The organism is Salmonella sp. SAL04213, assembly GCF_046550535.1.
Taxonomy (GTDB): Bacteria; Pseudomonadota; Gammaproteobacteria; order Enterobacterales; family Enterobacteriaceae; genus Salmonella; species Salmonella enterica.
In genome coordinates, this window is sequence record NZ_JBGDXS010000005.1 from 229,811 (window position 1) to 335,525 (window position 105,715).

Consider the following 105,715-nt stretch of genomic DNA (forward strand, 5'->3'; position numbering starts at 1 on the left):
CGCCTTCACCGCCTGAATAGCGTCATCCATCGCCTGCGGGGAGGTGAGGGTGATCTGCGTGGCCTGCGGTATCGGCGTCCTGGCGCAAATTTGGTACTGCCAGGCAATGCTGGGCGAGCTGTTTTCTGACCGACGCGAACCATCAGCCAGATCGACTGCGTAATAGAAGTCAACTTTTGCCCCGCTGGAGAGTGACGTCGAGTTCGATCCGCTCCAGTAAGAATAGTAGACCGGCCAGCCCTGGGCAGTATTTATCGTTCGGTTCGGGTATTTGCTGTAGAGCGAATCCAGCGCCTCAACGGCAGGGTAATAGCCCGCCGCGCAGCGGGCCGGATTTGCCCCTTCACTGGCTGGCCCATGAAAAACCGCCCAGGTTTCGTTGGTTTCTTGCTTAGTCGTAGTATTGTCCGTACTGGCCAGCTCAGCGTACAACAGCGGGCGCTGGTACACCGCACCATCTGCCGCCGTCAGCGACGGCGCCATATGCCCCCACATGCGGGCGACGCCGACATCCGGGCTGGTGACGACGGTAAAGATGGTGTCGATGCTGGCGCTCACGGCGGCATTTTCATACAGCGTCGCGTTAATCGCGGTGCGGGTGCCGTGGGTGTCCGGGCGGGTAACACTAATAATGCGGGTGCCGTCAGGGCCGGTCTGCGACCCCATTTTGGTGGTGGTCCAGGCCAGCGATTCGCCGTCGATCACCACGGGCGTCACGATGCCTTGCAGATCGTCACCGTCCTGGGCGGTATACTTTTCGCCCCGGCGATCGTAACCGTCGCCGCGGGTGAGCACAAACGGCGCTTCCGGGATCGGGTTGCCGCTGGCGTCCTTCACCGTCACCTTGAGCTGTAGGGTATCGCCCTTTTTCACTTTGACTGCATGCACGTCGCTGCCGTCGTACCACAGCGATGGATCGACCGGTTCAATGGTGATGGCGGCTGGTACCGGGTTGTCGCTGGCCAGGCAGCTGGTGTAAATCGAGACGTTGCTGTTGGCAAATTCACTGCCGTTCGCCAGCGCGATCAGTTTCCAGGTGGTGGCGCTCTGGTAGGTGGACGACCAATAGTTAAGATAGACTGGCCAGCCCTGAATGCCGTTAATTTTGCCGCCGCTGTTGGCGTTGTACAGCGCCTCAAGCTGGTCGATGCGCGGCAGGCGGTTCGCCGCGCAGCCGCCCGCATCCGGGTTGCTCGCCGCGTCGGTGTGGGCCACACGCGTCCAGGTCTCATTGCTCTCGTCCTGGGTACGCAGCGGGTTGCTCACTTCACCCGCCAGTTTGGGCCGCTCAAAGGTCCAGTCACCCACGGTAATTGTGTCGGCCATATGGCCCCACATTTTGGCTTTTGCCGTATCCGGGCTGGTGGCGACGGTAAACTTCACGCTGCGGGAAACCGGCGTATTGATGTATGAATCGACGGGCACGATGCTTAACTGCGTCAGCAGCCCCACGCCCTTATCCTGGGTGAGGATAATGGTCGCATCGCCGTTGGCGTCGGTGATCCCCTGATAAACCTGTCCGGCAACGTAGCCGACGCCGTCAAACTGCATCTCGCCGTTGCTGGTATCGGTAAAACCGGTCGTCAGCCCGTCGCGCCGCCTGCCGTTCGCCATGGTGATGGTGAAGTCGGTATTGGCGATCGCCATGCCGTTAAGAGCGTTGCGCGAATGGATGTTCAGCTTAATCTGTTCACCCACTTTGGCGGTCATATCGGCGTTTTTGGTCGCCGGGTCGTCGTTGAAATAGACGTCCAGCACCGCCACCATTTCGTTGGCCGAGCAGGTCAGGTAGTTCGGCGTATCGGTAAATTTGCCGCTATCGCCGTTTTCGAGGTTGACGTGTACCGTCCCGGAGGCGTCATTGTCGGCGGCGATGAAATAATCTTCGGTCGGCCAGCCGTGTTCGCTTTCCATCTGTCCGCTCGGATGCTCGCTGTACAAATGCGCCAGCGACGACTGATCCGGCACCTGGCCGGTACCGCACTGCGCGGTGGCCGACGCCACGGAGTTAAATGTCGCCCACTGTTCGTTGTTTTCGTCGAACTGGCCGTCTTTATGGCTGGCCTCCACCGCCAGCAGCGGGCGTTTGTACAGGTTGCCCGCGTCCACCACGCCGCGCATATGGCCCCACATGTTGGCGCCGTCCACGTCCGGGCTGGTGATTACGGTGAAAATCACGCTAAAGGGCAGCTCGACGTTGCCGCCTTCGTCGTCCGGCATCACGATGCGGATAGGCGTTTCGACCCCCATACCGCTGTCGTGTTTTAACGTCAGATGCGCCTGGCCGTTAACGTCAGTCACGCCGGTATAGTGCTCCGGCGAGGAGGCGCTCATGCCTTCGGAATCGACGGTGACCCGCAGGTTATCCCACGCGTCCTGATGCTCCCCTTTGCGGTTTTTCGCCGGGTCGATAAACAGCTCCATATAACGGTAAGGCAGCGGTTTTTGCGTGTCCCTGTCAACCACTGTCATCACCAGATCAATCGACTCTCCTACCCGCGCTTTATACGGCCCTTGCGGGGAGAGAGTAATCTGCGGGTGCGCCGCAGGCTGGGCTTTATCCACACAGCTGACCAGCAGCGTGTCGCTGTCGGCGGCCCTGGCAACCGACGCGCTGTTCATATGTACGGCAGCGTGGTAGCCGCTCATCTGATCTTTGGTCGACGACCAGTATTCGGCATCGTCCGTCGCCGGCCAGCCGGTGTACGTTGCCAGCGTGCTGTGCTCATGTCGCATCTGCACCAGTTGTTCGGCGTCCGGCAGAATATTGCAATGGTTATCGGCGCCGTTCCAGTCGAACAGCGCCCAGGTTTCGTTGGTATCGACGACGCTTTTGTCAGCGCCGCTCGCTTCCGCCGCCAGCTTCGGGCGGGTGAAGGTGTAGGTTATACCGTTCAGCGTCGCGGTAGCGCTCTCTATCATGTGGCCGTACATACTGGCCTTATCGCTGTCCGGACTGGTGATGGTGGTGAAAATGACGGCGGTTTCAGCCGTAAGCGCCGGGAAGTTGACCGAGCTGACAACCAGCGGCGTTTTGACGCCGGGGCCTTCCTTCTGGGTGACCACCACCGTGGCGTTGCCGTTGGCGTCAGTGACGCCGCGATATTCCGTTTGGGTGGTCGTAAGTTCGGTATCGCCAACGCGAACCGGGTTGGCATTGTTGACCACACCCTGGCGGTTTTCCGCATCTTTACGGCGGATGACAAACGGCGCGTTGCCTTCAGGCGTGCCGTCGCACGCTTTGGTGGTGATGGTGAGGGTGATGCTCTCCCCTACCTTCACTTTTGATGCCTCAAAAGCCGAATCAACGTGATCGCCGCTGACCGTAACCGGCGTGTCGGTGGCTGGTTTAATGTTGAGCGTCACTTTCGGGCTTAACAGCGGAATGGTCGCATAATTCGGCACCCCGGTATTCGTAAAGAGCCACAGCGCGGGAACGTTGGTTTCATCTTCCACCTGCGCCCAGGCCACCAGCTGTCGCCCGGCGAGGTTTTGGGCGCAAAAGGTCAGGTTCGGAACCGGCTGCGGCGAGAGCGGCGTGTCGGGCGTGGCGGCATCGGCCCATACCAGCCCCATGGCGGGCGGCTGGCGGTTTTCCCAGGCGATGGTGGGCGGATCGCTAAAGAGATCGCCTTCGGTATCGGTGGAATTGACCGCCTGCATCGAGGTTGAGGTAGCATCCGCGCTAAAATCGCGCGGCATGGCGCTGAATTCAATATCGTGGGTTTTGCTCGGGTCAAGCAACGTACTGCCCTGATACAGGGGGATAATGGCCCCGTCGGCCAGCGGCGCGGTGCCGTTAACCGCGCCGGTCGTCGAGTTCAGCTCTTGCCAGGTTCCGCCCTTCAATAGCGCCTGCGCAGGCGCGATCGACGCTGCAAACATGACCAGTAATGTCAGTAAGAAATGTACAACTTTATTCACTTGCCGATTCCTGTCCATGAGCGATAGCCACCCGTTTTCATTCTCTGTCGTAATTCAACCCACTTTGCTTAGCGCGCGGCTAAGCAAAGTGCGCGGAAAATACCACTCCCCGCGGGGAGTGGTATGTTGAGGACAACTTATTTGCGTTTGTAGTCGATGGACAAACCAAAGCCCTGGACACCGTCGCTACCCACGGTAACGCCGCCGTCTGCTCCCTCGAACGCCTCTTTCGCTTCGGTGTTGGTAAGAGGGATGACAAGGTCTTTATCGTTCCAGCTTTCGTTGACAATACCGCCGGTACCAGTACCTGCAATTGCGCTTTTGCCGACGAATTTCCAGCGGTAGTCATACTGGTCGGTAACGTTTTCACCGGCATCATAGGTGCCGTTGCCGTTCTTATCGCTCCACAGCAATACCTGATAGGTGGTATTCGTTTTGAGTGTCGTCCCTGTATTCTTCAACAGGTTGGTATTCGAACCTTTCTCATGAATAACCACATGGACGTTGTCATCCACCACCGGACCTTCCGGAATTTCGTCATCATCCGAACCACCGCCCGCATCGGTCGACAGGTCTTTCAACAGCAGTTCGGTTGCTACGGCAGGGTCACCGGTAGTGGTGGTTGGCGTGATTTTGATACCGATATAATGGTCTGCGTCACTCGCCTGAATTTCATAGGTATCGCTACCTTTGGTGCCAATCTCTTCGGGATTGCTACCATTCTGGTCGCTGTATCTCATCCACTGCACCGTCTGTTTCGTGGCGGCGTTGTCGGTGTCGAGGTCGCCTTCCGTATCGCCAATCGCCCAGTTCACCGTGACCTTATCGCCAACGTGGAACTGCTTATCGCCTTCGGTCACAACGGTACGATCGCCGCGATTGACCGTTACCGTTACGTGATCTTTGTCGGTATCAGCAGTTTTATCCGCCGCGCGGGTAATCCACGGCACCGTACCCTGAATGGTGCCCGTCTGTTCAGAGACAATCTGCCACTGCCCCGATTTCAGATTACCGTTCGCCGCCACCGCTGGCGCGGCGCAATATCCGGCAACCACTAATGCTAAAGCGACCTTCGTCAGCCGCCGTTTTACTGTTGCTTGCATTCAGACTCTCCTTTTTCTCCAAATTCAGCGGCTGGCTGGTCAGCCATAACGCTGACGCTATTTCTGGCTATACGTAACGCGTATGCCGTAACCCTGAACGCCATCTTCCTCATTGGCGGCAAACTTCTGCGCCGCCTCTTTATTGGTTACTGGCAGGACAAGATCTTCATTCATGGTGTTGGCCAACGCGCCGGTATGTCCGTTTGTACTCTGCCCGGTAAACTCCCACTGGTAGTCGTACAGCGCCATCTCTTCTTCCGTGAGCTGCTCGGACATCTGAAAAACATTGTCTTTATTTTTGTCGCGCCACAGCAGGAAACGGTAGGTATTATTGACCCTAGGGTGCTTATCTTCTTTGCCGATAAGGTTGACAGGGTTGGCGGCTTTGACCTGATAAATCACCGCATTCAGCGCGCTCAGGTTGTCGCCGATAAAAGTGACGTCAACGTAGTTACTGTCGCCATAGGCGTCTGCTTTCGCCTTCCAGCGGAAAGTGCCTGGCAGGGTGCTGGAAAGCGTCACCGTCCCCGCTTCTTTATCACGACTGGCAATAAACACGCAGGGGGTTTCCGTGGTGCAGGGCGTCTGAGCCAGGGTGACTTTTTTATCATTGCTGTCGTACAACTCAGGCGTCATGGCATCGTCCACCAGTTCGTTACCATTGCGATCCGTGGAGTCGCCAAAGGAATCGGTGATCAGCAGATCCATCACCACGCCGTCTTCGCCATCGGCCAGCGCGCTGGCTTCATGGCTGTGATCGCTGCGATCGGTATCGGCAATGTTGTCGACGATCAGCTCAATTTTGCGATCCTGCTGGACGGTGATTTCCACCACGCCAGAGTTCTGCTTATTGCCCTTTTCGTCTTCCAGCGTCATGCGTACTTTCCAGGTGTTCAGGGCGGTGCGCTGCTCTTCGGTATCGGCATTAACCCAGGCAGGAAGCACCAGATTCCAGCTGTTATTGTTGCCTTCGGTTAACGCATTCGCTTTTACCACCGGCATCACCAGCGTACGGGCGGCGTTGTTTTTCGCCTGCCAGGAAGCAGAAATAATTTTGTAATGGTGGTTAATCAGCGCGTTGACCGTCCACTTACATTTCTCCAGACCCACCGCGGCCTCAGGCGTATCTTCAATCACGCATTCCGGGTGTTCGTTGGTGGCGTCAGCCTTCAGCCACAGCGTGACGTCCAGCGGATCTTTCTCGCGATATTCGAGAATGATGAAATTGTTACGATCGACAAAATCGGTGCGGCTACCCATTAAGGAGTGCTGAATTTTAACGTTTTCCGGATCGAGCTGCGCCGCCAGCGGCGTGCCTATCTGGTAGTTCACGGTCGCGTTAACGCTAAAATCGTTACTATCGCCAGTACCGGCTTTGTAATCCGTACCAACCGTGACCAGCGGTACCGGCGTATATTCCAGCCCCAAAGTGACGGCATGAGGATCTTTTTGCAGATTATCGGTGCCAAACAGCGCTACTTCATCGCCGTAGTACTGTTCGTAAACTAATTTAGCGCCAAGCTGCGGATAAAACGGCAGCCAGCTTTCCATGCGGATATCCCAGCCGCGCGCGGGTCGTTCTTCATAAAAGTCGAAATCTTCGGAGTCTTTCCAGTCAGAAAGAGGATGGTAATAGTTGCCGGAGAATTTCAGGTAATCTGTCCAGGCTTCGGTTCCCAGACCTAATCGACGGTGACCGCGCGTAAAATCGTAGTCATAGAATGCGTTGCCGCCAAGCAGCCAGTTGCCGACGTTCTGGCGCACGCCAAGCCCAAAGTTACCAATGGTGCGATCTTCCTTACGCTGAGCCGAAATCTGGCTAAAGAAAAGCGTGCTCTGATTGTCATACCAGGGAATAAAATAATCCAGCGAACTGCCGTCCAGATCGCCGCCTTCGCCCACGGTGAGGCTGGTACGGATCTTGCCATAAGGTGACATTACGCCTTCAAGATATGACTGTGCTGAGGAAGTAATTTGGTTTTGCAAATAGCTACGCGCCTGGGATTCCAGCGCTTCCGGGGTGAGATTATCAAAGCCCTGGGTGGCGGAATTAATAAAGTAGTCAGCGCCCTGTTCTTTAAAGGACTTTCCTTTATTTTCCTGTTCTTCTTTTTTGGCGGATTCGCTGGCTAAATCAGGCAAGGAGGAGTGGCTTTCATCATTTGCAGATACAGAGTTATCTGCGCCGGAAGCCGCAACCGATACTCCAGACACTAATAGCAAAACCAGAATGCGAATCCTTCGCACCATATGATATCCCTGTCGTTAAATAAACACGCCTCGATGAAAAGATATTATATGGATGATTCAGATGGAATCATAACTAACAGACCTAAATATATTCCTAAAAAGAAAAGTTTAATATGAAACAGACTTATAATATTGATATAATAAATAAAAAGAAGGCTGTTATTTATTTCTAATATTAATTTTTGGGAATAATATTCTCTATAAATAATTGAATCAATAAAAAGAATAAAATAGCCGCCGGGCAGGATACTATGCTGATATTACGGGAGTATCGAATAACGCTTTTGCCCTTAGCCGGATAAGACGTCGGCGCCTCTGCTCTGCGGCGCAACGTCGACAGCGGTTTTATTGATCGGAAATGACGAAGTTAACCCGTTTTTTTGAAATTAAACCATGGCCGTTCTGGCAAAAATAGTCCACTGCGCCGCAGGCTTTCAACACCTGTAACGGCTGGCGGCAGTCAGGACACATTGCCTGTAACGAGAAATCTTTAGCGCATGTCTCGCAATGCGCAGTATCGCCATTGCGCTCCAGCGCGTGATGGCAAACGGGGCAGGTTATTTCCATAACATTCTCCTCAGGCGCGTGACTCACTTTTACTTGAAAGGCCTGATAGCGCAGCGCTTGTCAGGCCTGGAATATTACTGAAAAAGCATTACTTGCTTTTTTTGATATGTTTCATCAGACGCTTACGTTTGCGCATTTGCGTTGGCGTCAGTGTGTTACGCTTGTTCGCATACGGGTTCTCCCCTTCTTTAAACTGAATGCGAATCGGCGTCCCCATCACTTCCAACGACTTGCGGAAGTAGTTCATCAGATAGCGCTTATAGGAGTCTGGCAGATCTTTTACCTGGTTGCCGTGAATAACCACAATCGGCGGGTTATAGCCGCCAGCGTGGGCATATTTCAGTTTCACACGGCGACCGCGCACCAGCGGCGGCTGATGATCTTCCACCGCCATCGTCATGATACGGGTCAGCATCGCAGTGCTCACCCGGCGAGTGGAGCTGTCGTAAGCCTCGCGTACGGACTCAAACAGGTTGCCGACGCCGCTGCCATGTAGCGCAGAGATAAAATGAACGCGGGCAAAGTCAATAAAGCCCAGACGGAAATCCAGCGTCTCTTTCACCTGCTCTTTGACTTCCTGGCTCAGGCCATCCCATTTGTTGACTACGATAACGAGTGAGCGCCCACTATTGAGGATAAAGCCCAGCAGAGACAAATCCTGGTCGGAGATCCCCTCGCGCGCATCGATAACCAACAGTACGACGTTAGCGTCTTCAATCGCCTGCAATGTTTTAATCACCGAGAACTTTTCTACCGCATCGGTGATTTTTCCGCGCTTACGCACCCCCGCCGTGTCAATCAGCACATATTCCCGTTCGTCGCGTTCCATCGGGATATAAATGCTGTCGCGAGTGGTGCCCGGCATGTCGTATACCACCACGCGCTCTTCACCGAGAATACGGTTAGTGAGTGTGGACTTACCTACGTTCGGGCGACCGACAATCGCCAGCTTGATCGGCAGGCTTTGCGGGTCAAAATCATCTTCCGGCGCTTCTTCGCCATTTTGTTCCGCCTCAAACTGTGCCCAGTATTCCGCGTCTTCATCCACCTCTTCCTGCGGCGCGACATCATCCATCCACGGCAGAAGCACATGTTCCAGCAGGCTCAATACGCCGCGACCATGTGAGGCGGCGATAGGGTAAATTTCGCCTAATCCCAGCGAGTAAAAATCGACAACCGCCTGATCGGGATCGAGACCATCCGTTTTATTCGCCACCAGGAAGGTCGGTTTTTCACGGGAACGCAGATGTTTGGCAATCGCTTCATCCGCCGGCATCAGGCCAGCGCGCGCATCTACCATGAATAACACTACATCCGCTTCTTCAATCGCCAGCAGCGACTGTTCCGCCATCCGCGTTTCGACGCCGTCTTCGGTGCCGTCAATACCGCCGGTGTCGATACAGATAAACTCGCGGCCTTCAACTTCCGCACGACCGTACTTACGGTCACGAGTCAGACCCGGGAAATCCGCAACCAGCGCATCTCGGGTGCGGGTCAGACGGTTAAATAGCGTGGATTTTCCGACGTTAGGGCGCCCGACAAGCGCGACCACAGGTACCATGTTTAAAGCCTCATTAAAAAAATCATCAGACAACGCGCGCATTTTGCGCCATTGTTAAAAACAGGAAAACGGCCCCTACACCAGGAGCCGTTTTTTAAAACGCACAACCGTGACGATTAACGCGTAATCGCGTAGACCGTACCGTCTTTGGCCTGGATGAGCAGTTTACCATCCGCCACCGTCGGTTCGGTCAGGAAACCGGAACTGTCTACTTTTTGTTGGGCCACAAAACGCCCGTCATCAACATTTATCCAGTGCAGATAACCTTCGCTATCGCCGACGACTAAATCACCATTATACAGCACCGGGGAGGTCAGCAAACGGTGCAGCAGATCGCTTTGCGTCCACAGCGTTACGCCGCCGTCAGTGGTCAGCGCCAGCACGCGATCGTTCTGATCGACCAGGTAGATACGGTCGCCGTCGACGATAAAGTCATTGACCGAACCCAGCTCGCGTTTCCACATAATCTGACCACTGCGCAGATCCAGTGCCGTTAAGTTACCATTATACGCCAACGCGTAAACGACACCGTTTACCACAACCGGCGTGGTATCAACGTCGCTCAGACGGTCAATTTCCGTTGGGCCAGTGGCCTGGGAGATACGCTGTTGCCAAATCATCTGGCCTTGTTGCATCAACACGGCGCTGACGCGGCCATTATCACCACCAACAATAGCCGCGCCGAACGCGGTTGCCGGCGCAGATTCGCCGCGCAGCGACAGCGAAGGCATATCCAGGTTCACCGTCCATTTAATAGCGCCATCCGCCTGATTTAGCGCCTGCAACTGACCGTTGCTGGTATGGATAAGGACGATTCCATCACTGACAACCGGGCGAGACAACGCTTCGCCTGCGACCTTCGTCTGCCATGCTGTGGTGCCGTCGCTGGTATTCAGCGCATAAACCTCGGCCTTTTCACTGCCGATATAGACGTGACCGCCCGCGACCGTGACGCCGCCGGACAACAGCGCGGACGAACGAGAGAACCAGCCGTCTTTTTCGCCCAGATTCACAGACCAGATCTCTTTGCCATCATCCGCATTGAGCGCTTTTACCACGCCCGCGCGATCGGCTGCATAGACCACGTTATCTGCCATTACCGGATGAAGGTTAGAATAAAATTCGCCAATTCCGTTACCGACAGAGGTGCTCCAGACAGTGGTCGGGGTAAACTGGTTTTCAACCTGCGGTAATGGAGACATCTTGACGACATCTTCTTCGCCGCTAAACAGTGAACAGCCGCTGAGCAGGGTAACGGAAAGCAACCCTGGCAGAAGTAATTTACGCAATTGCATCGGGTCCCTCTCAGATGGACAAATTATTGATTTTCATCTGCATCATTTCGCTCAACGCCGGAGAAGCATCGCTATTGACGCCCGCTTCCCATGCGCTGCGCGCGCCTTTTTTATCACCCTTACTCAGCAACGCTTCGCCGCGCAAATCAGCGACAATGGCCGTCCATCCTTCGCCTTTAACGGCATCCAGAGTTTTCAGCGCGGCGTCAGCTTGCTTAAGCTGCAACTGAACGCGAGCGAGACGCAGATTAATCACCGCTTTGAGATTTTCATCGCTGGTGGCCGCCAACCCCTGCTGCAACTGGGCTTCGGCTTTTTTAAGTTCATTCTTATCCACAAACTGCTGCGCCAGTTCCATAGACGCCAGCGCACCATAGGTATTTTTATTCTCAGCCGCGAATTTTTCAGCGGCGGGAATGCTATCCGGCTTATCGGCGCTTACCGCCGTCACCGCATTTTGATACGCCAGAGAAGCAGCACGCGCGGACTCCGTCTGATGGCTGCTCCAGTAACGCCAGCCAACCAGCGCGCCAACCCCTAAAATCACTCCGACAGCCAGCGCTTTGCCGTTTTCGGCAAAGAAGCGTTTAATCGCATCCACCTGGTCGTGTTCGTTCTCGTAAATTTCCACGCTGTCCTTCTCCTTAGCCCAATAAAGTGCGCAAATGCGCGGCGACGCTGTCCTGCGCCACTGCCGTTTGCTCACCGGAGCGCAAATCCTTCACTACAACAGTCCCATCGGCGACTTCAGATTCGCCAAGAACCAGTGCAATACGGGCGCCCCACTTATCGGCGCGGGCAAACTGTTTCTTAAAGTTGCCGCCGCCGTGGTTTGTCATTAGCTTCACGCCTGGCATTTCATCGCGCAGCCGCTCCGCCAGCGTCATTGCCGCAGACTGCGTTTGTGCGCCGGCAGCTACCAGGTATATATCGACAACAGGAGAGGCAATAAATTCCGGATTAACTGCCTGAACTAACAAAACAAGTCGTTCCAGGCCCATCGCAAAGCCCACTGCCGGGGTAGCGCGACCGCCCAGTTGTTCCACCAGACCGTCATAACGACCACCCGCACAGACGGTGCCTTGTGACCCCAGACTGTTTGTTACCCATTCAAATACGGTGCGGTTGTAGTAATCCAGACCGCGTACCAGACGCTGGTTGACGGTGTAGGCAATCCCCGCCGCGTCCAGCAATTTACACAGGCCGGAAAAGTGCTCGCGTGAATCGTCATCGAGATAGTCGCCGAGAGCGGGCGCGTCGTTGAGCAGCGCCTGCACGTCCGGATTTTTTGAATCCAGCACGCGCAGCGGATTGGTATACATACGGCGTTTGCAGTCTTCGTCCAGCGTCTCTTGATGCTGTTCGAGGAACGCGACCAGCGCATCGCGATAGTTCGCACGCGCCTCTAATGAACCAATAGAGTTCAGCTCCAGGCTAACGTGGTCAGCGATGCCCAGCGCGCGCCACCAGCGTGCGGTCAGCATAATCAGCTCCGCGTCAATATCCGGGCCTTGTAAGCCGAAGACTTCGGCGCCTAGCTGATGGAACTGACGGTAGCGGCCTTTTTGCGGACGCTCATGACGGAACATCGGGCCGATATACCACAAACGCTGTTCCTGATTGTACAGGAGACCATGTTCGATGCCGGCGCGTACACAGCCCGCCGTACCTTCAGGGCGCAATGTCAGGCTATCGCCGTTGCGATCCTCAAAGGTGTACATCTCTTTTTCAACCACGTCAGTAACTTCACCGATCGCGCGTTTGAATAACGGGGTCTGCTCTACAATCGGCAAGCGGATTTCACTGTAACCGTAGCTGCCGAGCACGTTTTTGAGTGTGCCTTCAATGCGCTGCCAGATGGCGGTTTCGCCAGGCAGATAATCGTTCATGCCGCGAATGGCTTGAATGTTTTTTGCCACGTTTATTCTCTTTCTGAATATAAAAATGAACCCTCAGCGCTTCCCCGAACGAACCGGGAGCCATGCGGGTTCAATCATACACGGGAAGCGCGCCGCTTCCCATCACGTTCTTATTTTTCAACCTGCAGCACGTCAATCCGACGCGCTTCATCAAGTTGACTTGCTTTCGCGCGAATACGGGATTCAAGCTGCGCGATCATATCGTCGTTATCGAGTCTGTCCTTACGCACGCCGTCTTCATACAGGCCGCTTTTCTTATTGCCGCCCGTCACGCCCAGCGTCGATACCAGCGCTTCGCCCGGTCCGTTCACTACGCAACCGATGATCGAGACGTCCATCGGGGTGATGATATCTTCCAGACGCTGCTCCAGCGCGTTCACCGTGCCGATAACGTCGAACTCCTGGCGAGAACAGGTCGGGCAGGCGATGAAATTGATGCCGCGCGCGCGAATGCGCAGCGACTTCAGGATATCGAAACCGACTTTGATCTCTTCCACCGGGTCGGCCGCCAACGATACGCGCAGCGTGTCGCCGATGCCTTCCGATAACAGCAGACCTAAACCGATCGCCGACTTGACCGCCCCGCTACGCGCGCCGCCCGCTTCGGTGATCCCCAGATGCAGCGGCTGATCGATCTGTTTAGCCAACAAACGATAAGACTCAACGGCAAGGAATACATCGGACGCTTTTACGCTCACTTTGAACTGATCAAAGTTGAGACGATCGAGATGATCGACATGGCGCATGGCTGATTCCAGCAGCGCCTGCGGCGTCGGCTCACCGTATTTTTCCTGCAGATCTTTTTCCAGCGATCCGGCATTTACGCCGATACGAATAGGGATGTTTTTGTCTCGCGCGCAGTCCACCACCATGCGAATGCGTTCTTCGTTACCGATATTGCCGGGGTTGATACGCAAGCAGTCAACGCCGTATTCCGCTACTTTCAGCGCAATGCGGTAGTCGAAGTGAATATCGGCAACCAGCGGGACGTTAACCTGCTGTTTGATAAGCTTGAACGCTTCGGCGGCGTCCATGGTCGGTACAGAAACACGAACAATATCTGCGCCAACGCGCTCCAGCGCTTTGATCTGATTAACCGTCGCTTCCACGTCAGTGGTACGCGTGTTAGTCATCGACTGGACGGCGATAGGGGCGCCATCGCCAATCGGCACATTCCCAACGTAAATACGTGTCGATTTTCTACGTTGAATCGGAGCCTGGTTATGCATGAAAAATCTCCCGCGTTACCCGTCTGTTACTGCGCCGGTGTCGGTTCGGCATTAAGGGTCAGACGCGCAACCTGATTAGTTCTGATAAAGCGGCTCAGATCGACAGGTTTTCCTTGATACTGGATCTGCACCGCGGCCGGCGCGCCAATTTTAAGTTTATAAGGCGCCTGACCGGTTAGGTTTAAATTACCATCTTTACGCTGCATACCGCTAAACAGCTTCTTACCTGTGGCGTCAGTGACTTCGAGCCAGCAGTCAGCGGTAAAATTCATCACCAGCGCGTTCGGATCGGCAGCAGGCGCCGCTACGCCAGCCTGACTGGTCGGCAGCGCGGACGGCGTCTCCGTTGCCGCTGGCGCGGCAGATGTCGCAACCGTATCGACATTCGCCTGCGAAGGCGCGACTACCGTATTTTGCGTCGCCGCCGCCGTTGGCGCTGGCGTTTGCGTCGCCGCCGTCGAATCAACCGGCGTCGCAGGCGCCGGAGCCGTTTGCGCTGGCGTCGTATCCTGGCTTGTCGCGGCACCGGTGTCCAGCGGTACGCTTTGGCCGCTGTCCTTATCTGCGTTCAGTTCAGCCGTGCTTTGATCGGCCATTGTCGTGATCTCTTCCTGCTGCGCCTTATGGTTCTGCCACCACCAGGCGCCGGTCAGCCCTACGACCACAAACAGTACCAGCCAGGTAAAAGACATTAACCAGCCGTCGCGTTTTTTACGACGCTTTCCTAATGAGAAACTCTGCATCGGGGCGACTTTGGCGGCGCGCAGCGGGGCCTGCTTTTCCAGCCCCGGCAGCAGTTCCTCTTCTGGAACATGCACCAGACGCGCATATGAGCGGATATATCCGCGCAGGAAGGTTGAAGCAAGATCGGACGGCGCCTTATCTTCTTCAATATCGCGTACCGTAGAAACCTTCAGGCAAAGTCGCTCAGCGACAGCCTGCTGGCTGAGTCCGAGTTGTTCACGGGCATTGCGCAGACGAACGCCGGTGGTTTGTGCTTCATTTTGGTCGTGCGTGGCTTCAGTATTCATTCGCTACAGCTACAGGTACGTGTAAATTAGGATTCAGGCGCCGACGAGCCGTAATGCCCGCCCACACCGCGAAACATCAGGTTAGTTAACCTTAGTCAGACAGTATAAGCCTGTCAGGCCGCAGATGACAAAACCGCTAAGACACAAGGCTAAACTCTTGTTGCACCATTACATACTGCCTTAAAGTCGACAAAAACGCACCGTTATTATTGACCAGACAAGTACAACGCCAGACATTATTCAACTGACATTGCGCCACGGTATAATGAATGCCCCGTAGCGCAACTGCTATCAAATAGCCTTGATGTCAATCACCTCTCCCTGCATACGCTTACGCAGGGTACGTTTGGTACGGTCAATCACATCGCCAGCCAACTGTCCGCATGCCGCATCAATGTCATCGCCACGCGTCTTGCGTACGATGGTCGTGAAACCATAACTCATCAAAACCTTAGAAAAGCGATCGATACGGCTGTTAGAGCTGCGGCCATACGGCGCGCCAGGGAACGGGTTCCACGGAATCAGATTAATCTTACAAGGCGTCTCTTTTAGTAGCTCCGCCAGTTGATGCGCGTGTTCAGTGCCGTCGTTAACGTGGTCAAGCATCACGTATTCAATCGTCACGCGCCCCTGATTGGCGTTGGATTTCTCCAGATAGCGGCGAACCGCGCCCAGGAACGTTTCGATATTGTATTTTTTGTTGATCGGGACGATTTCGTCGCGAATAGTGTCATTCGGCGCATGTAAGGAGATAGCCAGCGCGACATCTATCATATCGCCCAGTTTATCCAGCGCAGGCACCACGCCGGACGTTGAGAGCGTGACACGACGTTTGGACAGGCCGAAACCAAAGTCATCGAGCATAATTTCCATCGCCGGTACGACATTGGTCAGGTTAAGCAATGGCTCGCCCATCCCCATCATGACCACGTTGGTGATCGGACGCTGGCCGGTGACTTTGGCCGCGCCGACGATTTTCGCCGCACGCCAGACCTGACCGATAATTTCCGATACGCGCAGGTTGCGGTTAAAGCCCTGCTGCGCAGTTGAACAAAACTTGCACTCCAGCGCGCATCCTACCTGTGAAGAGACACACAGCGTAGCGCGGTCGTCCTCCGGGATATAGACCGTTTCAACGCGCTGATCGCCGACAGCAATCGCCCACTTGATGGTGCCGTCTGAGGAACGCTGCTCTTCAACGACCTCCGGCGCGCGGATTTCCGCGACCTCTTTTAATTTGCCGCGCAACACTTTGTTGATGTCGGTCATCTCATCAAAATTATCGCAGCAATAGTGATACATCCATTTCATCACCTGATCGGCGCGGAAAGGCTTTTCACCTAAGTTTTTAAAAAACTCGCGCATCTGCTGACGGTTGAGATCCAGCAGGTTGATTTTTGTTTCGTTGTTAAGAACTACCGGGGTACTGCTTTCAGGTGTGACAATTTGTTCAGACATATGCTATTCCGGCCTCGTTATTACACGTTATGGCCCCTGGAGGGTTGAAAAAGAAACGCCCCGGTAAGCTTACTGCTCGTCCGGGGGCGCTGCATTGTACAAATTCTGGCGTAAGGATTCCACGTCTGCACGCGGCATTAGCAAAAATAATATTTGAACCGATAATTTATCGCCAACGCATTTGCAGCGTGAAAGACGAAGGAGATTAACGGGTGCGCGGGCACACTTCGCCTTCACCGAAGAAAAAGGCGATTTCGCGCTGCGCGGATTCCAGCGAATCCGAACCGTGGGTGCCGTTTTCAGTTAAGCTATCAGCGTAGTCGGCGCGCAGCGTACCCGCCAACGCGTTCGCCGGATTGGTGGCGCCAAGCAGATCGCGGTGACGCTGTACCGCATTTTCGCTTTCCAGCACGGATACCACGATAGGGCCAGAGGTCATGAACTCCACCAGACCGTCAAAGAACGGCTTGCCGTCGTGCTCAGCATAGAAGCCGCGCGCCTGCTCAACGGTCAGGTGCAGCATTTTAGTGCCAACAATTTTGAACCCTGCAGCTTCAAAGCGCGCAAAGATGCTGCCAATAACGTTTTTTGCCACCGCGTTGGGTTTAATGATGGAAAAAGTCCGTTCAATAGCCATGTTTACCTCTGAAATATGTTCTGTTGTTATGTCAGGCGCGGATTATAAAGAGCATCCCATCAATTGCCTATGGATGCAGGTAACATTTTTTTAAAATAAAATGAGCATTAGCAACAAAAGTTAAAGGCGCACAGCAAACTCAGGGGACTGACACAGCACGCAGTGCGTGTGTTCAGGCGTGAGAGCATGGAAAGTACGTTTGCAGCTTTCGCAGGTGAGCGTATGCACCGCACTATGCCGCGTTGACGCGGGTTCCACGTCAAACCGCAGCCGCAGCGCCTGATGCGGACATACCGCCGCACAGCCGCCGCATCCCGTACAACGCGCCGCCTCTATCGTCAGGGTATTGTCGTCAAACTGGATAACGTTTTCCGGGCAGCTTCGCCAGCAGGCGCCGCACATCCTGCACTCTTGCGGACTGATTTCGGGTACGCATTCGCTGAACGCGGAAAACGCCTGTCTGAGACGCCGTTTCCCCGGCTCGACGGCGCACGGGGTAATGGCGTCGCGCGGAACATGAAACAGAGTACGCCGCGAGGCGTTAATCTCCGCGCCGACAACGTGTTTGAAAGACCAGCCCGGCTCGCCGTAGCGGCGCAGCGCTAAATTTAGCCCCGCCAGCGCCATCAGCCACTGCGCTGATCGCTCCACCGCAATATCAATAAAGCGAATACCGTACTGGCTGTGCCAGAGAAGCAGTTCATCGACCGTTGGCGCCTGTAGCGAAAACGGCCCCACCAACGTATCCCCCTGCACAAAGCGTTTAACCGGTTTGATACCGGTAATGGCGTCAACAGGACAGACAAACAGACAGTCGCCACAGGCTATGCAGCGCGTCGTATCTATGCTGACCTGCCCCTGCGCCAGCGAAAACGCCTGCGCCGGACAAACATCGGCGCAAGCGCGGCAGGAAGAAAAACGAAAGCGACGACGGACGCAGGCCTGCGTCACGTCTACCGCCGGATCGATCGTCAGGTTAACCATCAGCCAATACTAAAGAAGACGTAGCGCAGCATAATCTCGCCGAGAAGCAGCAATACGCTGCCCGCCACCAGCGTCCCTCTGGCGTTTCGCAGACCGCCTGCGGCAAAGCAGAGCATTCCCGCCGCTGAGACACACCAGCCGAGAAGATAGACGTCGCGCAACTGCGCCAGCGCCTGTAGCGGATGATGCGGGAAAGTGACGACCGTCGTATCCACCGCATTAATATCCGCCAGCCATAGCGGCTGCATGATCAGGCGAATCAGCACCATCAGTGCGACCACTATCACAGCGCAGCGCATTGCGGCGCCAGCGTTGCGCAGATAAGCCAGCGCAATGACTACCGAGCCGATAATGCCTGACGTGCCAAAGAACAGCGCCAGCGTGTTGCTATGCTGCCAGGTCGCCACCGAGGCATGGATATAAACCTGCGCCATGCAGAATACATCCACCAGCCCAAACACTGCCGCCAGCGCCAGCAGCGGCTGCCAACCTGGTTTTCGGAAAAACAGCAGCACAACCCCCAGTCCCAGCGCCGCCAGATAAAGGCTGGCAAAGACGATTTCGCGACTCAGCCACGAACTGGCGACATGACGTAACGCGTTTAGCGCATTCAGGGGATAGCCCATGTGCAGCGCTGAAGTAAGCAGCCCCACGCAGGCCAGTACAAACGCCCCCGCCATCGCGGGAAGCGCGCCGCGTGCAGGCACGCGTCCCTCTACGGCGTACTGGCGGCCCAACGCCAGCCACACTGTCACACCCACAGACCCTTGCAAACAGAGCGTAAAAATCAGCAGCGGTAACTCATGCATGGCGTTTACCCTCTTTTTCTGCGCCCTGATGCGCTTTTACAACCAGATTAGGCTTGGTTATGGATGAATCTGGCAGCCCGTTAACGTCGCATACGCTACCGTACTTCGCGCGCAGTTCATCAATCGGACCAAACTTGATGGCCTCCAGCGGACAGGTCGCAACACAGACGGGCGGTTCACCTTTCGCCAGTAAATCAACGCACATGTCGCACTTGGACATTTGGCCAGTCTGCTCGTTAAGCTGCGGCGCGCCGTAAGGGCAGGACCAGGCGCAATAGCCACAGCCGACGCATTTGTCGGTATCAACGCGCACGATGCCGTCGCCCGGGCGTTTATGCATAGCGGTAGTCGGGCAATTTTTGGTGCAGACAGGGTCCGCACAGTGGTTGCAGGAAATGGAAAGCGTATAAGCAAATACGTTATTGCTGACCCCGCCCTGCCCGGTCGGGATGAAACTTCCGCCCTTGACTTCATAGACGCGGCGGAAACGACGGCCTACTTCCAGATTGTTTTTGTCTTTGCAGGCCACCTGGCAGGCTTTACAACCGGAGCAGCGTGAGGAGTCGATGAAAAATCCCAGTTGTTTATCGCTCACCGGCGGGTAATGTGTAAACTGACTCATGCTTTAGCCACCTCCACCAGCATGGTTTGATGTGAATTTCCCTTCGCCAGCGCGGTAATACGGGCCGAGCTGAGGACGTTCGCACAGCCGCCTTTATCAATACCGTTCTCATCCGGCTGCCACCAGGCGCCGGCCTGCATCGCGACAACGCCAGGAATAATGCGCGGCGTCACTTCCGCCGGGATTTCGCAAATCCCGCGTGAGTTATGAATGCGCACCATGTCGCCATGCGTAATGCCGCGCTTTTGCGCATCCTGCGGGTTGATCCACAATGTTTGATGCTGCACTTCAATCAGCCACGGGTTAGCGTATTGCGTTGAGTTGGCGCGGTTTTTTCCTTTCCACGTAATTAACTGGAGCGGAAAATCTTTCGCCAGCGCATCCTCCGGGCCTTCATGCGCGGGAACGTAGTGCGATAACGCCGGGATTTCCGGATGCTGCATGTCGTACAGGCGCTTCGAGAAGATCTCTATTTTCCCTGACGGCGTCGGGAACGGATGATTTTCCGGATCGCGAATATTGTCTTCAAAGGCGATAAATGGCGCGCTTTTGAACAGATGCTGACGGGTCTTTTGCAGCGTGGCGAAATCCGGTAGATTTTCGTCCGGCATCGCCAGGCGCGTCTGTTCCCAGATGTGTTCAATCCACGCTTTCTCATCGCGCCCCTGGCTAAATTCATTCTCAATGCCTAATTTCGCCGCCACCTCACGTAGCCAGTCGTAGTCGGAGCGCCGCTCAAATTCAGGCTCGATCAGTTTTTCAGAGAGTATCAGGTAGCTTGCCGTACCCCAGGTTTCACCGATGTTCCAACGTTCCATAAAGCTGGTTTCCGGCAGCAGTAGATCAGCGTATTTCGCGCTCGGCGTCATAAACAGATCGCTGGCGACAATAAACTGGATCTTTGATTCATCCTCCAGTACGCGTACCGCCTGGTGCAGATCGGGGTTCTGATTCGCCAGATAGTTCCCGGCCAGCGAGAACAGAATACGGATGTTACTGTCCAGCTTATCGGCATCTTTCAGCCCCATATCCGGCGTCACTTTGCTGGCGTCGTCTGCGGCCTGCACCCAGTTCATCACCGAAATTTTGGCTTTTACCGGGTTATCCGGCATCTCCGGACCCGCGGCAAATTTACGGTTAGCGCAGCCGCCGTAACCCGCAGCCCAACCGCCTTTGATGCCGACATTACCGGTAATGGTCGCCAGTAGGGTCGAGCCGCGCGCGGTGCGTTCGCCGCAGTTGTGGCGCTGTGGTCCCCACCCCTGAATCAACGCGGCGGGTTTGGTATTCGCGTAATCACGCGCTAACTGGCGAATGGTTTGCGCCGGCACATGGGTGATCTTTTCCGCCCACTCGGGGGACTTAACGACACCGTCTTTGGCGCCGGTCAGATACGCCACCAGCGATTCGTTAGCCGGTACGCCTTCCGGCATTGAGTCTTCGTCAAAACCGATAGCGTAGCGCGCAATAAATGCGCGATCGTGCAGATTCTCGCTGATGATGACGTACATCATCGCGTCCATCAGCGCATTGTCGGTGGTGGGCAGTAGCGGGATCCACTGATCCGCCAGCGACGAAACGGTGTCGGAATAGCGCGGATCGACCACGATAAACCGCGTACCGTTCTGCTTCATCTTCTGCAAGAAATAGTTGGTATGACCAAAAATGGTCTCCGTCGGGTTATGGCCCCACAGAATCACCAGTTTGGTCTCCAAAAGCGTATCCAGCGAACTGCCGCTGGCGGCAATGCCGTAAGTATAAGGCGTCGCGGCCGCCGTGTTGCCCATACTCACAGAATGGTAGCTTTCGAGATAGCCGCCGGTCAGATTCAGCAGGCGACGCGCCATTTTATCGCCGGAAAAGGTGCCGCCGGAAACGGCGGTGCCAACATGAACATAGCGCGAAGCCGGGCCATATTTTTCAGTAATCGATTTTAAATTATCGGCGATTAAGGTTGTCGCTTCATCCCAGGAAATGCGCTCGAACTTTCCTTCACCGCGTTTTCCTACGCGCTTCATGGGATATTTAAGTCTGTCAGGATGATAAACAAATTTACGGTATGCGCGTCCACGAACACAGGCACGCATCACCGGCATTTGCGCATCCAGCGCATTATCCGGTCGCGTTGAAATTCGCGTCACGATACCGTCACTAACATGCGCCCAAATATCGCATTTGCCCCCGCAGTCAAAAGTGCTGCATGTCTGAACGACTTTTTCCGCAGGCCTGTTTTCAGTTGCCGTCACAGCGCGCGCCTGAGCGGTAGCTGGCGAGGAGACAAAGGGTAACGCAATAAGCGCGGAGCTGGCCTGGATAAAGTGGCGGCGAGAAATAGCGGGCTGTTCGCCATTTCCCTGGCTTTTTATATTTTTCATGATCCGACTCGTCAAATAAAAACCCATTCTCACGTTTTTAAGTGTTAGATCTCTTGATATTTATCAAGCTCCCTCATTGAGGGTAATTCCGGAAAAATTAATAATTCTCATTAACTTTAAATTAAATGAAATTCATAATTTATTCTGAAGAGTTGTTAACGTATTAATTCAAAATTAACCGCTGCAACCTGACCGGACTCATCCATTACGACAAGTTGATAACGTCCAGCGATATTGAGTAATAAAGAAAGGCGATTATTTTCGCCATTAACAGGTTCGCCATTTAAAAACCACCAGCGACGCCCTTTACCGCCGGTAGTCGAGACGGGCAGCGTGACGTTTTCCTGGCCTGGCAATTGCCTGATCACCGCGCCATCCCTCACTCCTGACAGCATTAACGGCGCGGCATCATTGCCCTGTAGCGGCGGACAGTAAGCGGACGCCGCGGGCAAGCGGGCGCTACGTCTTTCCGCAGGCGGCAGCCACGGCTCCAGCGGCCGCGGCCAGACGATAAACGTATGCGCACGCGCCTGCGGACAGTCGGCAGCGACACGCCGCCCCGTATCATCCAGCCAGACCGGGAAACGAATACCGTTGATGTCTTCCTGCTCAGGTAACAGCAGCGTGGGCGGCTGGCTGTCATCGAGAAGCCATGTCGCCAGGCGGCGGCGACAGTTGCTGTCTCCGGCAGGCAGAGTCTGTCCGCCCGGCCAGCAAATGACGCCGCGGCTTACCGTCTGCGGACGCGGATCTTCCGGTAGGCGTCCCGTATGCGCCAGTAACAGATTATTGACCTGGTTAAGCAATGGCACCGCGCTGGCAAAACCAAATTGCCCCACCACAGGCGTGCCGTCGGGTCTGCCTGTCCAGATGCCGATGATATAGCGCGCGTTAACGCCAATAGCCCACGCATCGCGATAGCCGTAGCTGGTGCCGGTTTTCCACGCCAACGGCACAATGCGCGGCAGCGCGTTATCCGGCAAGGGTTGCGCTTCATCCGCCATAATCCGTCGAATGATCCACGCCGCTCCCGGCGACATTAATGGTCTTTCCGACAGCGGATCGTCCGGCTGTAACCGTAGTTTCGCCGCTTTCCCATGACGAGCGAACGCGCTGTATGCCGCCGCCATCTCGTCAAGCCGCGCGCCCGCGCCGCCCAGAATCAGCGAAAGATTGGGCGCCGCGCCAGCAGGCAAATATAGCGGCAGGCCGACGTTACGCAGTTTTGCCGCAAATCGTTTCGGCCCATAGGCTTCAAGCACCTGAACGGCAGGCAGATTCAGCGAGCGTATCAGCGCGTCGCTCATGCTGACCGGACCGTGAAATCCGCTGTCGAAGTTTCCCGGGCGGTAATCTCCGGTGCGGCGCGGAACGTCCTGTAATAATGATGCGGGATGGATCAAGCCGTCATCCAGCGCCAGACCGTACACAAAGGGTTTGAGTACCGATCCCGGCGATCGGATCGCCGTTACCATGTCGACATGACCAAAACGGCTGTCGTCATTAAGGTCTACCGATCCGACCCAACCGCGCACGCTCATATCGGTATGATCGACGACGATCATCGCCAACGAACTGCGTGCAGGCAGCCGCCCTTTCCATGCCCGCGCCAGATCTTCCAGTTGCCGCTGCAATCCGGCGTCCAGCGTGGTCACAATTTTGTCGTTCTGGCTTTTACTCAACATCATTCGGGCAAAAAGCGGCGCCAGTTGCGGCATTTGACGCGGCGCCAGCCAGACCGGTTCTTCACGCGACTCGCGTACCGTTTCGGCAGGCCAGACGCCCTGCGCCGCCATCCGATCCAGCACTTTATTTCGTGCCGCTTCGGCTCTCGCAGGCCAGCGGTCGGGGCGTAACCGGCTCGGCGCCTGCGGCAATACGGCCAGCAGCGCCGCGTCAGCGTAGCTCAGGCGCGCGGGCGGCTTGCCGAAGTAGGCCCAGCTTGCAGCGCCAATACCCTGTAGCGTGCCGCCGAACGGCGCGCGGTTCAGGTACAGCGTCAGGATATCGCGCTTGGACAAATGCCATTCAAGCTGGAGGGCGCGCCAAAGCTGGCGGATTTTACCGCCGAACGTGCGCGAATGCGGGTCCAGCAGTCTCGCCACCTGCATAGTCAGCGTACTGCCGCCGGAAATAACGCGCCCGGCGGTAAGATCCTGCCATGCCGCGCGCGCGACGGAGAAAGGGTTAACGCCAGGGTGCCGCCAGAACCAGCGATCTTCGTAATTGATTAGGGCCTCCAGGTAGCGGGGAGAGACCTCTTCAATCGTCACCGGATAACGCCAGATCCCCCCGGCGTCGGCAAAGCGCCACAGCGGCGTACCGTCATGGGCTACCACGACCCGCGCAGGATGGACCTCATTGAGCGGCAGCGGCCAGAGTTTATCCGCCGCCCATAACGCCAGGAAAATAAAAAGCGGCGCGCCCGCCAGCCACAGCCAGCGGCCACGTTTACCACGCCAACCGTTCATTTAAGGCGTCACAATCAGCAGCCCCTCGCTCGCGCCGGTTGCCCGCCACTGAGGCGCGTACATCGATTCCACCTGCGGTTGCGCAAGCTGGTACGTCCCCGGCGTTACCGCGCGCGCCAGGTAGACCAGCGTCACGGGCTGGCCCTCATTGACAACGACGGCAGCCACAAACCGATCGTCGCGGAATTCCATATACTGAATATCCGCCTGCTGCATCTGATTAAGCAGATTTTGCACTTCGCTACCGCTCTCCGGCAGGCTGGCGCTGCTGTCAGCCAGATTCTGGTTTTCCAGCTCCAGCCCGGCCGGGAGCAGGTCCACCACCAGCGCATCCGGCACATTGCGATCGGCCACTACCGTTAACCAGACCAGCACCAGTTCGCCGCTACGCAACGAGGACAGCGATTTGCGCTGACCATCGGTCCCCAGTATTTGTCGTTCAATCTGCAAAACGTTGCTGGCAGGCTCAGGCGCAGATGAGGGATAGCCGCTGCTATCCAGACGCAGCCATAGCGGCTGGCTACCGGTGTTCGTCACCTCAAGGGCGGCCAGCTGGTCAGCATCCAGATTACGGGTCAGCGCCTTGTCGCCCGCCAGCGGCTGCGCCTCTAACGAGGTCTGCGCCTGCCAGGCGCCCGCGCTGGCCTGTCGCGAATGCGCGGCGAGGAACAAGGCATTGTTCTCCTGGGTAGAGAGCCAGCGCTGACCGAAGGCCTGCTCAGAAAGCGAGCTTAATAGCGCGTTTTGCGCGTCCGGTCTGAGGTTGTTCTCTTCCAGTAACGACAACATCAGAGCGTTATCGCGCAGAGAACTGCCGTAATCCGCTATCCATTGCCGTTCGTCCTGACGCGGCGTATTCAGAGCCAGCGTAATGGCCTCTTCGCCGCGTCTGGCATCGCCCATCGTGTTTAACGCGATGCCCAATTGCATCAGCGGCAGTCCTGAAGCCGCCTGACTACGGCGCTCCCAGATTTCGCGCAGCGCGCCGAGCGGCGCTTTCTGCTGACGCGCCAGTACCAGCGCGGCGTAAGCCTGAGCGGCAAAAGTACTGGCCTGGGTATTATCGCTATAACGAATCAGCATCAGCATCGTGCCGGGATCCTGCAGATAGCGCAGCAGTCGCTCATTGCCCCGGTTAATGGCCTCCGGCGGGACGCTATATCCCTGCTCGCCCGCGCGAATGAGGAAATCCATCGCGTAGGCCGTTAGCCAGGGCTCTTCCGCCTCATTTTCATCCCATAGCGCAAAACCGCCGTTATCACGCTGCATCTGTAGTATGCGGGAGATGCCGATATCCACCGCGGCGCGCCGTTTTTCATCGCTATCGCCGGTAATACCGAGCGACTGCAATTGAGCGGCATTAGTATACAGCGCCGGGAATAACCCGCTGGCGGTTTGTTCCAGGCACCCGTACGGATATGCTTTCAGCTCGCGAATGTAGCGCGCCAGATTGAGCGGCGGTTTTCCGCTTAACAGCAGTTGTCCCTGCAACGTGGCTGGCGAGACGTTTGCCAGATGCTGCTCTGGTACATGCCAGCTCTCTCCCGGCGCCAGCGCAATGCCGCTATTTACCGTTTGGGCAGGCCAGGCCGGACGCACGCCGATTTGCCACTGCTTATGCTGCGCGCCGAGGGTTTCTCCCGGCAGATTCAGACCGCTAATGGTCGCCTGGATTTCGCCTTCGCCAAAACCTTCCAGCGCGCGTACCGGAACGAATAAGGTGGTGCGCACGCCCGGCGCCAGGTTGACCGGTTGCGGCTGTTGACTAAGCAATTCCAGTAACCCACTGGCGGCGAGCGCAATATTCAGCGTCTGCGGACGGTCGGTCAGATTGGTGACGTCCAGCACCAGTCGCGAAACATCCCCTCCCGCCAGAAAACGCGGCATATTCAGCTCGGCAATCACTGGCGCGGCGACAACGACTTTGCTTTCGCCGCGACCAAAATCGTCCGCTGTCCATGCCTGCGCCATAACCCGCAGTTCGCCGTTAAAGTCGCCAATCGGCAGCGTTACGACCCCTTCGCCCTGCTCATTGAGCGTGATCGGCTGCGCCTGCTGCGCGATGATATTGACATGGTTTACCGGCGGTTTTCCGCCGCGCTTAAGGTCGTCGCCATCGCCGCCAAAACGCAACGCCGCCAGCCGCCCCTGCCCTTCAATGACCTGGCCGTAAATATCGTAGATATCCGCACCGTAGCGTTTTTGACCGAAGAACGCCTGCCACGGGTCCGGCGTCGCGTAATCGGTGATATTCAATACGCCGCTATCGACCGCGGAGACCAGCACGTTGATCTGTTTTGGCATTTCGCCGTGTTTAACGCTGGCTTTCACCCTGACGGTGAGCGGCTGATTCGGGCGCATTTTAGCCGGGCTTTCCAGCGCCAGATCGAGGCGGCGGTTTTCATCCCCCAGCGGTAGGTGTAGTAACCCCACGGCGCGTTTTGGCGTCGCGGAACGAGATTTATCGCCGGGACGCACCACCAGCGTACTGAGATAGAGATCGTGGCGATTCCAGGTTTTATCCACCGGAATCGTGAGCTCCAGACCTTGTGCCGGCACATCGATCGCCTGCCACCACAGCGGACCGTCGCTGGACTCCACCATCGCATAACCTTTACCGGCGACCGGCGCGGCGATATGCAATTTCATGGTATCGCCTGGACGATAACTCGCTTTATCCAGTTTGAGGGTGACGCGATCCGGACGCGCCGCGCCGCTACCGTCGCTGTTATCCTGCCAGCTATAGCCGGCCCAGAAACGAACGCTGCTGACCGTCTCATTCGGCGCTTTGACCTCCAGACGGTACGCGCCCCATTCCACCGGGAAGCTGACTTTTCCGGTTTCATCCGCGTTCAGATCCAGCGTCTGCTCGCCCTCCACCAGATCTTTTTGATCAAACTGCGACTGCCAGCCTTCGCTTTCCGACCAGTTCCAGTAATAGTCGCGACGCTCGCGGATGAGCCGCACCTGTAAACCGGACACCGCTTTTTTCTCGCCCTGCGCGTTGGCGTAAACAATATCGAATGCGGCGTTGCTGTCTTCGTCGACAATCGGTTGATTAACGGTGGTATCCGTACGGTAGTCGTATACCGCTTTGGCGGCGAACTGTGGACGAATTCCCGGTAACGTATCGGCAGGCCAAATCGCCTGCTCTACGCGACGAGTGACCGGACGACCGCCAGACTCCAGCAGGCTGGCCTGTAGAATTACCTGCAGCGGCGAATGCGCTTCTTGCCACTGGCTGGCAGCACTCACTTCACCACGTCCGCCTTTATCCAACGTCAGTTGAACTTCGTCCAGGCTGCGCGAAAGATTCTCTTCGGCAATATTGCCGAACTGGAAGCCAGGCAAGGCCGCGACAGCGTCGCGCAGCGGACGCAGGAAAAGTTGCCCTTGCAGGGTATTGCCGTTAGCAGGCGCGCCATACAAGTAATAGCCGACAACGGAGAATTTCACCTCATCCGCAGGCGCCAGCGGTGTTTTTTGCGCCGTCAGGTTGAGCGCCATCCGCTCCGGCATAAAGTCTTCCACGTGGAAATCCCAACTCCGCAGCAAATTATCGCCGGTGTTGGCGCGGACATGCCACAAGCCGGTCGGCGCGTTGATATCCAGCGGATAATTCAAACGGTATAGCCCGTTTTCCGGCTGGCTGACGACGGTGCGCATCACCTGTCCGTCTGGTTTTACCACTTCCAGCTTAACGGGTTGATCGGGCAGCGTTTTACCGTCGCTATCGCGCAGTAATCCGTTGAGGATAACCGTTTCGCCCGGTCGGTAGAGATCGCGCGGGCCGAACATAAAGAACTGCTTGCTGTAGCCGGGCGCGCCAGCGACATTAAATTCCGACAGATCCAGAGCCGGAAGCGTGAGATCGAGCAGCGTGGTCTGCTCCTCTTTACGCGCCAGTAATAGCGCCGCCGCTTTATCAGCTTCCAGTTGCACATGTCCCTGCGCGTCGCTCGTCGCCTGCGCCAGCGTCTGACCTTTATTATTCAGAAGAACGATCTCAATTCCCGACTGCGCCGCGCCGTTTTCCAGGCTTTGCGTAAAGATATCCAGCCGATTATGGTAACGGTGCGCGGACACGCCGATATCGCTAAGGGTAAACAACGTAGCGGCATTACTATAGTTGTAGTGTCCAGCCTGATTCATTACCGCCACATATACGCCCGCCTGTTGCAGCGGCTTAATATCGCTTAATGGCAGCAGCAGTTTCTCACGCGTATTGCGCGCCGGATTAAGATCAAAACGACCGGTATAAACCAGATCCGCCATTTTCAGCAGATGGTCGGACTCCCAGTTAGAGAGAGAACTACGGTACTCCCACTGGCTGACAAATGACGCCAGCGATCCGGGCTTAACGCGGAAAAAGTTCACATCAACATGGTTGACGTTAAGCGCCATGACCGGCAGTCCTTCCGCTATTTTCCCCGGTAGCAGCGATCCCCGGCTGGCAAAGCCGACGCTGGGCTGGACATCACGCGTGGTAATCGTTTTTTCATAAGACTTGCCGAAGGTGGCGTTATTCAGCGCTTTAACGGCGGGATCAACCGTGACCACCAGCACGCGTTCAGGTTCCAGATGACGTAACCTTAGCTCTTTTAAATTTGGCGCCAGCTCCCATGCGCCGTCAACGCTGCCGCTTTTCTTATCAACCACGTGAACCACACGGGAGAAATCCTGTTCAGGATCTAAAGGAATTGAAAACGTCAGCACCAGCGTCGCCGCGCCGTCAAGCTGCGCTTCGGAGGCGTCTAATAGCGTGAGCGCTTTGCCCTGGCTTTGCTGCGCCAGCTTTTGTAGCTGTGCCGGGTCTTGCGCGGGCGAGGGCTGCGCTACGGCTGGCGCTTCGCTTTTAGTCGTCGGGGCGGTTTTATCGTTGTTATCGCATCCCGCCAGCGCCAGCATGATCATGCAGGCCACCACGCGTAAATGTTTCATCTTTCATCCCTGGCCTTAACGGCCTGTCAGCAACGGTTGATGAGATATTATGCGTGAGAAATTTTATTGTGTAAGTCCGTATTACTGTGATGATGCGAAAATTTTACGCAGAAATGTGGTTTCGCCAGCCAAAACAGCCTCTTCTACTTGTCCCTTTTCGGGAAACGTCCGACAATTTGATCATAATCAGGTAACAATGGAGATGCCCATGACCACCGCCTTTTTTGTCGCCGCCGACTGGCTTGCCGAACATATTGATGATCCGGAAATACAGATTCTTGACGCCCGTATGGCGCCGCCAGGACAGGAACATCGTGATATGGCGGGCGAATATCGCGCCGGACATATTCCCGGCGCGCTGTTTTTTGATATTGAAGCACTTTCCGATCGCGCATCGCCGCTGCCGCATATGATGCCGCGCCCGGAAGCGTTTGCGGTGGCCATGCGTGAACTGGGTGTTCGCCAGGATAAACACCTGGTCATATACGATGAAGGCAATCTGTTCTCCGCTCCGCGGGCGTGGTGGATGCTGCGCACGTTCGGTGCCGAGAAAGTGTCCATTCTGGCGGGCGGACTGGCGGGCTGGCAGCGCGACGAATGGCTATTGCGCGAAGGCGAGGAAGCGCATGAAGGAGGCGAGTTTGAGGCGAAATTCACGCCGCAAGCCGTGGTGCGTCTCACCGACGTATTGCTGGCAAGTCATGAAAAAACCGCGCAAATCGTTGACGCGCGTCCGGCGGCGCGTTTCAACGCTCAGGTTGATGAACCGCGTCCGGGACTGAGGCGCGGACACATTCCTGGCGCGCTAAACGTCCCGTGGACGGAACTGGTGTATGAGGGCGAATTAAAGACCACTGACGAACTGAATGAGGTTTTTTTCAGCCACGGCGTGAGTTTCGACAGACCGATTATCGCCAGTTGCGGTTCCGGCGTGACGGCCGCGGTCGTGGTGCTGGCGCTCGCCACGCTGGATGTGCCTGACGTCACGCTTTACGACGGCGCGTGGAGCGAATGGGGCGCGCGTACCGATTTACCGGTTGAACCCGCTTAATATCCGCCATGCCGGATGGCGCTCACGCTTATCCGGCCTACCGTTCAGGCTGATGTAAAACGATCTACAGACATTGTTTTTATTCAGCTCTTTTCCGCTGTCCTGCAAACGGGCATTATTTTCTCTTAATAAAATCCTATTTTTTATCGGTAAATACTTTACGCCGGGTATAAGGAGTATCATCACCGCTGTTTTGGTTTTCACCGGGAAATAACTCCTGTAAATATAATTTTTAAGGATGAAAAATGGATATTTCACTCGCTAATTTAATTGAGTTGGTTAAAAAGGTTAACCGTAATAAGGTACCTACTCCTATGTCTGCCGAGGAAATAAGTCGTCTGCGAGTGCGTAAGTATCGCGATCCGCAAAATACGGAAACCACTGAGTTACCTGAAAGCCTGAAGGCGCTACTGGCCTACGACCGCGATCTACTTAGCAATTATAATATGCCTGTGATTGAAACATTACAAAGATCTATTGATAAAGAGGGAGTAATTCATTCTTACTCCCCTGATGAAGAGGCGTATTACGGCGCTGGCATGGATAGCTCAGGTATTGATATTGAAGATCTGATGCCTGTCTGGAGTAACGATCCCCGTCTTCCGGCATTAATTCGTATCGATCATGTCGGCGATCAGGCCATTTTTATCTATATCACAGAACGGGATGCCAACGGCGAATACCCTATTGCCCGCATGGAACGTAATGAATTCTGGCTGGCGGAGTCTTCTCTGGTGGAATATCTCTATAATATTATTTCGGGCGCTAAAGACATTGGCTTTACCGAAGAGGATTTACATCTTCCGCAATGGAAGGCACTGCAAAAAATGAATGAACAACGCGATGCCGCTTTACTTGACCTGGAGGATTATCATGAGGCGTTTTGGGCAAAACTGGACGCGCTCGTCGATTAATCGACATGATGTCGGGTGGCGCTCACGCTTATCCGGCCTACCGTTCAGGCTGATTTAAAACGAATCTACATAAATTCGGTTTAAGCAGGCCACAAAAAAACCGCTCAGTTGAGCGGTTTTTTTGTGCTGGTCCGGTTCGCGGCCTTTCCAGCAGGCTTTGTTGCCATAGCAACGCAGGCACACCGTAGGGGATTAATACTCCCTTTTAAGGGAGCAAATGTCAATATGATTTACCGGGAAACTATTCAACATTTGAGGTATTATCTTTCCCGGCCCTTTCCGCCGTCTCGCAAACGGGCGCTGGCTTCAGGAGAGGATAACCCATGGCCGTAAGCGCAGGCACACCGTAGTGCCTGCTATCACGGCATTATCGCCAGCGGTGCTGCCGTGATGCGGTCTTCGCAAGGACCGCAACATGAAGGTACGATGCTTTTGTGTCGTGCTTCTTGTTTCTGGCACGTTGTGTCTTCACGCAGACAGAAGCCACCCAGGTAGCTCTGTTCCCGTAACGCTCAACGTCCAGAGCAGGTAAGCCAGGAGGCCGCCCTGTTGGGCGGCTTTCTTTTCTTCAGATGATGCGGTTCTGTTTAAAATCGCGCAGGAACCCGCCCCAGCGGCGCTCGTAGAACGGCGCGATATGCTCAGTGATAAAGTGGCTGATACCCTGCTCGCCCTTCCTCACCTGACAAATATCGATCGGTTCGTCACCCGGTAACGTGTCGGTCGCCACATTGCCCGCTGCGTGAATGATCTCTTCAATATCGCCGTCAGCCTCAATGCCAATCAGCAGATTGGGTTGGGCGTCCGCATGTTCTTTAATCGCGCAGAGAAATGCGCGTTTCACCGGTTTGATGGTTTTAAACAGCGTAGTGAGGGAATCAATCATCTGCGACGGCGGCTCGGCCACTTCGGATAAAATAAGCGACTCGCCGCCTTCCAGCACTTCCTGCGTACTTAACGGACTGCCTTCCTCAGCGAGAAGCAGGCTGATTTCACGCGGCATAAACTCTTTGCCGGTCGGCAATTTAGCGTTGAGGAATAGCGTTTCGCCAAGCGTCATTTCAAACAGCGTGCGCGCCGGCATCACCACAAATGCCTGTTCGTCTTCCACGGCCTGCTGCAGCGCCTCCAGAGAAGTAAAGAAGGGAATGACGGTCGTGCCGTCTTCTTTTTCCCAGTGCTGCAAATCCAGAGCGCTGTCTTCCACAATCGCCTCGCCTTCGGCAGCGCTGCCCGGCACCCAGACGGTGGACTCCAGTAAGGTACGGAAAAATGCCGGACGATGCGCGGGCTCAGTCGCCGCTTTCTCCAGCAAGATTTCTAATTCATTTTTAGTTTCGGACATAGGAATCACAAATTATGTATATGGGTTGTAGGCCTGATAAGACGCACGGCGTCGCCATCAGGCAAAATGCCGGGTGGCGCCTCGCTTACCCGGCCTACAAAAACACCGTTCAGGCGGTCAGCAAATTCGCGATGGTGCGCACACCCAGACCGGTTGCCCCGGCAGCCCACTGCTCAACCGGCGCTTTGCGATAAGTGGCGGAACAGTCAATGTGCAGCCAGCCTTCGCGGTAATTTTCAACAAAGTGCGACAGAAAACCCGCGGCGGTGCTTGCCCCAGCGGGATACGCCGCGCTGCCGGTGTTGTTCAGTTCCGCAAAGTTAGACGGCAGCTGGTTACGGTGAAACTCCGCCAGCGGCAGACGCCAGAACGGTTCATTCTCTTGCGCCGCGCTGGTCAGCAAGCGCCCCGCCAGCGTATCGTCAAAACTGAATAGCGCATGATAATCGTTACCCAGCGCCGTTTTCGCCGCGCCGGTTAACGTCGCCATATCAATGATTAGCTGCGGGTGTTGTGCGCTGGCGTCAATCAGGCCATCCGCCAGCACCAGTCGCCCTTCCGCATCGGTATTCATGACTTCGACATTCTTGCCATTACGGTAGCGAATAATATCGCCCAGTTTAAACGCGTTGCCGCTGATCAGATTATCGGCGCAGCACAGGAACAGTTTTACGCGTTTATTCAACCCACGGGTAATGGCGAACGCCAGCGCGCCCGTTACTGTCGCCGCGCCGCCCATATCGGATTTCATTGAGTCCATAAAAGCGCTTTGTTTGATACTGTAGCCGCCGGAGTCAAAGGTGATACCTTTACCGACCAGGCAGGCATAAACCGGCGCATCTTTGTCTCCCGTCGGGTTGTAATCCAGCGCCAGCAGTACCGGTGGACGCTCAGAACCACGGCCTACGGTATGCAGCCCCATATAGTTCTGCTCGCGCAGATCTTCGCCTTTGGTGATACGGTAAGTGACGCTATCGCACGCGACGCTGCACAGCAGATCCACTGCGCGCTGCGCCAGTTGCTCCGGCCCAAGCTCTTCCGCCGGAGCATTAATGGTGTCGCGCACCCAGTCAATAATGGTCAGGCGGTTATCCAGTTCCTGACGTTGGGCATCGTCTAAATCCGGCCACATTACGGTACGGACGCCTTTTGGTCCTTTGTAACCCGCCCAGAATGCCCAACAACGCTCGGTATCCCATCCTTCGCCTGTCAGCGCGACCTGTTTTATTCCCAGGCCGTCGATTTTACGCGCCGCACGCTGGATCAATCCCAGATCGTCTTTACCGTTAAGATGCAAGGTAATACCGTCGTTATTAATACTGTAAGTGGCTTTATCGCCCCAGCGCGCATCGGCAGGCTGCGTGGAAAGCGTAATTTTCATGGCTTCTGTCATTGTTATTTTCCTTATTAGCAAACGGGCCGCCGTAGGGCAGCCCGTTATTTGACTTACTCTGCTTCATCCAACCAGACTAGCAGAATCGCCTCCAGAATTTTTTCATTGGATGCGTTAGGGTCGTCGTCAAAATCGTCCAGTTCGCAGATCCACTGATGCAGATCGGTGAAACGAACGGTTTTAGGATCGACATCAGGATATGCGTCGTATAACGCTTCGCCGATCTCGCGGCTATCGGTCCACTTGAGTCCCATACTACCCTCTGTTAATGCTCACGCGCATGGTTGATTGTGTAACGTGGAATTTCGATAACCAGATCGTCGTCGGTAACGCGGGCCTGGCAGCTCAGTCGACTTTCCGGCTCCAGCCCCCACGCTTTATCCAGCATATCGTCTTCTTCTTCCGAACTTTCCGGCAAGGAGTCGAAGCCTTCACGTACAATACAGTGACAGGTGGTGCAGGCGCACGATTTCTCACAGGCGTGTTCAATCTCGATGCCGTTGCGCAGCGCAACGTCAAGAATGGTTTCACCGGTCTCAGCTTCCAGAACTGCGCCATCCGGACAAAGATCCTGATGAGGCAGAATAACAATCTTCGGCATGTTAAACCTCGTCTACGGAATGGCCTTTCAACGCGCGACGAACCGACTGGTCCATGCGGCGAGCGGCAAATTCCTGGGTTTGTTTATCTACGTTTTTAATGGCTTGTTCTATGGCGTCAACATCATCGCCTTGTGCGACCGCGCTTAAATGTGCGGCGGCATCATCAATGCATTGACGTTCTGCGGCGCTTAACAGCGCGGCGTCGGCAGTTAGCGCGCCGGTCAAACTTTCCAGCACGCGCGCGGCTTCGACTTTTTGCTCCGCCAGCATACGCGCTTTCACGTCCTGCTCGGCAAAACTCATGGAATCCTTGATCATCGAGGCGATTTCGCTATCGGTCAGGCCATAGGAAGGTTTGACCTGAATGGAGGCCTCGACGCCGGTGGATTTTTCCATTGCGGTGACGCTCAACAGGCCATCGGCGTCTACCTGGAAGGTCACGCGAATATGCGCCCCGCCCGCCGGCAGCGGCGGAATCCCGCGCAGCGCAAAGCGCGCCAGCGAACGGCAGTCCTGCACCAGTTCGCGTTCGCCCTGCATCACATGGATAGACATCGCGGTCTGACCGTCTTTGAAGGTGGTGAAATCCTGCGCGCGCGCCACCGGGATAGTGGTGTTGCGCGGAATGACTTTTTCCACCAGGCCACCCATCGTTTCCAGCCCAAGAGAGAGTGGAATCACGTCCAGCAGCAGCATTTCGCTGTCCGGCTTGTTGCCGACCAGAATATCGGCCTGAATCGCTGCGCCGATAGCGACCACTTTATCCGGGTCGATAGCGGTTAACGGCGTGCGGCCAAAAAATTCGCCCACCCGCTCACGCACCAGCGGTACACGGGTCGAACCGCCGACCATGACCACTTCCAGAACGTCCTGGGGATCAACGCCGGCATCTTTCAATGCGCGACGGCAGGCCAATAGCGTGCGCTTAACCAGCGCGGAAATGAGATCGTTAAACTGCTCGCGAGTGATCTCCCCCTGCCAGCCCGCAACGTTAACGCTAACGGTATCGGCATCGCTTAAGGCGATTTTCGCCGCAATCGCGGCATCCAGCAGTTCGCGCTGAACGCGATTGTCGCTACGATCGGCAATTCCCGCCTGCTCGCGAATATAGTCCGCCAGCAGATGGTCAAAGTCGTCGCCGCCGAGCGCAGAATCACCGCCCGTCGCCAGCACTTCAAACACCCCGCGGCTCAGGCGTAAAATAGAGATATCGAAGGTACCGCCGCCGAGATCGTAAACAGCAATAACGCCTTCTTTGCCTGAGTCCAGACCGTAGGCAATCGCCGCTGCCGTCGGTTCGTTGAGCAGGCGCAGTACATGCAGGCCCGCCAGCCGCGCGGCGTCTTTCGTCCCCTGACGTTGGGCATCATCGAAATAGGCGGGAACGGTAATCACCACGCCATCCAGCTCGCCGGAGAGCGATTCGCTAGCCCGCGCGGCCAGCGCTTTGAGAATATCAGCCGATACGCGTACCGGATTGAGCAATCCAGCCGCCGTGTCAATCATCGGCAGCCCATTAACGCTTGCCTTAAACCGGTAAGGCAGATGCGGATAGCGCGCCTGGATATCCGCCAGCGAGCGTCCCATCATGCGTTTCACAGAGCTGATAGTGTTGGCCGTATCCTGCGCGGCATTGTCACGCGCAGCGTAACCGACCGTATGGCCCTGCTGCTGATAGTGAACCACTGAAGGCAACAGGTGGCGCCCTTCGTGGTCAGGCAGAGTTTCCGCCTGGCCGCTGCGAACCGTCGCAACCAGAGAGTTGGTAGTGCCTAAGTCGATGCCCGCCGCCAGACGACGCTGATGCGGCGCGGCGCTCAGACCAGGCTCACTAATTTGTAATAAGGCCATGTTAGATTCCAGTTAAAAATCGAGCAGCTTTTCTTCGAGTTGTTCTGCGCTGCTTCGCAGTTTATCGAGAAACCGCAGTTTGCGCACCGTATCCGCCGCCGCGTCCCACGCGGCGTTGTCCAACTGTTCCACCATTTGCTGAAGACGAGCATCAAACATCTTTTGTACGCGTTTGATGAAGCTTTCCAGCCGCACGTCGTCTTTTGATTGTTCGATATCGTCCAGCTCTTCGCGAAGCGTGAGTTGTTCCATCAGAAACGCGGTGTCGCGTACCGTATGTTGCTCGCTGGCCAGATCGAACCCGTGTAAGGAAAGCAGATACTCCGCGCGCGTCAAAGGGTGACGCAGCGTTTGCCAGGCCTGGTTGATCGTGGCGGATTGCTGGACGGCGGCAAGCTGCTGCGCCTGAGTGCCGTTGGCAAATTTGTCAGGGTGATACTGGCGTTGCAGATCCTGAAAACGAAGGCTCAGCGCCTGGGTGTCAATCTGATAACGGGCTGGTAAGCCAAAGAGGGTGAAGTAATCCATAACATTCTCAGGGATAGCCTGTCAGAACAAACCCCACACGCAGGCGACCACGGTGGGGTTATACCTTCTTACTTCGCGCCGCAGATGCGTTGTCTGCGCGGGTTCCCCCAGTCATTTACTCAAGTAAGCGCCTGGGGATTCACTCGCTTGCCGCTTTTCTACAGCACGAATGCTCGGTATAACAGCGGAACACGGTTACACGTGGAAGCTTTCGCCGCAACCACACTCATCTTTCACATTCGGGTTGGAGAATTTAAACCCTTCGTTCAGACCTTCTTTTACGAAGTCCAGCTGTGTACCGTCCAGAAATTGCAGGCTCTTGCCGTCAACCACTACCTTAACGCCTTTGTCTTCAAACACGGTGTCTTCCGCCGTTGGCTCGTCAACAAATTCCAGTACATAAGCCATACCTGAGCAGCCGGAGGTTCTCACGCCCAGACGCAGACCAAACCCTTTACCACGGTTGGCCAGGAAGGTATTAACTCGCGCTGCTGCACTGTCGCTAAGTGTAATCGACATAACAAAACCTCAATGTTAACGTTCTATTTTATTTCGCTTCGCGTTTGCTTTTGTAATCCGCAATAGCGGCTTTAATCGCGTCTTCCGCCAGAATAGAGCAGTGAATTTTCACCGGCGGCAGCTCCAGTTCGTCTGCAATGTCGGTGTTTTTAATCGCCTGCGCTTCGTCCAGGGATTTTCCTTTCACCCACTCCGTTACCAGAGAACTGGAGGCGATAGCGGAACCGCAGCCGTAAGTCTTGAAGCGCGCGTCTTCAATGATACCTTCATCGTTAACTTTAATCTGCAACTTCATAACGTCGCCGCAGGCCGGAGCGCCAACCATGCCGCTTCCCACGTTATCGTCGTTGTTGTCAAACGACCCTACGTTACGCGGGTTCTCATAGTGATCGATTACTTTTTCGCTGTAAGCCATTATAAATTCTCCTGATTCCGATACCGATTAATGATGTGCCCATTCGATGCTGTTCAGATCCACACCCTGCTTGTACATTTCCCACAGTGGAGAAAGGTCACGCAGACGGCCAATGGATTTACGAACCAGATCAATGGTGTAGTCGATCTCTTCTTCAGTGGTAAAACGACCTAAAGAGAAACGGATAGAGCTATGCGCCAGTTCGTCATTCATGCCCAACGCGCGCAGCACGTAGGACGGTTCCAGACTGGCGGAGGTGCAGGCGGAACCGGAAGAGACCGCCAGGTCTTTCAGCGCCATGATCAGCGACTCGCCTTCAACGTAGTTAAAGCTCACGTTGAGAATGTTTGGCGCGCCCTGCTCAAGGTCGCCGTTCAGGTAAACTTCTTCAATATCTTTGATGCCGTTCCACAGACGGTTACGCAGACCGCGCAGACGGGCCATTTCGGTCTCCATCTCTTCTTTCGCGATACGGTAAGCTTCGCCCATGCCGACGATCTGGTGGACAGGCAGAGTACCAGAGCGCATACCGCGCTCGTGCCCGCCGCCATGCATCTGCGCTTCAATGCGAATACGCGGCTTACGACGCACATACAGCGCGCCAATGCCTTTCGGACCATAAATTTTATGACCGGAGAAGGACATCAGATCCACTTTCAGTTGGCTCAGGTCGATAGGCAGTTTGCCCACGCTCTGGGTGGCGTCAACGTGGTAGATGATACCGCGCGCGCGGCACATTTCGCCGATGGTCGCGATATCCTGCACCACGCCGATTTCGTTGTTCACGTGCATGATGGAAACCAGAATGGTGTCGTCACGCATCGCTGCTTCGAGCTCGTTGAGATCGATGATGCCGTTGCGCTGCGGCGCCAGGTAGGTCACTTCAAACCCTTCGCGCTCAAGCTGACGGCAGGTGTCCAGCACCGCTTTGTGCTCGGTCTTGCTGGTGATGATGTGCTTGCCTTTTTTCTGATAAAAGTTGGCAGCGCCTTTAATCGCCAGGTTATCGGACTCCGTCGCCCCTGAGGTAAAGACGATTTCACGCGGGTCGGCGCCGACCAGTTCAGCAATCTGGTTGCGGGCGATATCGACGGCTTCTTCAGCCTGCCAGCCGAAACGGTGTGAACGAGACGCCGGGTTCCCAAAGGTTCCGTCCAGGGTCAGAAACTGCATCATTTTCTCGGCAACACGCGGGTCCACCGGCGTGGTTGCGGAGTAGTCGAGATAAATCGGTAATTTCATTGCTCTTAAACTCCGTACATCACTCAATGCAAGGAATCAGGCAACCGGCTGGATGTACGACCGTGTTGACGGGACGTCCGCGTCCCGGCCTGATTCTGAATTCTTTTTTACGCTTCATCCTTCAGACGACCGCGGCATTCACCGCATGAGGCCGCCAGAAGAGATGGCGTAATATTTTAATTAAGCGCGTAATTTAACGTCGATAGCGTCCTGCGCACGACCGCTGGCGCGCGGCGCGTCATGCGTGTGCTGGCGACCAGACACATCCAGAACTTCCTGGTTATTCACCAGCTCGCCTAAAGTAATATTGTTGAGAAAACCGGTCAGACGATCGCTTAAATCACGCCACAGCGCATGGGTCAGGCATTTATCGCCGCCCTGGCAGCCGCCTTTGCCCTGGCAACGGGTCGCGTCAACGGATTCATCAACCGCGCTGATCACTTCGCCGACCGCGATACTGCCAGCATCTTTACCCAGCAGATAACCGCCGCCCGGCCCGCGTACGCTGGAAACCAGACCGTTTTTACGTAAACGGGAAAATAGCTGTTCCAGATAAGAAAGGGAAATCCCCTGACGTTCAGAAATATCAGCCAACGGTACCGGGCCCGCTTCGGAGTTGAGCGCAACGTCTAACATTGCGGTCACGGCATAACGCCCTTTAGATGTCAGTCTCATGTCTTACTTAACCTCAAACTCGCCCCTGCCCGGGGTTTTTTATTGTAAAATGGGGGTATTGCATAGCAGGGACAAGTCTGACATTCCCGAGTAATTTGGTCAACTATTTACTTGAGTAAATTAGTCAGGTATTTAGCGTTCCGTGCGATATTAACGCGGTTACTTGCCTTTATTCTGCTGCTCAATAGACGCCAGAATCCCACGCAGAATATTCAACTCCTGGCTTTCCGGGCGGGCGCGGGTAAACAGACGGCGCAATTTATTCATCACCTGCCCCGGATGGTTTTCGCGAATAAAGCCAGTGGAGAGCAACGTCTGCTCCAGATGGCCGTAAAAACGTTCAAGATCGTCCACCAGCGGATACGGTGTCTCTTCATGATCTGCCGCGTCGCCGTTTTCCTGCGTCGCCAGCCAGGCCATGCGGACTTCATACGCGATGACCTGTACCGCCATCGCCAGATTCAACGAGCTGTACTCCGGGTTAGCGGCAATAGCGACGTGATAATGGCATTTTTGCAACTCATCGTTAGTCAGCCCGACACGCTCACGACCAAAAACCAGCGCAACCGGCGTATTTGCCGCTTCCACCACGCTTTTTAAGCCGCACTCGCGCGGATCAAGCATCGGCCACGGCAGAGTGCGGGAACGGGCGCTGGTGCCGACCACCAGGCTACAGCCAGCCAACGCTTCATCCAGCGTATCGACGATCTGCGCATTACCGATCACATCGCTGGCGCCTGCCGCCAGGGCGATGGCCTGGGAGTCCGGTTTCACCAACGGGTTTACCAGCCACAGGTTAGTTAAGCCCATGGTTTTCATAGCGCGAGCCACGGAGCCCATATTGCCGGTGTGGGAGGTTTCCACCAGCACAATTCGAATGTTTTGCAGCATTGTCTTTCTTCAGCTAAAGATTATTCTGACATCTTACCATAAAACCAAGACAGATTCCGATCTCGCTGCTATACTCTGCGCCGTTTTCCCGTTCTTTAACATCCAGTGAGAGAGACCGATGCATCCGATGCTGACCATCGCCGTGCGCGCAGCGCGCAAGGCGGGTAATGTAATTGCCAAAAACTATGAAACTCCGGACGCTGTAGAAGCGAGCCAAAAAGGCAGTAACGATTTTGTGACCAACGTAGATAAGGCCGCTGAAGCGGTGATTATCGACACCATTCGCAAATCTTACCCGCAACACACTATTATCACCGAAGAAAGCGGTGAGCACGTTGGCACAGATCAGGATGTTCAATGGGTTATCGATCCGCTGGATGGCACCACCAACTTCATCAAACGTCTGCCACACTTCTCTGTTTCCATTGCTGTACGCATTAAAGGCCGTACTGAAGTGGCTGTCGTTTACGATCCGATGCGTAACGAACTGTTCACCGCCACCCGCGGTCAGGGCGCACAGCTCAACGGCTACCGTCTGCGCGGCAGTACCGCGCGCGATCTGGACGGCACTATTCTCGCTACCGGCTTCCCGTTCAAAGCCAAACAATACGCGACCACCTACATTAATATTATCGGCAAGCTGTTCACCGAATGCGCCGATTTCCGCCGTACCGGTTCCGCCGCGCTGGATCTGGCCTATGTGGCTGCAGGTCGTGTCGATGGTTTCTTTGAAATTGGCCTTCGTCCGTGGGATTTCGCCGCGGGCGAACTGCTGGTTCGTGAAGCGGGCGGTATCGTCAGCGATTTCACCGGCGGTCATAACTACATGATGACCGGTAATATCGTGGCGGGGAATCCGCGCGTCGTTAAAGCCATGCTGGCGAATATGCGCGACGAACTGAGCGATGCGCTGAAGCGCTAAGTCTCTTCGGCGGATGGGGCCACTCATCCGCCGTGCCTTTTCAGGCGTTTTTCCTAAACACAGCCTCATCGCTTTACTTGCCTGCATGTTTTTGTACGATCGCTCCCTGCTCCGCTATTGGCATAAAGCGGCAAGGAAGCGAACATGACCCTTCAACATACCCGACGCATCGTCAAATCCCTTTTTATTCTGTTTATCATTGTGGTCTGTATTTATCTGCTACCCCGCGTAGCGATCAATGCCTTTTATTACCCGGACAATAAAGTCTATGGGCCAACCCCTGCCGAAGCTGAATCCATTACCTTTACCGCCAAAGATGGCACGCATCTGCACGGCTGGTTTATTCCCACTGCTTTCGGCAGGCCGGAAAACGCCGTCGCGACGGTGATTCATATCCATGGCAACGCCGGAAATATGTCGGCGCACTGGCCGTTAGTCAGTTGGCTGCCAGAACGCAACGTAAACCTGTTTATGTTTGATTACCGTGGTTTTGGCGAATCGGAGGGCACTCCATCACAAGAAGGGCTACTGGATGATACGAAAAGCGCGATAGATTATGTGCGGCATCGCGCCGACGTTAACCCCGAGCGCCTGATACTGCTGGGGCAGAGCCTGGGCGGCAATAATGTACTGGCCGCCGTAGGCCACTGCGTAGGCTGCGCAAATATGCGCTACGCCGACCAGGCGGGCATACGTGCGATTATCCTCGACTCAACGTTTTTATCCTATTCCTCCATCGCCAACCAGATGATCCCGGGCAGCGGCTATTTGCTTGATGACCGCTATAGCGCGGATCGCAATATCGCCAGCGTCAGCCCCATTCCGGTATTGATTCTTCATGGCACGGCAGACCATGTTATTCCCTGGCAGGACAGTGAGAAATTGTATGCCCTCGCCCGGGAGCCCAAACAAAAAATCTTCATTCCTGACGGCGATCACATTGATGCTTTTTCCGGACGTTATGCAAACCTTTACCGTGATGCAATGATTAAATTTATTCAGACCGCGCTATCCGCTAAATAGCGCGACGCTGTATATATGCATATTTTATGATTAAGAATATATTTATTATACCGATAGTAAAAACCATTTTTTCCCGTTAGCGAAGGCGGTGGATTAGCGCTAGCGTAACAGTAATATTCAACTGATTTTTATAACAATTTATTTTCATTTGTTTTTCCTGAATATTACTGTGGAGTATGTGATGGCTATCAAAATTACGCCTGACGAGTTTAGTTTGCTTATCCAGCGATTAAACAAAAAATGGCGCGTGTTTGCCCCGTCCGCAGAGTTTCGCGGCGGACGTTTTTCCGACACTGACAACATTATTTATCAACGGATTAGCGGCTGGCGCGATCTCATCTGGCACGAGAAATCGCACATGTCGCCGAATACCATTATCGCCCCTATCACCGAAACGCTCTTTTATTTCGATAAAGACACCATTCAAATTGCCGAGACAGACACTTCCCCGATAATCATCTTTGCCCGCGCCTGCGACATTAACGCCATGTCGCGGCTGGATTATATGTATTTATCAAATGGGAATAATTCCGATTACAGTTATCAACTGCTACGGGAGCATATTCGTTTCGTCCTTATTGAGTGTGAAGAAAGCTTCGAAAATTGTTTCTGCGTCTCAATGGGTACCAATAAAACTGACTGTTATAGCGCCGCCATGCGTTTTAGCGATGAGGGCGCGCTTGTCAGCATCCGCGATCCCTTTATCGAGGCGGCGATACAAGGGCTGGGGCAAGAGGCTGACTATACCCCCTCTTTCGTCAGCGAAAACCGGGAAACCGTCGTCACGCCGGACAGCGTTTGCCGCGATCCGCAAAAAATTCGCGACATTCTCACCCGCCACCCGCTATGGGACGCCTACGACAGCCGCTGCATCAGTTGTGGCCGCTGCACTACCGGGTGCCCAACCTGTACCTGCTATAGCGTCTTTGACGTCGCCTATGATGAAAATCCGCAGCGCGGCGAACGCCGCCGCCAGTGGGCAAGCTGCATGGTGCCGGGCTTTAGCGACATGGCCGGCGGTCATGGTTTTCGCGAAAAACCCAGCGAGCGTCTGCGCTACCGCGCCCTGCATAAGGTCAATGACTACAAAGCGCGCAACGGTATTGAACATATGTGCGTCGGCTGCGGCCGCTGCGACGATCGCTGCCCGCAATACATCAAATTTTCTTTGATTATCAACAAAATGACCGCTGCCGTTCGGCAGGCGCTGGCAGAGGAGGCATAACGCATGTCATATTGTTCCTGTCATGATAAACCGCAGCACAGTTTGCTGCCTGCGGCGTACCGCATCCTCAGTATTACTCGCCACACGCCGCTGGAGTGGAATTTCCGCGTGGCCGTCGATTTTCCCGCGCACTGGGGGCAATTTGTTGAGGTGTCGCTGCCGCGCGTCGGCGAAGCGCCCATCTCCGTTTCCGACTATGGCGACGGCTGGATAGATCTGCTGATTCGTAATGTCGGAAAAGTGACCAGCGCCCTCTTTACGCTGAAAGAAGGCGACAACGTATGGCTACGCGGCTGCTATGGCAATGGCTATCCGGTCGATACGCTGCGCCATAAACCCTTACTGGTTGTCGCAGGCGGCACGGGCGTCGCGCCGGTGAAAGGCTTAATGCGCTATTTCGTTGAGAATCCCCAGGAAATTGGTCAACTGGATATGATTCTCGGCTATAAAAATCGCGATTGCGTGCTGTACAAAGAAGAAATGGCGACGTGGCGCGGCAAACATAATCTGGTGCTCACGCTGGATGAAGGCGAGGCTGATGACCGTTACCAGATTGGCCGGGTGACCGATCGGCTTGCCGACATGACGCTTAGCGATATCGACACCATGCAGGCCATCGTCGTTGGGCCGCCAATAATGATTACCTTTACCGTAAAAATGCTGCTGCAAAAAGGGCTCAAGCCGGAGCAAATCTGGGTGGACTACGAACGCCGGATGGCCTGCTCCGTCGGGAAGTGCGGCCACTGCCGTATGGGCGAAGTGTATGTCTGCACCGACGGCCCGATATTTAACTACGCCGTCGCGCAACGTTTTGCCGATTAAGGAGAACATCATGAGCATTGATATTGATATCATTAAAGCCCGTGCGAAAAACGAATATCGCCTGTCAAAAGTGCGCGGCGAAGCCATGATCAGCGTCCGCATTCCCGGCGGTATTTTGCCCGCGCATTTGCTAACGGTGGCGCGTGACATCGCCGAAACCTGGGGCAACGGACAAATTCACCTCACTACCCGCCAGAAGCTGGCGATGCCGGGTATCCGTTACGAAGATATCGACAACGTGAACGCCGCGCTGGAGCCGTTTCTTCGCGAGATTGAAATAGAACTGTGCGACGTCCAGGTTGAGGATACCAAAGCGGGCTATCTCGCTATTGGCGGGCGAAATATTGTCGCCTGTCAGGGGAACCGCATTTGCCAGAAAGCCAACACTGACACGACCGGTCTGTCCCGTCGTCTTGAAAAACTGGTCTATCCCAGCCCTTATCATCTCAAAACGGTCATCGTTGGCTGCCCGAATGATTGCGCGAAGGCGTCAATGGCCGATCTGGGAATTATTGGCGTGGCGAAAATGCGCTTCACTGCCGATCGCTGTATCGGTTGCGGCGCCTGCGTGAAGGCCTGTAGTCACCACGCGGTAGGCTGCCTGGCGCTGAAGAACGGCAAAGCGGTCAAAGAAGAGTCCGCCTGTATCGGCTGCGGCGAGTGCGTGCTGGCCTGTCCGACGCTGGCCTGGCAACGTAAGCCGGATCAGCTCTGGCAAGTCCGTCTGGGCGGACGCACCAGTAAAAAGACGCCGCGCGTCGGCAAGCTCTTCCTCAACTGGGTGACTGAAGATGTGATAAAGCAGGTGATCGTTAACCTGTATGAATTTGAAAAAGAGATGCTCGGCGGAAAACCGATCTATCTACATATGGGCCATCTGATCGACAAAGGCGGCTACCTGCGTTTTAAAGAACGGGTACTGCGCGGCGTTCAGCTCAATCCGGAAGCGATGGTCGCCGAACGCATTTACTGGGCCGAAGACGAATCCGTCGCGCGGATGCATCTCAAACCCGCCGGGCACTAATCAACCACGCCATGGCCGCAGCCCGCCCACAGGCTGCGGCACGCTAAACCACATGACCAACGCCGCAACAAGCAGTATCCCCCCTCCGGCCAGCGCCAGCGTTGACCAGCCTACCTGCCGCCATAACGCCGGCGCTTTGTTTCCACTGAGTTTCACCGCCAGAGCACGAAAAGTGTGTACCAGCAGCGCCAGCGAGGTAATCGTTAGCGAGGTTCCCGCCGCCATTGCCAGTACCGACGCCATTCCCCAGCTAAAAACGCCAATCACTTTACTGAATAACAGCACCATTATCGCGCCGGAACAGGGCCGCATCCCCATAGACAGTACGATCATGAGTCGCGCGCGCCAGTCATCGCCGCTATGCAATTGTTCCTGCGTCGGTAGATGCTGATGTCCGCAGCCGCATTTTTCATGGTGAACATGGCGCGGCGTAAAAGCGATAAAGGCAGGTTTACGTAGCAGCGCGCGTAACCTTTTTATGGCCCGCCAGCACAGCAAGATGCCCAGCCCGCCAACTAACGCATAGCTCCCCTTTTCCAGCCAGAAACCGCTCAGATGGAGCTGCCTGGCCGGAAGTTGCAATACGGTCAGCACGCCCACCACCAACCCGATAGCCACGAACCCCTGTAATAACGCGGCGGCGAGGGTTAACACGATACTCGATTTCAGCTTCGAAGGATGCGTCGCCAGCCATGTCGCGATCACCACTTTGCCGTGTCCCGGCCCCAGCGCATGAAGCACGCCATACATAAAACTCAGCAGAAGCAACGATCCGCCCGCTCGTTCAGGATGCGTCGCCACCGCGTTAAGCAGCGCGCTCAACTGCTGATTCACGTCCCGCTGCCAAAGAGCGCTTTTCAACATCACCTGCGGCCAGGCCTGCCATATCCACAGACCGCCAACCAGCATCAGCAGCAGGAATAACGCCAGTGGCCACAGCGAGAGCCAGCGTCGCCCCGGAGCGCGTTGAGAAAAAATTACTGACATTGCAAGGTCACCGTTTGGGCAAACTGTTTACCTAAATCCATATCCTCCGGCGGCGCGTCCTCTTTATCCAGCGACTGGGCGAAACGTAGCGTCTCTTCGCCGGGCGCAGGAGTATAAACCTGAATCCGACACTTTTCGCGCAGCGGTTCCGGCATCGTGATATCGCTGTCCTGGTCATAATGCATATCGACATAATAAGAGGGATCAAACGTTGAAAAGGTATAAGTCTGTCCGCTTAACGGCTGCGGTTCAGCCAGCGGTAGCGTAAAGGTCAATACCGCCTGATGCACGTCACGCGTCATACCGTATTCTGTCGGCCTGTTTTTAAACTTCACTTTCGCGCCATTGCGCCACACTTCTGTAAAGTAGTGCTGCCCAAGTACGTTAGCCATCACTTCCGCCGCCAACTTTTTCCATATTTCTGACCCCGGTGCCGCGTTTCCGGCGTCATACAGCAGATCTGCGGACGTCAGCGCGTCCATTGTCCAGCGCATTTTTAACGCCACAAACTGCTCATTTTCACTGACCACCTGCGTTTGCAGACGGATGAAGCTGTGCGGATGCGCCGCCGCCACGAAAGATAAAACGGCAAGAAATAGTGTTAAGGCGCTGCGTTTCACTGACTTCATCTGTTCCTCGCGATAAAAATTCTGTGACGCTCCTCAGCATTCCTGGCCTAAAAGCACGCTTATCACATTTTTCACGCGCAAACTTTAGCTATCCTTACCAGACAAACTAACGGGAGACCTGACAGATGATGCCGACAATTGCCCCACCATCTGTACTTTCCGCTCCCCAGCGCCGCTGTCAGGTATTGCTGACGCTTTTCCAGCCGGAGCCAATTGCCACGGTGGAAATCTTCAGCGCGCTTAATGGCGTTGATGATGATACTGCCCGTGAGGATATCACTGAGACAAGCCTGGAGATCCAGCGCTATCATCGCCTTGCCATCACAACATGCCAGAACGGTTGCTATCGGATCGAAGGTACAGCACTCGATCAGCGCCTTTGCCTTTTACACTGGCTCAGGCGCGGCCTGCGTTTATGCCCGACCTTCGTCACGCAACAGTTTACCCCGGCCTTAAAAAACGCGCTAAAACAGCGCGCTATCGCGCGTCCGCTGTATGACGATATTAATCTGCACGCGCTCATAAATCTGTGCGCCCGCCGGTTGCAAAAACCATTTGAACATCGCGACGTGCAGTTCCTGCGTCTCTTTTTACAGTATTGTCTGCTACAACACCATGCCGGCATCACCCCGGAGTTCAACCCTGTACAGCAGATTTGGGCGCAGTCGTGCGCGGAATATCCACTCGCCCAGGAAATTGGTCGTCACTGGCAGCGCCACGTGATGCAGGCCGCACCGCTCAATGAAGCGCTGTTTATGGCGTTACTGTTTTCAATGATTCGCCTCCCCGACCCGATTCGCGACACGCATCAACGGGCGCAGCAACTGCGACTGGAGGTGGCGCGGCTGGTGCTGCGCTTTCGAGAAAAAGGGAACGTACGCTTCAGCGACGAACAAGGGCTTAACGATCAGCTGTATGTCCATCTCGCCCAGGCGCTGAACCGAAGTTTATTCACGATTGGCATCGATAATACGCTTCCGGAAGAGTTCAACCGTCTTTATCCGCGTCTGGTTCGCACCACACGTGAGGCGCTCGCCGGATTTGAAGCCGAATATGGTGTCCACTTTTCCGAGGAAGAGACGGGTCTGGTGGCAGTGATTTTCGGCGCCTGGCTAATGCAGGATAACGATTTGCATGAAAGACAGATCGTATTGTTAGCGGATAAAAATGATGCGCTGGAGACGCATATTGAGCAGCAACTGCGTGAACTGACCCTGTTGCCGCTGAATATCAGACGGATATCGCTCCAGGCGTTTCAAAAAGAGGGATGCCCGCGCGGCGTAGCGCTGATTGTTACCCCTTACGCCACGCCGCTACCGCTCTTCTCACCGCCATTAATTCATGCGGATCGCACCCTCACAGAGCACCAGCAGCAGCAGATCCGCAAGATCCTGGAATCATGACGCGGCAACCACTTTGGGCCGAAGGAAGATAGCGGGCAATGCCACCAGCGCCATAATCCAGAATACACCGCCGCCCAGATGTTGATACAGAAAACCGGCAAATACCGTCATAATCGCGATACTGCCGCCCATCGCCACAGCGGAATAGACGGCCTGCAAACGAATCACCTCGCTTCCCTGACGCGCAGCGATATAGCGCATGGCGGCCAGATGGCAAACGGTAAACGTGCCACAGTGCAGGATTTGTATCACAATCAGCCACGGCAGCGCCGTACTCCAGCCCATCAGTCCCCAGCGTACCACGCCGCACACAGCGGAAAGCAACAGCAAGTCGCGGGCGCTAAACCGGCGGAATAGCTTTTTACTCAGTGCGAAAATGATCACTTCCGCCACCACGCCCAACGACCATAAATAGCCGACCGCCGATGCTGAATAGCCAGCCCCCTGCCAGTAGATGGCGCTAAAACCGTAGTAGGCGGCGTGCGCCCCTTGCAGCAAACAGACGCAGGCGAGAAAACGCCAACTTTGTGCCACCAGCGTACGCCAGGCGGGCCAGCCTGCGCTCTCCTGCTGACGGCTTTCCCCTTGCGGCGGCACGCTGGGACGTAACAACATACCCAGCAACATCGAGGCGACGCCGAGCGTCAATAGCGCCAGAATCGCCTGGTAATCGTATAAACTCACCAGCTTACCGGTCAGCGCCGACCCTATCACGAAGGCGATGGACCCCCACAGCCGCACCCGACCATAGTCCAGGGTAATTTGCTTTTGCCAGGTATTAGCCAGCGCATCGGTCAGCGGCACCAGTGGTGAAAAGAAGAGGTTAAACCCAACCATCACCACCATTAGCCACACGACATGCGTTCCTGCCCAAAATGCCAGCGCAAATACCAGCGTCAGCAATGCCAGTACGCGCAGCGCGGAGATCAACCGCGAAGGATCGCTTACGCGAGGCGCAATGAGCAGACTACCGAGAAAACGCGCGACCAGACCCACGCCCAGCAGAAGACCGATGGTTTCCGGCGTTAGCCCAAGACCTTTGAGCCAGACGCTCCAGAAGGGCAGAAAAATACCGTAACTAAAGAAGTAGGTGAAATAACTGAGCGCCAGCCAGCGCGTGGAATGCAATGCCATGATTCCCTCCCGTTTGGAGGCGATAGTCTGGCGGTAAACGGTTGCGCTGGCAAGGGTAACATACGATTAACAAGCGGAGGGAGAAGTTCAAACGGCAGCGCCGCCGGATAGTGACTTCCGGCGGCGTCACGTTATGGCGTATAAGTAATGCCCGACAGACGCAGCGCCATCGGGCCATTTTCACAACATAAGCGCTTACGCGTAAACCGGGAAGCGGGCGCAGATATCCAGTACTTTCGCTTTCACGCGTTCAATGGTGGCTTCATCATTGATGTTGTCCAGCACGTCACACATCCAGCCAGCCAGCTCTTTCACTTCCGCTTCTTTGAAGCCGCGACGAGTAACCGCCGGAGAACCAATACGGATACCGGAGGTCACGAACGGGCTCTTAGGATCGTTCGGCACGCTGTTTTTGTTCACCGTGATGTTAGCACGGCCCAGCGCGGCGTCAGCTTCTTTACCGGTCAGGTTTTTATCCACCAGGTCCAGCAGGAACAGGTGGTTCTCAGTGCCGCCAGACACCACTTTGTAGCCGCGGTTCAGGAACACTTCCACCATCGCTTTGGCGTTTTTCGCCACCTGCTGCTGGTAAACTTTGAACTCCGGCTCCATCGCTTCTTTCAGCGCTACCGCTTTACCCGCGATCACGTGCATCAGCGGGCCGCCCTGCGCGCTTGGGAAGACGGCGGAGTTCAGTTTTTTGTACAGCTCTTCATCGCCGCCCTTCGCCAGGATCAGGCCGCCGCGCGGACCCGCCAGGGTTTTGTGGGTGGTGGTGGTGACAACGTGAGCGTGCGGAACCGGGTTCGGGTAAACGCCTGCGGCAATCAGGCCCGCCACGTGCGCCATGTCGACAAACAGGTATGCGCCGATGCTGTCAGCGATTTCACGCATTTTTGCCCAGTCAACCACGCCGGAGTAGGCAGAGAAGCCACCGATAATCATCTTCGGCTTGTGCTCTTTGGCCAGCTTCGCCATCTCGTCATAGTCAATTTTACCGGACTCATCGATACCGTAAGGTACGATGTTGTACAGTTTACCGGAGAAGTTAACCGGGGAGCCGTGAGTCAGGTGGCCGCCCTGCGCCAGGTTCATACCCAGAACGGTATCGCCCGGCTGCAGCAGCGCGGTGTAAACAGCGAAGTTAGCCTGAGAACCGGAGTGCGGCTGCACGTTAGCGTAGTCGGCGCCGAACAGTTCTTTCGCGCGGTCGATAGCCAGCTGCTCTACGACATCAACGTATTCGCAACCGCCGTAGTAGCGCTTGCCCGGATAACCTTCAGCGTATTTGTTGGTCAGCTGAGACCCCTGCGCCTGCATCACGCGCGGGCTGGTGTAGTTTTCGGAGGCGATCAGTTCGATGTGCTCTTCCTGACGTACTTTTTCCTGCTCCATAGCCTGCCACAATTCGGCATCATAATCGGCAATGTTCATTTCACGCTTTAACATCCGCATCTCCTGACTCAGCTAACAATAAAATTTGTGCCTGAAAAGGCAGTCCGTGGGACTTCGGCCAACAGTATAACCGAATCATTCTTCGATAACAGGTCTTGACAAAGGTTTTTACGCAAACGATTACCTATGCGTCAGATAAGGGTTTCCTGAACGAGAGCCTGACGAATTTCAACGGATTTCTTTTCAGCTTTGTGATGCAGATTTTTCACGTTGTTACCTCCATAACGTAAAGCAGAGAAGATCCATTTACAATGCAAGGGTATTTTTATAAGATGCATTTGATATACATCATTAGATTTTCACATAAAGGAAGCACGTATGCTTGACGCACAAACCATCGCTACAGTAAAGGCCACCATTCCCCTGCTGGTTGAAACAGGACCGAAACTGACCGCCCACTTCTACGACCGTATGTTTACGCATAACCCGGAGCTCAAAGAAATCTTCAATATGAGCAACCAGCGTAACGGCGATCAGCGTGAAGCCCTGTTTAATGCTATCGCGGCCTACGCCAGCAATATCGAAAATTTACCGGCGTTGCTGCCGGCGGTAGAAAAAATCGCGCAGAAGCACACCAGCTTCCAGATTAAGCCGGAGCAGTACAACATCGTCGGGACGCATCTGCTGGCGACGCTGGACGAAATGTTCAACCCGGGCCAGGAAGTGCTGGACGCGTGGGGCAAAGCCTATGGCGTACTGGCTAACGTCTTTATCCATCGGGAAGCCGAGATTTATCACGAGAACGCCAGCAAAGACGGCGGCTGGGAAGGCACGCGCCCCTTCCGCATCGTTGCAAAAACCCCGCGTAGCGCACTGATCACCAGCTTTGAGTTTGAACCGGTCGACGGCGGTACGGTGGCGGAATACCGTCCCGGGCAGTATCTGGGCGTCTGGCTGAAGCCGGAAGGTTTTGCGCATCAGGAGATCCGCCAATATTCACTGACCCGTAAACCCGATGGCAAAGGGTACCGTATTGCCGTGAAGCGTGAAGACGGCGGCCAGGTATCAAACTGGTTACACCATCACGCCAGCGTAGGCGATGTGGTGCATCTGGCTGCGCCGGCAGGTGACTTCTTTATGAATGTCGCCGCTGATACCCCCGTTTCGCTGATTTCCGCTGGCGTCGGCCAGACGCCGATGTTAGCGATGCTCGATACGCTGGCGAAAGAACAGCATACCGCGCAGGTGAACTGGTTCCACGCGGCGGAGAACGGCGACGTCCATGCGTTTGCCGACGAAGTGAGCGAGCTGGGCCGTACACTGCCGCGTTTCACTGCCCATACCTGGTACCGCGAACCGACCGAGGCCGATCGCGCCCAACGCGTCTTTGACAGCGAAGGGCTGATGGATTTAAGCAAACTGGAAGCCGCAATCAGCGATCCGGCAATGCAGTTCTATCTTTGCGGCCCGGTAGGCTTTATGCAGTTTGCCGCAAAACAACTGGTTTCCCTTGGCGTGAATAACGAAAACATTCATTACGAATGCTTCGGCCCGCATAAGGTGCTGTAATTGCAAGAAATCCTCTGAAAAAACGGGCGTTATCGTTAAGGCGAACGCCCGTTTTCCTCCCCGTTCCCCTGCTTATTGCGCTGCTTTTTATGCCTTTCTTTTACAAAAAAGGGGAATAAAAAAAGTCTGTGCAAATCGTGTTATTATTAACGTTTGACTTAGCTCGTTAGGGCATCTTTTTATGCAGCAACCTGTTGTACGCATTGGAGAGTGGCTGGTTACACCTTCTGTTAATCAGATCAGTCGTCAGGGACGCCAGATTACTCTTGAACCACGGCTGATCGATCTTCTGATGTATTTTGCGCATCATCCGGATGAAGTGTTAAGCCGGGATAACATTATTGATCATGTCTGGATGCGCACCATCGTGACCAACCATGTTGTCACCCAAAGCATTTCTGAACTACGCAAATCATTAAGAGATGGCGGAGACAGCAATGCTGAATACATCGTTACCGTACCTAAACGCGGCTATAAGCTGACGGCGCCGGTTATCTGGTGCGAAGAAAATAGCGATGAGATCGATAATTCATCAACGTCGCCGCCGCCGATCGCAGCGACGAATGCAGAACCGACAGAGGGGGTTCCTGCCGCTGCGCCTGTGCCGCCCGCCTCTTTGCAAACGCCGACTAAAAAGGCGAAAAAGCCGCGTATCGCCGCTTTCTGGACGTGGGTGATGTTCCTGCTCTCGCTGGCGACGCTGGTGGTGTTTATCGTGATGTCGGTGGTAGATCATAATGCCGCGGTAACAAAAACGCGGTTATTACTTAACCCACGAGATATAGATGTTCGTTTTGAAGGCGGCAATTCCTGTAATAACTGGGTCTCGCAGGAGTCCTACGCCATCGGTCTGGGCGGCTTAATCACCGACCTGCTGAACACCTACTCGACCTTTATGGTGCACGATAAAACTAATTACCGGGTCAATGAGCCAAGCAGCTCCGGTAAGACGTTAACCATTCAGTTTGTCAATCAGCGCCACTATCGGGCGCAGCAGTGCTTTATGTCTGTTGTGCTCATTGATAACGCCGATGGTTCAACCATGCTGGATAAGCGTTATTTCGTCACCAATACTAACCAGTTGTCCATCCAGGATGATCTGTTTAATAGCCTGTCTTTCGTTTTAACACAGCCCTGGCCTAATCGTATGCGAGAACAACTGGCCCTGTTCAGAACGCCGCAAAATACCGCGCTGATGCGTTTTTATGAGGCGCGCCAGCTTATTCTGAGCGGCGATGCGCAGGCGCTAAGTAAAGCCAGCGATATTCTGAATGGCATTATTAAGGAAACGCCTGATTTCAACTATGCCTATGAATATAAAGTGCTGGTAGATGTATTACGGCAATCACAACAGCCGTTTGATAAAGAACAAGTGGCTGCGCTGAACGAAGAGTTTAAAAAAATAGATCAAATTCCGGGCGTTGAGAAAACGTCTGTTTATTATAAAATCAAGACCGTTGATCTTTTGGGCAAAGGTGATATCGATGCAGCGTATGAGGAAATCAATAAAAGCATCGAGCTTGAAATGTCGTGGTTTAACTATGTCCTGTTGGGGAAAGTTTACGAAATGAAAGGTGAGAATCGTCTGGCCGCTGATGCCTATCTGACCGCCTTTAATTTACGTCCAGGTGAAAACACGCTGTACTGGATCGAGAACGGCGTATTTCAGACATCCGTTCAGAAAATTGTCCCTTATCTGAATAGTTTTCTGGCAGAAGATTAAATTTAACGCTGAACCATGACAAATAAAAGCGAAAAGATATTAAATTTTTCGCTTTTATTTTGTGAAAAACATGTTGCCAAAAATAGCTTATGTTAATTTTGGCAACATATTCATCGCAAAGATATGTAAATATAACTCTTTGTAATTAAACGATGTTTATCCTTTCATGATATTTTTCATGATATTTATATGTTAATTCAAAAAAATCAATCTATCAGTTTTTTCATGTTTGTGTTTATTTCACTTTTTCTTTAGGACTTATCTCAACTCATTCGTTAATCTTGTCGACAGTTGAACGGGCACGCAGCATATATGAAGCATAAGCCCGGTTCTTAAAAATACAGCTCAGGAGAAATGAACATGAGTTCTGTCAAAAAGATCGGGCTATTTGCCTGTACTGGCGTCGTTGCCGGTAATATGATGGGGAGCGGGATTGCATTATTACCCGCCAACCTTGCCAGTATTGGTGGCATTGCCATCTGGGGCTGGGTAATTTCTATTATTGGGGCAATGTCGCTGGCTTATGTTTATGCGAGGCTGGCAACCAAAAACCCTCAACAGGGTGGCCCTATCGCTTATGCTGGGGAAATATCTCCGGCGTTTGGTTTCCAGACCGGCGTTCTTTATTATCACGCAAACTGGATTGGTAACTTAGCCATCGGTATTACCGCTGTTTCTTATCTTTCTACATTCTTCCCGGCATTAAATAATCCAATACCGGCAGGTATTGCCTGTATTGCTATCGTCTGGCTGTTCACCTTTATTAATATGCTGGGCGGGGCCTGGGTCAGCCGCTTAACAACGATTGGCCTGTTTCTGGTGCTGATCCCGGTAGTCTTGACCGCAGTCGCCGGCTGGCATTGGTTCGATATCGCGACCTATCACGCGAACTGGAACACGTCCACGACGACCGACTCTCACGCCATTGTTAAAAGTATTCTGCTCTGCCTGTGGGCGTTCGTTGGCGTTGAGTCTGCCGCCGTCAGCACCGGCATGGTGAAAAACCCGAAACGCACCGTACCGCTGGCAACCATGCTGGGTACCGCGCTGGCAGGCATCATCTATATCGCCGCGACTCAGGTTATCGCCGGGATGTTCCCAGCTTCCGTTATGGCCTCTTCCGGCGCACCGTTCGCTATCAGTACCTCCACGATTCTGGGTGGCTGGGCTGCGCCGCTGGTTTCCGCCTTTACCGCTTTCGCCTGCCTGACGTCTCTGGGCTCCTGGATGATGCTGGTCGGCCAGGCTGGGGTTCGCGCCGCCAACGACGGCAACTTCCCGAAAATTTACGGTGAAATGGATAAAAACGGTATTCCGAAAAAAGGTCTGCTGTTGGCTGCGGTGAAAATGACGGCGCTGATGATTCTGATCACCATCATGAACTCCAGCGGCGGTAAAGCGTCCGACCTGTTCGGCGAACTGACCGGGATTGCCGTACTGCTTACCATGCTGCCGTACTTCTACTCCTGTGTTGACCTGATTCGCTTCGAAGGGTTCAACATCCGTAACTCGGTAAGCCTGATTTGTTCTGTACTGGGCTGCGCATTTTGCTTCATCGCACTGATGGGCGCCAGCTCCTTCGAACTCTCCGGCACCTTTATCGTCAGTCTGATCATCCTGATGTTCTACGGTCGCAAAATGCACCAGCGCCAGAACAACGACAGCGACAACAATACGGCTGAAGCGCTTTAACCGCTAACTCCTTTTTCTCAAAGCCCCTTTCGTCACCTGCTATAGCGTAGCGGGAGGGGCCCACTTTACCAGGAACAAGACTATGAACGTTATTGCTATCATGAACCACATGGGCGTCTACTTTAAAGAAGAGCCTATTCGTGAACTGCATCGTGCACTGGAAGGTTTAAATTTCCGTATCGTCTATCCAAACGACCGAGAAGACCTGCTGAAGCTGATTGAAAATAACTCCCGCCTTTGCGGCGTCATTTTCGACTGGGATAAATATAACCTTGAGCTTTGCGAAGAGATTAGCAAGCTGAACGAGTATATGCCGCTGTACGCCTTCGCCAACAGCTACTCTACGCTGGACGTCAGCCTCAACGATCTGAGAATGCAGGTTCGCTTCTTTGAATATGCTTTAGGCGCCGCAGCCGATATCGCGGCGAAAATTCGCCAGAATACCGATGAATACATCGACAATATTCTGCCGCCGCTGACAAAAGCACTGTTCAAATATGTGCGCGAAGGGAAATATACTTTCTGTACGCCTGGCCACATGGGCGGGACCGCTTTCCAGAAAAGCCCCGTCGGCAGCATCTTTTATGATTTCTTCGGCCCGAACACGATGAAATCCGATATTTCGATTTCCGTTTCCGAACTGGGTTCGCTGCTGGACCACTCCGGCCCGCATAAAGAAGCGGAAGAGTATATCGCCCGCGTCTTTAACGCCGAACGTAGCTACATGGTGACGAACGGCACCTCTACGGCGAACAAAATCGTCGGTATGTACTCCGCGCCGGCAGGCAGCACGGTACTGATTGACCGTAACTGCCATAAATCGCTGACCCATCTGATGATGATGAGCGACATTACGCCGATTTATTTCCGCCCAACCCGTAACGCCTACGGTATTCTTGGCGGTATCCCGCAAAGCGAGTTCCAGCACGCCACTATCGCTAAACGGGTAAAAGAGACGCCTAACGCAACCTGGCCGGTCCACGCTGTTATTACTAACTCAACCTATGACGGTCTGTTGTATAACACTGACTACATCAAGAAAACTCTGGATGTGAAGTCCATTCATTTTGACTCCGCCTGGGTGCCTTATACCAATTTCTCCCCTATTTATCAGGGTAAATGCGGTATGAGCGGCGACCGTGTAGAAGGCAAAATCATTTATGAAACCCAGTCCACGCATAAACTGCTGGCGGCGTTTTCACAGGCATCCATGATTCATGTTAAAGGCGACATTAACGAAGAAACCTTTAACGAAGCCTACATGATGCATACCACCACTTCTCCGCACTACGGTATCGTAGCGTCTACTGAAACCGCAGCGGCGATGATGAAAGGTAATGCGGGTAAACGCCTGATTAACGGCTCTATTGAACGTGCGATTAAATTCCGTAAAGAAATTAAACGCCTGAAAAGCGAATCTGACGGCTGGTTCTTTGACGTATGGCAGCCGGAACATATCGATGGAGCTGAGTGCTGGCCGCTGCGTTCAGATAGCGCATGGCATGGCTTCAAAAATATCGATAACGAACACATGTACCTCGACCCGATCAAAGTCACTATCCTGACGCCGGGGATGAAGAAAGACGGTACGATGGATGAATTCGGTATTCCGGCAAGTCTGGTCGCCAAATATCTCGATGAACGCGGCATCATCGTAGAAAAAACCGGTCCATACAACCTGCTGTTCCTGTTCAGCATTGGTATCGACAAAACCAAAGCTCTGAGCCTGCTGCGCGCGCTCACTGAATTTAAACGCGCCTTTGACCTGAACCTGCGCGTCAAAAACATTCTGCCTGCACTGTACCGCGAAGCGCCTGAGTTTTATGAAAATATGCGCATCCAGGAACTGGCGCAGAATATTCATAAACTGGTCGAACATCATAATCTGCCGGACTTAATGTACCGTGCGTTTGAAGTGCTGCCGAAAATGGTGATGACGCCGTATACTGCGTTCCAGAAAGAGCTGCATGGCGAAACGGAAGAGGTGTATCTTGAAGAGATGGTTGGACGCGTCAACGCCAACATGATCCTTCCTTACCCTCCGGGAGTGCCGCTGGTGATGCCTGGTGAAATGATCACCGAGGAAAGCCGTCCGGTACTGGAATTCCTGCAAATGCTGTGCGAAATCGGCGCTCACTATCCGGGCTTCGAAACCGATATCCACGGCGCCTATCGTCAGGCAGACGGACGTTACACCGTTAAGGTGCTGAAAGAAAATACGAAATAAGTACCAAAGGGAAGTGGCTTGCCACTTCCCTTTTTTCACGCAGCAAGGAGACTTTATGAAAACACCCTCACAACCGCGCGCGATTTTTTACATCGTGGCGATTCAAATTTGGGAATACTTCAGCTTTTACGGCATGCGTGCCTTACTCATCCTTTATCTTACCCACCAGCTTGGTTTTAATGACAGCCACGCGATCAACCTCTTCAGCGCCTACGCCTCTTTAGTTTACGTTACCCCTATTCTTGGCGGCTGGCTTGCCGACCGCCTGCTTGGCAACCGCGTGGCGGTTATCACCGGCGCCCTGTTGATGACGCTGGGTCATGTGGTATTGGGCTTAGAATCTGATTCAACGTTGAGTTTATATGCGGCGCTGGCCATTATTATCTGCGGCTACGGCTTGTTTAAATCCAATATTAGCTGTCTGCTGGGCGAACTTTACGCCCCTGATGACAACCGCCGCGACGGGGGATTCTCGCTGCTCTACGCCGCCGGGAATATTGGATCGATAGCCGCGCCGATCGCCTGTGGTCTGGCGGCGCAGTGGTATGGCTGGCATGTCGGCTTTGCGCTGGCGGGCGTCGGAATGTTCATCGGCCTGCTCATCTTTTTAAGCGGTCATCGCCACTTTCAGCAGACGCGCGGTGTTAATCGCCCCGCGCTGCGGGCGGTCAAATTCGCCCTTCCAACCTGGGGTTGGCTGGTATTAATGCTGTGTATCGCGCCGGTATTCTTCACCCTCCTGCTGGAAAATAACTGGTCTGGCTATGTGCTGGCCATTGTCTGCGTCTTCGCGGCGCAACTTATCGCCCGTATTATGGTTAAATATCCCGAACACCGTCGCGCCTTGTGGCAAATCGTTCTGTTAATGATCACCGGCACTCTCTTTTGGGTTCTGGCGCAGCAGGGCGGAAGTTCGATCAGTTTATTCATCGACCGTTTTGTCAACCGCCACTGGCTGAATATGACCGTCCCCACCGCATTGTTCCAGTCGGTCAATGCGATTGCGGTGATGTCGGCGGGCGTGGTGCTGGCGTGGCTGAGCAGCCCGAAAGAGAGCGCCCGCTCGGTGCTGCGCGTCTGGCTTAAATTTGCCGTGGGGCTGGTATTAATGGGCGGCGGTTTTATGCTGTTGGCGCTAAACGCGCATCAGGCCCGGTTAGACGGGCAGGCATCAATGGGAATGATGATCGCAGGGCTGGCGCTGATGGGCTTTGCAGAGCTGTTTATTGATCCGGTCGCGATGGCGCAAATTACCCGCCTCAACCTGCCTGGCGTCACGGGCGTACTAACCGGTATTTATATGCTGGCGACCGGCGCGGTCGCTAACTGGCTGGCTGGCGTCGTCGCGCAACAAACCACGGAATCGCAAATTAGTGATACGGCGGTAGCCGCCTACGGACACTTTTTCTCGCAAATGGGCGAGTGGACGCTAAGTTGCGTGGCGCTGATCGTCGCCATTGTCGGCCTGAGATGGGTTTGCACCCGGACTACATCGGCGCTACCGCAGGGCGATTAAACGGTGGTTCGCTGCCCACAAGGAGGAGACGGGCAGCGAATCGGCACATCAGATAGCCGCGTCGTCTTCTTCGCCAGTACGGATACGAATAACGCGGGCGACATCAAAGACAAAGATCTTACCGTCGCCGATTTTCCCCGTCTGCGCGGTACGAATGATGGTGTCAACACAGGTATCCACGATGTCGTCAGGCACAACGATTTCAATTTTTACCTTCGGCAGAAAATCCACCATATATTCCGCGCCGCGATACAGCTCGGTGTGGCCTTTTTGACGGCCAAAGCCTTTGACTTCGGTGACCGTCATGCCGGTAATACCTACCTCGGCCAGCGCTTCACGGACATCGTCCAGCTTGAAGGGTTTAATAATCGCATCAATCTTTTTCATGCTATTCCTTGAAAAGGTCGCCTGTGTTTTGATCGGTTAAACGTAACATATTTCGCACTACTTTACGGCATGAAAACTACTCTTTGAAATCATTCGCATCCAGTTCGTGACGGGAGAGTAGCTTATAGAATTCCGTGCGGTTGCGCCCCGCCATCCTTGCCGCGTGCGTCACGTTACCTTTGGTAATTTGCAGTAACTTGCGCAGATAGTTCAGTTCAAATTGGTTTCGCGCTTCGGCAAAAGTTGGCAGCGCGGTGTTTTCGCCTTCCAGCGCCTGTTCGATCAACGCATCGCTGATCACCGGCGAAGAGGTTAACGCCACGCATTGTTCAATGACGTTGACCAGTTGGCGCACGTTGCCCGGCCAGCTTGCCGTCATCAGCCGTTTCATTGCATCAGTAGAAAAGGCGCGAACAAACGGTTTATGCCGCTGTGCCGACTGTCTGAGCAGATGATTAGCCAGCAGCGGAATATCCTCGGTACGCTCCGCCAGCGCCGGAATTTTCAGGCTCACGACATTCAGCCGGTAGTACAAATCTTCACGAAATTCGCCCCGCGCCATCGCCTTCGGCAGATCGCGGTGCGTCGCGGAAATAATTCGCACGTCGATATCAATATCGCGATTGCTGCCCAGCGGCCTGACTTTGCGCTCCTGTAACACCCGCAGCAGCTTCACCTGTAACGGCGCGGGCATATCGCCAATTTCATCCAGAAACAGCGTGCCGCCTTCCGCCGCCTGGAACAACCCTTCACGATTGCTCACTGCGCCGGTAAAGGCGCCGCGCGCATGGCCGAATAATTCGGACTCCAGCAACTGTTCCGGTAACGCGCCGCAGTTGATGGCGACAAACGGCTTGTTACTGCGCGGGCTGGCATTATGAATCGCCTGTGCGAAAATCTCTTTTCCGGTGCCGCTTTGTCCGTTAATCAATACGCTGACATCCGACTGCGCGACCATGCGCGCCTGTTCAAGCAGTCGCAGCATCAGCGGGCTACGGGTAACGATAGCGTTGCGCCAGCTATCGTCCGTCGCGGGAGCGGACTGTTCCAGCGCTTCATCTATCGCTTTATATAACGCGTCTCTGTCGATCGGCTTCGTCAAAAAGCTGAATACGCCTTTCTGGGTAGCGGCCACCGCATCCGGAATGGAACCATGCGCCGTCAGAATGATAACCGGCATTCCCGGCTGTACTTTCTGAATTTCTGTGAACAGTTGCATACCATCCATTTCATCCATGCGCAGGTCGCTTATTACCAGGTCCACTTTTTCCCGATGCAGTACCCGTAGTCCTTCCTGGCCGCTCTCTGCGGTCACGACGCTGTATCCTTCACTGGTCAGGCGCATACCGAGCAATTTCAGTAATCCGGGATCGTCATCGACCAGCAACAGGTGCGCCGGTTTACGGCTTATCATGGCGTTACCTCATCTTGTGACGGCGACGGCGCCGCGCCATCTTCAGACGTCGCGGGTTTGCCATTCGTATGCGGCGTATCGGCGTTGTAATTCCCTGCCGGTTTTCGTGTCGAAAGCTGGCGCTCAATATCGGTTAAACTCTCCAGCTTACGGGTGGTAAGATCGAGCTGCGTTTGCAAGGCCTGTTGCTGCTGGCGCAGCGCATCCAGCTCACTATCTGACGTTTGCTGGAGTTTGCTATAACGCTGACGTTCGGCAGAAAGTGCTAATTGCAGCGCCTGACCGTCATGCCAGATTTGGTAGACGGGCCGTACCTGAGCCGGTATTTGCGCGCTTAACGCCTCCAGACGGGTCACTATGGCGCGCCGCTCCGGCGGCGTAATTTTTGCATCCGCCAGTAAGATCCCGCGCCTGAAGGCATTTTGCCAGTTATCATCCGTCAACGCGCGCGCCTCTGCGCGCGACTGAACCGGCATCAGACGATCGGCGCAGTCAATCGTGCGTAGCCAGTACAGCGGATTCGTCTCCACCGCCTGCCCGCGTAGCGACCAGATATCCGCGCACGCCGTCGGGAGATAATCCGCCAGTTGATAATGGGGGAGCGTGTCCTGCGCTGCGCTACCGGGCAGTTGCTGTGAAGCATGGGGAACACATGCGGTCAGCGCCAGACACGATATGCCCACCGGTATTCCCCACCGCAAAAGGCATCGTTTAATAGTTTGGACGAAAACGTGTGACATACGCACCAGGCTTAAACTCATATTAGTGTTTGTCAGATGCAGGCAGCGGCAGCGAGATGCGAAAACAGACTTCCTGCGCTTTGTCATCCACCAGTTGGATCTCTCCCTGCATTCGACGAATACAATCTCTGGCGATACTCAGCCCTAACCCACTGCCTTTTACCGCCCCTTTTCGCTGGTGGCTTCCCTGGAAAAAAGGCTCAAAAATCATTTCTCTTTCGGTTTGCGGAATCGGCTCGCCGCTATTAACCACATCGATATAAACCGTGGAGCCCTGAGAGCGACTACGGATACAAATGTTACCGGATTCAGCGCCATAGTGCACCGCGTTGGAATAGAGATTATCCAGCACGCTCATCAACAACATGGGCTCTGCTATGCAGCGTTCGGCCTTCAGGTCGACATCGGTATGCATCATTTTAGCGCGGGCAGGCAAACTGTGGGCGGAAACCACCATATCCACAAGCGGCGCGATATCGACCGCTTCCAGCTCTGTGGCACTGTCTACCAGTTTCCGGTTGTAATCAAGCAATTGCTCAATCAATTTTTGTAAATTACGACTGCTGTCATCCAGAATATCGACCACCTCTTTTTGCTCCGGCGTCAGCGGCCCAACCACCTGATCGGCCAGCAGCTCTGTCCCCTCGCGCATACTGGCCAGCGGGGTTTTCAGCTCATGGGACAGGTGACGTAGAAACTGATGGCGCTGGGATTCCAGCCACGCCAGACGCTCACTCAGCCAGATAATGCGCTGCCCCACCGATCGTAATTCACGCGGACCGGTAAAGGTGACGGTATTCCCCAAAGAACGGCCTTCGCCCAGGCGATTAATCATCCGTTCAATTCCTTTCACCGGCCCGATAATCATGCGGGTAAAAAGTAGCACCATCGCCAGACTCACCAGAAATAGCACCAGCGCCTGCCAGCCGAAAAATTGTCCGCGCTCGGCGATTTCTTGTTGTAACTGCTGCCCGCGCGAGTAAACCACAGTACGCGTCGCCTGCACCATTTCCGTATTCGCGTTGGCAAAGGCCTCCAGACGCGCGGCCGCTGCCGCTTCCGGGCCGCTATCTTTACACTGCAATTGCGCCAGCGCGTTTAAATCCTGGCGTAACGCCTGATACAACTTATCATCCGGCAAGACGCCGGCATGGGCGTCCAGCATATCGCTATAGCGCTTACGCTGGCTTTGATACACTTTTGCCAGCGTCGGATCGTCAAGCACGCAATACTGTCGGTAGCTTCGCTCCATCTCCAGCGCGACGTTGGTCATCGCCTCGCTGCGCCGGGCGTCAATAAGCGTGCTGCGGTTAGTCACCGCAGCCTGATCGCTTAACGCGTTAAGGCTTTGCCACGCCTGCCAGGCCAGAACCAGCAACGGCAGCAGGATCAGCAAAAAGGCCAGCATGACCAATTGTCGTAAAGAACGGGGGAAAACAGACCAGCGCTTCAACGTGTCGCTCACATAAAAGAAGAATAAAAAAGATGCTAACCGAGGGAAGCGCCAGATACAACAAAGCCGGGCTAAACCCGGCTTTGTTATGGAATAAGGCGGTGCCTAACTCGACGTTTCGCCCGGAGGTTGATAAAGCTACGCTATTATCAGAAGTTGGACGGCAGGCACCTTGTTGTGCGTCATTCGAAGTTTATGTAGCGCGTCCCTAAGGGGCTGACATAAGAAGGTGAATGAGCCACTGGTTATCATTATGCAGTAATTGTGCCAACATTCAAAAGACTTTGTTAACACAATGATAAATATGAAAAATATCGTTATTCATGCTAAAAATGGCTCTGTCTGTTTTTTGCCCTTTCTGTCGCCAATCAGCAACACCTGCAACACCTAAAAATAAAACAATTTAAAATCAAATAGTTAAATGTCTCTTTTTGGCGACAACCTATCCCCCACTCATGTCGGGATTTCCCGACACTTTAATCTTGCGGCATAAGCACTAGTTTATTGCCGGATGGCGGCGTAAACGCCTTATCCGACCTACCGCTTGACGTTCAAGACGGTAGCTTCAACCGCGCTTCCCCGTGGGCCTGATAAGCGCCGTCTACAAAAAAGCCCCTCGTGAAGAGGGGCTTAATGGCTATCGGGCTAATTAACCAAGCTGCTTACGCGCATTACGGAAGATACGCATCCACGGGCTATCCTCGCCCCAGTTTTCCGGGTGCCAGGAGTTGGCGACGGTGCGGAATACGCGTTCCGGATGCGGCATCATAATCGTCACCCGACCGTTTTCGGTCGTCACCGCCGTGATGCCGTTCGGCGAACCGTTCGGGTTAGCCGGATAGGTTTCGGTCACCTTACCAAAGTTATCAACGTAGCGCAGAGCGACCAGGCCTTTGCTCTCAAGCGCGGCAAGATGCGCATCGTCACGCACCTCAACGCGCCCTTCCCCATGGGAAACCGCAATCGGCATCTGTGAGCCTACCATTCCTTGCAGCAGCAGCGATGGGCTTTGCGTCACTTCTACCAGGCTGAAGCGGGCTTCGAAGCGGTCAGAATGGTTACGTACAAAACGCGGCCACAGTTCGCTGCCCGGGATCAGCTCGCGCAGATTCGACATCATCTGGCAACCGTTGCACACCCCAAGCGCCAGCGTCTGCGGACGATGGAAGAAGGTTTCGAATTCGTCGCGCACCCGATGGTTAAACAGAATGGATTTCGCCCAGCCTTCACCCGCCCCCAGCACGTCGCCGTAGGAAAAGCCGCCGCAAGCCACCAGCGCATGGAAGTTGCCCAGACCGATACGACCGCCCAGCAGGTCGCTCATATGGACGTCAATCGCGTCAAAGCCCGCACGATGGAACGCCGCCGCCATCTCCACGTGAGAGTTCACCCCCTGCTCGCGCAGTACAGCGACTTTCGGTCGTGCGCCTGTCGCAATGTACGGCGCGGCGATATCTTCATTAATATCAAACGACAGCTTCACGTTGAGGCCCGGATCGGCATCATTCGCTTTCGCCTCGTGTTCCTGGTCGGCACATTGCGGATTGTCGCGCAGACGCTGCATCTGCCAGGTCGTTTCCGCCCACCAGACACGCAGCGTAGTGCGGCTTTCGCTGAATACCGTCTGGTCATTAGCGGTAATCACAAAGCGATCGCCAGCCAGGGCCTGACCAAGGTAGTGGACGCAGTCAGCAAGACCGTACTGCGCCAACAGCGTTTCGACCGCGTCTCTGTCTTCAGCGCGTACCTGAATCACGCCGCCCAGCTCCTCGTTGAACAGTGCGGCCAGATGGTCATCGCCCAGCGCGGCGATATCGACCTGCACGCCGCAGTGGCCGGCAAAGGCCATCTCGGCCAGCGTCACCAGCAGACCGCCGTCGGAACGGTCGTGCCAGGCCAGTAATTTACGCGCAGCGACCAGCGCCTGCATGGCGTCATAGAAGCCTTTCAGTTGCGCGACGTCACGCACGTCCGCGGGTTTGTCGCCAAGCTGACGATAGACCTGCGCCAACGCCGTTGCGCCCAGCGCGTTGTGGCCCTTGCCAAGATCGATCAGCAGCAAGGCGTTATCTTCCGTTGACAGCTGCGGCGTAAGGGTGTGACGCACGTCTTCCACGCGGGCAAACGCGGAAATCACCAGCGACAGCGGCGAGGTCATTTCGCGCTGTTCGTTGCCTTCCTGCCAGCGGGTTTTCATCGACATCGAATCTTTGCCCACCGGAATCGTCAGGCCAAGCTGCGGACAGAGTTCCTCTCCCACCGCTTTAACTGCGTCATACAAACCGGCATCTTCGCCAGGATGACCGGCTGCCGCCATCCAGTTAGCGGAAAGCTTGATGCGCTTGATATCGCCAATCTGCGTCGCGGCAATGTTAGTCAACGCTTCACCGACGGCCAGACGGGCGGAGGCGGCAAAGTCCAGCAGCGCCACCGGCGCGCGCTCGCCAATCGACATCGCTTCGCCGTAGTAGCTGTCGAGGCTGGCGGTAGTGACCGCGCAGTCAGCCACCGGGACCTGCCACGGGCCAACCATCTGGTCACGCGCCACCATACCGGTGACGGTACGGTCGCCAATAGTGACAAGGAAGGTTTTTTCCGCCACGGTCGGCAGATGCAGAACACGATTTACCGCGTCGGCAATAGTGATATCCGCGCGGTTCAGCGCATCGCCTTTCGCCTTCAATGTTTGCACATCGCGGGTCATTTTCGGCGTTTTGCCCAGCAGGACATCCAGCGGCAGGTCGATCGGCTGATTGTCGAAATGGTTATCATGCAACGAGAGATGCTGTTCTTCGGTAGCGTCGCCAATGACCGCATACGGCGCGCGTTCGCGCTTACACAGTTCGTCGAACAGCGGCAACTGGTCAGCCGCGACCGCCAGCACATAGCGCTCCTGGGATTCGTTACACCAGATTTCCAGCGGGCTCATGCCCGGCTCGTCGCTAAGAATGTCGCGCAGTTCGAATTTCCCGCCGCGCCCGCCGTCGCTCACCAGCTCCGGCATGGCGTTGGAGAGACCGCCCGCGCCCACATCATGGATAAACAAGATTGGGTTAGCGTCGCCCAACTGCCAGCAGCGGTCGATCACTTCCTGGCAGCGGCGTTCCATTTCCGGGTTATCGCGCTGAACAGAGGCAAAATCGAGATCCGCATCAGACTGGCCGGAAGCCATTGACGATGCCGCGCCGCCGCCGAGGCCGATATTCATCGCCGGGCCGCCAAGGACGATCAGCTTCGCGCCGACGACGATCTCGCCTTTCTGCACGTGATCGGCGCGGATATTACCGATCCCGCCCGCCAGCATGATCGGCTTATGGTAGCCGCGCAGCTCTTCGCCGTTGTGGCTGTTCACTTTCTCTTCATAAGTACGGAAGTAACCGGTCAGCGCCGGGCGACCAAATTCGTTGTTAAACGCCGCGCCGCCCAGCGGACCTTCGGTCATGATATCCAGCGCAGTGACAATACGTTCCGGCTTGCCAAAATCCTCTTCCCACGGCTGTTCAAAGCCCGGAATACGCAGGTTGGAAACGGAGAAGCCCACCAGCCCGGCTTTTGGTTTCGCGCCACGCCCGGTGGCGCCTTCATCACGAATTTCGCCGCCGGAACCGGTCGCCGCCCCCGGCCACGGAGAGATAGCGGTTGGGTGGTTATGCGTTTCGACCTTCATCAGAATGTGCGCGGGCTCCTGATGAAAATCGTAACGGCCAGTATTGTGATCGGCGAAGTAGCGCCCCACCGCAGATCCTTCCATCACCGCGGCATTGTCTTTATAGGCAGAGAGCACATAGTCCGGCGTGGTTTCGAAGGTGTTTTTAATCATTTTAAACAGCGACTTCGGCTGCGGTTTACCGTCGATAATCCAGTCGGCATTAAAAATCTTGTGGCGGCAGTGCTCGGAGTTCGCCTGGGCGAACATGTACAATTCGATATCGTTCGGGTTGCGTCCCAGTTTGGTAAACGCCTCCTGCAAATAGTCGATTTCATCTTCCGCCAGCGCCAGACCAAGACGCAGGTTGGCGTCAATTAACGCCTGACGGCCTTCTCCCAGCAGATCGACACTGGAAACCGGCGCAGGCTGATGGTGGATAAACAGTTTTTCCGCATCGGTTAAAGAAGAGAACACCGTCTCCATCATACGGTCGTGCAGCTCTGCGGCCACTTGTCGCCACTGTTCCGCCGTCAACGTCGAAGCCTCGATATAGTACGCTACGCCACGCTCCAGACGATCAACCTGTTGCAGGCCGCAGTTGTGGGCGATATCCGTTGCTTTTGAAGACCAGGGGGAGATGGTACCAGGACGCGGTGTGACCAACAGGAGTTTACCCGCCGGCGTATGGCTGCTAAGCGCCGGGCCGTATTGCAGCAGACGGGTAAGCTGCGCCTGCTCGCTATCATTTAACGGGGCGTTCAGGTCAGCAAAATGGACATACTCAGCGTATATATTGTGGACCTGGAGGTTGGCAGCCTGAAAGCGCGCCAGCAGTTTATTGATACGGAATGCAGACAGTGCAGGCGAACCACGCAGAATTTCCATCATAAGTCTCTCGTCTTCTAAGCTTTGGTGTGCGCAAGGGGGGAAACGGCCGTCATTATAAAGAATCTGACGCGCCGACGAAACCGTTTGCGTAGAAATAAAATCACCGCTTTTTCTTGTCATACGGTGCGGCTATCGTTGCGAATAAGTTGCCAACTGGCGCATTGTTACGCAAAATGCCGCTCATTAATGACTTATCTATTGCAGCAAAACATCTTTTTCAGCCCGAGGCAACGCACGATCCAGAGAATTAACTAATTGAAAAAATTAAAGATTAATTATCTGTTCATCGGCATATTGACGCTGCTGCTGGCAGCAGCCCTTTGGCCCTCAATCCCCTGGTTCGGTAAAACCGAAAACCATATCGCCGCGATTCAAGCCCGGGGGGTACTGCGCGTCAGTACGATCGACTCGCCATTAACCTATTCCGTTATCAACGGTAAAAAATATGGTCTGGACTATGAACTGGCGCAGCAGTTCGCCAACTATCTCGGCGTGAAGCTGAAAGTGACGGTGCGCCAGAATATCAGCCAGTTGTTTGACGATCTGGATAACGGCAATGCCGACCTGCTCGCGGCAGGGCTGGTCTACGACAGCGCGCGCGTTAAAAACTATCAGCCTGGTCCCATGTATTATTCGGTTTCGCAACAGCTCGTTTACCGGGTCGGACAATATCGCCCACGTTCGCTGGCGACCGTTAACGAGAATCAGCTTACCATTGCGCCAGGGCACGTCGTGGTCAATGATTTACAGCGTTTAAAAGAGACAAAGTTTCCCGACCTGAGCTGGAAAGTGGATGATAAAAAAGGCTCGACGACGCTGCTGGAAGAGGTCATCAGCGGCAAGCTGGATTACACCATTGCCGATTCAGTGGCGATCAGTCTGTTTCAGCGCGTTCATCCCGAACTGGCCGTGGCGCTGGATGTCACGGATGAACAGCCCGTGACCTGGTTTAGCCGACTGGACGACGATAATACGCTCTCCGCCGCGCTGCTCGATTTTTTCAATTCGATCAATGAAGACGGTTCTCTGGCGCGGATCGAAGAGAAATATCTGGGACATGGCGATGATTTCGACTACGTTGATACCCGCTCTTTCCTGCGAGCGGTGGATAACGTCCTGCCGGAGCTGGAACCGTTATTTAAAAAATATGCCAAAGAGATAGACTGGCGCCTGCTGGCGGCGATTTCTTATCAGGAATCACACTGGGACCCGCTGGCGACCTCGCCAACCGGCGTGCGCGGCCTGATGATGCTGACTAAAAATACCGCCCAAAGTCTGGGGCTGACCGACCGTACCGATGCGGAGCAAAGCATCAGCGGCGGCGCTCGCTATCTTGAAGATATGATGGCTAAAGTTCCCGAAACCGTTCCGGAAGACGAGCGTATCTGGTTTGCTTTAGCCGCCTACAATATGGGTTATGCGCACATGCTCGACGCCAGATCGCTGACGGTAAAAACCAAAGGCAATCCGGATAGCTGGACCGATGTGAAGCAGCGTTTGCCTCTGTTAAGCCAAAAACCGTATTACAGTAAGCTAACCTACGGTTACGCGCGTGGACATGAGGCTTATGCTTATGTGGAAAATATCCGTAAATACCAGATAAGTTTGGTGGGGTATTTGCAGGAAAAAGAAAAGCAGGAAGCGGAAGCTATGAAACTGGCGCAGGATTACCCGGCGGTGTCGCCGGAGGAGCTGAATAAAGCACCCTTCCCCTTCCTGTCGTTTTTATCGCAGTCATCAGGCTACCTGACGCATTCGCCGTCTTTACTGTTTACGCCGCAGAAGAAAGAAGAAAAATAGCGCGATGGTCTTATCGGATGGCGACGCGCAACGTCTTATCCGGCATTGCGCTATACTGCCGGCCCCGCGCCTTCCGCACGGTCGGCTTTCTTCAGGGCTTTAATTTCCTGACGACGCATACGGAAAAAATCACTGAGCAGCGTCGCACATTCATCGCGCAGCACCCCTTCAATAATCTCGACCCGGTGATTCATTCCCGGATGGTGCAGCACGTCAATTAGCGATCCGGCCGCGCCGGTTTTTGCATCGCGCGCGCCAAAGACAACGCGTCCAATGCGGCTATGCACCATAGCGCCTGCGCACATCACACAGGGTTCCAGCGTGACATACAGCGTGGTATCCAGTAACCGGTAATTCTGCAATACCAGACCGCCCTGACGCAGCGCCATTATTTCAGCATGCGCAGTAGGATCGTGGCGGCCAATGGGTCGGTTCCAGCCTTCGCCAATGACGCGATGGTTATGCACCAATACCGCGCCAACCGGAACCTCGCGTTCGTCCCAGGCGCGTTTCGCCAGCGTCAGCGCGTGGCGCATCCAGTATTCGTGATCTAATTCGACATCAGACAAAGAGGTAACTCCGGTAATGAAAGCGGGCGGCATTATACACAGACGCTATGCGTTTCACTATTCGAGCTGCTGCAACTCGCCGTGCGGCGTCACCCGCCAGCGATGCTGGCAAAAATAAAGCAGCGGGTTATCCTGTTTGCTGTCGCTGTAGCCGCTATAAAGACGCAGCGGCGTACCGATTTTACGTTCCAGTTGCGCGACTTTTTCATGGCCCAGACAGCGCACGGTTAATACCCAGCCGCCATACCGTCGCGCCATCTGGCTGGCGATGAGGTTAACGCGCGGCAGCCACGGCGTATCAAAATAGACTTGCTCTACCAATGATTGCGGAGAACCGGTAATAAGCCAGATATCCGCGTCAGAGCTCAATAGATAGGTGGTCAGACGCTCCTGTACAACCGGAAACGCCGTGACGTTAGCGCGAAACCAACGGACAAAATCCGCCTGATGCGCCTGCAAACGCGTTTCGCTATGGCCAAAAGTACAGCCCCACAACAACAGACTCATCGGCCAGCGGGCCGCACGCCCTTTTACCAGTAAACCGATACCGATAATGGGCAACAACGGCAGTACGAGCAGCGCATTTAGCGGCTGACGGCGCAGCAAATAACGCAGAAAACTGCCGAACATATCCTGTTGATGTAACGTTCCATCCAAATCAAAAAAGACGACACGACGCTCGTGGCTGACCAAACCTTACTCCTCTGGATCATTGAACCCCAGCAGCCAGGTAAAAATAAACCCGGCAATTACCGCTATTAAATAGCCTAACAGATAGAACAGGACTTTTCCGGCAACAATTGTTAATGCCAGCGGCAAACCGGAAATACCAAAGGTAATTACCGTCGCCACTTTCCAGTAGCTGATCAACGCCCCGCCTACCGCGCCGCCGAGGCAAGCGCCAATAAATGGCTTACCCAATGGCAGCGTGACGCCAAAAATCAGCGGCTCGCCAATCCCCAGCAGTCCGACCGGAAGCGCGCCTTTAATCACCTTTTTGAGCCGCGCATTGCGGGTTTTCATCAGTACGGCAATGGCCGCGCCTATCTGACCAACCCCCGCCATCGCCAGGATGGGAAACAGCGCGTTATAGCCGTGCGCTTGCACCAGCTCCACATGAATAGGCACCAGCCCCTGATGCAGCCCGGTCAGTACCAACGGCAGGAAGGTTCCGGCTAACACCGCGCCCACCAGAAAACCGCCGCGATCGATAGCCCAGGACGCGCCGTGAGCAATAGCGTCTGAAATCCAGCCGCCAAGCGGTTGCAGAGCGACAATCGCTACCGCGCCGGTGATAACAGTCGTCAATAAAGGGTTAAGAATTAACTCCAGCGACCCCGGCAGCAGCTTACGGAACTGGCGCTCAATCCAGCACATTAACGCTACCACCAGCAGGACGGCGATGACGCCGCCCCGTCCCGGCTGAAGCGCCTCGCCAAAGAGCGTAATCTGCGCCAGTTGCGGGCTGGAAAGGATCCCCGCCATCACGCCGCCTAACGCCTGCGATCCGCCAAAGACTTTCGCGGTATTGACGCCAACCAGAATGTTCATGATAGCGAACACCGCGCTGCCAAATATCCCCATCAGGCCCAGCAGGTTAGGATAGTGGACGGCAACATCGCCGACGATATCCGGACGTTTAAGAATGTTGATAATGCCGGTAATCAAGCCGGATGCGATAAAGGCGGGGATAAGCGGTATAAAAACATTCGCCAGCTTACGCAACGCATCGCTCATCGGCGCTTTATACTTCGCTTTCGCCTCGGATTTGGTACGCGCCATAGCATCGTCCGGCTTTACACCACCTGCGGCAATCTGCACGCGCATCGCATCAACCACCTGCGCAGCCTTCCCCGGCCCAACGATCAGCTGATGTTGCTCCCCTTGCTTTACGTATCCACTGACGCCAGGCAACGCTTTTAAGCGCGGAATATCCAGTTGGCTGTCGTCCTGTACCTCCACTCTGACTCGCGTCATACAGTTTTCCAGGCGCAGAATATTTTGCTCTCCGCCGATACCACGTAAAATGTCGCTGGCGAGCGCTGCCGTCTTATCCATACACACCTCTTTAGTGTTCTAACGCCGCCCTTAAAAAGCCCTGATGAGCGGCGAGTTTTTCCCTGGCGGCTGCAGCATCCAGCCCCGTAAGCGCCATCAAAATGGCGGGCTTAACCTCAAAATCGGTCTGTTTCAGCAACGTTTCCGCCTCTTCACGACCTATCCCGGTCGCTTCAACGACCATCCGACACGCGCGATCGACCAGTTTGACGTTGGTGGCTTTCATATCCACCATCAGGTTCTGATAGACCTTACCGAACTTCACCATCGCGCCGGTAGAAATCATATTGAGCACCATTTTCTGTGCGGTGCCGGATTTCAGCCGCGTGGAGCCGGTAAGCGCTTCCGGCCCGACAACGGGCGAAATGGCGATATTAGCCTCCCGCGCAATAGGCGAATCTGGATTACAGGAGACGGCAACAGTGGTACAACCGGACTGTCGCGCATAGCGCAGGCCGCCAATCACATAGGGTGTACGACCCGACGCCGCGAGCCCCACGACCAGATCCTGTTCTTGCAGATTTAGTGCGACAAGATCGTCTTCGCCTGCCTGTTGGCTGTCTTCCGCGCCTTCGACCGCCTTCAGCAACGCGCCCGGCCCACCGGCAATCAGCCCGACGACCAGACCGTGCGGAACGCCAAACGTCGGGGGGCATTCTGAGGCATCCAGTACGCCAAGCCGACCACTGGTGCCCGCGCCCATATAGATGATACGTCCGCCAGACTTCAGCGCCGCCGCAGCGGCATCCACCGCACGCGCAACGTCAGGCAGAGTGGCTTTTACCGCTTCCGCTACCAGCGTATCCTGTTCATTAAAACGCTTAACTAATTCAGGAGTAGGCAACGCATCCAGATCCATCGTTTGCGGGTTACGGGTTTCAGACACTAAGGTACCAAGATTCATTTTTGTCCCTCTGGAATTTTTAATTCATAATAAGCGTCCATGATGGAATAGAATATTCCCCCAGGCGAGTGAAATTTCGTTTTGTCGTCGCCATCACGTTTCGCAGGAGCTGCCCATGAACTGTTTGATTCGTATTCGCCAGCGTTATCCGGATCTCGCGCAAAGCGACAGGAAACTGGCGGATTATCTGCTCGCGCAACCGGATACGGCGCGACATCTGAGCTCGCAGCAACTGGCGGCCGAAGCGGGCGTCAGCCAATCCAGCGTAGTCAAGTTCGCGCAAAAACTGGGGTTTAAAGGGTTTCCGGCGTTGAAACTGGCTCTCAGCGAAGCGTTGGCCAGCAATCCTAATCCGCATTCCGTTCCCGTTCATAACCAGATTCGCGGCGACGATCCGATGCGCCTGGTCGGGGAAAAATTAATTAAAGAGAATGTGGCGGCGATGCACGCCACGCTGGACGTTAACAGTGAAGAAAAACTGTTAGAAAGCGTCACGATGCTGCGCCACGCCCGCCGTATTGTGATCACCGGGATTGGCGCCTCTGGGCTGGTGGCGCAAAATTTTGCCTGGAAGCTACTGAAGATTGGCATTAACGCGGTGGTTGAGCGCGATATGCACGCCCTGCTGGCGACGGTGCAGGCGCTGGCGCCGGAGGATCTGCTGCTGGCGATCTCTTATTCCGGGGAACGGCGCGAGCTGAACCTGGCGGCGGACGAAACATTACGCGCAGGCGCGAAGATCCTGGCCATTACCGGTTTTTCTCCCAACGCCTTGCAGCAGCGCGCCACCCGCTGTCTGTATACGATTGCTGAAGAGCAGGCGACGCGCAGCGCCGCTATCTCCTCGACACATGCGCAAATGATGTTGACCGACTTACTGTTTATGGCGCTGGTACAACAGGATTTAGAGCGGGCGCCGGAGCGTATTCGCCATAGCGAGGCGCTGGTAAAAAAACTGGTTTGAAAATGGCTCTTCCGCCTCATGCAGAAGAGCCATCAAGTTTATTGCGCTTCTTTAGCGTGAATCAATTGCGTCAGGAGTGTGTTAACCGGTACGGCAATATTGTTCTGAGCGCCGATTCGCGCAATCGCACCATTTAAATAGTCGATTTCGGTCAGTCGGCCTTTATGTAAATCCTGATGCATAGAAGGATAGTGGTGGCCGCTCTCACGCGGATCGAACACTTTCTTCACCGTATTCATCACCATTTGCTCAGTCAACGGAATATTCTGGCTGGCAGCAACTAACACAAACTCATCAACTACCGCTTGCGCTAAATCTAAAGCACCAGGCCGCTGACCAAATCCGCCGACATTACAATCCAGTAACGCGCAATAGGTGTTCATTACGCTATTAAAGGCTGCTTTCTTCCAGATCGATAATAATACGTCAGAGCTTATTTCAGCATTCAATCCAGCGCTATTAAGGGTGGCAATGACCTTAGCCTCTTGAGCCGAATCCTGGCTGGCAATCGGCTGCAGTTCAATCGTTCCGGTACCGGTGGCCATAATATGCCCAGCCCCCTCCAGTTCGCTGGACCATAACGTCACACCCGCATAGATTTTCTGCCGATCGACATATTTCTCCAGCGTTTCAATATTTCCCAGACCGTTAGATAAAATCATCACGACCTTCGCGGCTGGCAGCAGCGGCTTAATACGCTGTAACATGCTATCCAACTGCATGGCTTTGGTAAACAGAATAACCAGCTCAAACTCCCCCTGGGATTCATCAGCCAACATAGCAGGGATGGGGTAATACTTCTGAGTCGTTTCCGTTTCGACAAAAAACCCCTTGCTACGAATAGCGTCGACATGCTCCTGCCAGCCATCAATAAGCGTCACGTCGTGCCCGGCCTCCAGCAGCATATAGCCAAAACGACATCCCATAGCGCCTGCACCTGCGATTGCAATTTTCATTTTTATTTCCTTATTATCTGATTAATGAATTTTGGCTAAAACCGTTGCGACATATTTTTTCGTTATCAGGGTCAACACGACTCCAATAAGCAATAGCACCGTTGTCAAAATAAATACTGTATTGTAGCTTCCGGTATATTTTGCAATAGCGGACGTGACGTATGGAGCAATAACCGCACCGACGGCAAAACCAAAATACATAAAGCCGTAGTTTAGTCCCTGGTTACGCATACCAAAATTCTGGCTGGTCAAGCCAGGGAAGATAACTAATATACCGGCATAAGCAAAGCCCACGCCCAGAGCGCTGAAATAGAATACCGAAGTATTACCGTTGAAGAACAACAGCAGCAGCATACAGACGCAGGTAAAAAGATAAACAATAACCAACGTATTATAGCCGCCTAATTTATCGGTTAACCCTCCCCAGAACAGGCGACCGATCGAGTTAAATATCGAGACCAGGCTCACGACTAATGCACCGGACAGTAAACCGTACTGCGTCATACCAATTTGCGCAGAACTTGAGCTAATTACCATCCCAGAGAACACGCCCAGCGCCAGAATCATAAACAGCAGCCAGAAGCGCAGATCTTTCAGCATGTGCCGATAGTCTTTATCCAGTGGCGAGGCTTTAATTCCTCCGCTATCTTTTGCTGGCGCGCTACGAATAAAGAACTGGACGATAAAAATAACCACCAGATAAACAATACCCAGATATAACAACGCCCGACTAACATCATGAGTTTGCGCCATAAAATATTCGGCCAGGCGGGTGCAAAGTAGCGTCCCGACGCCAACACCCGCCAGTACGATACCGCTGGCCAGACCGCGACGGTCGGGGAAAAATTTCAGAATATTATTAAGATTACCCGTAAAAGCCAGGCCCGATCCCAACCCGGCAATGACGCCGTAGGTTAAAAACAGCATGGGCAAATTATCCACAAACCCGGACAAGATAAAACCTAAAGAAAACAGGATACCGCCGATAACTATCGCCTGCTTTCCTTTACCATTGTCGATCATTCTCCCGCCCCAAATCATCGGTAAAGGAATGATCCCCATGTTGATAGAGAATGCTAACGCCAGCGTAGCCGGATCCCAGTGATATTGCGCCATGAGTGGTGTTTTGAAATAGCTAAATGCGTAGACGCCCCCGAGCACAAAATTGATGCACACGTGAGCGGCAAGCATTCCCCAGCGGTTGATTGATGCCGACATAATTTTCCCTTTTTAAAATGCACTGATCACAGTTTAAAAAAAGCAAAATAGGCAAACAATTTGGTATTTTTTATAATCGTTATAACAAAACCCAATCGATTGGCATTAAATTTTAATGAATATCAAACAACTACACTCCTTCCTGATATTGTGTGATGAATTACATTATGGTCGGGCAGCCAGTCGCCTGTTTATCACTCAGCCATCATTAAGTCAGCAAATCAAACAACTTGAGTCATCACTTAAAACAATATTATTTAAGCGAAAAGGCAGAGGAATTAAATTAACAAAAGCAGGCATTATTTTGCAACGACACGCTAACAAAATAATGCTGGATTTAAAAAATGCCGAAAATGAACTTCTTCCCTATCAGGATCAACAGCGCGATACTATTTCAATCGGGGTGTCAGGCAGCTACCTGGTCCTGCCCGCTTTTCGCAACTTTATGGCGCACCATCCGGAAATATCTTTAAATGTTAAAGAGTTCTCAACTGAGCAAACCATTAAAAAGCTGACGGATAGCGCCGTTGATATTGGCATTGTTTATCGAACAGCGCTCCCTGCCCAGCTAAGCTCGACCATGCTGTTTGAAGATGAAATCATCGCTGCAATCCCACTTTCTCATCCTCTGGCGACACGCGAACGTCTGCATCTAAAAGATTTAAACGACCAGCCCATTATCGTGCTTAATGACTCTCTGCTATTAAGAGGGATCATCACCACTGAATTTAATAACCGCAAAGTCGTTCCTAACGTCATCTGCGAACTGGATAACCACTACTCATGCCTTGAGTATGCCGAAGCGCAGATTGGCATCGCATTTATTACCCGCTCGCTAACCCATTTATCGACACCCAAAAATGTTCGCCTGGTTTCACTGGGCATCCCCGCATTTTTTATTCCTGTCATGCTGGTGCACAGTAATGACCTTTCACTGGATAACGCAACCATCTGCCTGCTCAAGCAGATCAAAAATTTTTACACTGTAGATAACAAATCAGCGCCAGAAAAGAGCTGGCCCGAGCAGAAAATAGGCGTATAATGCCCGCCCGATTTGTGTTGTTTCTGAGAATTTCCTGATGGCGCTGTTAATCACCAAAAAATGTATCAATTGCGATATGTGCGAGCCGGAGTGCCCGAATGAGGCGATTTCAATGGGCGACAGCATTTATGAGATTAACAGCGACAAATGCACCGAGTGTGTAGGCCATTACGAAACGCCGACCTGTCAGAAAGTCTGTCCGATCCCCAATACGATTTTGCAGGATCCCGCCCATGTCGAAACCGAAGAACAGTTGTGGGATAAGTTTGTTCTGATGCATCACGCAGATAAACTGTAAGCGGGTTAACGCACTTCCAACGCAACAATGCCTGATGGCGCTATGCTTATCAGGCCGACAATATATCGGCCTGTAGGTCAGGTAACGTGTTTACGCCTCCATCCGGCAAATCTAACTTTCCAGAATGACCGTAGCGCAGGCGTAATGGCGTTCATCGGCCAACGTGACATGCATGTGCGCCACACCGAGTTTTTCCGCCAGCGTTAACGCCTCGCCCCACAGCCGCAAACGTGGTTTTCCCAGCTCATCGTTAAATACTTCGAACTGATTAAACGCCAGACCGTTGCGGATGCCGGTGCCAAAAGCTTTCGCTGCCGCCTCTTTGACCGCAAAACGCTTGGCGAGAAAACGCACCGGCTGCTGATGCGTCTCCCAGATAGCCCACTCGTTGTCACTGAGCACACGCCTTGCCAGACGTTCGCCGGAACGGGAGATCACTGCCTCAATGCGGGCAATCTCTACAATATCCGTTCCCAGGCCGAGAATCGCCATTAGCCGCGCGCTTCCAGCATCAAACGTTTCATTTCAGCCACCGCCTCTTTCAGCCCCGTCATCACCGCCCGACCAATAATGGCATGACCGATATTGAGCTCGTGCATTTCCGGCAGTGCGGCAATAGCTTTGACGTTATGGTAGGTCAGGCCATGACCCGCATTTACTTTTAGCCCCAGACAGGCCGCCAGGGTCGCGGCGCTGGCAATACGCGCCAGCTCTTTTGCCTGTTCCGCATCGGTTTCTGCGTTGGCGTAGCAGCCGGTATGGATTTCGATAAACGGCGCGCCAACTTCCGCCGCCGCGTTGATTTGCGCTTCATCGGCATCGATAAAGAGCGAAACCTGGATGCCAGCCGCCGCCAGGCGCGCGCAGGCATCACGCATTTTATCGCGCTGTCCGGCCACATCCAGACCGCCTTCGGTGGTGACTTCCTGGCGTTTTTCCGGCACCAGACAACAGAAATGCGGCCTGGTTTCTACGGCGATCGCCAGCATCTCTTCGGTCACCGCCATCTCCAGATTCATACGCGTATGCAGCGTCTGACGCAGAATGCGCACATCGCGATCGGTAATGTGGCGACGATCTTCGCGCAGGTGTACGGTAATGCCGTCCGCGCCTGCCTGTTCAGCAATAAACGCCGCCTGTACCGGATCCGGATAGTCGGTGCCGCGCGCATTACGTAACGTGGCAATGTGGTCAATATTGACGCCTAACAGTAATTCAGCCATGACAATCCTCGTTAATCTTTCTTCGTTTTTACTGTGCGTTTGGGCATAAATTGCCGGAACAGCTCCCGGCTTTTTAACGGTTTTCCCCCAAGATACGGCTTTAATGCCATACGGGTAAAGCGTTTAGCGGCACGCAGGGTATCTACATCCGGAAATTCCCGCGCCTCCAGCGCTTTCAGGTGCCGTCCGGTAAAGGTGTTGTTATCGATGACGACGCTGGCGAAAAAGCCTTTTTCTTCGCGGTAACGGTAGGTCATGGTGTCATCCACCCGTTCGCCGCTGCCTGCACAGCGGGTGAAATTGACGCCATACCCCAGATGTCCCAGCAACGCCAGTTCGAAACGTCGCAACGCTGGTTCAGGCGAGCCGGTGGTTCCCGCCAGCGCCTGAATACAGTTCAGATAATCAAAAAAGAGTTCGGAGAAGCGCGTTTCATATTCCAGTACGCGAGAGAGGAGTTCGTTGATGTACAGGCCGCTATAGAGCGTAATACCGCTTAACGGCAGCGCCAGAGAAACTGCCTCGGCGCTGCGCAGGGTTTTCACCTCGCCGCGTCCGCTGTAGCGTAGCAATAACGGCGTAAAAGGCTGTAACGCGCCTTTCAGATTGGAACGTTTAGATCGCGCGCCTTTGGCGACAAGGCGCACGCGCCCCGATTCTTCCGTGAAGACGTCCAGCATCAGGCTGGTTTCGCTCCAGGGGCGACTGTGCAGGACAAATGCGCGCTGCCACCCTTCCACGCTGTGTTAACTCACAGATCGTCTACGTAACCGAGACTGCGCAGAGCGCGTTCGTCATCGGCCCAGCCGGATTTCACTTTCACCCACAGTTCCAGGTGTACCGGCGCTTCAAACATCTCCTGCATGTCTTTACGCGCTTCAATACCAATGGTTTTGATTTTGGCGCCTTTGTTGCCAATCACCATCTTCTTCTGCCCTTCGCGCTCGACGAGGATCAGCCCGTTGATATCATAGCCGCCGCGTTCGTTGGTAACAAAACGTTCAATCTCAACGGTAACGGAATACGGCAGCTCGGCGCCGAGAAAGCGCATCAGCTTTTCACGAATGATTTCAGACGCCATAAAGCGCTGAGAGCGATCGGTGATGTAATCTTCCGGGAAGTGGTGAATAGCTTCCGGTAAATGTTTACGCACGATACCGGCAATGGTATCGACGTTCATACCCGTTTCAGCAGAGATCGGTACGATATCAAGAAAGTTCATCTGGCTTGCCAGGAACTGGAGGTGCGGCAGCAAATCGGCTTTTTCTTGCACGTTATCCACTTTGTTAACGGCGAGAATAACCGGCGCTTTGCCATCGCGCAGTTTGTTCAGGACCATTTCGTCGTCCGGCGTCCAACGGGTGCCTTCCACAACGAAAATCACCAGCTCAACGTCGCCAATCGAACTGCTCGCCGCCTTATTCATCAAACGGTTAATGGCGCGCTTTTCTTCCATATGCAGTCCCGGGGTATCGACATAGATTGCCTGATACGGGCCTTCGGTATGAATACCGACAATGCGGTGGCGCGTGGTCTGCGCTTTACGGGAAGTGATCGAAATCTTCTGCCCAAGCAGTTTGTTCAGCAAGGTGGATTTGCCAACGTTCGGACGTCCGACGATGGCAATAAATCCGCAGTAAGTTTTGTCGGTGCTCATTCCAACTCCAGTTTTTTCAGCGCCTGTTCGGCGGCAGCCTGCTCCGCCTTACGACGGCTGGAACCCGTGCCAACCACCGGTTCGCTCAGGCCGCTGACCTGGCAGTGGATAGTAAATTCCTGATCGTGCGCCTCGCCGCGTACCTGCACAACCAGGTAAGATGGCAGCGGCAGATGGCGACCCTGCAAATACTCCTGCAAGCGCGTTTTAGGATCTTTTTGTTTATCGCCCGGACTTATCTCATCCAGACGGGTTTTATACCAGTTAAGGATTAACTGCTCGACGGTCTGGATATTGCTATCGAGAAATACTCCGCCGATTAACGCTTCCACGGTGTCCGCCAGAATGGACTCCCGACGAAATCCGCCGCTTTTTAATTCGCCCGGCCCTAAACGCAGGCACTCGCCTAAATCAAACTCACGGGCTAATTCCGCCAGCGTATTACCACGTACCAGCGTGGCGCGCATACGGCTCATATCTCCCTCATCCACCCGTGGAAAACGGTGATAAAGCGCGTTAGCGATAACGAAGCTCAGGATTGAATCGCCTAAAAATTCCAGGCGTTCGTTATGTTTACTGCTGGCGCTGCGGTGAGTTAATGCCTGCTGCAACAGCTCCTGATGATTAAAAGTGTAGCCCAGCTTCCGTTGAAGCCGATTAATTACGATGGGGTTCATGCGATACCAATAAATGAATGCGTCAACAATCCAGCACACGAAACAGACCTGATACACGTCATCTGTCCTGCCGCATCGCTGCAGCGGAAAGAAGGTTGTCTATAACCAACGCTGTTTCGTGTGCCGTGGCGACCAAACGGCGCCAACCTAAAACTTCGGGGGAATATTCTATACACAACGACAGGGGATGTCGTTAGTCTGAGGGAATTTATCCAGGAAATAATTCACGCTGCCGCTAAAAAGACGGCAGCGTGAACGATCATTTCGTCACAGTTAGTGAATACCGCCGATACGACTCAGGCGTACGCCTGTCGGCCACTCCCCTTCCTGCTTGTCAAAGCTCATCCAGATAGCGACCGCTTTACCGACCAGATTCGCTTCCGGAACAAATCCCCAGTAACGACTATCCGCGCTGTTATCGCGGTTGTCGCCCATCATGAAATATTGCCCCGGCGGTACAACCCAGGTCGCCAGCGGTTGTCCTGGCTGTTGGTAATACATGCCCAACTGATCCTGGGCTATCGGCACCATCAGGATGCGGTGGGTCACATCGCCTAACGTCTCTTTACGTTCGGTCAGGCGAATGCCGTTTTCTTTCGTCTCGTTTAGCGGAACCTCAAAGAAACCGCTGGTCGCTTCTCCGCCGTTACGGCGGGCAAAGGTCTGTACAAAATCGCTCGGCTCAACGTTAGAGTAGGTAACCGGTAGCGCGTTTTCGCACGCCTGACCGGAGCTACAGCCAGGCTGAATCGTCACCTCTTTCGCAACCGGATCATAAGTGATTTTATCGCCCGGCAAACCGACTGCGCGTTTGATGTAATCTAACTTAGGATCTTCCGGATATTTAAATACCACAATATCCCCGCGCTTTGGATGACCGGTTTCAATCAGGGTTTTCTGGTAGATCGGATCTTTAATGCCGTAGGCAAATTTTTCCACCAGAATAAAATCGCCGATAAGCAGTGTCGGCATCATTGAGCCTGACGGGATCTGAAAGGGTTCATAAAGAAATGAACGAACGATCAGAACGATCGCCAGAACCGGGAAAACCGACGCCCCGGTCTCCAGCCAGCCCGGCTTAGGCGCCACTTTATTGAGCGTAGCGTTATCCAGCGCATCTCCCGACGCCGTTTGCGCGGCAGCCTGGCGCGCCCGACGTTTTGGCGCGAAAACAAACTTATCAACGCACCATAAAATGCCCGTCACCAGTGTGGCTATCACCAGAATCAGGGCAAACATGTTCGCCATGCCAACTCCTTAGGGATTATTTATTGTCTTTACCGACATGCAGAATGGCGAGGAACGCCTCCTGAGGCAGCTCGACGTTACCGATCTGCTTCATGCGTTTCTTACCTTCTTTCTGTTTCTGCAGCAGTTTTTTCTTACGACTGATATCGCCGCCGTAGCACTTCGCCAGCACGTTTTTACGTAACTGTTTTACCGTCGAACGGGCAATAATATGCGTACCAATCGCCGCCTGAATCGCGATATCAAACTGCTGACGTGGGATCAAATCTTTCATCTTCTCCACCAGCTCGCGACCACGGCTTTGCGAGTTATCACGGTGCGTGATCAGCGCCAGCGCATCGACACGTTCGTTGTTGATTAACACATCAACACGCACCATGTCGGAAGCCTGGAAGCGCTTGAAGTTATAATCCAGAGACGCATAGCCGCGCGACGTTGATTTCAGACGGTCAAAGAAGTCGAGCACCACTTCCGCCATCGGGATTTCATAGGTCAACGCGACCTGGTTACCGTGATACACCATGTTAGTTTGTACGCCGCGTTTCTCAATACACAGCGTAATAACGTTACCTAAATAGGCTTGTGGTAACAGCATATGACATTCGGCGATAGGCTCGCGCAGTTCATAAATGTTATTCAACGGCGGCAGCTTGGAGGGGCTATCAACATAGATAGTCTCTTTCGCCGTTGTTTCTACTTCATACACCACGGTCGGCGCAGTGGTGATCAGATCCAGATCGTATTCGCGTTCCAGACGCTCCTGAATGATCTCCATGTGCAACAGGCCGAGGAAACCGCAGCGGAAACCAAAGCCCAGCGCCGAGGAGCTTTCCGGTTCATAAAACAGTGAGGCATCGTTCAGGCTCAGCTTGCCGAGCGCGTCGCGGAAACTTTCATAATCGTCGGAGCTGACCGGGAACAGACCTGCATAGACCTGCGGTTTCACCTTCTTAAAGCCCGGCAACGCTTTTTCCGCTGGGTTACGCGCTGAGGTTAAGGTATCGCCAACCGGCGCGCCGAGGATATCTTTAATGGCGCAGACCAGCCAGCCTACTTCGCCGCACTTCAGCTCGGTACGATCAACCTGTTTCGGCGTGAAAATCCCCAGGCGGTCAGCGTTGTAGGTCTGCCCGGTGCTCATCACTTTAATTTTGTCGCCTTTACGCATGGTGCCGTTTTTAATACGCACCAGCGATACCACGCCCAGGTAGTTATCGAACCAGGAGTCAATAATCAGCGCCTGCAGCGGGCCGTCCGGATCGCCTTGCGGCGGCGGGATATCGCGCACCAGGCGTTCCAGAACATCCGTCACGCCGACACCCGTTTTGGCGGAGCAGCGTACCGCGTCCGTCGCATCGATACCGACAATGTCTTCGATTTCTTCCGCCACACGCTCCGGATCGGCGGCCGGCAGGTCAATCTTGTTAAGCACCGGCACCACTTCAAGATCCATTTCCATCGCGGTGTAGCAGTTCGCCAACGTTTGCGCTTCTACGCCCTGGCCGGCATCCACCACCAGCAGCGCGCCCTCGCAGGCGGCTAACGAACGGGAAACTTCATAGGAAAAGTCAACGTGTCCCGGCGTGTCGATAAAGTTCAGTTGATAAGTTTCACCATCAGACGCTTTAAAATCCAGCGTCACACTCTGGGCTTTAATAGTAATACCGCGCTCACGCTCAAGATCCATCGAATCAAGTACCTGAGCTTCCATTTCACGGTCAGACAGGCCACCGCAGATTTGGATAATACGGTCAGACAGCGTCGATTTACCGTGGTCAATGTGAGCAATGATCGAAAAGTTACGTATGTTCTTCATAGAGATAAATTATTATGCCTTACGCCTGGTTGACCAGACTTTAGAGGTCGCTGTTCTGAGCTTAACGTCTGTTTTAACTGAAACGCCGCATTCTACACTACAACGCTAAGGCGAGGAAATGTTCATAGTGTAAGGAGAGCGGGAACTGGAAAACGCCTCGCTTTTTTCCTGTAAAACACCGCAACGCAGGAAAAGCGCATGCTTATCGGGACAACAACCCAACGCGGCAGGTGTACCGTTGGGCAAAACGTTTACTGGCGCGTTTCGATTGAGGTAGTTTCGACGCGAACAAGGTCCGGCGGGAGGGCAACGTTTAAAATCACCGGCTGCCAGGCGTCGCGCTCCGCCAGTTTTCGGGAATAGCCGCGGGCAACCAGAAAACCGCCCACGCCGCCCAGCACGGCCCCGCTTAATGCGGCAAGGTCAGATCCAAACAGCATCTGAAAAAGCGCCGCACAAAGAAATAGCCCCGCTAAAGGCGACATATAGACCAGCAACGCCGAACCTAAAAGGCTTTTTTCGGCGATGCCCAACTCGACTTTCTGCCCCGGCGCCAGCGGCTCCGCGCTTGGCACAACAATGGTATGCGTGGTTTGCGGCCCTAATTTATTCAGCACGCGACTGCCGCATCCCGCACGGGAGGCGCAGCTGCTGCATGACGCTTTAACGTCGCAGCTCACCACCGCCTGACCATTCTGCCAGGAGACAACGGTTGCCCACTCTTTAATCATTGTACTGCCCTGAATTTGATACTGTCGGCAATGCGCTTCGCCGTTTGCGGCGGAAGCTCGCCGACAATGGTGATTTCCGCGTTGTCGCGAACGCTGCTATAAACCGTTCGGCGCCCGGTGCGCAGCATCTGATCGCTGCTGTTTTGCGTCGCCCGGTTCACATTGACGGAAAAGCTAAACAGACCGTCAGAATAAAGCCGCGATTCGATAGGCAGGTTATCCATCGTCGGCAACGGACGACGGCTACTGGAAACTTCGCTAAAGCCTTGCGGCACCCAGGATGGACTCCAGTTAAATTTCGTTTTTTCGCCACCGGGAACAGAAAGCAGCGGCGGCAGATTCGCCTTCGCCAGCGCCTGCATGTTGCTGCCGATATCCTGACTCACCGTGAACGCAATAACGCGGAACTGCTCCAGCGTCTCGCCATCGCGATCCAGCAGATCAACGCGCATCGGTAGTTTGGTGTCCATGTCCATCCAGACGATATAGCTGTAACGCGTACCATCGCGCGCCACAACGCGGATAACTTCGCACAATCTGTCTGCGATACGGGTGCGTCCGACAGAAATAAAGTCGTAGTAAGGCGCCAGGCGCTTGAAGTCGGTGTAAATCAGGGAAGGCAGAGAATCGACAATATAATCACCGTTCAGGGTGAACGGCTCAAGGCCCGGTTCAAAATAACTGATTTCATTACCACGCTGTACGACCTCCCGGCGGGGACCGTCCAACTGTAGCAATTGCGCAAGCGGGCGACTATCCAGGCGTGCGTGTCGATAACGTAGAGATTCAACGCCTTGTTTCGTGATGCTGACGAATGACAGCTCGTAATTCAGTGACTGACTGGCGATGTTCATCTGCTGCAATAACGCCCCGGACGCAGGGTCGGCCGAGGCGTTTACTGAGAAGAACAGGCTAGCCGCCACAAGGGACATGGCAAACCAAAGTTGCTTCATTACTGCGATTGCGTTCCTAAAGTTTGGATTCCTGGCACCTGTACCGCGGCTTGCTGGGTTTGCGCCTGCTCAAACTGAAGCTGTTCGGAGTGCAGTCGGCGCTGCAGTTCATAGTCCTGCAACATGGCATTAATGCGACGACGCTGCTCCTGTACCTGCTGTTGCTGACTGCCGACAGGCGCTGCTTCAGAAGGCACTCCCAGACTTACCGGGCTGGCTTTCCCCATCATAGGCAGGGTATTGAAAACCGGCGTTTCAGGTTGTTGGGATGTTTCAGATTGCCCATTATAGTGCTGGACACCGACGATAACTGCAAGTGAAACGCACGCCGCCACGCCCATTTGGGTAAGCTGCGCCGCCCACGGACGCACTTTTTTCCAGAACGGCATTTTCTGCCATTGCTGCGGAGCGGGTTGGGCCTCAGGGATTAATGGCGACACCTGACGTACTGGCTCGTTTTCAATAGCGGCCATCACGCGAGCGGATATATCGAAATGGAGAACGTCAGGCGTATCCCCCCGCATTGAATCGCGGATCAGGTGATAACTCTCCCAGGTTTTCTGCATTTCCGGGTCGTGCGTAAGCGCTTTGAGCAGCTCACTATCCAACGTTTCGCCATCCATCAAAGCGGAAAGTTTTTCTTTCTGCATGCCTAATACCTTTTCCAGTATCCCGCTATCGTCAACGCCTGATAAGCGGTTGAACTTTATTATCAATAGCTTCCCGCGCCCGGAAGATACGTGAACGCACCGTCCCCACCGGACAATCCATGATAGCCGCTATCTCTTCATAGCTCAGGCCATCCAGCTCCCGTAAGGTGATTGCCATACGTAAATCTTCCGGGAGGGACTCAATAGTTCGGAAAACTATCTGTCTCAGTTCTTCTGACAACATTAAGTTCTCAGGGTTCGAAATTTCTTTCAGCGCGCCGCCGCTTTCAAAGTTTTCTGCTTCAATCGCGTCTACATCACTGGAAGGCGGACGACGCCCCTGCGCAACCAGGTAGTTCTTCGCGGTATTGACCGCAATACGATACAACCAGGTATAAAAAGCGCTATCCCCCCGGAAAGAATCCAGCGCGCGATAGGCCTTAATAAATGATTCCTGTACGACATCGGGAACGTCGCCCGATGGCACATAGCGGGAAACCAGACTCGCCACTTTATGCTGGTAGCGCACTACCAGTAAGTTAAAGGCTTTCTGATCTCCCTTCTGGACCCGTTCAACCAGGACCTGGTCCGTTAACTGCTCGCTCATCCGAGGTAATGTCTCCCCAAACCAAATTTCCACGCGCTTTCGAAACGCCACTCCATAAGCCGCACTATGAGCAAGCAACAGGTTAGAGTGTCTATGTTTCGTAAAGTTCCGTTACGCATTTGTTTTTGTTTGTCATGTTGTAGACAGGTCTTATCTTCCATTATAAGTCTACAGATGCTGAACAACGCACTATCTGTACAGAAATGCCCATTTCGTCGTTTGCAGAGTAACCTAACAGCATCTTTATTTCACTACAAAATCCGACGCTAACACCCTGCCCTATAAAATATTTTTTGCCGTTTATCTCTCGCCGTATTTTTATTTTATGTTTAATAAGCACAACACTTTTGAAATCATAACGTGCTTTTTAGCGCCATATAGTGCTAATCTGCCGCAACCATGTTTAGTAAATTAAACAAGAACCATGATGACAACTCCTGAACTGTCCTGTGATGTGTTAATTATCGGCAGCGGCGCGGCCGGACTCTCGCTGGCGCTGCGTCTGGCTGAAAAACATAAGATTATCGTCCTGAGTAAAGGGCCGGTGAGCGAGGGCTCCACGTTTTATGCGCAGGGCGGTATTGCCGCCGTGTTTGATGAAACCGACAGTATTGCGTCACATGTCGAAGATACGCTGATTGCCGGCGCCGGAATTTGCGATCGCCACGCGGTGGAGTTTGTCGCCAGCAACGCCCGTACCTGCGTGCAGTGGCTTATCGATCAGGGCGTGCTGTTTGATACGCATGTCCAGCCAAACGGCAAGGAGAGCTATCATCTCACGCGTGAAGGCGGCCATAGTCATCGCCGTATCCTTCATGCCGCCGACGCTACCGGAAAGGAAGTCGAAACCACGTTGGTCAGTCGGGCACAAAATCATCCTAATATTCAGGTGCTGGAACGCAGCAACGCCGTTGATTTAATTATCTCCGATAAAATGGGTCTGCCGGGGCCTCGCCGGGTCGTCGGCGCCTGGATCTGGAATCGCAATAAAGAGTGGGTTGAAACCTGTCATGCGAAGTCGGTAGTGCTGGCGACCGGCGGCACCTCAAAGGTGTATCAATATACCACTAACCCGGATATTTCCTCCGGCGACGGTATCGCGATGGCCTGGCGCGCAGGCTGTCGGGTCGCTAATCTGGAATTTAACCAGTTTCATCCCACCGCCCTTTATCACCCGCAGGCGCGTAATTTTCTCCTTACCGAAGCGCTGCGCGGCGAAGGCGCATACCTTAAACGTCCGGACGGTTCACGGTTTATGCCGGACGTTGACGAACGCGGGGAACTGGCGCCGCGCGATATTGTCGCCCGCGCTATTGATCATGAGATGAAACGACTCGGCGCAGACTGTATGTTTCTCGATATCAGCCACAAGCCTGACGATTTTGTCCGCCAGCACTTCCCGATGATCTATGCGAAACTGCTCGATTTGGGGATGGATTTAACCAAAGAACCGATTCCCATTGTTCCTGCCGCGCACTATACCTGCGGCGGCGTGGTCGTCGATGATTATGGTCGTACCGATGTAGACGGCTTATATGCCATTGGCGAAGTCAGTTACACCGGCCTGCACGGCGCTAACCGTATGGCGTCCAACTCGTTGCTGGAATGCTTAGTGTACGGCTGGTCCGCAGCAATGGATATCGACAGGCGAATGCCTTCTGTCCACAGCGTTGACGTCCTTCCCGCCTGGGATGAAAGCCGCGTGGAGAACGCCGATGAGCGGGTGGTGATTCAGCATAACTGGCATGAACTGCGCCTGCTGATGTGGGACTATGTGGGTATTGTGCGCACGACGAAACGGCTGGAGCGCGCCCTACGGCGTATTACTATGTTGCAACAAGAGATTGACGAGTATTACGCCAACTTTCGCGTCTCGAATAATTTACTGGAGCTGCGCAATCTGGTGCAAGTGGCCGAACTGATTGTGCGTTGCGCGATGATGCGTAAAGAGAGCCGGGGGCTGCACTTTACGCTGGATTATCCGCAACAACTGGCTGAATCAGGCCCATCGATCCTTTCGCCGTTAACGCCTCACATAAACAGATAAAATGCCTGGGTCAGCGCCGTATAACTTTCAGAATAATGCTGGTCTGACCCGCGAATCACTAATCTGTCGCTAAAGCACTCCCCGGCTTGCGGGGAGAATGCGAGCAAAACCCGGTGCGGCAAGCGCGCTTCGTTTTCCGCAACGTCAGTACGTAATCGCAAATGCCATCCCATGTTGAGCGCTTGCTGCGTAAAAGCGTTACCTATTTGTTCCGGCAAGACTACGCAAAAAAAGCCATCTTCGGTAATACAATCCGCCGCAATAGCCAATAACGTCTGGTGATCCAGCGTAGCGGTGTAACGCGCCTGCTCCCGCTGCGGCGTGGCGCATTCCACACCGGGTTCGTAATAAGGCGGGTTGCTGATAATAAGATCAAAGCGTACCGTCTGGCGAGGCGCCCAACTCTGAATATCGTCAGTATGCACCGTTATTCGATGCGGCCAGGGAGAGTGAGCCACGTTTTCCTGCGCTTGCATGGCAGCCCCGGCATCCAGTTCCACGGCGTCAATAGGCACATTGTCATCCGTCCGCTGCGCCAGCATTAACGCCAGCAGACCGCTTCCAGTACCGATATCCAGAATTCGCTTTACATCCGCGACCGGCGCCCACGCCCCGAGTAAAATACCGTCAGTTCCCACTTTCATCGCACACCGATCGTGTGCGACAAAAAACTGTTTAAACGTAAATCCGTTACGACGAAGAACGGAGCCAGACTGAGACATGTAAAAACAACCTTGCAAAAAAACGGCGACAGCGCCGAGTGAAAACAATACCTGAGAAGGGATATCCATACAAACAGATGAAGATTGCGGCCGTAACGTCTATAATCAGCGCCCCACACAGAGGTAGAACATGACTGTAACGACTTTTTCCGAACTTGAACTCGACGAAAGCCTGCTGGATGCCCTCCAGGATAAAGGTTTCACTCGCCCGACCGCCATTCAGGCTGCCGCCATTCCGCCTGCGCTCGATGGCCGTGATGTACTCGGTTCTGCGCCGACAGGCACCGGTAAAACGGCGGCATATCTGCTGCCGGCGTTGCAGCACCTGCTCGACTTTCCGCGTAAAAAATCGGGGCCGCCGCGCATTCTGATCCTGACGCCAACCCGCGAACTGGCAATGCAGGTTGCCGATCACGCTCGTGAACTGGCTAAGCATACTCATCTGGATATCGCCACGATTACCGGCGGCGTGGCCTATATGAACCATGCTGAAGTGTTTAGCGAAAACCAGGATATCGTGGTCGCCACGACGGGCCGTCTGCTGCAATATATAAAAGAAGAGAACTTTGACTGCCGGGCGGTTGAAACACTGATCCTTGACGAAGCTGACCGGATGCTCGACATGGGCTTCGCTCAGGACATTGAACATATCGCTGGTGAGACCCGCTGGCGTAAACAGACGATGCTGTTCTCCGCCACGCTGGAAGGCGATGCGATTAAAGATTTTGCCGAGCGTCTGCTGGAAGACCCGGTTGAGGTTTCCGCCAATCCGTCAACCCGCGAGCGTAAGAAAATTCACCAGTGGTACTACCGTGCCGACAATTTCGAACATAAAGTTGCGCTGTTGAAGCACCTGCTAAAACAAGACGATGCAACCCGTTCTATCGTATTTGTACGTAAACGTGAACGCGTCCATGAACTGGCTGAAACGCTGCGTCTGGCAGGGATCAACAATTGCTATCTTGAAGGCGAGATGGCGCAGATCAAACGTAACGAAGGTATTAAGCGTCTCACCGACGGTCGCGTTAACGTGCTGGTCGCGACCGACGTCGCGGCACGCGGGATTGATATTCCTGACGTCAGCCACGTTATTAACTTCGACATGCCGCGCAGTGGCGATACCTATCTGCATCGCATTGGTCGTACAGGCCGTGCGGGCCGCAAAGGCACTGCAATCTCGCTGGTAGAAGCCCACGACCATCTGTTGCTGCTGAAAATCGGTCGCTACATCGAAGAGCCGCTAAAAGCGCGCGTCATTGATGAGCTTCGCCCGACCACGCGTGCGCCCAGCGAAAAGCTGACCGGCAAACCGTCGAAAAAAGTGCTGGCGAAACGCGCCGAGAAGAAAAAAGAGAAAGAAAAAGAGAAGCCGCGCGTGAAGAAACGTCACCGCGATACAAAAAATATCGGTAAGCGCCGCAAGCCAAGCGGTACGAAAATGCAGGAGCAATCCAGCGAAGAGTGATGATAATGCCGGGTTCGTTAACCCGGCATTTTTTTATCTTCCACGGTAAAACACGCCTCCATACACTGCATAAATATCTGCATTGCCGGGCTGACCGCTTTCCCGGCATGATGGGCGCACAGCGCCATAATCGATAGCGACGGCGCGCCAAACGGCAGCTCTTTCAACTGACCGGTACTAAGTTCTCGTTCAACGGCAAAACGTGGTAAAAAGCTGATGCCCAGGTTAGCAGCCACACACTGTTTAATGCTTTCAATACTCCACAGTTCAATGATGTTTTCCAGCGTAATCCGCCTCTGCCGTAGCGTACTTTCAAACAGCTGGCGGAAGACACATTGCGGTTCATTGATGATGAAGCTACAGGGGATATGCTGATCTGGCTGCGTAAAATCAGCATCCTGTAGCAGTGGAGAGGCCACCAGCGCCAGCGACTGCTCCCCCAGTTGCTGCATCGTGAGCGCGTCATCATTGCCTACGCGATAAAAAACGCCCAGATCGACCTCGTCATTCAGCAACGCATCACGTATCACATAGCAATTCAGCGATTGTAACGACAATCTGACATTCGGCGCTCGCAGCTTAAAACGTTGTAAAACCTGCGGCATTTTGTACGCCAGTAAGGTTTCACCTGTCGCCACGCGCAGCTCTCCGCCGGGTTCCGCATCCTGCCTTGCGGCTTCACGAATCGACTCCATCACACGCGTCAGTTCATGGATATGCGGCATCAGCTTTTTCCCCTCATTGGTCAGGCACATTCGGCGCCCTATTTTCTCGAACAGTTGCAGGGAAAACTCACGTTCAAGCTGTTGAATATGAAAAGTTACTGTCGACTGAGTGCAGCACAGCTTTTGCGAAGCCCGCAGAAACGAGCCCTCTTCCACTACCGTTTTCAGCGTAATAAACCGACGCAGATCCATAACCACCAACCTATCGAAAATCTCGAATTCAGAATTAAAAAACATTCATTTTTTTAAATATTTCATATCGGGTACTGTCTGCTAAAACAGAGGAGATGACAAGTGACACCGATGCTTTTAAGCACTTTCTGGACTTATACATTAATCACCGCCCTTACCCCCGGCCCTAACAATATTCTCGCGCTTAGCGCAGCAACTGCACATGGTTTTCGGCAGAGTATTCGTGTACTGGCAGGTATGAGTCTGGGATTTTTGGTCGTCATGCTGCTGTGCGCCGGGATCGCGTTTTCCCTTGCGGTTATCGATCCGGCAATCATTCATTTACTCAGTTGGGTGGGGGCTGCGTATATCCTGTGGCTGGCGTGGAAAATTGCCACCAGTCCAGCGGCGGATGAGAATGTCAGACCAAAACCGGTTGGCTTTTGGGTAAGCTTTGGCCTGCAGTTTGTGAACGTCAAAATTATTCTGTACGGCATTACCGCTCTGTCTACATTTGTTTTACCGCAAACGCAGGCGCTGAACTGGGTCATCGGCGTCAGTATATTGCTGGCATTGATCGGCACGTTCGGTAATGTGTGTTGGGCGCTGGCGGGACATCTGTTTCAGCGGGCGTTTCGCCATTATGGTCGCCAGTTAAATATCATTCTGGCGTTACTGCTGGTGTACTGCGCGGTGCGGATTTTTTACTGACCCAAATAAAACAAAAGCGGAAAAGGCCCGGCCTCTTCCGCTTGTTATTACCGGATAAGCCTTACAGGCTTTCGGTAAAGGTACGAGCGATAACGTCGCGCTGCTGTTCCGGCGTCAGGGAGTTAAAACGCACCGCATAACCAGAAACACGAATAGTCAGCTGCGGGTATTTTTCCGGATGCTTAACCGCATCTTCCAGAGTTTCACGACGCAGAACGTTAACGTTCAGATGCTGACCGCCTTCAACGCGTACTTCCGGTTTAACTTCCATCGGAATTTCACGGTATTCAATCTCGCCCAGTTTGCTGACAGCCACAACTTCATCTTCAGCAAAGCCGGATTTTGCAACGATGCAGCGCGCTTCGCCTTTTTCGCTGTCCAGCAGCCAGAAGGAATTCAGCAGGTCGTCGTTAGCGGCTTTAGTAATCTGGATACCTGTAATCATGTGATGCCTCCCCAGGCAAAATTATTTGATTTCGGTCGGCCTAATCCCGGCCAATTGGTAAAACCATTGTTGCTTGAGTGTATATATACCCTTCGATCACCCTTCATTCTTTGATTTAAATCAATAAAAACCACACCATAAAAAGGGTGATGAAGGGAATTTATTGTTTTACATCAACTTACACCATTCAGACCTATAAACTTTTTACATAAATTTTCAACTATCTTTTGTAGGTAACCGTTTTTGTAGCACGCAGGATTTTGCACTGCAGAAAGAAGCAGTTAAGCTAAGGGAACTGGAAATTCGCAGGAGAGCGAGATGGCGACTGAGTTAACCTGGCACGATGTGCTGGCTGATGAGAAACAGCAACCTTACTTTATCAATACGCTTCACACTGTTGCTGGCGAGCGTCAGTCGGGTATCACGGTCTACCCGCCGCAAAAAGATGTGTTTAACGCCTTTCGCTTCACAGAACTGGGCGACGTTAAGGTGGTGATCCTGGGACAAGATCCTTACCACGGCCCCGGCCAGGCACATGGTCTGGCGTTTTCCGTGCGTCCTGGAATCGCTCCCCCGCCGTCATTAGTGAATATGTACAAAGAGCTGGAAGCCTCCATTCCCGGCTTTGTTCGCCCCGCGCACGGTTATCTGGAAAGCTGGGCACGCCAGGGCGTACTGTTACTGAATACGGTGCTCACGGTACGGGCAGGCCAGGCGCATTCTCATGCCAGCCTGGGGTGGGAAACCTTTACGGATAAAGTGATAAGCCTGATTAACCAACACCGCGAAGGGGTTGTCTTCCTGCTGTGGGGCTCGCACGCCCAGAAGAAAGGCGCGATTATTGATCCACAACGCCACCATATTCTGAAAGCTCCGCATCCCTCGCCACTCTCTGCGCACCGCGGATTTTTTGGCTGTAACCATTTTGCGCTAACGAACCAATGGCTGGAACAACACGGCGAGAAAACTATCGACTGGACGCCAGTATTACCGGCTGAGAGTGAATAACGTTGGCGACTCGCCGTTTTATCGCCCGGATAACGGCGCGAAAGCGCCTTGTCTGACCGGGCGGTAGGAAGTACATCATTGGCCCGGCGCGCGTTGCGTCACCGGGCTGCAGCCCTTACGCTTTATTCTGTCGCCACCACTCGGCGAGCAGCACGCCTGTCGCAACCGACACATTCAGGCTTTCCACGTTCCCCGTGCCGTTAATTTTCACGCACAGATCGTCGGGTTCGCGCGCCGCTTCCGGCAGGTAGTCATATTCACGGCCTAAGACCAGCACCATCTTTTCCGGCAGGGTCGTACTAAAGAGCGCCTGACCGCGATCGCTGGACGTCGTCACCACGGTGTACCCCGCCTGACGAAAATCATCCAGTACGCCAACAATGCTTTCACCAGTAATCGGCTGGACATGCTCCGCCCCGCCTTCCGCAGTACGAATCGCCGCGCCGGACTCCAGCAACGCCGCATCCTGTACCACCACGCCCTTCACGCCGAAGTGCGCGCAGCTACGCATCATGCCGCCCAGATTATGCGGGTTAGCGACATCTTCCAACGCCAGCACGCAGTCTTGATCCGCCGCCTGCTTTACCCATTGCTTAACGGTCGTACCGTTACGCTTTTTAATCAGGAAACACACGCCACCGTGGTGCTCAGTCCCGGAAGCTTTTGCCAGTTCGGCTTCATCCACCACATGGTAGGCTTTACGATTCGCCGCCATCCAGCGCAGCGCCTCTTTAAAACGCGGCGTTACGCTTTGGATAAACCATGCGCGCACGATGGCGTCAGGACGGCTCTGGAATAGCGCCTGGCAGGCATTTTCGCCGTAGACGCGCGTCTCTTCCGCACGCTGGCGACGCAAAACTTCAGGGTCGATAAAACTTTTACCGCTAATACCACCATGATCGACTTTCTCAGGCGTTTCATCGCCTGGCGCGCGGGACACGGTGCGCCACGGTGAAGTTTCATGTTTACGGTCACGGCTCTGATTATTTCGCTCATCACGGGCGGGGCGACGTCCACCGTCAGTGCGAGACTTTGCTGGGCGGCCTCCCCCTTTCCCGGTACGCGGGTTATGGGTGCGTTTATCAGAGTCATCATCACTACGGACATACATCACTTTGACTTTGCCGCTTTTGTTTTTTAATTCATCGTTCATGCTTTTCTCCACCAGCGCTGCGCGAAGCGCGAAGATTACCCGATGTGCATCCGGTTAGCCATGATTTCGTTTAAAAGCTTGCGACTATTGTACTCATTGAATAAAACACATTGTTGTTTAGCACAGACTCCTCGATAATATGTAACATTATAGAAACATCCCGCGCGTAGCGGGACGTCTTCCGACGTATTCAGAGGTTAGCTATGAACACCGTTTGTACCCATTGTCAGGCCATTAACCGCATCCCCGACGATCGGCTTCAGGACGCGGCAAAATGTGGACGCTGCGGTCATGAGTTGTTTGACGGAGAAGTCATTAATGCGACCGGCGAAACGCTGGACAAACTGTTGAAGGACGATCTTCCAGTGGTGATCGACTTTTGGGCACCCTGGTGCGGCCCTTGCCGTAACTTTGCGCCAATCTTCGAGGATGTCGCAGAAGAGCGCAGCGGTAAAGTCCGTTTCGTCAAAGTAAATACCGAGGCGGAACGGGAACTCAGCGCCCGTTTCGGTATCCGCAGCATCCCGACGATTATGATTTTTAAACATGGACAGGTGGTCGATATGCTTAATGGCGCAGTGCCTAAAGCGCCTTTCGACAGCTGGCTGAACGAAGCGCTGTAAACGCCACGGGGCGCATCTTGTGCCCCGTTTTCACCTCTGCCACAATAGCGTTTTTCTCCGCAAACGCTTTCTATGACCAATAACGCTGTCCTTCAGTTACGCGCCGAACGGCTTGCGCGCGCTACTCGCCCTTTTCTTGCCAGAGGCAATCGGGTTCGCCGCTGTCAACGCTGCCTGCTGCCGCTAAAATCTTGCCTGTGTGATACGTTAACGCCTTCTCAGGCGAAAAGCCGTTTTTGTCTGGTCATGTTTGACACTGAACCGATGAAACCCAGCAATACCGGCCGGCTGATAGCCGATATTTTGCCGGATACCGCGGCGTTTCAGTGGTCGCGTACCGAGCCGCCGCAGGCGTTGCTGGAGCTGGTACAGCATCCGGATTATCAGCCGATAGTGGTCTTTCCTGCGTCCTACGCCGGCGAAGCGCGCGAGGTCATTTCCACCCCGCCCGCCGGGAAACCGCCGCTGTTTATTATGCTGGACGGCACCTGGCCCGAAGCACGTAAAATGTTTCGTAAAAGCCCTTATCTGGATCATCTGCCGGTCATTTCCGTCGATTTATCGCGTCTTTCAGCTTATCGTCTGCGTGAAATCCATGCCGAAGGGCAATATTGTACCGCCGAAGTCGCCATAGCGTTGTTAGATCTGGCGGGAGATACCGAGGCGGCAACCAGTTTAGGTGAACATTTCACCCGTTTCAAAACGCGCTATCTGGCAGGAAAAACGCAACATCCGGGAAACGTCACAGCATAAAATAGCGAAAGCGTTTAAAATTATCCGGTCACTTCTGTGTAAGGGAAACCGGTATGAGCCAGCAAGGACTGGAAGCGCTACTGCGACCAAAATCGATCGCGGTGATTGGCGCATCAATGAAGCCCCACCGCGCGGGTTACCTGATGATGCGTAACTTGTTGGCGGGCGGATTCAATGGCCCCGTCCTTCCCGTGACGCCCGCCTGGAAAGCCGTTTTAGGCGTCATGGCCTGGCCGGATATCGCCAGTCTTCCTTTCACCCCCGATCTGGCTATTTTATGCACTAACGCCAGCCGTAACCTGGCGTTACTGGACGCGCTTGGCGCGAAAGGGTGTAAAACGTGCATTATCCTTTCTGCTCCCACGTCGCAACATGAAGAACTTCTTGTCTGTGCCCGGCATTATAAAATGCGTCTGCTGGGTCCAAACAGTCTTGGGCTCCTCGCGCCGTGGCAAGGGCTGAATGCCAGCTTTTCTCCCGTCCCGATTAAACAGGGCAAGCTCGCTTTTATTTCCCAGTCTGCCGCCGTGTCCAATACCATTCTTGACTGGGCGCAACAGCGTGAAATGGGCTTTTCCTACTTTATCGCGCTGGGCGATAGCCTGGATATTGATGTCGATGAACTACTGGACTATCTGGCGCGCGACAGCAAGACCAGCGCGATTTTGCTCTATCTGGAACAGTTAAGCGACGCCCGCCGTTTTGTTTCCGCCGCCCGTAGCGCTTCACGTAACAAACCGATTCTGGTGATTAAAAGCGGCCGAAGCCCGGCAGCCCAGCGTTTACTTAATACCAGCGCGGGAATGGACCCTGCGTGGGATGCGGCCATCCAGCGCGCAGGCCTGCTGCGAGTCCAGGATACGCACGAGCTTTTTTCCGCCGTCGAAACACTGAGCCATATGCGTCCGCTACGCGGCGACAGACTGATGATTATCAGCAATGGCGCCGCGCCTGCCGCGCTGGCGTTAGATGAGTTGTGGTCGCGTAACGGCAAGCTGGCGACGTTGAGCGAAGAGACCTGCCTGCAACTACGGCAGGCGCTTCCCCCGCACATTGATATTGCCAATCCGCTGGATCTGTGTGATGACGCCAGCAGCGAACATTACGTCAAAACGCTGGATATCCTGCTCGCCAGTCAGGATTTTGACGCGCTTATGGTTATCCACTCTCCCAGCGCTGCCGCGCCGGGTACGGAAAGCGCCCATGCTCTGATCGAGACGATTAAGCGCCACCCCAGAGGCAAGTTTGTTACGCTGCTGACAAACTGGTGCGGCGAGTTCTCGTCTCAGGAGGCAAGACGGCTATTCAGCGAAGCCGGATTACCAACCTACCGTACGCCGGAAGGCACGATTACCGCGTTTATGCATATGGTGGAATACCGGCGTAACCAGAAGCAACTGCGGGAAACGCCAGCGTTGCCGAGTAACCTGACGTCCAATACCGCTGAGGCGCATAATCTGTTACAGCGGGCGATTGCGGAAGGCGCCGCCTCACTGGATACCCATGAAGTACAGCCGATTTTACACGCCTATGGGCTGCACACGCTCCCAACCTGGATTGCCAGCGACAGCGCTGAAGCGGTGCATATCGCCGAACAGATAGGCTATCCGGTAGCTCTCAAGCTGCGCTCGCCCGACATTCCGCATAAATCTGAAGTTCAGGGGGTCATGCTTTACCTGCGGACCGCAAGCGAGGTACAACAGGCCGCGAACGCCATTTTCGATCGTGTAAAGATGGCCTGGCCGCAGGCGCGGATTCACGGTTTGCTGGTACAAAGCATGGCTAACCGCGCCGGCGCGCAGGAGCTTCGAGTGGTGGTCGAGCACGATCCGGTGTTTGGTCCTTTGATTATGTTGGGTGAAGGCGGCGTAGAGTGGCGTCCGGAAGAGCAGGCGGTCGTCGCGCTGCCGCCGCTCAACATGAATCTGGCGCGCTATCTGGTGATTCAGGGCATTAAACAGCGGAAAATTCGCGCCCGTAGCGCGCTGCGTCCGCTGGATATTGTCGGTTTAAGCCAGCTGCTGGTCCAGGTTTCAAACCTGATTGTCGACTGCCCGGAAATTCAGCGTCTGGATATCCATCCGCTGCTGGCTTCCGCCAGTGAGTTTACCGCGCTGGATGTGACGCTGGATATTGCCCCGTTTGATGGCGATAACGAAAGTCGACTTGCGGTACGCCCCTATCCCCACCAGCTTGAAGAGTGGGTGGAGATGAAAAATGGCGATCGCTGCCTGTTCCGTCCTATCCTGCCGGAAGATGAGCCCCAGCTACGACAATTCATCGCACAGGTCACCAAAGAGGATCTTTACTACCGTTATTTCAGCGAGATCAACGAATTCACCCATGAAGATTTAGCCAACATGACGCAGATCGACTACGATCGAGAAATGGCCTTTGTGGCCGTGAGGCGGATGGACAACGCTGAAGAGATCCTCGGCGTAACGCGCGCGATCTCCGATCCTGACAACGTAGATGCCGAGTTTGCCGTATTGGTGCGTTCAGATCTCAAAGGGTTGGGTTTAGGACGCCGTTTAATGGAGAAATTGATTGCCTATACTCGCGATCACGGATTGAAGCGGCTGAACGGTATTACGATGCCGAACAATCGCGGCATGGTCGCGCTGGCCAGAAAACTGGGATTTCAGGTCGATATTCAGCTCGACGAGGGCATCGTGGGATTGACGCTGAATCTGGCCAAATGTGATGAATCGTGAGTAATGTACTGGAAATGTTGACCACTTTAACGGGTACTGATGTTATTATTGCTCGCTTATGTCGTCTGCATAGCACAGAGGACCCTTCAATGAACAGAGAAGAAATGCACTGTGATGTTGTCAAAATTTAAGCGTAATAAACATCAACAACACCTTGCCCAACTCCCTAAGATTTCTCAGTCAGTTGATGATGTAGATTTCTTTTATACTCCTGCTACTTTTCGGGAGACACTGCTGGAGAAAATCGCCAGCGCGACGCAGCGTATTTGTATCGTTGCCCTGTATCTGGAACAGGACGATGGGGGTAAAGGTATACTCGACGCGCTCTATGCGGCTAAACGGCAGCGTCCTGAACTGGACGTGAGGGTGCTGGTCGACTGGCATCGCGCGCAACGCGGGCGCATTGGCGCAGCGGCCTCGAATACCAATGCAGACTGGTATTGCCGACTGGCGCAGGAAAACCCCGGCATTGATGTCCCGGTTTACGGCGTACCGATTAATACGCGAGAAGCGCTTGGCGTACTGCATTTTAAAGGCTTTATCATTGATGATAGCGTCCTGTACAGCGGCGCCAGCCTGAACGATGTCTATCTCCATCAGCATGACAAATATCGCTACGATCGCTACCAGCTGATTCGCAATCGGCAAATGGCAGACATCATGTTTGACTGGGTGACGCAAAATCTGATGAATGGTCGTGGTGTGAATCGTCTGGATAATACCCAGCGGCCGAAAAGCCCGGAGATTAAAAACGATATCCGCTTATACCGTCAGGAGCTGCGTGATGCGTCATATCATTTTCAGGGTGACGCTAATGACGAGCAGCTCTCCGTTACGCCGCTGGTCGGGCTTGGAAAATCCAGTCTGCTGAACAAAACCATTTTCCATCTCATGCCCTGTGCGGAGCATAAGCTCACCATTTGTACCCCTTATTTCAATCTACCAGCGGTGCTGGTGCGGAATATTATTCAGCTACTGCGCGACGGAAAGAAAGTCGAAATCATTGTTGGCGATAAAACCGCGAATGATTTTTACATTCCGGAAGATGAACCGTTCAAGATCATTGGCGCGTTACCCTATCTCTATGAGATTAACCTGCGCCGCTTCCTGAGCCGTTTACAGTATTACGTCAATACCGATCAGCTTGTGGTGCGTCTGTGGAAAGATGACGACAATACCTATCATCTGAAAGGGATGTGGGTAGATGATAAATGGATGCTACTCACCGGCAACAATCTGAATCCCCGCGCCTGGCGTCTGGATCTGGAAAACGCCATTCTGATCCACGATCCTAAGCAGGAGCTTGCCCCTCAGCGGGAAAAAGAGCTGGAACTTATCCGAACGCACACAACCATCGTAAAACATTATCGTGACCTGCAGAGCATTGCCGACTATCCGATAAAAGTGCGTAAATTGATTCGCCGTCTGCGCCGGATCCGCATCGACAGATTAATTAGCCGTATCCTGTAATCGAAGCCCCGTCCTGTACGGGGTTTTCTCTTAGGAGTGAACTGGTGCGCGTGTTGATTCCTTTTACGGTGTTGTTTCTCTCCGGGTGCAGCCATCTGGCTAACGACCGCTGGAGCGGTCAGGATAAAGCCCAGCATTTTATGGCATCAGCGATGCTATCGGCAGCCGGTAATGAGTATGCGCGTCACCAGGGAGTAAGCCCTGACCGCAGCGCAGCGATAGGGCTGATGTTTTCTTTGAGTCTCGGAGCCTCAAAAGAACTCTGGGACAGCCGCCCGGAAGGCAGCGGCTGGAGCTGGAAAGATTTTGTCTGGGATGTCGCTGGCGCGACAACCGGTTACGCTATCTGGCAAATGGCGCGATACTAAAGGCGTAAGCCCTTTCCTTTACGGTGCAACATCAACGAAACCAGGAAAGCCAGAACGGCCATCGCGGTAACATACCAGAAGAATGAACTCTCCATACCGACAGATTTTAGCGACAGCGCGACATATTCCGCAGAGCCGCCAAATAACGCATTTGCTACCGCGTAAGATAAACCGACGCCCAGGGCGCGAACCTGCGCCGGAAACATCTCCGCTTTCAGGATCCCGCTAATCGAGGTGTAGAAACTCACAATCAATAGCGCGCACATCACTAAAGCAAATGCGGCATAAGGCGACGTCACATTCTGCAACGCGGAGAGAATTGGAACGGTGAAAAGCGTCGCGAGCGCGCCAAAACATAGCATAGAAGTGCGCCTGCCAATCTTATCGGATAACGCGCCGAATAACGGCTGTACCAACATGAAAACACACAGCGCGACCGTCATAATGCCGCTGGCGACATTGGCATGCATACCTGCTGTATTTACCAGATATTTCTGCATATAGGTGGTGAAAGTATAAAAGCACAGCGAGCCTGCCGCGGTGAAACCAAGCACCATCAAAAAGGCTTTGCGATTACGCCACAAACCTTTCAACGAACCGGCTTCTTTTAATGCGCGAGTCTCATGCTTCGAGGTTTCATCCAGCTGGCGACGTAGCCATAACGCCACAACCGCCAGCACGGCGCCCAGCGCAAAGGGAATACGCCATCCCCAGGCACGAAGTTCAGCATCTTCCAGAACCTGCTGCAAAATCACAACGACCAGCAATGCCAGTAGTTGGCCACCGATAAGCGTAACGTACTGAAACGAGGCGAAAAATCCCTTACGACCTTCAAGCGCAACTTCACTCATATATGTCGCGCTGGTCCCATACTCTCCCCCTACCGAGAGCCCCTGAAATAACCTTGCAATAAGTAGCAGCGCCGGTGCCCAGGTGCCGATGGTATCGTAACCAGGTAAGCAGGCAATCACCAGCGACCCCATGCACATCATGCACACCGAAATCAACATTGAGGCTTTGCGCCCGCGTCGATCGGCAATGCGTCCAAACAGCCAACCACCGATAGGCCGCATTAAAAAACCGGCGGCAAAGACGCCTGCTGTTTGCAAAAGCTGAGTGGTGGTATTACCAGAAGGAAAGAAGATATGTGCAAAATAGAGCGAGCAGAAAGAATAGACGTAGAAATCAAACCATTCCACTAAGTTTCCGGAAGAGGCCCCCACGATAGCCCATATGCGCCGCCGCATCTCCGGAGCCTCAGCGTTGTTTTTATCTATACGCTGAATAATTTCTGCCATACTGTTCTCCTTGTTGCCAGGCTTAATCGGCCTTTTATTTTGGAGATTCAGATTACGCGAGACCAAAAAGTAAATAAAGTGTTAATTATTTGTTTGCTAATTTTTATCCCCACCGTGCCTGATGCTGGCGTTTCCGTTTCAGATAGTCTTCGTCCTGACGAATTTTATCCCACCAACCTTTGAAAACCGTTGCCGCCGCGGCCTTAATAGGATCATTACCCCGTGTATTCAGGCTGCCGTCTTCGGCATACTTTTTACCGCCTTTATAGTTAGCGTATCGCCTGGCGCGGGTGTATCCCATCTGAATAAATTTACGCGCCATGTCCATACCAACGAAATCATCCTGCTGCCGGTAAGCTTCGAACAACTGGTAGATTTGCTCTGCGGATTTCATCGCCGATGCTTTATCTTTATAGCGCCAGAAAGGAAGAATTTCGCTTTTGTAGGGTTCAACCAGTAGCACCCCCTGCTCGCCTCGTCCAACCTGATACAATTCAGGCTGCTGGCGGAAGTCGATGCTGGAAAAGTCCTGCTGGTAGTTAAAAGGTTTGATAGCCAATGAAAATCCTCACTGCTTATATAAGCACGTGTAAAGGATAGTTCATCGTTAACGATTGGGTGGGTTGTGCTCTTATCGGTTCTACAAGAGCACCAGCTTCGTAGGCGGGATAATTCCTGTAGGCCGGATAAGGTGGAGCCGCCATCCGGCAGAAACAGACAAAAACAAAAGGCCCAGTCTTTCGACTGAGCCGTTTGCTTAATTTGATGCCTGGCAGTTCCCTACTCTCGCATGGGGAGACCCCACACTACCATCGGCGCTACGGCGTTTCACTTCTGAGTTCGGCATGGGGTCAGGTGGGACCACCGCGCTAGTGCCGCCAGGCAAATTCTTTGTGCTCTGTACGCAATTCTTTATCGCATCAGCGGCGTTGCCCGCGCTCGTAAAGTCAGTCACATACTTCTGTATGCTCCTTCCTTTCCTTCGCTTGCCGCCTTGCTGCTGCGCAAATTATTGCGTACTCAACTCTGAATCAGTGCTGAAAATCGTCTCTCATCCGCCAAAACATCTTCGGCGTTGTAAGGTTAAGCCTCACGGTTCATTAGTACCGGTTAGCTCAACGCATCGCTGCGCTTACACACCCGGCCTATCAACGTCGTCGTCTTCAACGTTCCTTCAGGAGACTCTAAGTCTCAGGGAGAACTCATCTCAGGGCAAGTTTCGTGCTTAGATGCTTTCAGCACTTATCTCTTCCGCATTTAGCTACCGGGCAGTGCCATTGGCATGACAACCCGAACACCAGTGATGCGTCCACTCCGGTCCTCTCGTACTAGGAGCAGCCCCCCTCAGTTCTCCAGCGCCCACGGCAGATAGGGACCGAACTGTCTCACGACGTTCTAAACCCAGCTCGCGTACCACTTTAAATGGCGAACAGCCATACCCTTGGGACCTACTTCAGCCCCAGGATGTGATGAGCCGACATCGAGGTGCCAAACACCGCCGTCGATATGAACTCTTGGGCGGTATCAGCCTGTTATCCCCGGAGTACCTTTTATCCGTTGAGCGATGGCCCTTCCATTCAGAACCACCGGATCACTATGACCTGCTTTCGCACCTGCTCGCGCCGTCACGCTCGCAGTCAAGCTGGCTTATGCCATTGCACTAACCTCCTGATGTCCGACCAGGATTAGCCAACCTTCGTGCTCCTCCGTTACTCTTTAGGAGGAGACCGCCCCAGTCAAACTACCCACCAGACACTGTCCGCAACCCGGATTACGGGTCCACGTTAGAACATCAAACATTAAAGGGTGGTATTTCAAGGTCGGCTCCATGCAGACTGGCGTCCACACTTCAAAGCCTCCCACCTATCCTACACATCAAGGCTCAATGTTCAGTGTCAAGCTATAGTAAAGGTTCACGGGGTCTTTCCGTCTTGCCGCGGGTACACTGCATCTTCACAGCGAGTTCAATTTCACTGAGTCTCGGGTGGAGACAGCCTGGCCATCATTACGCCATTCGTGCAGGTCGGAACTTACCCGACAAGGAATTTCGCTACCTTAGGACCGTTATAGTTACGGCCGCCGTTTACCGGGGCTTCGATCAGGAGCTTCGCTTGCGCTGACCCCATCAATTAACCTTCCGGCACCGGGCAGGCGTCACACCGTATACGTCCACTTTCGTGTTTGCACAGTGCTGTGTTTTTAATAAACAGTTGCAGCCAGCTGGTATCTTCGACTGACTTCAGCTCC

General features: G+C 54.1%; 91 protein-coding genes and 2 rRNA genes (1 of these 93 only partly in view). 28 read left to right on the plus strand and 65 right to left on the minus strand.

Annotation, left to right across the window (positions count from 1 at the left end):
* The 18 genes from ratA to ACLJPQ_RS14895 all read right to left on the minus strand — a co-directional run.
* Positions 1–3,942: the 5' portion of a DUF823/DUF824 repeat adhesin RatA gene (gene ratA, locus ACLJPQ_RS14810; RefSeq protein WP_138010042.1), read on the minus strand. Its footprint begins 1,665 nt before the window's first position; the window shows 3,942 of its 5,607 coding nt (coding positions 1–3,942); its start codon is at positions 3,940–3,942; its stop codon lies off the left edge, out of view.
* A gap of 119 nt (positions 3,943–4,061) precedes the next feature.
* The gene (locus tag ACLJPQ_RS14815) at positions 4,062–5,027 is read right to left on the minus strand and encodes a SinI family autotransporter-associated protein (protein ID WP_080184824.1); all 966 of its coding nucleotides are present in this window, start codon (positions 5,025–5,027) and stop codon (positions 4,062–4,064) included.
* A gap of 57 nt (positions 5,028–5,084) precedes the next feature.
* The gene (gene sinH, locus ACLJPQ_RS14820; RefSeq protein WP_080184823.1) at positions 5,085–7,277 is read right to left on the minus strand and encodes an intimin-like inverse autotransporter SinH; all 2,193 of its coding nucleotides are present in this window, start codon (positions 7,275–7,277) and stop codon (positions 5,085–5,087) included.
* A gap of 345 nt (positions 7,278–7,622) precedes the next feature.
* Complete coding sequence (locus tag ACLJPQ_RS14825; protein WP_000406469.1) at positions 7,623–7,844, minus strand: zinc ribbon domain-containing protein; 222 nt, start codon at positions 7,842–7,844, stop codon at positions 7,623–7,625.
* 88 nt (positions 7,845–7,932) lie between these two features.
* Positions 7,933–9,405 (minus strand): ribosome biogenesis GTPase Der, encoded by a 1,473-nt coding sequence (gene der / locus ACLJPQ_RS14830; RefSeq protein WP_000249411.1) that lies wholly within the window; start codon positions 9,403–9,405, stop codon positions 7,933–7,935.
* A gap of 116 nt (positions 9,406–9,521) precedes the next feature.
* Complete coding sequence (gene bamB / locus ACLJPQ_RS14835) at positions 9,522–10,700, minus strand: outer membrane protein assembly factor BamB (RefSeq protein ID WP_001177072.1); 1,179 nt, start codon at positions 10,698–10,700, stop codon at positions 9,522–9,524.
* A 10-nt stretch (positions 10,701–10,710) separates the two neighbouring features.
* Entirely contained in the window at positions 10,711–11,331 is a 621-nt protein-coding gene (locus ACLJPQ_RS14840) for a YfgM family protein (protein WP_000409190.1), read from the minus strand.
* Between the two features lie 13 nt (positions 11,332–11,344).
* Positions 11,345–12,619 (minus strand): histidine--tRNA ligase, encoded by a 1,275-nt coding sequence (gene hisS / locus ACLJPQ_RS14845; RefSeq protein WP_023195324.1) that lies wholly within the window; start codon positions 12,617–12,619, stop codon positions 11,345–11,347.
* Positions 12,620–12,729: 110 nt separating this feature from the next.
* Positions 12,730–13,848 (minus strand): flavodoxin-dependent (E)-4-hydroxy-3-methylbut-2-enyl-diphosphate synthase, encoded by a 1,119-nt coding sequence (gene ispG, locus ACLJPQ_RS14850; protein ID WP_000551804.1) that lies wholly within the window; start codon positions 13,846–13,848, stop codon positions 12,730–12,732.
* A gap of 26 nt (positions 13,849–13,874) precedes the next feature.
* A complete protein-coding gene (gene rodZ / locus ACLJPQ_RS14855; protein ID WP_080184822.1) occupies positions 13,875–14,879 on the minus strand; it encodes a cytoskeleton protein RodZ in 1,005 nt (334 codons plus the stop codon).
* 291 nt (positions 14,880–15,170) lie between these two features.
* The gene (locus ACLJPQ_RS14860; RefSeq protein ID WP_000003206.1) at positions 15,171–16,337 is read right to left on the minus strand and encodes a bifunctional tRNA (adenosine(37)-C2)-methyltransferase TrmG/ribosomal RNA large subunit methyltransferase RlmN; all 1,167 of its coding nucleotides are present in this window, start codon (positions 16,335–16,337) and stop codon (positions 15,171–15,173) included.
* 205 nt (positions 16,338–16,542) lie between these two features.
* Positions 16,543–16,974, minus strand: a complete 432-nt coding sequence (ndk, locus tag ACLJPQ_RS14865) for a nucleoside-diphosphate kinase (protein ID WP_000963846.1) — start codon at positions 16,972–16,974, stop codon at positions 16,543–16,545.
* A 120-nt stretch (positions 16,975–17,094) separates the two neighbouring features.
* A complete protein-coding gene (locus ACLJPQ_RS14870; protein ID WP_080184821.1) occupies positions 17,095–17,958 on the minus strand; it encodes a 4Fe-4S binding protein in 864 nt (287 codons plus the stop codon).
* Positions 17,958–18,767: a dimethyl sulfoxide reductase anchor subunit family protein gene (locus tag ACLJPQ_RS14875; protein ID WP_080184820.1), complete on the minus strand. Its 810-nt coding sequence runs from the start codon at positions 18,765–18,767 to the stop codon at positions 17,958–17,960. The genes ACLJPQ_RS14870 and ACLJPQ_RS14875 overlap by 1 nt, the downstream gene beginning before the upstream one ends.
* Positions 18,760–19,389 (minus strand): DMSO/selenate family reductase complex B subunit, encoded by a 630-nt coding sequence (locus tag ACLJPQ_RS14880; protein WP_000077436.1) that lies wholly within the window; start codon positions 19,387–19,389, stop codon positions 18,760–18,762. The genes ACLJPQ_RS14875 and ACLJPQ_RS14880 overlap by 8 nt, the downstream gene beginning before the upstream one ends.
* On the minus strand, positions 19,386–21,764 hold the full coding sequence (locus ACLJPQ_RS14885) for a DMSO/selenate family reductase complex A subunit (RefSeq protein WP_312038675.1): 2,379 nt from the start codon (positions 21,762–21,764) through the stop codon (positions 19,386–19,388). The genes ACLJPQ_RS14880 and ACLJPQ_RS14885 overlap by 4 nt, the downstream gene beginning before the upstream one ends.
* A 155-nt stretch (positions 21,765–21,919) precedes the next feature.
* Positions 21,920–24,235, minus strand: a complete 2,316-nt coding sequence (gene pbpC, locus ACLJPQ_RS14890; RefSeq protein ID WP_080184818.1) for a peptidoglycan glycosyltransferase PbpC — start codon at positions 24,233–24,235, stop codon at positions 21,920–21,922.
* Positions 24,236–29,176 carry an alpha-2-macroglobulin family protein gene (locus ACLJPQ_RS14895; protein WP_080184817.1) on the minus strand — a complete coding sequence of 1,647 codons (4,941 nt, stop codon included), beginning with the start codon at positions 29,174–29,176 and terminating at the stop codon, positions 24,236–24,238. It lies immediately after the preceding gene.
* Between the two features lie 208 nt (positions 29,177–29,384).
* Here ACLJPQ_RS14895 and sseA point away from each other — a divergent pair, with 208 nt between their 5' ends.
* Positions 29,385–30,227: a 3-mercaptopyruvate sulfurtransferase gene (gene sseA / locus ACLJPQ_RS14900; protein ID WP_017442248.1), complete on the plus strand. Its 843-nt coding sequence runs from the start codon at positions 29,385–29,387 to the stop codon at positions 30,225–30,227.
* Here the strand turns inward: sseA and ACLJPQ_RS14905 are convergent.
* Positions 30,207–30,431 carry a hypothetical protein gene (locus ACLJPQ_RS14905; RefSeq protein ID WP_001533267.1) on the minus strand — a complete coding sequence of 75 codons (225 nt, stop codon included), beginning with the start codon at positions 30,429–30,431 and terminating at the stop codon, positions 30,207–30,209. The two genes, sseA and ACLJPQ_RS14905, sit on opposite strands and share 21 nt — an antisense overlap.
* 41 nt (positions 30,432–30,472) lie before the next feature.
* Here ACLJPQ_RS14905 and ACLJPQ_RS14910 point away from each other — a divergent pair, with 41 nt between their 5' ends.
* Positions 30,473–31,141, plus strand: coding sequence for a DUF5066 family protein (locus ACLJPQ_RS14910; RefSeq protein ID WP_079915480.1), 669 nt, complete (start codon positions 30,473–30,475; stop codon positions 31,139–31,141).
* Between the two features lie 415 nt (positions 31,142–31,556).
* Positions 31,557–31,673 carry a small toxic inner membrane protein TimP gene (gene timP, locus ACLJPQ_RS14915; protein ID WP_242618368.1) on the plus strand — a complete coding sequence of 39 codons (117 nt, stop codon included), beginning with the start codon at positions 31,557–31,559 and terminating at the stop codon, positions 31,671–31,673.
* 36 nt (positions 31,674–31,709) lie between these two features.
* Here timP and sseB read toward each other — a convergent pair whose 3' ends face one another.
* From sseB to trmJ, 11 genes are all read right to left on the minus strand, one after another.
* Positions 31,710–32,486 carry an enhanced serine sensitivity protein SseB gene (gene sseB / locus ACLJPQ_RS14920; protein WP_001522413.1) on the minus strand — a complete coding sequence of 259 codons (777 nt, stop codon included), beginning with the start codon at positions 32,484–32,486 and terminating at the stop codon, positions 31,710–31,712.
* Between the two features lie 109 nt (positions 32,487–32,595).
* Positions 32,596–33,879 carry an aminopeptidase PepB gene (gene pepB / locus ACLJPQ_RS14925; protein ID WP_000133541.1) on the minus strand — a complete coding sequence of 428 codons (1,284 nt, stop codon included), beginning with the start codon at positions 33,877–33,879 and terminating at the stop codon, positions 32,596–32,598.
* Positions 33,880–33,932: 53 nt separating this feature from the next.
* Positions 33,933–34,133, minus strand: coding sequence for a Fe-S cluster assembly protein IscX (gene iscX, locus ACLJPQ_RS14930; protein WP_000523621.1), 201 nt, complete (start codon positions 34,131–34,133; stop codon positions 33,933–33,935).
* Between the two features lie 11 nt (positions 34,134–34,144).
* On the minus strand, positions 34,145–34,480 hold the full coding sequence (gene fdx, locus ACLJPQ_RS14935) for an ISC system 2Fe-2S type ferredoxin (RefSeq protein WP_001124466.1): 336 nt from the start codon (positions 34,478–34,480) through the stop codon (positions 34,145–34,147).
* A 1-nt stretch (position 34,481) separates the two neighbouring features.
* Positions 34,482–36,332 (minus strand): Fe-S protein assembly chaperone HscA, encoded by a 1,851-nt coding sequence (gene hscA, locus ACLJPQ_RS14940; protein ID WP_080184816.1) that lies wholly within the window; start codon positions 36,330–36,332, stop codon positions 34,482–34,484.
* Positions 36,333–36,344: 12 nt separating this feature from the next.
* Entirely contained in the window at positions 36,345–36,860 is a 516-nt protein-coding gene (gene hscB / locus ACLJPQ_RS14945) for a co-chaperone HscB (protein WP_000384398.1), read from the minus strand.
* Positions 36,861–37,055: 195 nt separating this feature from the next.
* Positions 37,056–37,379 carry an iron-sulfur cluster assembly protein IscA gene (gene iscA / locus ACLJPQ_RS14950; protein WP_000028952.1) on the minus strand — a complete coding sequence of 108 codons (324 nt, stop codon included), beginning with the start codon at positions 37,377–37,379 and terminating at the stop codon, positions 37,056–37,058.
* Positions 37,380–37,407: 28 nt separating this feature from the next.
* Positions 37,408–37,794: a Fe-S cluster assembly scaffold IscU gene (gene iscU / locus ACLJPQ_RS14955; RefSeq protein ID WP_000331704.1), complete on the minus strand. Its 387-nt coding sequence runs from the start codon at positions 37,792–37,794 to the stop codon at positions 37,408–37,410.
* A gap of 27 nt (positions 37,795–37,821) precedes the next feature.
* Positions 37,822–39,036, minus strand: a complete 1,215-nt coding sequence (iscS, locus tag ACLJPQ_RS14960) for a cysteine desulfurase (protein WP_000775263.1) — start codon at positions 39,034–39,036, stop codon at positions 37,822–37,824.
* Positions 39,037–39,216: 180 nt separating this feature from the next.
* Entirely contained in the window at positions 39,217–39,711 is a 495-nt protein-coding gene (iscR, locus tag ACLJPQ_RS14965) for a Fe-S cluster assembly transcriptional regulator IscR (protein WP_001241346.1), read from the minus strand.
* Between the two features lie 159 nt (positions 39,712–39,870).
* Positions 39,871–40,602 carry a tRNA (cytosine(32)/uridine(32)-2'-O)-methyltransferase TrmJ gene (gene trmJ / locus ACLJPQ_RS14970; RefSeq protein ID WP_080184815.1) on the minus strand — a complete coding sequence of 244 codons (732 nt, stop codon included), beginning with the start codon at positions 40,600–40,602 and terminating at the stop codon, positions 39,871–39,873.
* 118 nt (positions 40,603–40,720) lie between these two features.
* Here trmJ and suhB point away from each other — a divergent pair, with 118 nt between their 5' ends.
* From suhB to asrC, 5 genes are all read left to right on the plus strand, one after another.
* Positions 40,721–41,524: an inositol-1-monophosphatase gene (gene suhB / locus ACLJPQ_RS14975; protein WP_000553473.1), complete on the plus strand. Its 804-nt coding sequence runs from the start codon at positions 40,721–40,723 to the stop codon at positions 41,522–41,524.
* A gap of 144 nt (positions 41,525–41,668) precedes the next feature.
* A complete protein-coding gene (locus tag ACLJPQ_RS14980; RefSeq protein WP_080184814.1) occupies positions 41,669–42,547 on the plus strand; it encodes an alpha/beta hydrolase in 879 nt (292 codons plus the stop codon).
* Positions 42,548–42,728: 181 nt separating this feature from the next.
* Positions 42,729–43,772 carry an anaerobic sulfite reductase subunit AsrA gene (asrA, locus tag ACLJPQ_RS14985; RefSeq protein ID WP_080184813.1) on the plus strand — a complete coding sequence of 348 codons (1,044 nt, stop codon included), beginning with the start codon at positions 42,729–42,731 and terminating at the stop codon, positions 43,770–43,772.
* A gap of 3 nt (positions 43,773–43,775) precedes the next feature.
* Positions 43,776–44,594 (plus strand): anaerobic sulfite reductase subunit AsrB, encoded by an 819-nt coding sequence (gene asrB, locus ACLJPQ_RS14990; RefSeq protein WP_080184812.1) that lies wholly within the window; start codon positions 43,776–43,778, stop codon positions 44,592–44,594.
* A gap of 10 nt (positions 44,595–44,604) precedes the next feature.
* Positions 44,605–45,618, plus strand: a complete 1,014-nt coding sequence (gene asrC, locus ACLJPQ_RS14995) for a sulfite reductase subunit C (RefSeq protein ID WP_000020685.1) — start codon at positions 44,605–44,607, stop codon at positions 45,616–45,618.
* Here asrC and ACLJPQ_RS15000 read toward each other — a convergent pair whose 3' ends face one another.
* Entirely contained in the window at positions 45,619–46,605 is a 987-nt protein-coding gene (locus ACLJPQ_RS15000; protein ID WP_138010043.1) for a nickel/cobalt transporter, read from the minus strand.
* Positions 46,596–47,234 (minus strand): DUF1007 family protein, encoded by a 639-nt coding sequence (locus ACLJPQ_RS15005; protein WP_000843763.1) that lies wholly within the window; start codon positions 47,232–47,234, stop codon positions 46,596–46,598. The genes ACLJPQ_RS15000 and ACLJPQ_RS15005 overlap by 10 nt, the downstream gene beginning before the upstream one ends.
* A 125-nt stretch (positions 47,235–47,359) precedes the next feature.
* On the opposite strand from ACLJPQ_RS15005, the gene csiE reads away from it, so the two are divergent.
* The gene (gene csiE / locus ACLJPQ_RS15010) at positions 47,360–48,637 is read left to right on the plus strand and encodes a stationary phase inducible protein CsiE (RefSeq protein WP_080184811.1); all 1,278 of its coding nucleotides are present in this window, start codon (positions 47,360–47,362) and stop codon (positions 48,635–48,637) included.
* On the opposite strand, the gene ACLJPQ_RS15015 is transcribed toward csiE, so the two are convergent.
* Complete coding sequence (locus tag ACLJPQ_RS15015) at positions 48,632–49,771, minus strand: 3-phenylpropionate MFS transporter (RefSeq protein ID WP_080184810.1); 1,140 nt, start codon at positions 49,769–49,771, stop codon at positions 48,632–48,634. The two genes, csiE and ACLJPQ_RS15015, sit on opposite strands and share 6 nt — an antisense overlap.
* Positions 49,772–49,966: 195 nt before the next feature.
* Entirely contained in the window at positions 49,967–51,220 is a 1,254-nt protein-coding gene (glyA, locus tag ACLJPQ_RS15020; RefSeq protein ID WP_000919178.1) for a serine hydroxymethyltransferase, read from the minus strand.
* A gap of 324 nt (positions 51,221–51,544) precedes the next feature.
* Between glyA and hmpA the strand changes: the two genes are divergently transcribed.
* The 5 genes from hmpA (at position 51,545) to dtpD (ending at position 59,893) form a co-directional block, all read left to right on the plus strand.
* Entirely contained in the window at positions 51,545–52,735 is a 1,191-nt protein-coding gene (hmpA, locus tag ACLJPQ_RS15025; RefSeq protein ID WP_000883147.1) for an NO-inducible flavohemoprotein, read from the plus strand.
* 181 nt (positions 52,736–52,916) lie between these two features.
* On the plus strand, positions 52,917–54,458 hold the full coding sequence (cadC, locus tag ACLJPQ_RS15030; protein WP_001187135.1) for a lysine decarboxylation/transport transcriptional activator CadC: 1,542 nt from the start codon (positions 52,917–52,919) through the stop codon (positions 54,456–54,458).
* Positions 54,459–54,818: 360 nt separating this feature from the next.
* Entirely contained in the window at positions 54,819–56,150 is a 1,332-nt protein-coding gene (cadB, locus tag ACLJPQ_RS15035) for a cadaverine/lysine antiporter (RefSeq protein WP_000100008.1), read from the plus strand.
* 82 nt (positions 56,151–56,232) lie between these two features.
* Positions 56,233–58,377, plus strand: a complete 2,145-nt coding sequence (cadA, locus tag ACLJPQ_RS15040; RefSeq protein WP_001100652.1) for a lysine decarboxylase CadA — start codon at positions 56,233–56,235, stop codon at positions 58,375–58,377.
* A gap of 55 nt (positions 58,378–58,432) precedes the next feature.
* Entirely contained in the window at positions 58,433–59,893 is a 1,461-nt protein-coding gene (dtpD, locus tag ACLJPQ_RS15045) for a dipeptide permease DtpD (RefSeq protein WP_080184809.1), read from the plus strand.
* Between the two features lie 48 nt (positions 59,894–59,941).
* On the opposite strand, the gene glnB is transcribed toward dtpD, so the two are convergent.
* The 5 genes from glnB to purL form a co-directional block, all read right to left on the minus strand.
* Positions 59,942–60,280, minus strand: coding sequence for a nitrogen regulatory protein P-II (gene glnB / locus ACLJPQ_RS15050; protein ID WP_000717694.1), 339 nt, complete (start codon positions 60,278–60,280; stop codon positions 59,942–59,944).
* 76 nt (positions 60,281–60,356) lie between these two features.
* A complete protein-coding gene (gene glrR / locus ACLJPQ_RS15055; RefSeq protein WP_312038676.1) occupies positions 60,357–61,691 on the minus strand; it encodes a two-component system response regulator GlrR in 1,335 nt (444 codons plus the stop codon).
* Positions 61,691–62,455 carry a two-component system QseEF-associated lipoprotein QseG gene (qseG, locus tag ACLJPQ_RS15060; protein ID WP_080184808.1) on the minus strand — a complete coding sequence of 255 codons (765 nt, stop codon included), beginning with the start codon at positions 62,453–62,455 and terminating at the stop codon, positions 61,691–61,693. The genes glrR and qseG overlap by 1 nt, the downstream gene beginning before the upstream one ends.
* Position 62,456: 1 nt before the next feature.
* Entirely contained in the window at positions 62,457–63,887 is a 1,431-nt protein-coding gene (qseE, locus tag ACLJPQ_RS15065) for a two component system sensor histidine kinase QseE/GlrK (protein WP_023136414.1), read from the minus strand.
* Positions 63,888–64,536: 649 nt separating this feature from the next.
* Positions 64,537–68,424 carry a phosphoribosylformylglycinamidine synthase gene (gene purL, locus ACLJPQ_RS15070; protein WP_039590989.1) on the minus strand — a complete coding sequence of 1,296 codons (3,888 nt, stop codon included), beginning with the start codon at positions 68,422–68,424 and terminating at the stop codon, positions 64,537–64,539.
* A 21-nt stretch (positions 68,425–68,445) separates the two neighbouring features.
* Between purL and ACLJPQ_RS15075 the strand changes: the two genes are divergently transcribed.
* Together ACLJPQ_RS15075 and mltF are read left to right on the plus strand one after the other, a co-directional pair.
* Positions 68,446–68,679: a hypothetical protein gene (locus ACLJPQ_RS15075; RefSeq protein ID WP_001747289.1), complete on the plus strand. Its 234-nt coding sequence runs from the start codon at positions 68,446–68,448 to the stop codon at positions 68,677–68,679.
* Positions 68,680–70,224 (plus strand): membrane-bound lytic murein transglycosylase MltF, encoded by a 1,545-nt coding sequence (gene mltF / locus ACLJPQ_RS15080; protein WP_000734248.1) that lies wholly within the window; start codon positions 68,680–68,682, stop codon positions 70,222–70,224.
* A gap of 50 nt (positions 70,225–70,274) precedes the next feature.
* On the opposite strand, the gene tadA is transcribed toward mltF, so the two are convergent.
* From tadA to murQ, 4 genes are read right to left on the minus strand one after another with little or no spacing between them, the layout of a single operon-like run.
* On the minus strand, positions 70,275–70,826 hold the full coding sequence (tadA, locus tag ACLJPQ_RS15085) for a tRNA adenosine(34) deaminase TadA (protein WP_001134566.1): 552 nt from the start codon (positions 70,824–70,826) through the stop codon (positions 70,275–70,277).
* Positions 70,827–70,850: 24 nt separating this feature from the next.
* Positions 70,851–71,486, minus strand: coding sequence for a phosphatidylglycerophosphatase C (gene yfhb, locus ACLJPQ_RS15090; protein ID WP_000253558.1), 636 nt, complete (start codon positions 71,484–71,486; stop codon positions 70,851–70,853).
* Positions 71,487–71,489: 3 nt separating this feature from the next.
* Positions 71,490–72,851, minus strand: a complete 1,362-nt coding sequence (locus ACLJPQ_RS15095; RefSeq protein WP_000361660.1) for a PTS transporter subunit EIIC — start codon at positions 72,849–72,851, stop codon at positions 71,490–71,492.
* Positions 72,852–72,861: 10 nt separating this feature from the next.
* Positions 72,862–73,755: an N-acetylmuramic acid 6-phosphate etherase gene (gene murQ / locus ACLJPQ_RS15100; protein WP_001048531.1), complete on the minus strand. Its 894-nt coding sequence runs from the start codon at positions 73,753–73,755 to the stop codon at positions 72,862–72,864.
* Positions 73,756–73,870: 115 nt separating this feature from the next.
* Between murQ and ACLJPQ_RS15105 the strand changes: the two genes are divergently transcribed.
* Entirely contained in the window at positions 73,871–74,719 is an 849-nt protein-coding gene (locus ACLJPQ_RS15105) for a MurR/RpiR family transcriptional regulator (RefSeq protein WP_000995703.1), read from the plus strand.
* A 38-nt stretch (positions 74,720–74,757) separates the two neighbouring features.
* Here the strand turns inward: ACLJPQ_RS15105 and ACLJPQ_RS15110 are convergent, their stop codons facing one another.
* Together ACLJPQ_RS15110 and ACLJPQ_RS15115 are read right to left on the minus strand one after the other, a co-directional pair.
* Positions 74,758–75,675: an oxidoreductase gene (locus ACLJPQ_RS15110; protein WP_080184807.1), complete on the minus strand. Its 918-nt coding sequence runs from the start codon at positions 75,673–75,675 to the stop codon at positions 74,758–74,760.
* Between the two features lie 21 nt (positions 75,676–75,696).
* Positions 75,697–76,893 carry an OFA family MFS transporter gene (locus ACLJPQ_RS15115; RefSeq protein WP_001276365.1) on the minus strand — a complete coding sequence of 399 codons (1,197 nt, stop codon included), beginning with the start codon at positions 76,891–76,893 and terminating at the stop codon, positions 75,697–75,699.
* A 115-nt stretch (positions 76,894–77,008) separates the two neighbouring features.
* Here ACLJPQ_RS15115 and ACLJPQ_RS15120 point away from each other — a divergent pair, with 115 nt between their 5' ends.
* Entirely contained in the window at positions 77,009–77,935 is a 927-nt protein-coding gene (locus ACLJPQ_RS15120) for a LysR family transcriptional regulator (protein WP_001022463.1), read from the plus strand.
* Between the two features lie 37 nt (positions 77,936–77,972).
* Positions 77,973–78,233 (plus strand): YfhL family 4Fe-4S dicluster ferredoxin, encoded by a 261-nt coding sequence (locus ACLJPQ_RS15125; protein ID WP_001196291.1) that lies wholly within the window; start codon positions 77,973–77,975, stop codon positions 78,231–78,233.
* A gap of 111 nt (positions 78,234–78,344) precedes the next feature.
* Here ACLJPQ_RS15125 and acpS read toward each other — a convergent pair whose 3' ends face one another.
* The 12 genes from acpS to rseD form a co-directional block, all read right to left on the minus strand.
* A complete protein-coding gene (gene acpS, locus ACLJPQ_RS15130) occupies positions 78,345–78,725 on the minus strand; it encodes a holo-ACP synthase (protein WP_000986043.1) in 381 nt (126 codons plus the stop codon).
* Positions 78,725–79,456 (minus strand): pyridoxine 5'-phosphate synthase, encoded by a 732-nt coding sequence (pdxJ, locus tag ACLJPQ_RS15135; protein WP_080184806.1) that lies wholly within the window; start codon positions 79,454–79,456, stop codon positions 78,725–78,727. Before pdxJ ends, acpS begins: the two co-directional genes overlap by 1 nt.
* Positions 79,457–79,467: 11 nt before the next feature.
* Positions 79,468–80,196, minus strand: a complete 729-nt coding sequence (gene recO, locus ACLJPQ_RS15140; RefSeq protein ID WP_000399386.1) for a DNA repair protein RecO — start codon at positions 80,194–80,196, stop codon at positions 79,468–79,470.
* A gap of 11 nt (positions 80,197–80,207) precedes the next feature.
* Positions 80,208–81,113 (minus strand): GTPase Era, encoded by a 906-nt coding sequence (gene era, locus ACLJPQ_RS15145; protein WP_000102230.1) that lies wholly within the window; start codon positions 81,111–81,113, stop codon positions 80,208–80,210.
* Positions 81,110–81,790 carry a ribonuclease III gene (gene rnc, locus ACLJPQ_RS15150; RefSeq protein ID WP_001068341.1) on the minus strand — a complete coding sequence of 227 codons (681 nt, stop codon included), beginning with the start codon at positions 81,788–81,790 and terminating at the stop codon, positions 81,110–81,112. The genes era and rnc overlap by 4 nt, the downstream gene beginning before the upstream one ends.
* Positions 81,791–82,063: 273 nt before the next feature.
* Entirely contained in the window at positions 82,064–83,038 is a 975-nt protein-coding gene (gene lepB, locus ACLJPQ_RS15155) for a signal peptidase I (RefSeq protein ID WP_000002559.1), read from the minus strand.
* Between the two features lie 16 nt (positions 83,039–83,054).
* Positions 83,055–84,854, minus strand: coding sequence for a translation elongation factor 4 (lepA, locus tag ACLJPQ_RS15160; RefSeq protein WP_000790154.1), 1,800 nt, complete (start codon positions 84,852–84,854; stop codon positions 83,055–83,057).
* Between the two features lie 251 nt (positions 84,855–85,105).
* Positions 85,106–85,585, minus strand: coding sequence for a SoxR-reducing system protein RseC (rseC, locus tag ACLJPQ_RS15165; protein WP_000589087.1), 480 nt, complete (start codon positions 85,583–85,585; stop codon positions 85,106–85,108).
* Positions 85,582–86,538, minus strand: a complete 957-nt coding sequence (rseB, locus tag ACLJPQ_RS15170) for a sigma-E factor regulatory protein RseB (protein ID WP_000812021.1) — start codon at positions 86,536–86,538, stop codon at positions 85,582–85,584. Before rseB ends, rseC begins: the two co-directional genes overlap by 4 nt.
* Positions 86,538–87,188 (minus strand): anti-sigma-E factor RseA, encoded by a 651-nt coding sequence (gene rseA, locus ACLJPQ_RS15175; protein ID WP_001168374.1) that lies wholly within the window; start codon positions 87,186–87,188, stop codon positions 86,538–86,540. The genes rseB and rseA overlap by 1 nt, the downstream gene beginning before the upstream one ends.
* 31 nt (positions 87,189–87,219) lie before the next feature.
* A complete protein-coding gene (gene rpoE, locus ACLJPQ_RS15180) occupies positions 87,220–87,795 on the minus strand; it encodes an RNA polymerase sigma factor RpoE (RefSeq protein WP_000003307.1) in 576 nt (191 codons plus the stop codon).
* Entirely contained in the window at positions 87,792–87,956 is a 165-nt protein-coding gene (gene rseD / locus ACLJPQ_RS15185; protein ID WP_014344135.1) for a rpoE leader peptide RseD, read from the minus strand. Before rseD ends, rpoE begins: the two co-directional genes overlap by 4 nt.
* Before the next feature lie 263 nt (positions 87,957–88,219).
* Between rseD and nadB the strand changes: the two genes are divergently transcribed.
* Positions 88,220–89,842, plus strand: a complete 1,623-nt coding sequence (gene nadB / locus ACLJPQ_RS15190) for an L-aspartate oxidase (RefSeq protein ID WP_080184805.1) — start codon at positions 88,220–88,222, stop codon at positions 89,840–89,842.
* Here the strand turns inward: nadB and trmN are convergent.
* Complete coding sequence (gene trmN, locus ACLJPQ_RS15195; protein WP_000083345.1) at positions 89,827–90,564, minus strand: tRNA(1)(Val) (adenine(37)-N(6))-methyltransferase TrmN; 738 nt, start codon at positions 90,562–90,564, stop codon at positions 89,827–89,829. The genes nadB and trmN overlap by 16 nt on opposite strands.
* 130 nt (positions 90,565–90,694) lie before the next feature.
* Here trmN and srmB point away from each other — a divergent pair, with 130 nt between their 5' ends.
* Positions 90,695–92,029 (plus strand): ATP-dependent RNA helicase SrmB, encoded by a 1,335-nt coding sequence (gene srmB, locus ACLJPQ_RS15200; protein WP_000219174.1) that lies wholly within the window; start codon positions 90,695–90,697, stop codon positions 92,027–92,029.
* 17 nt (positions 92,030–92,046) lie between these two features.
* On the opposite strand, the gene ACLJPQ_RS15205 is transcribed toward srmB, so the two are convergent.
* Complete coding sequence (locus ACLJPQ_RS15205) at positions 92,047–92,946, minus strand: LysR family transcriptional regulator (RefSeq protein WP_080184847.1); 900 nt, start codon at positions 92,944–92,946, stop codon at positions 92,047–92,049.
* A gap of 102 nt (positions 92,947–93,048) precedes the next feature.
* On the opposite strand from ACLJPQ_RS15205, the gene eamB reads away from it, so the two are divergent.
* Entirely contained in the window at positions 93,049–93,636 is a 588-nt protein-coding gene (gene eamB / locus ACLJPQ_RS15210) for a cysteine/O-acetylserine transporter (protein ID WP_023224295.1), read from the plus strand.
* Between the two features lie 61 nt (positions 93,637–93,697).
* Here the strand turns inward: eamB and grcA are convergent, their stop codons facing one another.
* Complete coding sequence (gene grcA, locus ACLJPQ_RS15215) at positions 93,698–94,081, minus strand: autonomous glycyl radical cofactor GrcA (protein ID WP_000627811.1); 384 nt, start codon at positions 94,079–94,081, stop codon at positions 93,698–93,700.
* Between the two features lie 318 nt (positions 94,082–94,399).
* Between grcA and ung the strand changes: the two genes are divergently transcribed.
* Positions 94,400–95,089: a uracil-DNA glycosylase gene (ung, locus tag ACLJPQ_RS15220; protein WP_000179978.1), complete on the plus strand. Its 690-nt coding sequence runs from the start codon at positions 94,400–94,402 to the stop codon at positions 95,087–95,089.
* A 115-nt stretch (positions 95,090–95,204) separates the two neighbouring features.
* Here the strand turns inward: ung and ACLJPQ_RS15225 are convergent, their stop codons facing one another.
* Positions 95,205–96,242 (minus strand): tRNA/rRNA methyltransferase, encoded by a 1,038-nt coding sequence (locus tag ACLJPQ_RS15225; protein ID WP_080184804.1) that lies wholly within the window; start codon positions 96,240–96,242, stop codon positions 95,205–95,207.
* A 203-nt stretch (positions 96,243–96,445) separates the two neighbouring features.
* Here ACLJPQ_RS15225 and trxC point away from each other — a divergent pair, with 203 nt between their 5' ends.
* From trxC to ACLJPQ_RS15250, 5 genes are all read left to right on the plus strand, one after another.
* A complete protein-coding gene (gene trxC, locus ACLJPQ_RS15230) occupies positions 96,446–96,865 on the plus strand; it encodes a thioredoxin TrxC (RefSeq protein ID WP_001098732.1) in 420 nt (139 codons plus the stop codon).
* 72 nt (positions 96,866–96,937) lie between these two features.
* Positions 96,938–97,618, plus strand: coding sequence for a tRNA-uridine aminocarboxypropyltransferase (gene tapT / locus ACLJPQ_RS15235; protein WP_000183642.1), 681 nt, complete (start codon positions 96,938–96,940; stop codon positions 97,616–97,618).
* Between the two features lie 53 nt (positions 97,619–97,671).
* On the plus strand, positions 97,672–100,332 hold the full coding sequence (gene pat, locus ACLJPQ_RS15240; protein ID WP_080184803.1) for a protein lysine acetyltransferase: 2,661 nt from the start codon (positions 97,672–97,674) through the stop codon (positions 100,330–100,332).
* 114 nt (positions 100,333–100,446) lie between these two features.
* A complete protein-coding gene (pssA, locus tag ACLJPQ_RS15245; protein ID WP_000949286.1) occupies positions 100,447–101,802 on the plus strand; it encodes a CDP-diacylglycerol--serine O-phosphatidyltransferase in 1,356 nt (451 codons plus the stop codon).
* A gap of 44 nt (positions 101,803–101,846) precedes the next feature.
* Complete coding sequence (locus ACLJPQ_RS15250; protein WP_001264478.1) at positions 101,847–102,170, plus strand: YfiM family lipoprotein; 324 nt, start codon at positions 101,847–101,849, stop codon at positions 102,168–102,170.
* On the opposite strand, the gene ACLJPQ_RS15255 is transcribed toward ACLJPQ_RS15250, so the two are convergent.
* The 4 genes from ACLJPQ_RS15255 to ACLJPQ_RS15270 all read right to left on the minus strand — a co-directional run.
* Positions 102,167–103,468: an MFS transporter gene (locus ACLJPQ_RS15255; RefSeq protein WP_000807818.1), complete on the minus strand. Its 1,302-nt coding sequence runs from the start codon at positions 103,466–103,468 to the stop codon at positions 102,167–102,169. The genes ACLJPQ_RS15250 and ACLJPQ_RS15255 overlap by 4 nt on opposite strands.
* A 103-nt stretch (positions 103,469–103,571) precedes the next feature.
* Positions 103,572–104,027 (minus strand): DUF4385 domain-containing protein, encoded by a 456-nt coding sequence (locus tag ACLJPQ_RS15260; protein WP_000985658.1) that lies wholly within the window; start codon positions 104,025–104,027, stop codon positions 103,572–103,574.
* A gap of 208 nt (positions 104,028–104,235) precedes the next feature.
* Positions 104,236–104,351, minus strand: a 5S ribosomal RNA gene (gene rrf / locus ACLJPQ_RS15265).
* A 196-nt stretch (positions 104,352–104,547) separates the two neighbouring features.
* A 23S ribosomal RNA gene (locus ACLJPQ_RS15270) occupies positions 104,548–105,715 on the minus strand; the annotation flags it as partial.

Excerpts from the sequence above, each read along its gene's own strand:
- ACLJPQ_RS15125 (WP_001196291.1), top strand. The coding sequence starts at position 77,973 with ATGGCGCTGTTAATCACCAAAAAATGTATCAATTGCGATATGTGCGAG.
- der (WP_000249411.1), bottom strand. The coding sequence starts at position 9,405 with ATGGTACCTGTGGTCGCGCTTGTCGGGCGCCCTAACGTCGGAAAATCC.
- rseD (WP_014344135.1), bottom strand. The coding sequence starts at position 87,956 with ATGGAAGATAAGACCTGTCTACAACATGACAAACAAAAACAAATGCGT.
- ACLJPQ_RS14980 (WP_080184814.1), top strand. The coding sequence starts at position 41,669 with ATGACCCTTCAACATACCCGACGCATCGTCAAATCCCTTTTTATTCTG.
- rodZ (WP_080184822.1), bottom strand. The coding sequence starts at position 14,879 with ATGAATACTGAAGCCACGCACGACCAAAATGAAGCACAAACCACCGGC.
- trmJ (WP_080184815.1), bottom strand. The coding sequence starts at position 40,602 with ATGCTGCAAAACATTCGAATTGTGCTGGTGGAAACCTCCCACACCGGC.
- ACLJPQ_RS15120 (WP_001022463.1), top strand. The coding sequence starts at position 77,009 with ATGAATATCAAACAACTACACTCCTTCCTGATATTGTGTGATGAATTA.
- rseC (WP_000589087.1), bottom strand. The coding sequence starts at position 85,585 with ATGATTAAAGAGTGGGCAACCGTTGTCTCCTGGCAGAATGGTCAGGCG.
- ACLJPQ_RS14875 (WP_080184820.1), bottom strand. The coding sequence starts at position 18,767 with ATGCATGAGTTACCGCTGCTGATTTTTACGCTCTGTTTGCAAGGGTCT.
- ACLJPQ_RS15000 (WP_138010043.1), bottom strand. The coding sequence starts at position 46,605 with ATGTCAGTAATTTTTTCTCAACGCGCTCCGGGGCGACGCTGGCTCTCG.
- trmN (WP_000083345.1), bottom strand. The coding sequence starts at position 90,564 with ATGTCTCAGTCTGGCTCCGTTCTTCGTCGTAACGGATTTACGTTTAAA.
- sseB (WP_001522413.1), bottom strand. The coding sequence starts at position 32,486 with ATGTCCGAAACTAAAAATGAATTAGAAATCTTGCTGGAGAAAGCGGCG.
- sinH (WP_080184823.1), bottom strand. The coding sequence starts at position 7,277 with ATGGTGCGAAGGATTCGCATTCTGGTTTTGCTATTAGTGTCTGGAGTA.
- cadA (WP_001100652.1), top strand. The coding sequence starts at position 56,233 with ATGAACGTTATTGCTATCATGAACCACATGGGCGTCTACTTTAAAGAA.
- hscA (WP_080184816.1), bottom strand. The coding sequence starts at position 36,332 with ATGGCCTTATTACAAATTAGTGAGCCTGGTCTGAGCGCCGCGCCGCAT.
- grcA (WP_000627811.1), bottom strand. The coding sequence starts at position 94,081 with ATGATTACAGGTATCCAGATTACTAAAGCCGCTAACGACGACCTGCTG.
- ACLJPQ_RS15015 (WP_080184810.1), bottom strand. The coding sequence starts at position 49,771 with ATGGCATTGCATTCCACGCGCTGGCTGGCGCTCAGTTATTTCACCTAC.
- ACLJPQ_RS15005 (WP_000843763.1), bottom strand. The coding sequence starts at position 47,234 with ATGAAGTCAGTGAAACGCAGCGCCTTAACACTATTTCTTGCCGTTTTA.
- tadA (WP_001134566.1), bottom strand. The coding sequence starts at position 70,826 with ATGCCGCCCGCTTTCATTACCGGAGTTACCTCTTTGTCTGATGTCGAA.
- ACLJPQ_RS14895 (WP_080184817.1), bottom strand. The coding sequence starts at position 29,176 with ATGAAACATTTACGCGTGGTGGCCTGCATGATCATGCTGGCGCTGGCG.
- acpS (WP_000986043.1), bottom strand. The coding sequence starts at position 78,725 with ATGGCGATTCTCGGCCTGGGAACGGATATTGTAGAGATTGCCCGCATT.
- ACLJPQ_RS14815 (WP_080184824.1), bottom strand. The coding sequence starts at position 5,027 with ATGCAAGCAACAGTAAAACGGCGGCTGACGAAGGTCGCTTTAGCATTA.
- tapT (WP_000183642.1), top strand. The coding sequence starts at position 96,938 with ATGACCAATAACGCTGTCCTTCAGTTACGCGCCGAACGGCTTGCGCGC.
- csiE (WP_080184811.1), top strand. The coding sequence starts at position 47,360 with ATGATGCCGACAATTGCCCCACCATCTGTACTTTCCGCTCCCCAGCGC.
- iscA (WP_000028952.1), bottom strand. The coding sequence starts at position 37,379 with ATGTCGATTACACTTAGCGACAGTGCAGCAGCGCGAGTTAATACCTTC.
- lepB (WP_000002559.1), bottom strand. The coding sequence starts at position 83,038 with ATGGCGAACATGTTTGCCCTGATTCTGGTGATAGCCACACTGGTGACG.
- murQ (WP_001048531.1), bottom strand. The coding sequence starts at position 73,755 with ATGAATCTTGGTACCTTAGTGTCTGAAACCCGTAACCCGCAAACGATG.
- suhB (WP_000553473.1), top strand. The coding sequence starts at position 40,721 with ATGCATCCGATGCTGACCATCGCCGTGCGCGCAGCGCGCAAGGCGGGT.
- pepB (WP_000133541.1), bottom strand. The coding sequence starts at position 33,879 with ATGACAGAAGCCATGAAAATTACGCTTTCCACGCAGCCTGCCGATGCG.
- rpoE (WP_000003307.1), bottom strand. The coding sequence starts at position 87,795 with ATGAGCGAGCAGTTAACGGACCAGGTCCTGGTTGAACGGGTCCAGAAG.
- rseB (WP_000812021.1), bottom strand. The coding sequence starts at position 86,538 with ATGAAGCAACTTTGGTTTGCCATGTCCCTTGTGGCGGCTAGCCTGTTC.
- lepA (WP_000790154.1), bottom strand. The coding sequence starts at position 84,854 with ATGAAGAACATACGTAACTTTTCGATCATTGCTCACATTGACCACGGT.
- rseA (WP_001168374.1), bottom strand. The coding sequence starts at position 87,188 with ATGCAGAAAGAAAAACTTTCCGCTTTGATGGATGGCGAAACGTTGGAT.
- asrB (WP_080184812.1), top strand. The coding sequence starts at position 43,776 with ATGTCATATTGTTCCTGTCATGATAAACCGCAGCACAGTTTGCTGCCT.
- ACLJPQ_RS14910 (WP_079915480.1), top strand. The coding sequence starts at position 30,473 with ATGGATATTTCACTCGCTAATTTAATTGAGTTGGTTAAAAAGGTTAAC.
- pdxJ (WP_080184806.1), bottom strand. The coding sequence starts at position 79,456 with ATGGCTGAATTACTGTTAGGCGTCAATATTGACCACATTGCCACGTTA.
- ACLJPQ_RS14825 (WP_000406469.1), bottom strand. The coding sequence starts at position 7,844 with ATGGAAATAACCTGCCCCGTTTGCCATCACGCGCTGGAGCGCAATGGC.
- srmB (WP_000219174.1), top strand. The coding sequence starts at position 90,695 with ATGACTGTAACGACTTTTTCCGAACTTGAACTCGACGAAAGCCTGCTG.
- pssA (WP_000949286.1), top strand. The coding sequence starts at position 100,447 with ATGTTGTCAAAATTTAAGCGTAATAAACATCAACAACACCTTGCCCAA.
- iscR (WP_001241346.1), bottom strand. The coding sequence starts at position 39,711 with ATGAGACTGACATCTAAAGGGCGTTATGCCGTGACCGCAATGTTAGAC.
- ACLJPQ_RS15115 (WP_001276365.1), bottom strand. The coding sequence starts at position 76,893 with ATGTCGGCATCAATCAACCGCTGGGGAATGCTTGCCGCTCACGTGTGC.
- sseA (WP_017442248.1), top strand. The coding sequence starts at position 29,385 with ATGACCACCGCCTTTTTTGTCGCCGCCGACTGGCTTGCCGAACATATT.
- glyA (WP_000919178.1), bottom strand. The coding sequence starts at position 51,220 with ATGTTAAAGCGTGAAATGAACATTGCCGATTATGATGCCGAATTGTGG.
- pat (WP_080184803.1), top strand. The coding sequence starts at position 97,672 with ATGAGCCAGCAAGGACTGGAAGCGCTACTGCGACCAAAATCGATCGCG.
- ACLJPQ_RS14880 (WP_000077436.1), bottom strand. The coding sequence starts at position 19,389 with ATGAGTCAGTTTACACATTACCCGCCGGTGAGCGATAAACAACTGGGA.
- purL (WP_039590989.1), bottom strand. The coding sequence starts at position 68,424 with ATGATGGAAATTCTGCGTGGTTCGCCTGCACTGTCTGCATTCCGTATC.
- era (WP_000102230.1), bottom strand. The coding sequence starts at position 81,113 with ATGAGCACCGACAAAACTTACTGCGGATTTATTGCCATCGTCGGACGT.
- ACLJPQ_RS15105 (WP_000995703.1), top strand. The coding sequence starts at position 73,871 with ATGAACTGTTTGATTCGTATTCGCCAGCGTTATCCGGATCTCGCGCAA.
- ispG (WP_000551804.1), bottom strand. The coding sequence starts at position 13,848 with ATGCATAACCAGGCTCCGATTCAACGTAGAAAATCGACACGTATTTAC.
- ACLJPQ_RS15110 (WP_080184807.1), bottom strand. The coding sequence starts at position 75,675 with ATGAAAATTGCAATCGCAGGTGCAGGCGCTATGGGATGTCGTTTTGGC.
- ndk (WP_000963846.1), bottom strand. The coding sequence starts at position 16,974 with ATGGCTATTGAACGGACTTTTTCCATCATTAAACCCAACGCGGTGGCA.
- timP (WP_242618368.1), top strand. The coding sequence starts at position 31,557 with ATGAAGGTACGATGCTTTTGTGTCGTGCTTCTTGTTTCTGGCACGTTG.
- pbpC (WP_080184818.1), bottom strand. The coding sequence starts at position 24,235 with ATGAACGGTTGGCGTGGTAAACGTGGCCGCTGGCTGTGGCTGGCGGGC.
- ACLJPQ_RS14860 (WP_000003206.1), bottom strand. The coding sequence starts at position 16,337 with ATGTCTGAACAAATTGTCACACCTGAAAGCAGTACCCCGGTAGTTCTT.
- iscX (WP_000523621.1), bottom strand. The coding sequence starts at position 34,133 with ATGGGACTCAAGTGGACCGATAGCCGCGAGATCGGCGAAGCGTTATAC.
- ACLJPQ_RS15225 (WP_080184804.1), bottom strand. The coding sequence starts at position 96,242 with ATGAACGATGAATTAAAAAACAAAAGCGGCAAAGTCAAAGTGATGTAT.
- ACLJPQ_RS15205 (WP_080184847.1), bottom strand. The coding sequence starts at position 92,946 with ATGGATCTGCGTCGGTTTATTACGCTGAAAACGGTAGTGGAAGAGGGC.
- dtpD (WP_080184809.1), top strand. The coding sequence starts at position 58,433 with ATGAAAACACCCTCACAACCGCGCGCGATTTTTTACATCGTGGCGATT.
- iscU (WP_000331704.1), bottom strand. The coding sequence starts at position 37,794 with ATGGCTTACAGCGAAAAAGTAATCGATCACTATGAGAACCCGCGTAAC.
- iscS (WP_000775263.1), bottom strand. The coding sequence starts at position 39,036 with ATGAAATTACCGATTTATCTCGACTACTCCGCAACCACGCCGGTGGAC.
- ACLJPQ_RS14885 (WP_312038675.1), bottom strand. The coding sequence starts at position 21,764 with ATGAAAAATATAAAAAGCCAGGGAAATGGCGAACAGCCCGCTATTTCT.
- hmpA (WP_000883147.1), top strand. The coding sequence starts at position 51,545 with ATGCTTGACGCACAAACCATCGCTACAGTAAAGGCCACCATTCCCCTG.
- hscB (WP_000384398.1), bottom strand. The coding sequence starts at position 36,860 with ATGGATTACTTCACCCTCTTTGGCTTACCAGCCCGTTATCAGATTGAC.
- trxC (WP_001098732.1), top strand. The coding sequence starts at position 96,446 with ATGAACACCGTTTGTACCCATTGTCAGGCCATTAACCGCATCCCCGAC.
- glnB (WP_000717694.1), bottom strand. The coding sequence starts at position 60,280 with ATGAAAAAGATTGATGCGATTATTAAACCCTTCAAGCTGGACGATGTC.
- cadB (WP_000100008.1), top strand. The coding sequence starts at position 54,819 with ATGAGTTCTGTCAAAAAGATCGGGCTATTTGCCTGTACTGGCGTCGTT.
- asrC (WP_000020685.1), top strand. The coding sequence starts at position 44,605 with ATGAGCATTGATATTGATATCATTAAAGCCCGTGCGAAAAACGAATAT.
- nadB (WP_080184805.1), top strand. The coding sequence starts at position 88,220 with ATGATGACAACTCCTGAACTGTCCTGTGATGTGTTAATTATCGGCAGC.
- ung (WP_000179978.1), top strand. The coding sequence starts at position 94,400 with ATGGCGACTGAGTTAACCTGGCACGATGTGCTGGCTGATGAGAAACAG.
- rnc (WP_001068341.1), bottom strand. The coding sequence starts at position 81,790 with ATGAACCCCATCGTAATTAATCGGCTTCAACGGAAGCTGGGCTACACT.
- ACLJPQ_RS15255 (WP_000807818.1), bottom strand. The coding sequence starts at position 103,468 with ATGGCAGAAATTATTCAGCGTATAGATAAAAACAACGCTGAGGCTCCG.
- qseG (WP_080184808.1), bottom strand. The coding sequence starts at position 62,455 with ATGAGTTTAAGCCTGGTGCGTATGTCACACGTTTTCGTCCAAACTATT.
- bamB (WP_001177072.1), bottom strand. The coding sequence starts at position 10,700 with ATGCAATTGCGTAAATTACTTCTGCCAGGGTTGCTTTCCGTTACCCTG.
- asrA (WP_080184813.1), top strand. The coding sequence starts at position 42,729 with ATGGCTATCAAAATTACGCCTGACGAGTTTAGTTTGCTTATCCAGCGA.
- ACLJPQ_RS14870 (WP_080184821.1), bottom strand. The coding sequence starts at position 17,958 with ATGGTTAACCTGACGATCGATCCGGCGGTAGACGTGACGCAGGCCTGC.
- fdx (WP_001124466.1), bottom strand. The coding sequence starts at position 34,480 with ATGCCGAAGATTGTTATTCTGCCTCATCAGGATCTTTGTCCGGATGGC.
- cadC (WP_001187135.1), top strand. The coding sequence starts at position 52,917 with ATGCAGCAACCTGTTGTACGCATTGGAGAGTGGCTGGTTACACCTTCT.
- ACLJPQ_RS15095 (WP_000361660.1), bottom strand. The coding sequence starts at position 72,851 with ATGGATAAGACGGCAGCGCTCGCCAGCGACATTTTACGTGGTATCGGC.